The organism is Ruegeria sp. CDSC052, assembly GCF_059610685.1.
In genome coordinates this window covers 620,799-732,869 of sequence record NZ_JBXWOB010000001.1, presented here as the reverse complement: position 1 = coordinate 732,869, position 112,071 = coordinate 620,799, and the positions used below count along the sequence as shown (strand labels likewise).

Sequence of the window (112,071 nt, the reverse complement as noted above, 5' to 3'; positions counted from 1 at the left end):
TGGCGACGTTGCCTGTAAACCCGTCTGTTATAATGACATCGGCTTTGTCTCCCGGGATGTCGCTGCCTTCGACAAAACCCACAAAGTCAAAGCTGGCCTGATCCGCAAAATCCGAGATCATGCCATGCGCTTCTTTTAGCTCGGCGCGCCCTTTATGTTCCTCGGTGCCCACATTCAAAAGGCCGATCCGTGGACGTTCCAACGCCATGCCGTTTCGGGCATAAGAGGCACCCATCAAAGCATATTGCAGCAGGTCCTTGGCGTCCGCGCGCACATCCGCGCCTACGTCCAGCATCACATTGAAACCCTGCGGATTGCGCGAGGGCCACAAAATAGCGATTGCCGGGCGGTTTACTCCCGGCAGCTTACGTAGACGCATCATCGACAGGGCCATCAATGCGCCGGTATTACCACAGGAGACCGCGCCATGGGCTTCACCCTGACGTACCGACTCCAGTGTGGACCACATCGAAGTTTGCTTGCCGTGCCGGACGACCTGGCTGGGCTTGTCCTCCATCGTGACCACATCGGGACAATCACGAAAAACGACGCGCCCGTTCAGGACACGCCGTTTTGCGACAAGTTTGCGCAACATGGCCTCAGGCCCGTGCAAGATGAACGCGATATCGGGGTTCTTATCCGCCGATTTAGCGATCCCCGCCACAACAGCAGCGGGCCCCGAATCTCCGCCCATTGCGTCAACCGAGATGGTAATCCGTCCGGCGTGCGTGGGCTGTTCTGTCATGCTTGGCCTGCGCTTTTAGGGCTTAGGCCGCGTCTTCGTCCAGGTCGATTTCGTCGGCCTGAGCGACGACTTCGCGGTCATCATAGTGGCCGCAGGACGCGCAGACGTGGTGCGGGCGCTTCAGCTCACCACAGTTGGCGCATTCGTTCGGGTTTGCAGCAACCAGAGCGTCGTGCGCGCGGCGGTTGTTGCGACGCGACTTGGAAACTTTGTTCTGTTGGACAGCCATGGTCTCAACCTTTGTCTACTAAGGGCCGGCAGATTCGCTGCGGGCCAGGTTTCATTCTTCGTTTTTCTCGTGGTTTGACGCGCGTTTAGGGGACGGGCCCCGCGATGTCCAACCCAAATTCCGATGAGCGCGCGAAAATACTGCGATTCTCAGCATGTTCAAGCGATTTTTCTGAGCGCCTGCTATGACAGGATTTCAGGCCCGTGTCACTCGTCTTTTTTCAGTGCATCGCGCAGCCCGGCCAAGCCCGCAAAGGGTTTGACATCTTCATCCGTTATTGCCTGTTTGCCGGGTTCGGTAAAGCCCGCCTGTTCCAATTCGGCACCTTCTTTCCGGGGATACTGGGGCAGGGCAAGCGCCAGCGCTTCGGACATGACCTCGGTCAGAGCGATTTCGGTCCCTAGCGGTTCAGATTCGTCACCCTCCGGGATTTCGAACTCTTCCTCGTCAGGGTTTGTCCAATCTGACAGAAACATCCGGGTTACCGGAATGTCGATCCGCGTGGTAACCGGTGTCAGCGTCACGACACAGGGTTGAATCACGGTTGCCCCCAGTTTTCCTGAAAGCGCCCAATCACGCTTTCCATGCGCACGCACCTCGCCGACAAAACTCAGCTTACGCAGCCCAAGCAGGCTCAACTCGTTCTTTAAGACATCCAACTCCTGTGCGTCAGGGCGAATTTCAAAGGGCGTCGGTGCGTTCTGAGGCAGGTCGGCGACCCGTAAAGATGTCTGGTTGCTCATACGTGGCCCTTTCGTGTGTTGAACCGGGGTGGCGGTTTGATGTAATCGGATAGGGGCCGCACGGTCCCAAGGCAAGAGGGTGTGAATGTTGAAAGTTATGAGCAGGTTGAAACCAGCGTCCAGAACGCTCGTATTTGCGGCCTGTCTGACCGCTGCTGGTGCGTGTGCTCCGGTCTTCAAGAAACACGGATATGTCCCCACAGCCGAGGACCTGGCCGAAATTCAGGTGGGTGTAGATACACGTGAAAGCGTACTCGAATCCGTTGGCGCGCCCAGTACTTCAGGCGTCGTTCGCGATTCCGGCTTTTATTATGTGACATCACGCGTTCGTCATTATGGTCCGAAACGACCGAAAATCGTCTCGCGCGAGCTTGTGGCGATCAGCTTCGATGACCGGGGTGTTGTGCGCAATATTGAACGCTTTGGCCTTGAGGATGGAACCGTCGTGACGTTGGATCGTCGTATTACCGAATCCTCAGTTCAGAACCGTGGGTTCCTGCGGCAGCTGCTTGGCAATATCGGCAACTTCAACCCGGCAAACATTCCTGGCGCGACCAACTAATTCTTAGTCACGTCTTGTCAACTTCACAGGGCGGTCACAAATCCTGTGTTATTGACCCTGCAAGACGAAACAGGTCAGCAACCCAGGAGGATGCGACCATGGCACTATTGCTCGGCAAGGGCCGGTACCGTGCGCGTCAGGCGCAAACACCGCAGGATGTTGCGGCGGCGCAGTGTCTTCGAACACTGGCTTTCGGGACTGATCAGCCTGATCAGGATGAGTTCGACAGCCGTTGTACGCATATTCTGGTCGAGGATATGCGTGCCAACGGTAAACTCGTGTGCTGCTTCCGCATGTTGATGATGGAGCGCGGGGCCGAGATTGGCCAAAGCTATTCCGCCCAGTTCTATGACCTCTCGGCACTTGAAGGGTTTAAGGGGCATATGGTCGAGATGGGGCGCTTTTGCGTGCATCCTGGTCAAAACGACCCAGACATTCTGCGTGTTGCCTGGGGGGCGATGACTGCATTTGTCGATCAGAATAATGTTGAGATGCTGTTTGGCTGCTCATCGTTTGCGGGTACAGAAACGGCGGAATATCTTGATGCTTTTGCGATGTTGAAACATCGCCATCTGGCCCCGAAACGCTGGTTGCCACGGGTCAAGGCCCCAGATGTTTTCCGGTTCGCCGCGAGATTGCGTCGGCGCCCGGATGCGAAAAAAGCCATGATGCGCATGCCCCCTTTGCTGCGTACTTACCTGATGATGGGCGGCTGGGTCAGTGACCACGCAGTCGTTGACCGTCACATGAACACTTTGCATGTCTTTACCGGCCTCGAAATCTGCGCCATTCCGCCCGCACGTAAACGTTTGCTGCGGGCCGTTGCCGGGTAATCGCCGTTGACGGCTCGACGCTGCGGGGTTAGCTGGCGGGCATGGCAAGAATTCCTTTATTGCAGATGTCCGGCATTTCCCTGACTTTCGGGGGCGATCCGGTTTTTTCAGACCTTGATCTGGTGGTTCAACCAGGCGACCGCGTCGCTCTGGTTGGGCGGAACGGATCCGGCAAGTCAACCTTGATGAAGGTGATGGCCGGTTTGGTAGAACCGGACAAGGGCGAGATTGTAATTCCCCCGGGTAAGTCAGTCGGTTACATGGAGCAAGACCCCGGAATGGAAGGGTTTGCTACGCTCGGCGACTATGCCTCCAGCGGGTTAGAACCGGGTGAGCTTTACAAAGTCGAACGCGCAGGCGAAGGGCTGAAATTCGACCCGGCGCGCGCTGTTGAGACGGCCTCGGGCGGTGAACGCCGCCGTGCCGCGCTGGCCAAGCTGATGGCCGAAGCCCCGGATTTGATGCTGCTGGACGAGCCGACCAACCATCTTGATATCGAAGCCATCGCCTGGCTCGAGCGTGAGCTAGGATCGACACGGACGGCCTATGTGCTGATCTCACACGACCGTGCCTTTCTGCGCGCCTTGACCCGCGCGACGCTGTGGATCGATCGTGGGGCGGTCCGACGGCAGGAGCAGGGGTTTACGGCATTCGAGGTTTGGCGCGACAAGATCTGGGAGGAAGAGGACCAGCAACGTCATAAGCTGAACCGACTGATCAAGTCCGAGGCGCGATGGGCCGTCGAGGGCATCAGCGCCCGTCGCAAGCGCAACCAGGGTCGGGTCCGCGCCTTGCAGGACCTTCGATCTGAAAAAGCCGCACAGATAAAACGTCAGGGTTCGGCCGCGATGACCCTTGAGGCTGGACCAAAATCAGGGCGAAAAGTGTTTGAAGCCAAAGGCCTATCCAAGTCTTTTGGTGATCATCAGATCGTGCGCAACTTTGACCTGTTGGTACAGCGGGGCGACCGCGTGGCCTTTGTTGGCCCAAACGGCGTCGGCAAGACAACATTGCTGAAAATGCTGTTGGGACAAGAGAACCCGGATGAGGGTTCGGTCACGCAGGGCACCAATCTTGAGATTGCGGTTTTCGACCAGACCCGCGCGCAGCTGGACCCCGAAATGAGCCTTTGGGACAGCCTGACTGGTGACCCCGAGATGCGTGTTTCCGGCAAGGCTGATCAGGTGATGGTGGGTGGCCAACCCAAGCATGTGGTCGGCTACCTCAAGGAGTTTCTGTTTGACGAGGGGCAGGCCAGAGCAGCCGTTAAGTCACTGTCCGGTGGGGAAAAAGCCCGTCTGCTGCTGGCAAAGCTGATGGCCAAACAGTCGAACCTGCTGGTATTGGACGAACCGACCAACGATCTGGATGTGGAAACACTGGATCTGTTGCAGGAACTGCTGGATGATTATGACGGTACCGTTTTGCTGGTCAGCCACGACCGCGATTTCTTGGACCGTGTGGCCGCAACGACCATCGCGATGGAGGGTAACGGCCGTGCAACCGTCTATGCCGGGGGGTGGTCGGACTACCTCGCTCAGCGCGGCGAGGTGGCTGATAAGAAAGAAGTAAAAACAAAAGCTTCTAAGCCAAAGGTAAAGCAAGAGGCGCAGCCGAAACTGGGGCTATCATTTTCAGAGAAACACCGTCTTGAGAAATTGCCTGCCGAGATTGAGCGGCTTGAGGCGGAAATCGGAAAGCTTGAAGAGCTGATGTCCGATCCCGAGCTTTTCAGCCGTGAACCTGTTAAGTTTCAGAAAGCGACCGAGGCTTTGGTCGAGCGGCAGGAAAAGCTGGCCGCAGCCGAGGAAGAGTGGCTGATCCTCGAGGAAAAGGCCGAGGGCGCCTAGATCAGCTTTCGCGCTGTGGCCGGCTATCCGACCACAGTTCATTTGAGCGAGCGGTTTTCATCGGTAGGTGATCAGCCACGCTCAGCGCATTCGCAGCGCGCCGTCGATACGGATGACCTCGCCGTTCAGATAACCCATTTCGACGATGAACCCGGCCAGTCGCCCGTATTCGCGGGGGTCGCCAAGGCGCACAGGGTTGGGAACGTCAGAGGCCAGTTGTTGCTGCACCTCTTCGGGCAGACCGGCCAGCATCGGAGTCATAAAGATTCCGGGTGCGATGGTCATCACGCGGATACCGGACGCGGCCAGATCCCGTGCCATGGGCAGTGTCATACCCACCACACCGCCTTTCGAAGCGGCATAGGCAGCCTGACCCTTTTGCCCATCAAAGGCGGCAATTGAAGCCGTGTTGATGATAACCCCACGCGCGCCATCCGGTTCTGGGTCGTTCTTTGCCATTTCCGCGGCTGCAAGGCGTGAAACGTTGAATGTACCCACAAGGTTGATGTCGATCGTGCGCTGAAATGCATCAAGCGGGTGCGGGCCATCCCTGCTTACGGTTTTCATGCCAACCGCGATCCCGGCGCAATTCACTGCCGCGTTGATCGCTCCCATCTTCTCACGGGCATGGGCGATGGCTGCGGCCACGGATGTTTCATCGGTCACATCCGTCTGGGCGAAATGCCCGCTAATTTCTGTTGCGACCTGGCTGCCTCGGTCCGCATCCCGGTCCAGAATGGTTACCTGTGCATTGTTTTCTGCAAAAAAGCGGGCCGTTGCCTCACCCAACCCCGAGGCGCCTCCGGTGACAATGGCTGCGGTGGTCGACAGGTGCATCTGGATCTCCTTCCAAAAGATATGAACATACGTTCATTTAATATCAGCCAAGGGACAGTGTCCATAGGGGGGCGTCGGGCAGGCGGCCCTTCCTCAAGGCTTTCTCAGGTCAGCTTCAGGCGTTCTTAATGTTGGAATCTCAAATCGACACTGAACGCAATCGAGCGTCTGGGTGGCGCATTTGAGGAGGACAAACTATGCGAATTGGAACCAAATCAGGGCTTTCCGCTTTGGTTGCCGCTCCGTTTCTGGGGATTATGGCGGCTGGAAGTGCGGCCGCTGCACCAGAGGTCTGCAACTGGAAAACGGCGCGGGATGCTGCAAACAGCGGCGATTATGCGACCATGTGTGAGTGCACGCAGGTAACCCCCAGCTTTCTGGAGCGCTTGCAGAAACGAGCGGATTTCGAAACCACATTGCGAAACACATCCGCGCAATGCCCGGGGTTGGCCGCCTTGTTGACCGACTTTCCGACAGCATCAATCGTAAGCGCGGCAAATGCGGGCGAAGACCGCAGTTCGGACCCAAGCAGTCCGGTCACGCCGGTTGGCGGCGGTGGAACAGGGTCCGGCGGGTCGGGCGGTAACGGTCCCGGCAACGGCGGCGGCGATGATCCGGGTAACGGTGGTGGGGATGATCCCGGTGACGACAACCCAGGTGATGATCCCGGCAATGGTGGTGGCGATGGCCCCGGCAAACCCGGAAATGGCAATGGTCCCGGCAAAGGGGGTAATGGTCCGGGTAAAGGCGGTAACGGCCCCGGAAATGGCAATGGAAACGCTGGGAACCCCGGCAATGGCGGGGGCAATAATGGCGGCTCTGGCCCCGGCACCGGAAACGGTGGAGGTAACAACGGCCACGGCGGAGGCCACGGCAATGGCGGCGGCGGCCATGGAAACGGCGGAGGCAAAGGGGGCAAGCGATAAGCCTGCAAGTGACGGATTTGCTCATGCCGAAACAGAAACGGCCACCCAATTAGGTGGCCGTTTTTCTTTGAGAGGTCTTAGTTATCCCAACTGAACCAGCGCGTGCCTCTTCTTGCCCGCACTCAGTTTGATGGGCGAGGACAAGGCGCCTGCGTCGATCATCAGACCCGCGTCTGTTAATGAAGCGTCGTCCAGTTTGGCGCCGTTTTCTGCAATCAGGCGCTTGGCCTCTTTGCCAGATTTCGCCAGGCCAGACTGTACGATCAGTTGCACGATGGATATCGGCAAGTCTGCTTCGCCGACCGTTAGGGTCGGCAGATCGTCCCCGACGCCACCTTTTTCGAACACTTCGCGAGCGGTGGCCTCGGCATTTGCCGCAGCCTCGGTCCCGTGCAGCAAGGAGGTGACCTCGTTTGCCAGGCGGATCTTGGCCTCGTTGATCTCGGACCCCTGCAATGCGCCAAGGCGGTCACACTCATCCACAGGCAGTTCGGTGTACAGCTTAAGGAACCGCCCAACATCCGCGTCGGTGGTGTTGCGCCAAAACTGCCAGAACTCATAGGGTGAGCGCATCTCGGCATTCAGCCAGACTGCACCGTCTTGCGATTTGCCCATCTTCTTGCCATCGCTGGTGGTCAGCAGGGGTGAGGTCAGGCCATAAATCTCGTTATCCAACACGCGACGGGTCAGGTCGATACCGTTGACGATATTGCCCCACTGATCGCTACCGCCAAGCTGTAGGACACAGCCATAGCGACGGTTCAGTTCAAGGAAGTCATAGGCCTGCAGGATCATGTAATTGAATTCGAGGAAGGACAGCGATTGCTCGCGGTCCAGCCGGGATTTCACCGATTCAAAGGCCAACATCCGGTTGACCGAGAAATGCCGGCCGATGTCGCGCAGGAAGTCGAGGTAATTTAGGTCGTCCAGCCACTCTTCGTTGTTCAGCATCAGTGCTGCGTTTTCTGCGCCGCTATCATAGTCGATATAGGCGGCAAACACCTTTCTGATGCCTGCGATATTGGCGTTGATCTGGTCCGGGCCCAGCAGGGGACGCTCATCTGACCGGAAGGACGGATCGCCCACCTTCGTGGTGCCGCCGCCCATCAGGGTGATCGGCTTATGACCTGTTTTCTGGAACCAGCGAAGCATCATGATCTGGATCAGGCTGCCCACATGTAGGGACTTTGCTGTTGCATCAAACCCGATATACGCCGACTGACACCCGCTGATCAGCGCCTCGTCAAGGCCCTGATAATCGGTGCAGTCAGCCAGAAAGCCGCGCTCGATCATCGTGGCGATGAAATCCGATTTGGGGTGGTAGGTCATATCGTGCCCTTTGGGTTAATGTTGCGGGGCAGTGTATAGGCGGTGGGGATGACAAGGAAAAGGCACCTTATCCAAGAAAAACACGCGGCTTATGTGATCTGGCTTGCCTTGGGTTTGCGTTAACGTGCAGGTTGTGGGCAACGCGACGACAGAACGGGCGCGAACAGGCGAAAGAGGGCTGGCGTGGGTCGGGCAATTAGCAAATCAGGCGTATTGACTGCATTGGGTGCAATGTCGGGGACCTCGCTGGATGGCGTGGACGCGGCGGTGATCAAAACGGACGGTTACAGAATTCTTGGCTTTGGGCCCACCGGATACCGCGCCTATTCAGATGCAGAGCGGAAAACGCTTCGTGCTGCATTGGGGCAGTGGCATGGCCATGATGTGGATACCGCGGCGGAATTGGTCACGCTTGCCCATGCCGAAATACTGGCCGACTTCGATGAGATTGACCTGATCGGATTTCACGGTCAGACCCTAGCGCATGAACCAAGCGGGCGCGGTACGTTGCAGGTGGGTGACGGCGATGGCCTGACGCAGGCCTTGGGTGTCCCCGTCGTTTGGGATTTCCGCAGCGATGATGTGGCGATGGGGGGCGAGGGCGCTCCGCTTGCGCCCTTTTACCACTTTGCCTGTGCCAAGTGGATTGAGGCCAACCAACCGCTTTGTTTTCTGAACCTGGGTGGGGTCGGGAACCTGACCTATGTAGATCCCAGGTTTGATGGCCCTGAAATACCAGGTGCGCTCTTGGCTTTTGACACCGGTCCGGCCAACGCACCGGTTGATGATCTGATGCAGGAACGTCTGGGTCTGCCCATGGATCGCGACGGCGCGGTTGCGCGCGGCGGTAGGGTCGAGGCCGGAGCACTTGAACTGTTTCTGGCAGAGCCTTTCTTTAACAGGATGCCGCCGAAATCGCTGGACCGGAACGACTTTGCCGAGATGATCCGCCTGGTTCAGGAATTATCAGATGCTGATGCAGTTGCCACGCTTACCGGCATGTGCGCGGCCGGAGTTGCGCAAGGGATCGAGCATTGCCCGGAACCGCCGTCGCGTGTGTTGGTGACAGGAGGGGGACGGCATAACCCGGTCCTGATGGAGATGCTGCGCGTTTCGCTGGATTGTCCGGTGGAGCCGGTCGAAGCGGTTGGTCTGGATGGGGATATGCTGGAAGCACAGGCCTTTGCCTATCTTGCTGTCCGTGTCGCGCGCGGGCTGCCGACCTCTTGCCCCGGCACCACAGGGGTCAAGGCACTGGTCGGGGGCGGGATGGTCAGCGTTCCATCGAGCGAACGTAGTCTGACGTAAATTCTGAATACCCCTCAGAGGTCGATTTCAAATGTGCCTTGGTCCAGTCATGCAGCGTCGGCAGCTGGTGAAAGGGAACGTTTGGAAAGGCGTGGTGTTCGGCGTGATAGGGCATGTTCCAGGCCAGAAATCGGACCAATCGGTTGGTGAACGTAGTGCGCGAGTTTTCAAGCATATTCGCCACCGGCGGGCAGAGGCCGTGTTCCGCAAGCAGGTACAGCCGAAGAACGGGCTGTGCCACCAAGACCGGCAACAGCCATAAGCTGACCACCAAAGGAGACACCAGCAGGCTTGCCCCTGCAAGCGCGTAAATGGCCAGCAGGACACGGGCCTCAATCCGCATGGCCTTATGTTGGCGATGCGGCAAATAGGGCGCCTCGATCCGGCCCATTGCGTTACTGATCAGAACGCTCGTCATCCCAGACCAATAAGGCCAACCACTCAGAGAGATCAGCAGGCTGGGCCAGCTGTCGGGCCGCGGTTTGCCACCCAGCTCGGGGTCTTTGTCCGGGTGGTTGGTCCATTTGTGATGCGCAAGGTGGAAGTACCGAAACCAGGTAAAGGGCAGGGCGATTGGGATTGAGACAAGATGCCCAACCGCATCATTCATCCAGCCAGTCCGAAACGGCGTTTTGTGGGTGCATTCATGGCTGAGGGTGAACAGAAACACCAGCAGCACGCCTTGCGGCAGGATCAGCAGCGGCCAGAGCGGGATTTGCACGGCGATGCCTGTACTCGTTGCGCTCAGCACCAATAGATACAGCACCAAGTGCCTCAGACCCGCCGCGTCAGACCGCATCTGCAGCCGGTCTTTGGCCTCGGCCGGGAGTGATGCGATGAGGGCGCGGTGATCCATCGGTCAGCCTCGGGGGATGTCGAACCCTGGAGCGGCGAGTTCGAACCCGTCGAATTCAAACCCCGGGGACACGGTGCAAGAGACCAGCGTGTAGGCCCCCTTGCTGCGCGCGGCCTGCCAGTGATCCTTGGGCACGATCAGTTGTGGTGCGCCTTGCGACAGGTCCGGGGTCAGCATGTGGTCGGTCGCCGGGCCAGTTTCGGTTGCGCTGAGCGACAGCACCAAGGGTGACCCCGCGTGATACAGCCAGATCTCGGTCGCATCGACGCGGTGCCAATGGCTGGCCTCGCCCTGGGCCAGCAGAAAATAGATACAGGTCCCGGTGGCGCGGCCGTGGTTATCAGCGCGCCAGGTTTCACGGAACCAGCCGCCTTCGGGGTGGCGTTGCAGATTCAGATGTTGAATGATCTCTTGTGCGGTCATGGGGCCTCGGTCGTTTCAGGGCGATTATGCACGGGATTGGACGATCCGCTATGGTATTCGTCCCGATCAGGAATATGTTTGGAACATGACTCTGATGATCCCCTTCGACAACAGTTACGCCCGTTTGCCAAACAGCTTTTATGCGCGGCAAGCGCCGGTGCCGGTCCGTGCGCCTCGCTTGATTGCTTTCAACTCCGATCTTGCGCAGATTCTGAGAATCACGCCCGGCGAGGTGCATGAAATGGCCGAGGCCTTTTCCGGCAACACCCTGCCAGAAGGGGCAGAACCGATTGCACAGCTCTATTCAGGGCATCAGTTCGGGAATTATAACCCCCAGCTTGGGGACGGGCGCGCGGTTTTGCTGGGCGAGACAGTTGGGACGGATGGCGTCCGACGGGATATCCAGTTGAAGGGATCAGGCCCGACGCCGTTTTCCCGACAGGGTGACGGACGTGCATGGCTGGGTCCAGTGCTGCGCGAGTATGTGGTGTCCGAGGCGATGCACGCGCTGGGCATCCCGACCACAAGGGCGCTGGCCGCCGTTGAGACTGGCGAGGCCATTTTTCGAGAAGGTCCAATGCCTGGTGCGATCCTGACCCGTGTCGCACAAAGCCACCTGCGCGTAGGTAGCTTTCAGATCTTCGCCGCGCGTGGACAGTTGGACAGTCTGCGTCGACTGACAGATTATGCCATCCAGCGCCATTACCCGCAGGCCGACGGCCCGATGGGTCTTTTGCGCGCTGTTGTCGACGCACAATCGCAGTTGATTGCCGCATGGATGGGTGTGGGATTCATCCATGGGGTGATGAATACTGACAACTGCTCGATCTCAGGCGAAACCATTGATTACGGCCCTTGCGCCTTCATGGATAACTATCATCCCAATACCGTCTACAGCTCGATCGACCGCATGGGTCGCTATGCCTATTCCAACCAGCCCGAAATCGCCGTCTGGAATGCGGCGCAACTGGCGACCGCGCTGATCCAGCAGTTCGAGGATAAAGAGGCCGCCGTTGCTGAGGCTACCGAGATCGTCCATGCGATGCCCGACCTGATACAGCAGCACTGGCTTACAAAGTTCCGGGCCAAGATCGGTCTTGTGACGCAGGAAGACGGCGATCTTGAGATGATCTCGGACTTGCTGAATTGCATGGCGCAGAACCAGGCGGATTTCACCAATACCTTCCGGGCGCTGGGCGGCGATCAGGCGCGGGATCAATTCACCGATCCGCAGGCCTTTGATCAATGGGCAGACGGTTGGCGGTCGCGGCTGTCTCGTGAAAAAAAACCTGCTGAGGTGATTAACAAGGCCAATCCGGCCTTTATCCCGCGCAACCACCGGGTCGAACAGATGATCCAGGCGGCGGTGCAGGGGGATTTTGACCCATTCCACCGGCTGAACAATGTGCTGTCCCGGCCCTATGAGGATCAACCCGGCGCTTTGGATCTGACACGGCCACCGGCACAGGATGAGGTTGTTCAGGCGACCTTCTGCGGTACATGAGTTCCTCACACCTGTTTTCGCAGTCAGCGACGTCGGTGTTTCGCCATGCGCTTGCTTTGGTGAAGCCGGCTTGCAATCAACGATGAGCAGCGCAATCCTGCGATCTCAAACGGACTTTCAGGAACCCATGTCTCAGACCGCAATCCTGCGCATCGCCAGCTATAATATTCAGAAATGTGTCGGACTGGATCTACGTCGACAGCCCCAGAGGATTCTTCAGGTCATCGAAAGCCTGCAGGCCGATATTGTCGTCTTGCAAGAGGCCGACAAACGATTGCCTCCGCGCCCTGCGGCCCTGCCGCATTTCATGCTGGACGAAGCGGGATGGCAGATCGTTGATTTGGGTGGGGCTGGCAGCTTGGGGTGGCATGGGAATGCAGTGATCTGGCGGGGTGATGCGATCCGTGTCCGGCAGACCGGGCATCACGAATTACCGGGGCTGGAACCGCGTGGGGCTGTCAGGGTCGAGTTTGACACACCAATCGGTCCGCTTCGGGTGATGGGCATGCATCTGGGGCTCTTGCCCGCCTCACGCCGTCAGCAAATCACCCACCTCAGACGGTGCGATGCGAATCTAGAGGATTTGCCAACTGTCTGGGCGGGGGATTTCAATGAATGGTCCCGACAGCCGGTTCTGGATCACCTGGCCCCGGATATGCACTTTCTTCCACCATTCCCCAGCTTTCCAGCGGCACAGCCGCTGGGCGCGCTGGATCGGATCGCGCTCGGCGCGGGGCTTGAGGCTGTTTTGCATGGCGTGCATTCGGTGCGACCCGCGCATATCGCCTCGGATCACTTGCCAATCTGGGCCGATCTACGCCTTGTAGCTTAGCCGGTAAATCCCCTGTAGCGCCGATCACGCATACGGTTTAATACAGAGAACCGAATATATGCCGAGGGTTCCTATGTCCGACACGATCATCGCCCGTTGCGAAGCCAAAGGCCTGCGTATGACAGGACAGCGCCGCACGATTGCACAGGTGCTGCAACAAAGCGATGATCATCCCGATGTCGAAGAGCTCTATTCGCGCGCCTCGCAGGTTGATTCTGGTATTTCCATCGCCACCGTCTATCGGACCGTCAAACTGTTCGAAGAGGCCGGGATTTTGGAGCGTCTGGAATTCGGTGATGGTCGCGCGCGGTACGAGGATGCCGAACGGGACCATCATGATCACTTGATCGACATGCAGTCAGGTGAAGTCATCGAATTTGTAGACCCTGAGATCGAAGCGCTACAGGAAAAGATTGCAGCTAAGCTGGGCTACAAGCTGAAAGGGCACCGGCTGGAACTGTATGGCGTTCCGCTAGACCACGACTGATCCATCACAAAAAACGAACGGCCTGCGCACGGGAATTCATGATTCCCGGGCGGATATTGCTTGCCTGACCGCCCGGCATCGGCTTTTGCTTGGATATGACCGGCTGAACGCGCCGCAATATTCTACGGACAAAACTATGAACAATGTGAACGGCATTTTGCTGGTCGTCGGCGCAATGGCGGCCTTTGCACTTGAAGATATGTTCATCAAACACCTGTCGGTCACAGTGCCAACAGGACAGATCATGGTTCTTTTGGGCCTTTCCTGTGGTCTGGTCTTTGTTGGTATGGCGGTGTTCACCCGCAAACGCATCTTTGATGCTGCCGCGTGGCAGACTTTGCCCCTGATACGTGCGCTCTGCGAGGGGTTCGGGGCCGTGGCTTTTGTGACCGCGCTGTCTCTGGTCGATTTGTCAACGGTTGCCGCGGTGTTTCAAGCAATGCCTTTGGTCGTTACAATGGGGGCGGCGTTGTTCCTGGGCGAGCAGGTTGGATGGCGGCGATGGAGCGCAATCGGCGTTGGTTTCATCGGTGTTCTCTTGATCATCCGACCGGGGTTGGACGGGTTCCAGCCAGAAACCCTTTTCGTCGTGGCCAGCGTTGTGGCTATTGCCGCCCGCGATCTGATCACACGCAGGCTGGATGTGCGTGTGGCCTCGGCAGTAGTTGCGATGCAGGCCTATGGGGCGGTTACCATTGCCGGTTTTGTGCTGATCTCAATGGCCGGCCAGCCGGTCGTTGCACTGAACCAGGCGCAATTCGGGCCGTTCCTGGGCGCGATTGGATTTGGTGTTCTGGGGTATTACGGGATTGTCAGCGCAATGCGGATTGGCGATGCTTCGGCCCTGACCCCGTTCCGATACACCCGGCTGGTGTTTTCTATTGCGGCCGGAATGCTGATGTTCGGGGAACGCCCGGATATGATGACGGTTGCCGGTGCATCGCTGATCCTGGGGTCGGGGCTCTATACCTTCCTGCGCGAACGAAGCCTGGCGCGGTCACTGGCTCTTGCGGCCTGACGGATCGTCGCAGGTTTGCGCAAACACGCTCTCAGATATGTGTTAGCGATAACATGAGTGGTTTACTTTTTGCCCTATACTGATATGAGGCTGGCAACTGATTGCAGCCACAGGGACGGGCCTCATGAGCACCATCATCGACATCCATGCACGCGAAATTCTGGACAGCCGGGGCAACCCGACCGTCGAAGTGGACGTGATCCTGGAAGACGGCACCATGGGCCGTGCCGCCGTCCCGTCGGGTGCCTCGACCGGCGCCTATGAGGCGGTCGAAAAGCGTGATGGTGACAAATCGCGCTATATGGGCAAGGGCGTGCTCGAAGCGGTTGCCGCCGTAAATGGTGAGATCGCCGAAGAACTGGTTGGGTTCGACGCGACCGAGCAGGTGGCGATCGACCAGACTATGATCGAACTGGACGGCACCGAGAACAAAGGCCGTCTGGGCGCAAACGCCATCCTGGGCGTTTCGCTGGCAACGGCCAAGGCGGCAGCGGATTTCACCACACAGCCGCTGTTTCGCTATGTCGGCGGCACCTCGGCCCGTATCCTGCCCGTGCCGATGATGAACATCATCAACGGTGGCGAACATGCCGACAACCCGATCGACATTCAGGAATTTATGATCATGCCGACCTCGGCCACGAATATCCGCGACGCGGTGCGCATGGGGTCCGAGGTGTTCCACACTCTGAAGAAAGAGCTGTCGTCGGCAGGTCTTGCCACAGGTGTCGGCGACGAGGGCGGCTTTGCCCCCAACATCGCCAGCACGCGCGAGGCACTGGATTTCATTCTGAAATCCATCGAAAAGGCGGGCTACAAGCCGGGTGAGGAAATCCATCTAGCTTTGGATTGCGCCGCGACCGAGTATTACAAAGACGGCAAATACGTCCTGTCCGGTGAGGGCAAGAGCCTGACCTCGGAAGAAAATGCCGACTATCTGGCGGCGCTGGTCAACGACTATCCGATCATCTCAATCGAAGACGGTATGTCCGAAGATGATTGGGACGGCTGGAAGGCCCTGACCGACATGATTGGCGACAAGGTGCAGCTGGTGGGCGACGACCTGTTCGTGACCAACCCCACGCGACTGGCGGAAGGGATTGAACGCGGCTGTGCCAACTCGATGCTGGTCAAGGTGAACCAGATCGGATCGCTGACCGAGACGCTGCGCGCCGTCGATATGGCCCATCGCGCACGCTATACCAATGTGATGTCGCACCGCTCGGGCGAAACCGAAGATGCCACGATTGCCGATCTGGCAGTGGCCACGAATTGCGGTCAGATCAAAACCGGATCACTGGCGCGGTCAGATCGGTTAGCCAAGTATAATCAACTGATCCGTATCGAAGAATCTCTGGGTGAGATTGCCGAATACGCAGGGGCCTCAATCCTCAAGCGCTGAAACCTGTAAGCCTGAATTTTGATTGCCTGGCCTGTGGAAATGGGCCGGGCTTTATTGTGTTGGATTGCAGGTTTTGCCCATGTCTAAATCTCAAATCGGCACTTTAGCATGATTGGGTCAGAAGAAACTTGGGAGGTTATGAATAGTATTATCTAGATATATTAATGACTTATATAGGGGTCCTGCGCTAGCGATCCTTATGTGTGAACTTTTTCCTTTTTGTTCTGTAGTGCGCATTCGTATCATATTGAAATAACAGATAAGGGGAACACTATGAATGGTTCGAAACTTCTTCTGGTAGCGTCTGCACTCAGCACTGTATTTCTGGTTGCTTGCTCAGAGCCTGGAACATATCCGATCACCGGTACGGCAGTGTCCCCTGACGATCCGGTGGCAAACCTTGAAGCTCCGGTTTACATCCGTCGCGGTGAGGCCCGGTAGGGCCTGTCAATCTTTCGCGGGTGGCCTTGTTGTTCAGCCACACAGAAATGGATCAAAGGGTTTTGCTCATCAGCATATAGCGGTCACGAGGCTTGAAACCTGTGCGTAGATACAGTTTCTGTGCCGTCTCGTTCGTACGATCGACTTCAAGATGCAAGGCTGTGAGCCCCGCGCTCGCCAACGCCTTGGGCAAATCCAGCAAGACTTCAGACGCAATTCCGCGCCCTCGCACGGCAGGACGAATATAGATCTCATCCACGAATCCATCCATGCCGCCGAATTCAACCGACCACCCAAAGGTCAGGATGACATAGCCCAAGGGTGCGCGACCGGGGCCAATCAGGTAGATGCACCCAAAAGGTATTCCCTCGAGAAGAGGGGCAAGCGCATTGCGCGTCTGATCGGCATCCTGGGTAATGCCTTCTTCGGCGTGAAAGGCGGCGACCAGACCAACCAGACGTTCCAGATCCTCGGGGCGGGCAAGGCGAAGTGCGGCGCTCATAGTCGGGCCAGCCGATCCGTGAGCAGATCAAAAAACCCGCCAGCGTCAATTTCTCCGATGAACAGGGCGTTGGGTTTTCTGTCGGTAACACCCCACCAATCGGCAACTGTCATGCCCAAGGTCAGCTTTGATTGGGTCTCTACCTCGACATTCACCAGCCGCCCGGTAAACAGTTCGGGTTTGATAAGATAGGCTGTCACGCAAGGGTCGTGTAGCGGAGCACCTTCCGAGCCGTATTTGTTCTTGTCGAACCTTTCAAAGAAATCGGTCATCTCGGCCACCGCGACACCGGCCTTGTTTCCAATTCTACGGAAGGCATCGTTGCGCGTCTTGGTCACCAGAGCTTTATGCGTGACATCAAGCGACATCACCACAACGGGACGTCCAGATTTGAACACGATATCAGCGGCTTCTGGATCGACATAAATGTTAAATTCGGCGGTTGGGGTGATGTTTCCAACTTCGAAATATGCCCCTCCCATCAAAACGATCTCTTGAACCCGGTCCACGATGTCAGGCGCTTTGCGGAACGCTGTGGCGATGTTGGTCAATGGCCCAAGGGGACAGAGCGTAACGGAGCCTGGTTCTTGCGCGCGCAACGTGTCGATGATGAAATCGACGGCATGTCCTTCGGACAGCGGCATCTGCGGATCCGGCAGAACCGGCCCATCCAAGCCAGTTTTGCCATGCACATGCTCTGCTGTGATCAGGGGGCGCTCTAATGGGCGGTCGCATCCGGCATAGACGGGGGTCTGGGTATGGCCAGCTAATTCGCAGACAATACGCGCGTTTTTGGCGGTTAGCTCTAAGGGTACGTTGCCAGCGACTGCGGTAATGCCCAAAACCTCAATTTCGTCGGGGCTAGCAAGCGCCAGCAGAATGGCGACGGCATCGTCCTGTCCCGGATCGGTGTCTATTATGATTTTGCGAGCGGGCATGATCGTCTCCGGAGGTCGTGAAGGTGGGACACTCGCAAGTGTCCGAGAGCTTGTCTAGCGGTTTTACGTTCCGGCCTCGGCCTTTGCCGGCGGGAGTTTGCCATTGGCCCGATGTTCCTCGATCTTCACCTCGTCCCAAAGCGCGTCCATCTCTTCCAGCGTGCTTTCCGTTGGGGTTTTCCCCCGTGCAGCCAGGCGCGACTCGACCTGTTCGAACCGGCGGGTGAACTTGGCGTTGGTCCGACGCAGGGCGGTCTCGGGCTCGACCCCAAGATGGCGGCCCAGATTGACCATAACGAATAGCAGATCGCCGAACTCATCCTCTAACGCATCCGCATCCATGCGGTCGCGTGCCTCTTCCAGTTCGGCAGCCTCTTCGGTAATCTTGGCCAGCACATGGCTGGCATCGGGCCAGTCGAATCCAACACGGGCGGCACGTTTCTGCAATTTGAGAGCACGCAGCAGGGCGGGCAGGTTGGCGGCGACACCGTCCAACGCGCCTTGTTGTTCTTTACCAGCACGTTCGGCTGCTTTGATGGCTTCCCAGTCCAGTGTTTGCTGCTCTGCCGATTTGTCGCGGGATTCGTCGCCAAAGACATGCGGGTGCCGGGCGACCATCTTGTCCGACATGGTGCGCACCACGTCCTGAAAGGTGAAATGCCCGGCTTCTTCGGCCATTTGTGCATGAAAGACAGACTGGAACAGCAGATCCCCGAGTTCGCCCTTCAGCTCATCATAAGCCTCACGTTCGATGGCATCAGCGACCTCATAAGCCTCTTCGATCGTATAAGGAGCGACCGTGCCGAAATCCTGCTCGATATCCCATGGGCAGCCGGTTTGAGGGTCGCGCAGTCGGCGCATGATCTCTAACAAGCGTTCGATGCCAGCATCGCTGTCATGGATCAGAGGATTTTCGGCCATTGCGAACCCTTTCGTTCCGGTGTCAGATGCATCCATTCCGCAGTCACGATCAGGAGTCCACCCCAGATGCCCGTCGTCAACCGAATTGCCGATTTCTCTGCCGATATGGCCGCATGGCGCCAGCATCTGCATACGATCCCCGAGCTTGCATTCGAATGCCACGAAACCGCGGCCTTTGTCGCGGATCGACTCCGTGAGTTCGATGTGGATGAGGTGCACCAAGGGATCGCCACCACTGGGATCGTTGCGATCATCAATGGCCAGGGTGAGGGGCCGACGATCGGTCTGCGCGCTGATATGGACGCTCTGCCTATCCCCGAGGAAACAGGAGTCGCGTACCAATCAACCAAGCCCGGAAACATGCATGCCTGCGGTCATGACGGGCACACCACGATGTTGTTGGGCGCAGCGCGCTATCTGGCGGAAACCCGAAATTTCCGTGGACGCGTGGCGCTGATCTTTCAACCGGCCGAAGAAGAGGGTGGTGGCGCGGGCGTCATGGTCGAAGAGGGGATTATGGACCGGTTCGACATTTCCCAAATCTATGCATTGCACAATGCGCCTGGAATTCCCGAAGGATCCTTTCAGACAACCCCCGGGCCGATCATGGCTGCTGTTGATACGTTCGAAGTTCACATTCAGGGCCTTGGTGGCCATGGTGCCATGCCGCATGAAACTCGGGATCCGGTGATGGCGGCCTGCGGTATCGCCCAGGCGATTCAGACCATCGTCAGTCGTAACAACTATGCTTTGGACAGTCTGGTGATCTCGGTCACGCAAATCCATACCGGCACCGTGAACAACGTGATCCCCGATACCGCCTTTATCAACGGCACTGTGCGCACTTTTGATCCGACTGTGCAGAAAATGGTGATGGAGCGGATGGAACAGATCGTACAAGGACAGGCCCAATCCTATGGTGTCGAAGCGCGGCTGGACTATGAGGTCAACTATCCTGCAACAATCAATGACGCCGACAAGACTGGTTTTGCCGCAGAAATCGCGCGTGATGTTGCTGGTGCAGATCGCGTGATGACCAATGTCGACGCGATGATGGGGGCCGAGGATTTTTCATACATGCTGCAATCGCGCCCCGGCGCTTACCTGTTTCTGGGGCAAGGCGAGGGGGCCGGACTGCATCATCCGAAATACAACTTCAACGACGACATCGCGCCGGTTGGGGCGTCTTTCTTTGCGCGGATCGTCGAAAAGGCCCAGCCTTTGGGCTGACAGGAGAAAGACATGGCACTGGAAGATTCAAAGAATTTCGTCGACGAGGCGTTTACCAATCCTGAACTGAAAGGCGTCTCGTACGAGAATACTTTCGGGGGGGCGATGTCATTTTTGCGCCGCTTGTATACCAAGGATCTGACCGGGATTGATATCGCCGTAACCGGCGTGCCATTTGATCAGGCGGTGACGAACCGTCCCGGTACGCGTCTTGGGCCACGCGCCATCCGCGAGGCCAGCACGTTGCAATCCCCGGATGAGCCTTATGGCTGGCCGTTTGATGCGCTAAGCGAATTGGCAATCGTGGATTATGGGGACATGGCTTATGACTACGCCAATATACCTGCCTTTCCGGACACATTGACGGACCACATTCGCACAATTCTCAACGCTGACGTGGCCTCGGTGACGCTTGGTGGGGACCACTATATCAGCTTTCCGATCCTGAAGGCCTATGCCGAGAAATACGGGCCAATGTCCTTGCTGCAATTTGATGCGCATACGGATACATGGGCTGACGACGACATGTCCCGCGTGGATCATGGGACCATGTTCTACAAGGCGGTCAAATCAGGGATAGTGGACCCCAAGCGTTCCGTTCAGGTGGGTATTCGTACGACGAACGAAGATACTTTGGGGGTCAACATCATTGACGCTCGGGAGGTGTACGAGTCCGGTCCCGCCGCCGTGGCGCAAAAGATCAAAGGCATTCTTGGTGACAACCCGGTTTACCTGAGCTTCGATATCGACGGTCTGGACCCGGCCTTTGCGCCTGGCACGGGAACGCCGGTCTGGGGTGGACTGAGTTCGATTCAGGCTCAGATCATCCTGCGCGACATTGCTGGGATTAACATCAAAGGCGGGGACGTGGTCGAGGTTTCGCCGCCCTATGACACCTCAGGTGCGACAGCGATTGCAGGCGCACATGTGGCGACGCAAATCATTTGCCTGCTGGGATGGAACAAGCTGAATCCTTAACCTTTGGTTAGCCATCTTTCCGGTATCAGGTTAGCAGCAGGGCAGGACGGAAGACATAACGGCATGACACAATTCAACCAACCAATCAGCGGTAACGATCTGGCGCGTTTTTCCGGCCCAAACACGTTTATGCGCCTGCCGCAGGCGGATACGTTGGCCGGATTGGATGTGGCCGTAATAGGCATCCCGATGGACATTGGCACCTCTTGGCGGTCGGGGACACGGTTCGGACCGAAACAGATCCGCAGCGAAAGTGCGATGCTGCGGCCTTACAATATGGCCACCTTTGCGGCCCCCTTCGACAGCCTGCAAATCGCCGACATCGGCGATCTGGCGATCAACACCTTTTCGCTGTCCGACAGCCTGAGGATCATCAAGGAAAGCTATGACGCGATTCTGGCGCAGGGTGTGACACCTGTGGCGATGGGGGGCGATCACTCGATCACCTTGCCGATCCTGCGGGCCATAGCCGCGAAACACGGGCCTGTGGCGCTTGTCCATGTGGATGCCCATGCGGATGTGAATGATGAGATGTTTGGCGAAAAGGAAACCCACGGCACCGTTTTCCGGCGCGCCTATGAAGAAGGGCTGATCGTGCCGGACAAAACCTTTCAGATCGGGATCCGAGGCTCTGGCTATGCGGCATCGGACTTTACCGAGGCCAAAGGGTGGGGCTTTCGCCAATACCCCGCATGGGAGCTTTGGCAGCAGAACCTGACGGTCATGGGCGCGCAGATACGCAATGAGATCGGGGATCATCCGGTCTATATCACCTATGACATCGACAGTCTGGACCCGTCCTTCGCCCCCGGAACCGGCACGCCCGAGATTGCCGGGTTAACCACACCGCAAGCGTTGCAACTGATCCATGCCCTGGGCGGGGCTAATGTGGTTGGGTGTGATCTGGTCGAGGTTTCTCCGCCGTACGATCCCTCTGGCAATACGGCGCTGACCGCTGCCAATCTGCTGTTTGAACTGCTGTGCATATTGCCAGGCGTGACGTCACGGTAGGGATCGCGGCAATCTCTTGTTTGCCATGCGGAACTGCATATGGTTCCGCAATCTAACAGAGTGGAAAAGATGAAAATGGCGCTGTGGCTGATTGCGGGTCTGATTGTCCTTGTGGGGGGGTATATACGGCTTGCGCCATCTGATCCCGCCATCTGGCACAATACCCCCGTCGGCGACGCGAACAGAGACCTCCGTGGTGGCGTCGTGCGAGTACTTGAAACGGGGCCGGACGGGTTGGCGCAGTTGAACGAAATCGCAATGGCCTCACCACGTACAAAGGTTCTGGCCGGGTCAGTTGATGACGGGATGGTCACCTATATCACCCGTACCAAAGTGATAGGTTTTCCAGATTACACAACCGTCCAGCAGAACGGCGACACACTGCGCATCTATGGCAGGTTGCGCTTTGGACGCTCAGATTTTGGGGTAAACCGAAACCGCGTTGATGGCTGGCTCGCGCGGATGCAGCCCTGAGGACAGGCATCCTTCCTGTACCTCGCGCCACATCGGAACGTTCAGTGACATCTGACATTGTGCAGTGAAAATGCGACCGTCGACCTGCAGGCAGATCATCTCACCCAATTCAACGCGTGACCCGGATTTGTCAGTGCAATAGCAGTCCTGTACCTTGCCGCCGGGACCGACGACATCGGCCATCGCGGGCGTCGCAAAAAGCGATAGAACCAGAACCAACCGTCTCATGCGGGGCAGCTTAGCATACGGACAGCCCTTGACCATAGCCCCGGATTAAGAGACACCGCCCGGATGATCCCCGAAGAACGCCTTGAACAGATAACTCAGCGATTCCAATACCTCGAAGCAGCCATGGCAGATGGTGCTTTGGGCGGCGATATTGCTGTGCTGGCCAAGGAATATTCGGACCTCAAGCCGGTGGTCGATCAGATCATGGCATGGCGCCAGCTGGTCACTGACCTTGCCGAGGCCGAGGCGATGCTGGCCGATCCTGATATGAGGGAGCTGGCCGAAGAGGAAATCCCCAACCTGCAGGCCCAAATCCCCGGTGCCGAAAACGCCCTGCAACTGGCCTTGTTGCCTAGGGATGCCGCTGATGCGCGTCCGGCCATGTTGGAAATCCGCCCTGGAACCGGCGGTGATGAGGCCGCGCTTTTTGCGGGCGATCTGCTGCGCATGTATCAGCGGTATTCCGAAGCGCGCGGCTGGAAATTCGAGATCCTCGAAGAGCAGGCGTCGGATCTGGGCGGCATCAAAGAGGTGGTTGCCCATATCAAAGGCGACAACGTCTTTGCCCGTTTGAAATACGAATCCGGTGTTCACCGGGTGCAGCGGGTGCCAGAAACCGAAAGTGGCGGGCGCATTCATACATCGGCAGCGACCGTGGCGGTTCTGCCCGAGGCCGAAGATGTCGATATTCAGATCGACGCCAATGATATCCGTATCGACACGATGCGCAGCTCAGGTGCGGGTGGGCAGCACGTGAACACCACCGATTCGGCCGTGCGGATTACACACTTGCCCACCGGGCTTGTGGTGACCAGCTCCGAGAAATCTCAACACCGCAATCGCGAAATCGCGATGCAGGTTCTGAAGACTCGACTTTATGATCAGGAGCGTCAGCGGATTGACAGCGAACGCTCGGCAGATCGGGCGAACCAGGTCGGGTCTGGCGACCGGTCGGAACGGATCAGGACCTATAATTTCCCGCAAGGCCGCATGACGGACCACAGGATCAATCTGACGCTGTACAAGTTGGATCAGGTGATGCAGGGCGATCTGGATGAGGTAGTCGACGCATTGACCGCGGATGATCAGGCGCGTCTCCTGGCCGAGATGGCGCAATGACCGGCGGCCAGACAGCGGCTCAGGCCATGGTGGCCGCTACGGCAAGATTGCGTGCGGCTGGTGTGGCTGATCCGGCGCGGGATGCGCGGGTTCTACTCGCCCACGCCGCCCGGATCGAAGCAAGTCGCGTGACACTGATTACACCCGAAGAGCTTTTACCGGATATTGCTGAGCGATACGAGCAACTGATCTCGCTTCGGGCCATTCGTGTGCCCGTTTCTCATCTGTTGGGGGAACGTGAGTTTTACGGCCGTCGGTTCAAAGTTAGCCGGGACGTGCTGGATCCACGCCCGGAAACAGAGGTTCTGATCGAGGCCGCGCTGAGCGAACCCTTTGACTATGTCCTCGATCTGGGGGTTGGATCGGGGTGCATCCTGATCACATTGCTGTCCGAACGCACCAGTGCATCGGGTATTGGTGTGGATCTGAGTGAGGCGGCCTGCCTACAGGCCAGTGCAAATGCCGTGCAACACGATGTTCAGAACCGGATCGAAATTAAGCAATCCGATTGGTTTGGAGACATTGAAGCTAAATTTGACCTGATTGTTTCAAACCCGCCCTATATTTCCCTTCCGGAAATGGACACCCTGGCACCTGAAGTGCGGGACCATGAGCCGCGGATGGCATTGACAGACGAAGGTGACGGCTTGGGGGCCTACCGCAGGATTGCTGCCGCCGCCCCGGATTTTCTATTGCCCCATGGTCGGTTACTTGTCGAAATCGGACCCGAGCAAGGGCAAAGCGTCGCATCTTTGTTCGACGCAGCAGGATTGACAGACGTACGGATCATTCCCGATCTGGATGGTCGCGACCGCGTCGTTTTCGCCAGAATGCCTTCATGACGGAACGTTCTGAGGCCGAAATGCGCCGATTGATATAAAAAAGGTACAAAAATTGGGACAAACCTCTTGTCTGCACGCTCTGGACGTGTTTACTCAGGTGTAGTCAGAGAGGTTGACGCTGTTACAGCGGGCCCCTGACGCCAAGCCCAAAAAAGCCGACATCGTGTCATAGCTAAGCCCTTGAGCAGTGCAAGACGCGAACTGATCGGCAGCGAACGACAAGGCTGACTAAAGTAGATGAGATCTTCCAAATCCCGCTCTCGGGCAAAGAATAACCGCAATCGTCCTTCTGGCGGCAACGTCGTAAACCGAGTTTTCGACAGTTCGGGCCCAGAGGGCAAAGTGCGTGGCACGCCGCAACAGATTATTGATAAATATAATCAGCTTGCACGCGATGCTCAGTTGTCTAACGACCGTGTAGCTGCCGAAAACTTTCAGCAGCACGCCGAACATTACCTGCGTTTGCTTAGCGAAGCTCAGCGTGAAATGGATGCACGCCGTGAGGAGCAAGAGCGTCAGAATCGCGAACGCCAGGCTGAACGAGATCGTGAGCGTGCCGAGCGTCAGGAACGCGAAACCGTCCGCCAGTCGGATCCCGCTGAGGCACCTCAACCTGATGTGATGGGGTTTGCCGCTGACGCAGCTGCTCCGGAATCCGGGCTTGTAGAAACGCCTGAAAGCAAAAGCCCTGAAGAGGGTGAGAAAAAAGAAAAACCGGCCCGTCGGCCTCGGGCGCGCAAGCCCAAAGCCGCACCTGCTGCGACTGAGGACGCGCCCTCCGGCAACGGTGATACGCCTGAAGCGGCAGAGTAAATCAGCCAGTAGATTTATAATAGAAAACCCCGGTACTGCGCCGGGGTTTTTTGATGTGTTGCCCCGACCTTCAAACAAAAAGTGTTTTGTTCGGATCTTTGGAGTGTCAGTCACCTTACCGTTCTGCATATGCCTTTCGGTCTTGGTGCGTTAGGTACATTCGATCTTATGTTCGCGGTCGCAGAATTGGTGTCAACAAATGCGGTATACCGAATGGTCTTTTGGACATTTTGGGGCATACCTTTTCTGGTTCCATATCTTCTCGATAACACAACAGGCAGCGTAAGATTCCACTTGAGCCTATACTCGTCAGAGCCCAGGGATTTATAGGGAACCCGTATTGGGCCCTTTTTTACGTGGCGTATGAATTGGTCATCCACAATGGCCGTTTCGGAGCCGGTATCGATTGTGAAGCGAGTCTGTTGCGCAAACCACCCTTCACGGTCGCCGAGAAAGGTGCACAACAGCGTGACTTCTGAGGCATTTGAGGAGTGGGGCTGTATAAAGCATAGGATGGTTAGTGCGGAAATTCCAACAACCAGCTTCTTTTTCAGTTCCGACGCCAGTGGATTTGAGTTCACTGTTTGTCTCCGTGAGTTGACAGCAGAAATATTAGGATTGAGTGGAAGACACTTCGCGGGCCAATGCGCAGAACGCTTCTAAAGGCACTTGTTCCGCACGTTCGGTGGGTTTGATTCCGGCGGCGATCAGGCGGTCTTCGATATCCGGGGCCACGCCCTTTAGCGAGGCTCGCAGCATTTTGCGGCGCTGATTAAAAGCGGCGGCGACCACGCGGGACAGTGTGGCAGGATCAGCCGGATAGCGCGGTTGCGACAGGGCGATCAGGTGGACCACGGCGCTTGAGACCTTGGGGGGCGGGGTGAACGCGCCGGGTGGCAGTGACATGGCGATGCGCGCGTCGGCCCGCCATTGGGCAAGGATGGCCAAGCGACCATAGGCTTTTCCGCCGGGTTGGGCGACGATCCGTTCCGCCACTTCGCGCTGAAACATCAGGGTCAGGCTTTGCCAGAACGGAGGCCATTGCGGCGGGGTCAACCAGCGGACCAGCAACTCGGTGCCGACATTGTAGGGCAGGTTTGCCGCCACACGGATCGGAGGGGTCAGATGCGTAAGCGGGTCAATCTCAAGCGCGTCACCGTTGATGACCTCAAGCCTGCCGGGATAGGCGGCGGCGATGTCATTCAGGGCAGCGATACAGCGGGTGTCTTTTTCAACCGCGACAACCTTGCGCGCACCTTCTGAAAGTAGCCCACGGGTCAGCCCGCCGGGGCCGGGGCCGATTTCCAGAACATCGCATTCCGCAAGATCTCCGGCCTGCCGCGCGATCTTGGCGGTCAGGTTCAGGTCCAGCAAAAAGTTCTGGCCCAGCGACTTGCGAGCCGAGAGTTGATGCGAGGCGATAACCTCGCGCAGAGGGGGAAGGTTGTCGATAGTGCTCATGATCCGATCACCGTGGCGCGGTTTGATAGGAGAGCGCCAGAGAATTTTTACCTCTGGCCGGGATATTTACAGCCCGCTGAAGGATCAAGAGCTTTGTGCCATCTTCTGGGCAAGTTTCAGCGCTTCGATCAGGCTGGTGGGGTTTGCAAGGCCTTGCCCCGCAATGTCCAGTGCAGTCCCGTGATCGGGTGAGGTTCGGATAAATGGAAGGCCTAGTGTGACGTTCACACCGCGATCGAAATCCAGCGTCTTGATCGGAATCAGAGCCTGATCGTGATACATGGCGATGGCGGCGTCATAGCGCGTGCGCGCTGCGGCGTGGAACAATGTATCCGCGGGGTGCGGGCCGGTTACGGTATACTCTTTGCGGGGCAGCTCCGCGATCAGCGGCGCAATCCAGTCCAGTTCTTCTTGCCCCATCTTGCCGCCTTCACCGGCATGCGGGTTGAGGCCCGCGACGGCTATCCGCGGGGTGGCAATACCGAACTGTGATTGTAGTCCCTGGGCGGTGATTTCGATGGTTTCCCGCAAAAGCTCGGGCGTAAGCTCGCAAGGAACGCGTGAGAGCGGGATGTGGATGGTTGCTGGTACAACGCGCAGCTGGTCGCTGGCCAGCATCATCACAACACGTTGGGACCCAGCCAAGGCGCCCAGAAATTCCGTATGGCCGGGGAATGAGAAACCTGCCCCGTCGATAAGTGCTTTCTTGTGGATCGGTGCGGTACATAGCGCCGATGCAGAACCGGACTGAACCAGCGCTACGCCGGTTTCAATGGCAGTGACAACTGATCTGGCGTTGGCTGGATTAGGGTGCCCAGACCGGTTGGGGGCTGGAAAGTCCAGTTGCAGTACGGGCAGGGCAGAGCCACAGATCTCGACCGCCTGAGAGGCGTCGCTGATCTGTACCGACGGTGTCTCGGGCGGCAAATGCGCGGCATCGCCAATATAGAAGAAAGGGCAGGTGGTTCTAAGGCTGGCCCAAGCTTTTGCGGCGATCTCGGGCCCAATTCCGGCCGGATCGCCGCAGCTGAGCGCGATTGGCTTCATTGTTCAACAATAGTTGCGTCGGCACGCATTTGCCCCAACAGGCTTTCTGCAAGTGTTTGCAGCCTTTGCTGGGTCAGAGCATTGGCGACATCTGCACGCGTTGTCTCTTCGCCAAGGTTGCGGGTACGTGTGCACAACATCACAAAAGCCAGTGTTTGGCCGTTGTTGCGGGTCAACGTGGTTGAAACTTCGTTCAGGTCCAGTTTGGCCAGTTCCAATGCGATATCGCGCGGGATTTCCGACGGTTTGCTGACATTCCGCTCTAAGACTTCTGCTGGCTTGTTTTGCACGATACCGTACAGATCATCGCAAGTGTCTATTTCTTCTTTCAGCTTTTCGGCTGCGGCCAGTGTTTCCGCACTACGACCACCGGGCATGTAATAGATAGCATAGTCGATCTCGGAATAGGTGGGCGTACTCGCAGCGGTCTCACGCAAACCGCGCATCTGAAACAGTGCAACGGCATTGGGCAGAGGAATGGGCTGGGTGACGTCACCATTTTTGAGCCCGATGATGACCGGCTGCAGCGCCGGGGGCAGATCGGTCAAGTTCAACCAGTCAAGGCGCCCCCCATTGGTGCGAGTTCCGGCCGCCGAGTACTGTGTTGCGGCGGTTGAAAAGGAATCATAGCCCTCGATCAAGGCGATCTCTTCGGCCAGCAGTTGAACCTGTGGCAGGTTTTGTTGGTTTACAGGAATAATGATTTCCGAAAGAAGGACTTGCAGGCCGCCACTTCCAGATTGTCCAAGTGCGCGATTGATCTCGTCTTCCGATGGTCTCGCCTGCGACAGAAAACGCGCGCTGACGAATTCACGCCAGGAAATCTGATCCTCGATGAAATCCCGAACCGTCTCACGGTCAACACCGGCATCCGCCAGAAGCTGCAGGAATTCGTCGCTCGAAAGCTGACCGCGGGCTGCAAATTGGTCAATTCCAACCTGAACGTCTTCGGGGGCGACCACGATTCCAGCGTCGCGCATAGCCTGTTTGCGCAGGCGGTCGTCTATCAGAGCTTTGCGCACGTCCTCCTCGGTTGCGCCGGGAACACCCAGAATTGAGAGGAATTGCAGGCGCTGTTCCAGCTCATACCAGGTCACGATGTCTTGATTGACCTTTATGGCCGGCGAGAACAGGTTCTGCGCCACTGCCTTTACAGGTGCTATGGCAATCGAAACTGCAACCAGTGCCGGAGCAACCAGCCCGATATGGCTGGAACGAAAGAAACGTGAAAAACCTGTTATCAACTGCATCTTCTCTTGTACTGTTTGCCGCCACCTTCGACAGAATATCCTGTCAGAGCTACGGTAAAGCCGAATTCGGTCGAAGGCTCAATACTTGATGACGAGGTATAGCGCCTGCTGACCGACATGTTAACCTGAACACACTCGTTCCGGTACGTGATACCCAACCCATATCTGATCGGTTCAGATTCGCTCAGGTCATACCGCGCCTGAGCACGGGTTTGCCAGTTCTGATCGATGTCGTACCGCCCGCGCAACCAGATCTCAGAAATCTCATCGTCGACATTTTCTGCGGGATCGGGTTCTTGCCAGACATAGCTTCCGCTGAGGGCCGTTGTTTCCTTTTGCCATGCTGCACGCAGCTCGGCCTTGGCAAAGCTGAAATCTCCGTTCACCAAACCTCGCCCGGCCAGAGACCACCCATTGGGCGTTTCAAGTTGACCGGCGATCAACACATCGGACGAAGTGCCCTGAAGGCCCGATGTAAGGTTAAAGTCGGGATCAGCATCCGCACGAAAGACCTGACCGATCGTGGCACGCGCTTGCCAGCCCCTGGAGCCATAACGCGCCCAATTCATCCCAACAACGCCGCTGACTCCATCTTCGCGCCTGTCCTCGGCAGGGAATCGGGACAGGGATAACAGGTTACCCTGGTCAAACTCCTGAAACGTACTTTCGTCGATAGGAACATCATTGTCGGAGACATGCGTCCACCCGATCTGCGCGATGGGTTCCAGCAACTGGGTTGCGCCCGACGCCTCGCGGCGAGTCATTGGAAGGCGCAGCGTCAGTGCGGCACGCGGGGTCGTGCGGGTCACCTGATCGGGATAGGCGCTGTCGTGGCGGATATTGAACGTGTCGATTGACGCGCCTACTTGGGCATCTGCACGCAGCCCCCAGCCCAGTATCCAGCTGCGCAGCCATTCGGTATCGAAGGTCGCTCGGGCAACATCGCGCCCGATAACGTCCTCATTGCTCGTTCTTTCATGGGCATGGCCGATGAAAGCCATCCGCACCTCTCCTCCGACAGCTGCCGGGAAGAAGCGTTTGCGATAGTTCAGGTCGAAGATGCGAGAAGGAATCTGATCCTGATCCTCGCTATCTCGCAAGGTTTTATAGTGGTTTAGGCTGGTCCGGAAAGCGGTATCGCGCTTGATCCTTTCCAGGGCAATTTCGCTGCGCAGACGGTCAAAGTCGGGCAGGCCGTAATCAGCCAGATAGGAATCGTCGGACGTGGTTCGGATGTTGAAGGTCAGGCGATAGTCGTCCGGCAGATCAAACCAGCCGTTGGTAAAGAAATATCCGCGCGCCTCGTCCCGTTGAAGGTCATCGCGAGTATGCGCGCCTTCGATTTTGATCCGTCCGTTCTTAAAGGCCTGACGATAGCGATAGCCCAGAGTTCTGGTTTTACCGGAAAGGTAGGGTGTCAGCGTGAGGTCCTTGTGATCTCCAAGCTTGAAGAAATAGGGAACCTTTATGCCTGTGCCCAACTGCGAGGTGGTGCGGACCGATGGGACCAGAAAACCAGTCGCCCGGTCCAGCGTTGGGTCGGGGAGACGCAGGTAAGGGAAATAGAAGACCGGCACATCCAGCACCCGGAATTGCGCACCTTCGAAATAGAGCTGTCGTTCCAACTGATCATGGGTCACCTTGCGGGCACGGATTTGCCAGAGCGGTGGCCGCCCATCCGTGCAGACATGGCAAGACGTCGCCGAGACTTTGCTGAACTGGGTGTATCTGCCGCCAGCACGTGTCGCCTGCACCGAGGCAATTTGCACCTGTTGGTCGAACACCATTCGGGCGCCGATCAAAAGGCCGTTGAGCAAACCCCGGTCGAGTTCTGCGGAATCCGCCAGAACTGTCGTTCGATTGCCCTGATCAATCCGGATCGGTCCTTCCAGTGTAAGCTCACCGCTTTCGCGGTCGTACAAAATCCGACTGGCCGTCATTTTGACGTCACCCTGAAACGCTTCGACATTGCCCTCTGCGATCAGCACACGCTCTGGGGTTATGAAAATCTTGTCGGCGACAAGTAAGGCTGGTGGCTCTTGCTGGGACGCGTCCGTCGTTTGATCCTGTTCCGGCAAAGTCTGGGCCAGGACACCCGAAGGCAAAGACAATGCAACCGCACCCGAGAGCAATAGCAGAGCGAATTTGCGCATCAGCCATCCTCCGCGTGCAACAGCAGGCCAAGAGAAAGAAGGATGGCCGCAAATGGCGGGGCCCAGGCTGCAACGAAGATAGGCAACTGACCGTTTTCTCCCAATATTTGCGCGAAATTACGGACGAAATAGATGGCGAAGCCCAGTAACACGGCCGTCAGCACCGCTATTCCGGTGCCGCCGAACCGGACATGCCGCATGGTAAAGGCCGCGCCAATCAAGACCATTGCGACCAGAAACAGAGGTCTTGCCAGTTGGACCTGAAACCAGACCTCGTATTGCTTGGTCGAAAAGCCCGCCTCGCGCAGGTCTCGGATCAACTGGGGCAAATCGTAGACAGACATCGAATCCTGGTTGGCCAGCCTGTCCAGAATGCGCTGACGTGTCAGGGTGGTCGGAATCTCCAGACGATCATGCTCTTTCGAGCCAGCTTCGGGATTGATGCCGTTCATAAGCGGCCAGATCTTGGCATCCCGTAAAACCCAAAAACCGTCTTCCAACTTGGCCTGTTTGGCAGAGATTTGGCGTGTCGGCTGACCAATCGCGTCGAATGTTATTATGGTGACGTCCTTCAACAGCAGGGTGTTACCGTTGGACGTTCGGCGCGCGTGGACAACCGATTGGCCCTCTTCTGTAGCTTGCCGTAACCACAAACCCTCACTGCTGATCGAAAGAGCTGAGCTGGTGCGGTTACGGTAGGAATCGGAAAGCCGTTGGAATTCTTCGGAAGTTGCGGCAGCAAACGGGTTAAGCACCGCAACCGCCAAGGCTCCGATCAACAGGGCCAAAGTTACAGGTGCAAGCAGGACGCGAATTCCAGATCGCCCGATCGAGCGCGTCACCACCAATTCCGAGCTGCGCGCCAATCCGATGAACAACGCAATCGTGGACAGGATGATCAGCAGGGGCAGCATCTCACCGATGGCGGCGGGCGTATTCAATAGGGTCAGATACAAAAGCCGGCCAAATGACAGATCGACCTCATCAAAGCGCCGTACCTGTTCAATCAGATCGATCAGAATCATCAGCGTCAAAAAGATACAGCCAATGACCAGAAAGCTCTGGGTGAACCGGCGGGCAAAATATCGATCCAGGATCACAAACGCGCCCCCGGCATCACCGCGTTGCCTGCAGCGGGGGCCTTGAAGTTAAGAGAATCAGCGGTACATGCGCCAGCGCGCAACGGCCTATGCCTGCCCCGATTTGCCAATTCGCCCTCCCGCTCTCCGACCCTGCCGGAACTTTTTCCGCGACTGTAATGCAAATGCCCGGCGGGGAAAACTGCTATCTGGTCAATGCGGTCGCCGCGGGCTAGGTCTTGGGAAACAGATTTTCAGGAGTTCCCAATGAGCAGTCTTGTTCCAATTCAGTTTAAGGCTTTTGACGTGGACGTGATGGCGCAGACCAAAGGGCGCGTCGTGATTATTGTCTCGGATGAAGGCAAGATGAACCCAGCCGCACGCCGCGCCAACCGTCTGACCCGGGGCGCAGTCGCGCGACTTGTCGAAAGCGACCGGTTCGAAAAGGTGAAATCCGGCGATGTAGTCTCTCTTGCCTGGCCAGGCGGAATGGCCGCTGAAGCGCTTGATATTCTCGTGCTGTCGCGCCGTGCCGATGCTGCAGAGGCACGCAAGGCCGGGGCGAAGCTGGCCAAATTGTCTGATCACCAGCCCTTGTTGGTCATGGCCGGAAATCAAGCCCGGACCGAAGAACTGGCATTGGGGATCGTTTTGCGCAGCTATGATTTCGATGCCCATAAAACCCGAGATTCGGATGAAGCCGGATCAGTAACAATCAGTCATCAGAAACATGATGAAGTCGAAGCCGCATTCGCACCGCTGTATGCGATTGCCGATGGTGTCCGGATGACTCGGGATCTGACCAATGAACCCGCCAATGTGCTGACGACGACCGAATTCGCAGATCGTTTGTCCGAAATGAAGGCGCTTGGCCTGGACGTCGAAGTGCTCGACGAAGACAAACTGGCCGAATTGGGTATGCGCACCTTGTTAAGCGTCGGGCAGGGCTCGGTCAGCCCGTCGAAGGTTGTGGTGATGCAGTGGAATGGGGGCGACAAGGATGATGCGCCGCTGGCGCTGGTGGGTAAGGGCGTCGTGTTTGACACCGGCGGCATTTCCTTGAAACCCGCTGCAGGCATGGAAGACATGACTATGGACATGGGTGGGGCAGGTGTGGTCGCCGGCACCATGCGGGCGCTGGCCAAGCGCAAGGCCAAAGCCAATGTCGTGGGCCTTGTCGGGCTAGTGGAAAACATGCCTTCGGGCAATGCCACGCGCCCCGGCGATGTCGTCAAGTCGATGAAGGGCGACACGGTCGAGGTCATCAATACCGACGCCGAGGGCCGTTTGGTCCTGTGTGATGTGATGTGGTACGCGCAAGAGCGGTTTGCCCCCGTGGGCATGATCGACCTGGCAACATTGACCGGCGCGATCATCATTGGGCTTGGGCATGAGAATGCCGGTGTCTTTTCGAACAATGACACGTTCTGCAACGCCTTCCTAAAGGCTGCCGGGGCCGAGGATGAGGGCGCATGGCGGATGCCGCTGGGCAAAGCCTATGACGAGCAGCTGAAATCGCGCATCGCCGATATGAAGAATGTCGGTGGACGACCTGCCGGATCCATCACTGCTGCGCAGTTCCTGCAGCGGTTCGTGAAGGACGAAACCCCCTGGATCCATCTGGACATTGCTGGGGTGGCTTCGATTGCAACCGAGACATCCTATGCGCCCAAAGGGGCCACCGGTTGGGGTGTCCGCGCACTGAGCCGGTTCGTGCAGGACAATTTCGAATAATCCAATGGGCGCCGTTTATTTCTATCACCTGACCCGCCAACCGCTGGAAAACACCTTGCCCGTGTTGCTGGACAAGGCGCGGCAGGCCGGGTGGAAGATAGCCGTGCGGGGAACTGATCCCGCACGGATGGATTGGTTGGACGAAAAGCTGTGGCAGGGCCCCGAGGAAGGGTTCCTGCCACATGGCCGCACCGGGGGGCCGCATGACAGGGACCAGCCCATATTGCTGACGACAGGGGCCGAGGCCGCAAATGATCCGGCTTGCGTGATGGCTGTTGATGGTGCCGCGGTTGAACCCGAGGAAGTGAACGCGCTGGAACGCGTGTGCATCCTGTTCGATGGGAATGATGATCAGGCTCTCCAACATGCCCGCGGGCAATGGAAAACACTGACCGGGGCGGGCTGTTCGGCGCAATATTGGTCCGAGGAATCGGGCCGGTGGGAAAAAAAAGCCGAGGCATAGGGCCTCCGCAGATTTCAGGAGAATGAGCGATGGAAATGAAGCCCCTGGGCCGTACTGGAATCATGGTGACAGACCTGTGTCTGGGTACGATGACATTTGGTACGCAGACATCCGAGGCCGACGCGCATACTCAGATGGACATGGCACTTGATGGGGGCATTAATTTTGTCGATGCCGCCGAGATGTATCCGGTGAATCCCATCTCGAAAGAGACGGTGGGCCGGACCGAAGAAATTCTGGGCAACTGGAACGCCGCCAACCCGTCACGGCGTGGTGAATATGTTCTGGCAACCAAGCATTCTGGGGCAGGGTTCGCACATGCGCGCGATGGCGCACCGATTTCACCGCAGACAATCCCCGAGGCGGTCGAAGGTTCCTTGCGCCGACTGCAAACGGATTGCATCGACCTTTATCAGTTTCACTGGCCGAACCGCGGCAGCTATATGTTCCGGCAAAACTGGACCTATGCGCCTTCGGGGCACAATACCGATGAGGTTCTGGACAATATGCACGAGTGCCTTGTTGCCCTGAAGGAACAGGTCAACAAAGGAAATATCCGAGCGTTTGGCCTTTCGAACGAAAGCGCTTGGGGCACCGCTCAGTGGTTGCGGATCGCCGAAGCCACCGGCACGCCCCGCGTGGCATCGGTTCAGAATGAGTATTCTTTGATGTGCCGGCATTTCGACACCGATATGGCCGAGCTGAGCGCGCATGAGGATGTGGGGCTGATGGCCTTTTCACCGCTTGCCGCCGGATTTTTGACCGGGAAATACCAAAACGGCATGGTGCCCGAGGGTTCGCGGATGTCATTGGTGCCTGAGGTGGGAGGACGTCATCGCAGACGGGCATTTGAGGCGGTTGCGGCCTATCTAGAGATCGCTGACCGCCACGATCTGGACCCGGTCCATATGGCGCTGGCCTGGTGCCGGACGCGGCCCTTCATGATGTCGGCCATTTTCGGCGCGACAACGGTGGCGCAGCTTGGGCATATTCTCGACGGTAAGGAACTTCGCCTTTCTGGGGAAATTCTGACTGAAATCACCGAAGCGCATCGCGCGCATCCTATGCCGTTTTAGGGACGCTGGCCTCATCTCCGCAGGCGGAGCCTCCCCCGAGGTATTTCAGCCAGATGAAGCAGATCCGCTTAGTGATGGCTGGGTTGTGTCCTGTCTTGCCTCAGGTCCCGGGCCGAAAGGCCGTGCGCTGTGCGAAAGGCGCGGGAAAAGCTGGATTGCGAGGCGAAACCCGTCGCCAGAGCCACATCCATCAGTGACATATCGGTGTCCGTCACCAATCTGCGCGCCTCGGCCAGTCGGAGCTGCAGGTAATGGTCCTGCGGCGTGGTGTTCAGGCGCAGGCGGAATTGCTGTTGCAGGGTGCGTGAACTGGTGCCCAGGGTTTCGGCGATATCTGCCAATGGCATAGGGTCGTCCAGTGCGGATTGCATCAGCGTATTGGCTTTGGCGGTCAAAGCTGTGTGGCGGTGCGGCGCACCGGTGCGGCTTTGTGGTTTTGTGGGATCAGGCGCACCGTCATAGAGGAACAGACCCGAGACGCGGGCGGCAAATCCGGCGCCATGGCGGGCGGCGATGATATGCAGCATCATCTCGACCGCTGGGATCGCCCCGCCCGAGGTCAGGCGGCCTTCAGAAACGGTAAACCGGTCAGGGCGCACGTCCACTTCGGGGAAGCGGGCAGAGAAGTTCTCCAAATCTTCCCAATGGGTGGTGGCGGCGTGGCCGTCCAGCAGGCCTGCCTCGGCCAGCAACCAGGGGCCGCCGTCAATACCTGCCATTGTGGCGCCGGTCTTGGCGATGCGGCGTAGGCCGGCCAGCAGGCTGGGTGTGGCATGGCGGGCCAGTTGGAACCCGGCAACGACAATCATCAGATCGCAGGATTGCAGCCGGGCCAAAGGTACACCCGGAACCGAAAGCGCACTGGTCAGCATGGCCGGTTCAGCGGTGGCTGTCACATAATCCCAGTCAAAGGCCGGACGATCCGCCAACCGATTGGCGGCGCGCATTGGATCAACGGCCGACGCAAAGCTGAGCGTGTTGCATTCGTCCAGCACCAGCACAGCCGTTTTCAGGGCACGATGTTCGGGCTGCAATATGTTTTTTGCGGATTTCATCAAGTTCGATTCGCATTCTGACAAGTGTTTGACCAAAGCTGCGCCAAACTCGGGGGCGAAAGCAAATCGGAATCCGTGGAGAAGCCTGGGGAAAACTCAGGGTTAACCGGGTATAAGCTGGGGAGAACGCCATGCCTTTGGAAATGAACCGCGAAGTCTTCATTACGTGCGCCGTCACAGGCTCGGGTGGGACGCAGGATCGCAGCCCGCATGTGCCGCGTTCGCCAAAGCAGATCGCCGACAGCGCGATAGCTGCAGCCAAGGCAGGGGCGGCGGTGGTGCATTGCCATGTGCGCGACCCTGAGACCGGAGCGCCTTCGCGTGATCTGGCACTGTATCGTGAGGTCACAGATCGCATTCGCGATGCCGAGGTCGACGCCGTGCTGAACCTGACTGCTGGCATGGGCGGCGACATGGTGTTTGGCGGTATCGAAAACCCGCTGCCGCTGGCCGAGGCGGGAACTGATTTGGTTGGCGCGACCGAGCGTGTGGCCCATGTGGCCGAATGCCTGCCGGAAATCTGCACCCTCGACTGCGGCACCATGAATTTTGCCGAGGCCGATTATGTGATGACCAACACGCCGGGTGCGTTGCGCGCGATGGGCCAGATGATGACCGATCTGGGGGTAAAGCCCGAGATTGAGGCCTTTGATACCGGTCATCTGTGGTTCGCCAAGCAGTTGGTGAAAGAGGGCGTTCTGGAGCCGAACGCTCTGGTTCAGCTGTGCATGGGCGTTCCATGGGGTGCGCCGGATGATCTGAACACCTTCATGGCGATGGTGAACAACGTGCCGGATGACTGGACCTTCAGCGCGTTCTCATTGGGCCGGAATGAGATGGCCTATGTGGCCGCTGCGGTTCTGGCGGGCGGCAACGTGCGCGTCGGGCTGGAGGACAACCTGTGGCTGGACAAAGGCGTGCTGGCCGAGAACTGGCAACTGGTTGAACGCGCGGGCAGCATCATCGAGAACATGGGTGCGCGCGTGATTGGCCCCGCAGAAGTGCGTGAGAAGCTGGGCTTGGTGAAGCGGGCGCCGAAAAGCTAGGCGCGCCATGTTCCGCCGAGTTCTTTCATGGGTAGTTGGATGCTTGCTCGTTGGATTGATTCCAACGTGTGGCTTGGTAGACAATGAGGGCTTTCGAGCACGTCAATTTAATATTCAACCCGTCGAAGCGGTGAACTGGTCGATCTTTGACGAACCGTATTTTGAGGTTGCTGCGTCCAGACGCAAAAGCAAGGGCAAGCAGCGGCTTTTTGTGAGGCTTGAGGGACAGCCATACCCTAGCTATCAATTGCGTGACCCGGACCGGACCGAATGTTTTGGGTACATCGCAGGAGCAAGTGATTGCTTTGAAAACCACCTGAGCGTGCCTACCCGGCGATCCGAGTCTGCACTTGAATATGACATCACTGCCGCAAGCCCCACAAAGTTTCACATCATCTACGTGGGTGACGGGGAGCAGATGGTTGTATTGGCCCGCCCAGATAGGTCGTTTGCAGTTGTACTGAGCAGAGATTTAACGATCACACAAAATCAACTGACGATTGCGCGTGACGTACTGAGCGAAAATGGGTTTGACCCTCAAGAGTTGAAAGTAGTGAAGTGATGACAAAAACAGCAGCAATCATTGGCGGCGGAGTTATCGGCGGCGGATGGGCCGCGCGGTTCCTGCTGAACGGTTGGAACGTTCGGGTATTCGACCCGGACCCGGAAGCCGAGCGTAAGATCGGAGAAGTTTTGGACAATGCGCGCCGCTCGCTACCGGGGCTGAGCGACGTCCCGTTGCCGCCTGAAGGTGCGTTGTCATTCCATGATGATATGGCCGATGCAGTGCAGGGTGCTGCTTGGATTCAGGAAAGCGTGCCGGAACGGCTGGACCTGAAGTTGAAGGTTTACAAGGGCTTGCAAGAGGCTTGTGATCCGGGAGCGATCATCGGGTCCTCAACCAGCGGGTTCAAGCCGTCAGAGTTACAGGAGGGCGCGCTGCGCCCCGAACAGATCGTGGTGACGCACCCGTTCAACCCGGTCTACCTGCTGCCGCTGATCGAACTGGTGCCAACTGGTGCGAACCCGCAGGAGATGATCGAACGGGCGCAAGAGGTCCTGAAATCGGTCGGGTTCTTCCCGCTGCACGTCAAGAAAGAGATCGACGCACATATCGCTGATCGGTTCCTTGAGGCCGTCTGGCGCGAGGCGCTGTGGCTTGTCAAGGACGGCGTCGCCACGACCGAGGAAATCGACGAGGCGATCCGTATGGGGTTTGGCATCCGTTGGGGGCAGATGGGTCTGTTCGAAACCTATCGTGTCGCCGGCGGCGAGGCTGGGATGCGGCATTTCATGGCGCAGTTCGGCCCGGCACTGAAATGGCCCTGGACCAAGCTGATGGATGTGCCCGAATTCACTGACGAGCTTGTAGACCTGATTGCGGATCAGTCGGATGCGCAATCCGGCATGCATTCGATCCGTGAGCTGGAGCGTATCCGCGACAATAACCTTGTGGGCATGATGCGCGCGCTCAAGGCGCAGAACTGGGGCGCGGGGGCGGTGCTGAACCAACATGATGCTGCGCTGAAACCCGGTGCGCTGCCATCGCTGGATCAGGCTGATCTGAGCCAGCCGATCCTGACCCTGTCGCGCGCGGTGCCTTTGGACTGGACCGATTACAACGGTCATATGAACGAAGCCAAATATCTTGAGGCCTTCGCCGCCGCCACCGACCGGTTCATGGAGATCATCGGCTGCGATATGGAATATATCTCGTCCGGGGGCAGCTATTTCACAGCGGAAAACCACATTCGTTACATGAATGAGGTCCATGCGGGCGCAAAGATTGAGGTGCGCACCCAGATGCTGTTGGGGCAGGGCAAGAAACTGCACGTGTTCCACAGCATGTATAGCGGTGAGACGCTGCTGGCGACCGGGGAGAGCTTTTTGCTGCATGTCAGCCTGGACACCCGTCGCCCCAGCCCGCCATCGCCCAGCATTGAGGCCGCGATGGCCCGCATCGCCGAAGCGCAGGCCGGATTGCCTTATCCCGAAGGGGCCGGGGTTGCGATCAGGAAACCCTCATGACCTGCCGGGTGTTGGTGACGGCTGGCGCTTCGGGTGTTGGTCGGGCTATGGCAGAGGCGTTTGATGCGGCCGGGTATGATGTCTGGATCACAGATATTGATCGGGCGGCGCTAGATGGCGTGCCGGATCATTGGACAGCCCACCATGCTGACGTGTCGGATGAGGGTGATATGCATGCCGTGTTCGCCGCGATTTCTGATGCGGGTGGTCTGGATTCGCTCTGCGCCAATGCGGGAATTGCCGGGCCAACCAGCGCAATCGAGGATATCGACCTGAATGATTGGCGTAGCTGCGTAGCGGTCAATCTGGAGGGGGCGTTTCTGGCTGCCAAATACGCCGCGCCGCTGATGAAATCCGCCCGGGCGGGCAGCATCATCCTGACCTCATCCACTGCGGGGCAATATGGCTATCCCTTTCGTGCGCCCTATGCCGCGGCCAAATGGGCGGTGATCGGATTGATGAAAACACTGGCGATGGAGCTTGGCCCTCACGGCGTCCGCGCCAATGCGATTTGTCCCGGCGCGGTGGAGGGCCCAAGGATGGAAGGCGTTCTGGCACGCGAGGCGGCGACCAAAGGCATGAGCCGGGACGAGGTCTATCAGGGCTATGCCTCGGGCACGTCCATGGGTCGTTTCGTCGAAGCGCAGGACATCGCCAATATGGCTGTCTTTCTGGCCTCTGGCGCGGCGCGGTTGGTGTCGGGTCAGGTGATCGCGGTGGATGGTCACACGGTCAATCCCGACCCGAAACTGTAACCTAGCCCTGGTTGGGGCCTCGGATCTGGCGGATGGTCTGACGAACGGCTTGCCAATCGCGGGCTTGCTGAGCGTTTCCGGCAGCCTCGCATTCGCGCATTTTCATTGCGGCTTCTGCCTCGGCCTGGTCACCGTGCGCCGTGTATAAAGCCCGTGCATATTGGGCTGTTTTCAGTGCGTCCATTCCTGTGGTCCTCCGTCTGTGGTCGGAATGCCCGAAAGTTCGCGCCCGGCGACGATACCACAGGTTGTACGGGGATGCATCATATGTCGCGGGAAATCGCTGCTCTGAGCTGTTGCAGGTGCTCTGGAAAGTCCCGCGCGGTCACGACCGCCTCGCGAACCAGAGTGTCGAAATGGCGGCTGAAAATTTCAATCCGGTCGCGATCGCGAAAGGCCATGTAATGGCTTCCTGCGTAAAACACGCAAAGAAGGGGACCGAAAATCGTTACGGGAGCCGAATACAGCCGTTTGGCATCGAACAGATAGATACGCAGCCGTGGGTAAAGCTGTTCACACAACTCCAAAAGGTGGTCAATCTGATCCAGCCGCTTGCGAAGGCTAAGGCCTTGATAATAGCCGGTTGCATGCGCAAAGCTGTCGATTTCGTACATCGGCATTGCGATCTCATAATCGGACTGGGCGCTGCGCATCCAGGTCAGTCGATCTTCGGACGCACCTATGGCCTGATCTGCCGTGCGCCCCAGATGCGGTGCGTATTCCCATTCCAGAACGGTGCGGGTCTTGAGCATGTCGGGCAAGGTCGCAGGAACATATCTGATTTTGTAACCCGCTGCCTCTTGGTGCCACTCGAATATGCGCTCATCTACCAGGGCGCGGGGGGCCTCAGTCATGCTCAGCGACAAAGCCAGCAACTCGGCCGCGCTTTCCGGCCGGTCAGACAGGCTCAGCAACCAGTCCGCCGAAACACCCAATGCTGTCGCGCAGCTTCCTACAACATGGGCATTCGGCAACCGTGCCCCGTGATCGGTCAACAGTTGCGATACGGTTGAGCGGTCAACACCGATCTGGCGCGCGAGGGCGCTTCGGCTGATTTGGCGTTCTTCCATTGCGCGGGCAAGGCGCAAACGGAATTGAGCCGCACGGTCGCGTTTGTCGATTTTATCCTGCATGTGGTGATAAATATCACGTTTGATGAGTTTTGTTAATCATATTCGGAATTTTCAACCTAAGCGGCAAGCCTTAATTCTAAAGCCATAACAATATTATGGGTGACGGAATGGAAACACGACGCAGATCGGTCGTGAAGGCGGTTTTGTGGAACGTGATGGGCCTGATCATCATGTCGGTGGTTGGGCTGGTTGCGACGGGGTCCGCCGCGATTGGCGGAACTCTGGCCGTAGTAAACACGGCGATCGGGCTGACACTCTATGTGGTTTATGAGAGGGTCTGGGCGGGCATTTCGTGGGGGCGCAATGTCTGAGCACCCGGGTCCGGAATGGGGCACTTTCACGCTGATGCTGGCCTGTTATGCTGCCTGGTTGGCCGTGATCTTCTTCCTGCCCATCTGGTTGGCGGTTCCAGTGATGGGCGCGGTGGCCGCGTTACATTCATCATTGACGCATGAAGCACTGCACGGGCATCCTTTTCGCGCCAGATGGCTGAACGAGGCGCTGATGGCGCTGCCCTTGACCTTATTCATCCCATATCAGCGGTTTCGGGACCTGCATTTGGCGCATCATCGGGATGCAACGCTGACCGATCCCTATGATGATCCTGAATCAAACTATCTGGACCCAAAAGTTTGGTCGGGGCTAGGCCATTGGCACAGGCGGTTGTTATCGGTGAACAATACTCTGCTGGGGCGGATCGTTTTGGGCCCTGCAATCGGACAGGTTGCCTTTGTCAGGGACGAGTTGCAAGGGGCCGCGCGTGGCGAATGGGACATATTGCGCGCATGGGCTTTGCATATGGCAGGCGTGGTTGCGGTTATCTGGATCGTGACCTTGTCGCCCATGCCGGTCTGGGCCTATGTCCTGTCCGCGTATTTGGGGCTTGGCCTTGTCAAAATACGCACTTTTCTGGAACACCGTGCGCATGAAGATGTGGGGGCAAGAACCGTTATCATCGAAGATCGCGGGATACTGTCTTTTCTGTTTTTGAACAACAATTTACATGTAGTTCATCATCTGAACCCGCGTACCCCCTGGTATCAACTTCCGAAGATCTACCAGCAGGGTAAAGAGGGCTATCTGGCCACGAACAAGGCCTATGTATACCCTTCATATGCCGATGTTTTCCGGGCGTATTTCTGGAAGGTAAAAGACCCGGTGGCGCATCCGCTCTGGCCAAAGGGTTGATTTGCGGCCACAAAAGGCGGCATGAGCCTCTGGATACCTGTCACTATCGCCGCCGCAACGTTTCAGACGGTGCGGTTCATGCTGCAAAAATCGCTGAGCAGTGTAAAGCTGACGGCCGCCGGGGCGACATTTGCCCGGTTTGCCTATTCAATCCCGCTGGTTCTAATCGCTCTGATCGTGGCGCTGCAGTTGACGGGGTATTCCTTGCCGCCGTTGACCGCCCGGTTCTGGGTGTTTGCCACCATTGGAGGAACGGCTCAGATCCTTGCCACGATCTGTGTCGTCGCCTTGTTCAAACAGCGCAATTTTGCTGTCGGCATAACTTTTAAGAAAACCGAAGTGATCCAGACCGCCATCGTTGGATTTCTGGTCCTGGGCGATCAGGTCTCGTCCTGGGCGCTTGGGGCGATCGTTCTGGGGCTGACGGCTGTGTTGCTGCTGTCGAAAAGTCCCGGAGGAGACGGGGCGTGGTGGCGACACCTGACGAACCGGGCCTCGCGGCTTGGCCTGGGATCAGGTGTGCTGTTTGCGTTTTCCTCGGTCAGTTATCGGGGTGCCTCGCTTGAACTGGGCGAGATTGATGCGTGGTTTCGGGCACTTGTGACGCTGGCAGTCGTTGTCTCGCTCCAGTTCGTCAGCATGGGCCTGTGGCTGTTGTGGCGAGACAGGGCCGAGCTGCGCGCCGTGTGGCAGACACGCCGAACAGGCGTTTTTGTCGGACTGACCAGCCTGTGCGGATCGTTCTGCTGGTTCTTGGCATTCACCTTGCAAAACGCCGCCTACGTCAAGGCTCTGGGGCAGGTCGAGCTGATCCTCAGCCTGTTCGCGTCGATCTTGTTTTTCCGCGAAACCATTACCCGGCGCGAGATCGCCGGGATGACGTTATTGGGCGCATCAATTCTGGCGTTGGTTTTGTCTATTTAACCCGTGCGGCGTTCGTCGAAGCTGAGCGCGATAAAGCTGGGCAGGTGATCGCCCATTCCCACGACCGAAGGACCGTTGTCAGCGCGCCGTCCACGGCCTCTGACTTCTTTATCCTTCTTGCGATCTTCTCTTTTATCGTCGCTTTTGGGGGCCTCTGTTGGCCGGGCTTCTGTTGGCCGGGCCTTTTTCTCGGGCTTTGGCCTCTCGAGTTTCGGCTCTTCCTTTACCGGATTGTCCAAGCGAGGAATTTCTTTTTGAATCAGCTTCTCGATCGCGGCCAGTGCTTTTTCATCGCGACCCGAACAGATAGTGATCGCTTTGCCTTCGCGTCCGGCGCGACCTGTACGACCGATCCGGTGCACATAATCCTCGGGGTGGCCGGGGACGTCGAAATTGATCACATGACTGACCGAGGGCACATCCAATCCGCGCGCGGCAACGTCCGAGGCGACAAGCAGGCGTAGTGTTCCGTCACGGAAACCGTCCAGTGTTTTCGTCCGTTGTGACTGATCGAGATCGCCATGGATCGCGGCAGCATCATAGCCGTATTTCTTCAGTGATTTCGCACAGATATCCACATCGGTCTTACGATTGCAGAAGATGATCGCGTTGGTGCATTTTTCGCCCTCGGAGTCGATCAGCGAACGCAGGACCTGGCGCTTGGCACTGGCCTCGCGGTCACGGCGGCCACCTTTGAACATGACCACACTTTGCTCGATGGTTTCCGAGGCCGTTGCCTGACGGGCAACTTCGATCCGGGTTGGGGCCGACAGGAATGTATCGGTGATCCGCTCAATCTCGGGCGCCATGGTGGCTGAGAAGAACAGCGTTTGGCGTGTGAATGGCGTCAGCGAAAAAATGCGTTCGATATCGGGGATAAAGCCCATATCCAGCATTCGGTCGGCCTCATCCACCACCATGATCTGGACGCCGGTCAACAGCAGTTTGCCGCGTTCGAAATGGTCCAGCAGACGACCCGGTGTAGCGATCAGAACGTCGACGCCACGGTCGATCAGCGCATCTTGCTCCTTAAAGCTGACGCCGCCGATCAACAGCGCTTTGGTCAGTTTCAAGTGCTTTGAGTAGGTATCGAAATTCTCGGCCACCTGCGCGGCCAGTTCCCGCGTCGGGCACAGCACCAGCGACCGCGGCATGCGCGCACGTGCGCGGCCACGGGCCAGCAATGTGATCATCGGTAGCGTGAAGCTGGCGGTTTTGCCTGTACCGGTCTGGGCGATACCCAGAACGTCCTTGCCCTCAAGCGCGGGTGGGATTGCGCCTTCCTGGATCGGTGTTGGCGTTTCGTATCCGGCTTCCTCAATGGCTTTGAGGACCTTCGGGTTCAGGTTCAGTTCGTTAAACTTTGTCATGTATGTCCGGTTGTTGCGGACACTAAAACCTGGCCCGCGCGTAAAGAATGTGCCGGGCCCGGATGGCCATGCGATATTTTGTGCATTTCGGCTTGGCGGGACATAACAAAATCACGGGGCAGGGTCAAATGAAGTCACTTTTATGCTGCGACACCGGCTGACCATGCGGATTTATCGCAACAATTCAGGTACTTCCGGGGAAATGTTTCGCGACTTTTCCATCCAAATCCAGCGGATGGTACTTAATCAGCCCAAACTTTTCGAGGCGGGTGCGAACTTCTTGGTCGGCGCCACTGATTTCATCATAGAAAGCCCGCAGGCCGTGAGCCCCATCTTCTTTTTCGATCCAGCTCAGTAATTCATTCATGTTCATCCCGCCTTGTTCGCGCGGAACATTGGGTGACATGCCTGGCTGATACGAGCCTTTTTCGAACCGGAACCGATAATGGGCTAGCCAATGATCCCAGTCAGGTGCATGACGGTGGCATAGATCAACCTGGGGCAGCTCGACCTTGGTCGGGAGGATTTCGCCATCCTGAAACAGATTGTGAATCCGGAAATTGATCTTAGGTAAGCCTTTGCGAACAAACAGTTTACCCTGAACATGGCTGAGGAATCCAGCAAGAACAAATCCGCCAAAATTCGGATATAATGCCTGAACGATCCCATCACGGCCCTGACCAGCGGGGATATAGGCTTTGTACAGGTCTTCGGTTCCGCCCACGGGCTCGATCGGACGAACGCGCACCGCTGGGATATGTTGCGGAATCTCCGCTAATATCGCGCCAAGGTCGGATTGCGGCCAGAGGAACTCGTCCAGATCAATATGGGCAAGCCAGTCGACCTCAGCCTTTCTGTAAGTAAAGCTGGCATTTGCGGTTTGCCGGACCTGATGTTTGTCGGGCCTCTCGCGCTTTCGGTTCGCCCAGTACCCTTCGTCGCAGTTGCGTATTTCGATCCGTGGGTGGCGGTTCAGGGCGTTGAACGCAGCCGGGCAGGGCTCGTCCAGATACAGATACATCCGGTCGGCCCCGAGATCGAGGTGATAGGCTGCAAACCGAAGTATGTCCGGGGCCGAGCCCCGGATCGTTGATACAATGCCCCAGTTTGGGACATTATCCGGCATATGAAGCTCGTGACCCTGTCACGCCATCATCTCTTTGGTGGCGGTCAGGTTCAGGTCGGGATAGTCCCGCACGACCCGGTCGATGTCCCACTGCAGGCGAGTCAAATAGACGATGTCGCCGTCATGATCATGAGCGATGTGCTGCTTGTTGGCATTGACGAATTTCTCGACCTCAGCCTTTTCACCGCTGACCCAGCGGGCGGAGGTGAACTGAGACGCCTCGAACCGTACCGGCAGGCCGTATTCCATCTCAATCCGGCTGGCCAGAACCTCGAATTGCAGCGCGCCAACGACGCCGACGATAAAGCCTGATCCGATCGACGGTTTGAACACCTTGGCCGCGCCTTCCTCGGCGAATTGCATCAGGGCCTTTTCCAGATGCTTGGCTTTCATCGGATCGCCCGGGCGCACGGTCTGCAGCAGTTCCGGCGCAAAGGAGGGGATGCCGGTTACCCGGATCGCTTCGCCCTCGGTCAGCGTGTCGCCGATGCGCAGCTGGCCGTGGTTTGGGATGCCGATGATGTCTCCGGCCCAGGCCTCTTCGGCCAGTTCCCGGTCGGATGCAAGAAACAGCACAGGGTTCGAGATTGCCATCGGCTTTTTCGATCGAACATGGGTCAGCTTCATGCCGCGTTTGAAATGGCCCGAGGCCATGCGCACAAATGCCACCCGGTCGCGGTGCTTGGGGTCCATGTTTGCCTGAACCTTGAAGACAAATCCGGACACTTTCTTTTCTTCCGGTGCGATCTGGCGGGGTTCCGCGGACTGTACCTGTGGCTGTGGACCATAGGCGCCGATGCCTTCCATCAGTTCCTTGACGCCGAACGAGTTGATCGCCGAGCCGAACCAGATCGGGGTCATGTGGCCTTCCAATACCGCTTGGGGGTCAAGCGCGGGCAGCAATTCGCGTGCCATCTCAACCTCTTCCAGCAGCTTCTCAAGCAGGTGCTCGGGCACATGTTCAGCCAGCTTGGGGTCGTCCAACCCGTTGATCTGGATGCTTTCGGCCACTTTGTTACGGTCAGCGCGGTCCATCAGCTCCAGCCGGTCGCGCAGCATGTCGTAACAGCCGATAAAGTCGCGGCCGACTCCAATCGGCCAGGCAGCGGGCGTGACGTCGATGGCCAGCATTTCCTGAATTTCGTCGATGATCTCGAACGTATCGCGGCTTTCGCGGTCCATCTTGTTACAGAAGGTCAGGATCGGCAGGTCGCGCAGGCGGCAGACCTCAAACAGTTTCTGGGTCTGGCTTTCCACACCTTTCGCGCCGTCGATCACCATCACGGCCGCGTCCACTGCGGTCAGAGTGCGATAGGTATCTTCTGAGAAATCGCTGTGGCCGGGCGTGTCCACCAGATTGAACCGGAAGTTTCCATAGTCGAAGGACATGGCCGAGGCTGAGACCGAGATCCCGCGATCCTTCTCCATCTGCATGAAATCCGAACGTGTCCGCCGTGCCTCACCCTTGGCGCGTACCTGACCGGCCATCTGGATGGCGCCGCCATACAGCAGGAACTTTTCCGTCAGGGTCGTCTTGCCCGCATCCGGGTGCGAGATGATGGCAAATGTCCGGCGCCGGGCGATCTCGGGCGGCAAGGTGGGTTGGTTCGTGGGGGTATCAAGCATAGTCGCGCGTATAGGCGGGGAATTCTGCCGAAGCAAGACAAAGAGGCTGGTTCGAATCGTCTGCTTGTGGCAATAAGAACATATAGTGAACAAATAATGGAGAGGATCAATGAATTTGAAAGAAATCGCCGATGAGCTGGTGGCGGGATGCCGGGAAAACCGGGCCAAGGCCAATCTGGATAAGCTGTATGCGGCAGATGCCGTTTCGGTTGAGGCCGTCGATGCATCCGGTATGGGACGCGAGGCGCATGGGCGCGACGCGATCCGTGGCAAGCACGATTGGTGGGAGAGTTCGACCGAAGTGACGGGCGGAAACGTCAGTGACCCGATGGTGCATGGCGAAGACCGTTTTGCCGTGATCTTTGAGGTGCAGGGCAAGTTCAAGGAAAGCGGTGAGAGCTTCGATATGCGCGAAGTTGCGCTGTATCACGTCGCGGATGGCAAGATCGTCCGGGAAGAGTTCTTCTACTAACCCCTTGTCATCAATCTGTCTTCCCTGTCTGCTGGGTGAAAGACATGCGGATAATCACAGATGGGGAGGAACAGATGGATCTGGGAATAGGTGGAAAGCGCGCGCTGGTCTGTGCCAGCAGTAAAGGTTTGGGTCTGGGCTGCGCCGAGGCCCTGGCGGCGGCTGGTGTGAATCTGGTGATGAACGCGCGAGGGGCCGACGCGTTAGAGGCTGAAGCCGCGCGTTTGCGCTCGGAATTTGGTGTCGATGTGCAGAGTGTTGCGTGTGATGTGACCTCGGAAGAGGGGCAGGCACAAGTGATTGCCGCAGCACAGGGCGTTGATATCCTTGTGACAAATGCCGGTGGCCCACCTCCGGGCATGTGGTCGGATTGGCAGCGTGACGACTTCATCAAGGCATTGGACGCCAACATGCTGACCCCGATTGCCTTCATGAAGGCCTTGTTGCCCGGCATGATGGATAAGGGCTGGGGCCGGGTGGTCAACATCACCTCACAATCCGTACGCGCGCCGATCGCAGTGCTGGGCCTGTCGAACGCGGCGCGGACCGGGTTGACCGGCTATGTGGCCGGAACCTCGCGGCAGGTCGCGCCGCATGGGGTGACAATCAACAACCTGTTGCCGGGGATACATGCCACGGATCGGGCGGATTCCCTGGACGGAGGCGTGGCCGCGCAGCAGGGCATTTCCATTGATGAGGCGCGCGCGCAGCGTGAGGCAACTATCCCCACGCGCCGCTATGGCTCGCGGGAAGAATTCGGCGCAACTTGCGCGTTCCTGTGCTCGCAACATGCGGGCTTTATCGTCGGCCAGAACATCCTGTTGGATGGTGGCGCGACCAATCTGACGATGTGACCATGGCGCAAGGGTTTTCACTGAAGGATCAGTTGTTTAATGCAGAAAAGACCGGCTATCTGGCGGGGCTTTTTGCCGAGGCTGATCCAGGGTTCGATGCACAGGCGTTTCAAACGCAGGTGATGTCACGCCTTCTCGAGCTTGAGTTGAAAGAGCGGATGGCGTGGATCGCCGAATGCCTGCAGCAACAGGTTCCGGGTGAGCTGCCAACTGTCGCTCCGACCCTTTTACGGGCCTTGCCGCCGCCGCTGGATCCGAACAAAACGGATGACGATTTTGGCGATTTCATCTTTGCCCCGCTGGGAGAATGGGTCGTCAATGTCGGCCTTGATCACCCCGACCTCGCGCTGGACGTGCTGGCTGAACTGACGCAGAGGTTCTCGATGGAATGGGCCATTCGCCCCTTTCTAAATCGCCACCCCGAACACGTCATGGAGCGGCTGGAGGATTGGTGCGGACATGACAGCTATCACGTGCGGCGTCTGGTGTCCGAAGGAACCCGCCCGCGTTTGCCATGGGGGCAGGCGGTGGGGCTGGAATTGACCGATCCGCTGCCTCTGCTGGATCGGCTGCATCAGGACCAAACGCGCTATGTGACGCGGTCGGTGGCCAACCATCTGAACGACATCTCAAAGAAAGACCCGGATCTGGTTTTAGACCGCCTGCAGGACTGGTCTCGTATGCAGCGTCAGGAAGCGGACGAGCTGCGGTGGATGACCTCTCATACCCTGCGCGGTCTGGTTAAGGCCGGGCACCCACGCGCGATGAAGATGCTGGGATATGACCCTGATGCCGATATACAGGTCTCGGTCACGGTAAATGGGCAGGCAAAGATTGGCGGCGCGCTTGAGTTTGATGTTTCATTGGCTGGTGAGGCGAACCAACCCGTTTTGATTGATTATATCATCCATTTCCAAAGACCTGGCGGCAAAAAATCGGCCAAAGTACACAAGCTGAAACAGGCCGCGCTAAAGAATGGAAACCTGACCTTGAGCAAAAAGCACAAGCTCAAAGGCGATGCGACCACGTTCAGGCTTGTTCCCGGCGCACATCTTCTGGAGATTCAGGTGAATGGCCGGGTGCGCGCGGATCTGGATTTTGAGCTGCTGGGCTAGCTCAACCTTTCGTCAGATTGCTCGGCTTTTGATTGCACGGTGCGCGGTGCTGGGTTAGCTCAACATCAGTCAGATCAGGGGATGACAGCGATGAAGCATGAATCGGTGCAGAACTATTATGGCGAGGTCCTGCAAAGCAGCGCGGACCTGCAGACCAACGCGTGTTGTACGCCCGACGATATGCCGGATCATCTGAAAAAGATCCTCGCCAAGGTCCATGATGACGTGCTGACCCGCTATTACGGCTGCGGGCTGATCGCGCCGCTGGATCTGGAAGGGATGAGGATCCTTGATCTGGGCTGTGGTGCCGGTCGGGATGTATACGCCCTGTCTGCCATGGTGGGCGAGAAAGGGCGCGTGGTGGGCGTTGATATGACGCCCGAGCAGTTGGATATCGCCCGCGCGCATCAGGATTATCACGCCGAAACCTTTGGATATGCCCAAAGCAACGTGGAATTCCATCACGGCTACATCGAAAAGCTGGATGAACTGGACTTAAAGGCGGGGTCTTTCGATATCATCGTTTCGAACTGCGTGATCAACCTGGCCACCGATAAGGAGGCAGTTCTGTGCGGCGCGCACCGCCTGCTTAAGGACGGCGGAGAGATGTATTTCTCGGACGTTTATGCGGATCGTCGCGTACCGCAGGCAATGGCCGAGGATGAGGTTCTGTATGGCGAGTGTCTGTCCGGTGCGCTGTACTGGAATGACTTTCTGTCGATGTCTCGCAAAGCCGGTTTCGGCGACCCGCGTCGAGTCACGCACCGCCCCTTGACCATCGAAAACCCGGTTCTTGAGGACCGCGTGGCACCGCTCAAATTCCTGTCAGCCACCTATCGTCTGTTCAAGTTACCTGCGTTGGAACCCGCCTGCGAAGATTATGGTCAGGCCGTGATCTATAAGGGCACTGTGCCCAATGCCGCGCACATATTTGAGCTGGATGACCACCACGCAATCGCGACGGATAAGGTGTTTCCGGTGTGCGGCAACACATGGATGATGCTCAAAGACACGCGGTTTGCGCGGCACTTTGAGTTCATCGGTGATTTCTCAACCCATTTCGGCATCTTCGAAGGCTGCGGTGGTGAAAGCCCATTTGAGGTGACCGGGCAGGCCGAAACGGGCGGCTGCTGCTGATCCCTTGCACCCAAAGGGAGGGGTTGCTATCCCCGCCCAAGCCCGATTGATTTGATCGGGTAAGGCTACGGGGTTCATCGGTGACAGTAAACGCAACTCCTCCGCGTCTGGAAATTCGCAATCTGGTCGCCCGGTACGAAGGTCGGGTGGTGGTTGATGACGTCTCGCTGACCGTGCAAGCGGGGCAGGTGACATGCCTGTTGGGGCCGTCAGGGTGCGGCAAGTCGACGACGCTGCGGATGATTGCCGGTGTCGAGATGCAAGAGACAGGCCAGATCTATGTCGATGGCAAGCTGATCTGCGATACGGTGTTCCGTGTCCCGCCTGAGCGGCGCGAGATTGGCCTGATGTTTCAGGACTTTGCCCTGTTCCCGCATCTTAGCGTAGCTGACAATGTTGCCTTTGGCCTGAAGGGTAGCAAAGATGAAAAACGCGCACGCGTGGATGAGTTGCTGGCCAAAGTCGACCTGATGCGTTTCGCAGACAGCTTTCCACATCACTTGTCGGGCGGTGAGCAACAGCGGGTGGCTCTGGCGCGCGCATTGGCCCCACGCCCCCGGATCATGTTGATGGATGAGCCGTTTTCGGGGCTCGATAACCGGTTACGCGATGGAATTCGGGACGAAACTCTGGCGATCCTCAAGGAAGAGGACGCCGCTGTGCTGTTGGTTACCCATGAACCCGAAGAAGCAATGCGTATGGCCGATGAGATCGCCCTGATGCGCCGTGGCAGAATCGTTCAACAGGGTGCGCCTTACAACGTCTACACCCGTCCTGCGGACAAAGCTGCAGTTGCATTCTTTAGCGATATAAATGTGTTAGGCGCGCAAGTTAACGGAGCTTTGGCCGATACGCCATTTGGTCAGTTTCTTGCTCCGGGTGTGCCGGATGGAACGAATGTTGAGATTGTATTTCGGCCTCAGCACGTCCGTTTGGATTTTGATCGCAATGGCAAAGGTCCACTGCCGACACCGACGGACGGTGTAGCCGCGCGTGGTGTGGTCGAACGGGCGCGTTTTCTGGGCAACGAAAGCTTGATTGAATTCCGTATGGACTATGATGATTCAATCTTGAAAGCGACCGTTCCCAACGTGTTTGTCCCGCAAGCGGGGCGGGTCATGTGGCTGACCATTCGCCGCGATCGGTGCTTTGTATTCCCCAAATAGGGTCCAAAACTGCAGTTTAGGCGCAAGTGGTGCGTGAAAGCCTCAGATTGCACCTGCGGGTTGCTTGCCGCAGTGCGGGGCTGGGTCTATCAAGGAAAAAACGCTGCGGTGGATGGGGCATATGCGTATTCTTCTAACCAATGATGACGGTATCAATGCGCCGGGACTTATCGCACTCGAGGCGATTGCTGCCGATCTGGCCGGACCGGATGGTGAAGTCTGGGTCGTTGCGCCCGCTTTCGAGCAATCCGGCGTGGGGCATTGCATCAGCTACACGCACCCGATGATGGTTGCCAAGCTGGGAGAACGCCGTTTTGCTGCGGAAGGATCACCAGCTGATTGTGTCTTGGCCGGTTTGCACGATGTGATGAAGGACGCGCCACCCGACCTGATATTATCTGGTGTGAATCGTGGGAACAACTCGGCCGAGAATACGCTGTATTCTGGCACAGTCGGGGGCGCGATGGAGGCGGCCCTGCAGGGGGTTCCGGCTATTGCCCTGTCTCAATATTTCGGTCCGCGCAATTTGGGGCTGGATGACCCGTTCGAATCCGCGACCCGATTTGGTGCCGAGCTGGTTCGTAAGATACTGGGGGCGACGCCGGCAGAACAAGGCGATTACCGTTTGTTTTACAACGTCAATTTCCCCCCAGTGCCTGCGGATGAAGTACAGGGCACCCGGATCGCCCCTCAGGGTTATCGGCGTGACACACATTTCTCGGTCGAGCCGCACAGCTCACCTTCGGGGCGGCGGTTTCTGTGGATCAAGGGCGGGTATCAACACAACCCGACTGCACCTGGGACGGATGCTGCCGTCAATCTGGCAGGCTATATCTCGGTCACACCAATGCGTGCGGATCTGACGGCGCATGACGCGCTGGAAGCGTTAAAGTCGATCGAATGAGCGGACTGGACCCTGAAACAACCATGCAGTTCCTGTTTGCCCTGCGCTCGCGCGGGGTGACGGATGCACGCGTGCTGGCAGCAATGGAGCAGATAGATCGCGGCAGATTTGTCAAAGGCCTGTTTGCAGAACGCGCCTATGAGGATACGCCGCTGCCGATTGCGTGCGGCCAGACGATCAGCCAACCGTCTGTCGTTGGGCTGATGACGCAGGCGCTGGAAGTACGTCCGCGTGATACCGTGCTCGAGATCGGGACGGGATCGGGCTATCAGGCCGCGATCCTGTCGAAACTGGCACGCCGGGTATATACGGTCGAGCGTCATAAGCGACTTGTGCGCGAAACCGGCCAGTTGTTCCGTGATTTGGGGCTGACGAATGTGACGGCAATGTTGTCGGATGGTTCGTTTGGTTTGCCCGAGCAAGCCCCGTTTGATCGTATCATCGTGACTGCAGCTGCCGAGGACCCGCCCGGGCCGCTCTTGGCGCAGCTCAAAATCGGCGGTATCATGGTTTTGCCGGTGGGGCAGTCGGATACGGTCCAGACGTTGATCAGGGTCCGACGCACCGAATCCGGTTTGGACTATGACGAATTGTTGCCTGTCCGTTTTGTGCCCTTGTTAGAAGGGCTTGGGAAGGATGGAGCTTAAAGGAATATTCTGCAAAATGCGCCGGAACCCCGATGAACAGGGGCAGGTGTCGAGGACAATAAAATGAGAGCAGTTTCCAAATCAGCAATGCGCCGCTGTGCGTTAGGAGTGGCTAGCCTTGCAATCCTGGCTGGGTGCGAAAGGCCGCTGGACTATGATCTTCGCGGACAGGTAGGCGGTTTTTCCACCGCCGAAGCAGCACAGTCGGCGACGACCAACCGGCCCGCACCGGATGCCAGGGGTGTCATCACATATCCGACCTATCAAGTGGCGATTGCTCGCCGTGGCGACACTGTCAGAGACTTGGCCGCAAGGGTTGGTTTGCCTGAAGGAGAGCTGGCGCGTTTCAATGGTCTAATGCCTACCGATTCCTTGCGCGAGGGCGAAGTTGTGGCACTGCCCCAGACGGTCGGTTCCGCAAGCTCTGTCGATATTGCGACGATAGCTGGTACGGCAATCGACGAGGCCCCCGCAAATGGCTCGGTCCGTACATCAACGCTTGAGCCCGCAAAACCTGCGGCGGCACCGGCACCAACCGGTCCCGAACCGATCCGCCACAAGGTGAAACGTGGTGAAACGGCATTTACAATTTCACGCCTCTATGACGTTCCCGTTGAGGCGCTGTCAGACTGGAATGGATTGGATTCCGATTTTACCGTCCGCGAAGGCCAGTTCCTTCTGATCCCGGTGAAAAGCCAATCCGCACCGCGCAAAGCTGCTGTGCCTGCAACGAATGTGACTCAGCCCGGCCAGGGGTCTCCGACACCGACGCCGCCCAGTGCTACGCAGCCCTTGCCTGACGAAACCATTTCCCCGGCCACTCCGGCACCTGATGTGACCGCCGAGGCACCAACAAACCAAAGCAATTCGGCGCTTGGGCTTCCTGTGAACGGTACGATTATCCGCACCTATCAAAAGGGAAAGAACGAGGGGATCGACATCGCAGCAGCCGCAGGATCGCCTGTAATGGCGGCAGAGGCGGGAACTGTTGCGGCGATCACTGCTGATGCAGATCAGGTTCCGATCATCGTTGTTAAACACAACAGTGATCTGCTGACCGTCTATGCCAATGTGGCAGATATCACGGTCAAGAAAGGGGATCGCGTGCGACGAGGGCAGAAGATTGCCTCGCTGCGGAGCGGGGACAACGCCTATGTCCATTTCGAAGTGCGCAAAGGCTTCGAATCTGTAGATCCAGAGCCCTATCTGAAATGATAAGAATGGCCCCGTCAGGGCCATGCCGCTGGCAGGGATAATCCCAACCCGATGACGGCAGGGTTAAGCGTATGGGTCGTAATCGCTCAGACGCTTTCCCGGCTCGTCTGCAAAAATCTCGGGCAGGGGAAGGACAGTTTCGATCAGGTCAATTCTGAAGACCCGGAAACCATTGCGGAGTTCACACCAGGAAGTCAGCGTCCAGACTCGTCCCCAATACTCCATATGCAATGGCCGAATGGTGCGCTCGGTCAGCACGCCGTCGATCCTGCGGTAACTCAGACGTAATTTTTGTCGTGATTTGATGGCGGCGCGGATCGGGGCCATATGCGCCAGCCCGCGTGCGGCATCGGCAAAGGGGTATACCGCAAATTTCCAGCTGTCAGCCTCGGCAATCACCTGTGTCGGCAGCACGGCGTCGATCTTTTCAGCCAAAGACTCGGCGGCGGTTTTCAAGTCGGGGTCGGCGGCCTCGGCCACGATTGCCATGCCAAGGTTCAGCGCTTCCAGTTCGGCCGGGGTCAGATTCAGCGGGGGCAGGGTGATCTGCTCGCGCACCATATAGCCCACGCCGCGCTCCCCCTCGACCGGAACACCCGAGGTGGCCAGCGTATCCATGTCGCGATAGATCGTGCGGACCGACACCTCGAGTCGATCCGCGATGTCCTGCGCACGGTGCAGTTTGCCGTCGCGCAGGATCTGGATGATGTCGAACAGGCGATCAGTTCGGCGCATGACACGCCGTTCTGACCGGGGTTAGGCGGTCATGTTCCATAGCACGTTCTCGTGACGCATCTGCATGCCTTCGGGGTTGATCGCTGCGATCAGTGCGGGTGCAAAATCCTGTTGCGGAAACTGCGCAGCGGCGTCCTGAGCGGCCTTCATATCGGTCCAGATGACATAATCCGTCCAGCGGCCATCCTCACCCTGGCTTAGCTGACGATGGGCAAACCCCGGAGCTGCGCGTACAAAGGCTTCGGACGCTTGGCTGAGTTTTACGAACTCTTCCGGGGTTGTCCCGTTGGCGAGGGTGAAGGTGACGATTTCTGCAACATGGGTCATGTGAATCTCCGTTGACCAGGTTTCGATACCGCCTACCTAGCCCCTATCAACTGACACAAACCTGTCAGTTGATCAATCCGAGGCCGTAAAAAACATCGGATCGGATCGAATTTGAACGCAGATTTGAACCAACTCACTTTTGCAGGCGGGCCAGCGGGCGTAGACACGGACACAGATCACATTTCCGGCGTACGGCGCCGACGTTATAGGAGAAGAGAGATGCTCAACAATATTGGCCTTCCCGGCATTCTGCTGATCGCAGTTGTGGTTCTGGTGCTATTCGGCCGTGGCAAAATCAGCTCGTTGATGGGCGAAGTGGGCAAAGGCATTACGTCATTCAAGAAGGGCGTCAAAGAAGGCGCAGAGGAACTGGATCAGGACGCATCCGAGCTGGCCAAGGACGTCACGCCCGAGACCGACAAAGACAAGGTCTGATCCGGTATGTTTGATCTGGGCTGGACCGAGCTTCTGGTCATCGGCGTCGTTGCCCTGATCGTTGTGGGGCCAAAGGATCTGCCGGTTTTGTTCCGTAATGTCGGTCGTTTTGTCGGCAAGGCCCGTGGCATGGCGCGCGAATTCAGCAGTGCCATGAACGATGCGGCGGATCAGGCCGGTGTGAATGACATCAAAAAAGGTCTCAACGCGGCCACCAACCCTGTAGGCAGCGCCATGGATGGTGTGAAAGAGGCCGCGCAGGACCTGGCCAAAAGTATCGACCCCACCAAGTTCGACCCCGATAGCGAGACCGGTAAGCTGGCTGCCGAACGGGCCGAGCAGGCCAAGAAGATTCAGGCCTCGACCGCACGCGCTGCGGCCGAGCGGAAGGCGAAAGAAGCCGCCGACGCGATGGCCAAGGCTGAAGAGGCCGAAGCCGCGCTGAGAACCGAAGGCAAATCATGACCGACACAGACGAGATCGAAGACAGCTCGGCCCCATTGATCGAGCATCTGGCGGAACTGCGCACCCGGCTGATCCGCGCGGTCATTGCCTTTGTAATAGGCATTGTCCTGGCCTTTACGGTCGCGGAACCGATCCTGCAATTCCTGGTTCAACCAATCGAGGCAACGCTGCGCGATCTGGGCGATCCGTCTCCGACTTTGCAATATACCTCGCCACAGGAATATCTGTTTACGCTGTTCCGAATTTCGATGGTGTTTGGTTTTGCGCTGGCCTTCCCGGTGATCTCCTATCAACTCTGGCGCTTTGTGGCGCCCGGTCTGTACAGGTCTGAGAAGGGCGCTTTCCTGCCATTCCTGGTCGCCTCACCGTTCATGTTCCTGCTGGGGGCATCTTTTGCACAATTCGTGGTAACGCCGCTGGCCATGCAGTTCTTTTTGGGCTTTGCGGATGTCAGTTCGATTTTTGCCAATCTGTTGTCGGCGACTACCGGAGATGTTCCGGAAGAGATCGTGGTTGTGCCCGAAACCACCGAGGGCGTGAAGATCACGTTCTTCGGCAAGGTGAATGAATCGCTGGATATCACGCTGAAATTCATCCTTGCCTTTGGTCTGTGTTTCCAACTGCCTGTGCTGCTGACCTTGATGGGTAAGGCCGGACTTGTCAGCGCCGAAGGTTTGGGCAGTGTCCGAAAATACGCCATGGTGGGCATTCTGGTGCTGGCCGCCCTTGTGACACCGCCAGACGTGATCACTCAGATCATCCTGTTTGTCGTGGTCTATGGCCTCTATGAGGTGTCGATTTTCCTTGTCGCCCGAGTTGAGAGAAAGCGCGAGGCCGAGCTGCGCGCAGAAGGCTACTATGACGACGAAGAAGAGGCGGATGCCGATATCATCCACGAAGAAGACGGCAAATAAAGCTGCGATCAAGCTATGAACAGGCGCGCCCAGCCCGGCGCGCCTTTTTCATGCGCCGCTCTTGTCGCGCCGGGCGGAACATGGTTTGAGACCCTGCAGACACGACCGGAGGCCCCAATGGATACACAAGCCCTGAACCGTATCGCCGACGCGCTGGATCGCATGGCTCCGGCGCCTCTGGCCGCGCCCGATTTTGCCGCAGCTCCGGCTTTTGTCTGGCATGTCGAACCCGACCGTCTGGAACCGGTTAAGCAGGTCAATCGGGTCGATTTGGATCTCTTGGTGGGTATCAACCGGTCTCGCGATACACTATTGGACAATACACGCCGCTTTGCCGCTGGATTTAAGGCCAACAATGCGCTGCTCTGGGGCGCGCGCGGTATGGGCAAATCCAGCCTTGTCAAAGCGGTCCACGGCACCCTGCAGAACGAACATCCCGATCTGAAACTGGTTGAGCTGCAGCGCGAGGATATGGGCTCGGTCGCGCGTCTGCTGAACCATCTACGCGCCGCGCCGCATCGGTTCATCCTGTACTGTGATGACCTGTCCTTCAGCCACGATGATCAGCACTACAAATCGCTCAAGGCAGTGCTGGACGGTGGCATCGAAGGTCGCCCGGAAAATGTGGTGTTCTACGCCACCTCAAACCGCCGCCACCTGATGCCGCGGGATATGATCGAAAATGAACGTTCCAGCGCCATCAACCCGTCTGAGGCCGTAGAAGAGAAGGTCTCACTGTCGGACCGGTTCGGGCTATGGCTGGGTTTCCATCCTTGCGATCAGGACGAATACCTTGCCATGATCGACCGCTATTGTGCTGCTTACGGCGTCTCGGTCGACGCAGACACCCTGCGCGCCGAAGCGATCGAATGGCAGGCCACACGTGGCGCGCGCTCGGGCCGTGTGGCATGGCAATTCTTCGTCGATCTGGCCGGAAGAAACGGTGTTCACATCGCGTAATCCGCCGGCTTCATCTGGCTAAAAATACCTCCGCCGGAGGCATGGCCCAATGGGCCATTCCTATAACAGAGCCAGAATGCGCGCCGCTTCATCTGCGGTGCTGGTCAATGCCTCCCGATCCTCACCGGGATGAAACCGGGCACGCACGGCAGTTGGCATAGCAGCCGGTTCCATGATGCTTACACGCGGCCCGGTGCGCTCTGTTTCCAGCGCCCAGCTACGGGCCAGAGCCATCTGCGCCGCCTTGGTGGCACCGTAGATGCCATAGAATTTCTCGCCCGCCTTCGGATCATCGAAAAATACCGCATGGCCGGCCTCACCCAGCAAAGGCGCAACATAGGGGATCAGGACCGACGTGGCGGTTGCGTTGGTGTTGATGGCTTTGGTCCATTCCTTGGGGTCAATGAAATGGGTCGGCGTCAGGGCCGAAGTGTGAACCGCAGTATGCAGCCACAGGTCCACCTTGCCCCAGCGATCATGGATGCCACGACACAGTGTCGCCATCGCATTCGGATCGGCAATATCCATCGGAGCCAGGGTGGCTGAACCGCCCTTTACTTTGATGCGGTCGTCCAGTTCTTCCAACCCGCCGGTGGTGCGGGCGACAGCGACGATGTGGTACTCTGGTGCCAGCGCCTCGGCCAGGGCAGCGCCCAGCCCGCGAGAGGCCCCGGTGATGAGGGCGATTTTAGTCTGATCGGTCATGACTGCGGTTTGAACCCAAGCGCGCAGCGCGTCAAGACAGGATTAGCTGCCTGGGATCGCTATGCGCGTCGTCTGACCGCTTTGTCGCAGCATGATGCCCTCGGCATCAATGGCCACAATAGTACCTGAAGACACACGGCTGCCCAGCTTGACCTCTTTGACCCGGCCAGAAGACATCCGCATCAGCGCGCGCATATCGGCTTTTGGCCCAAACACCCCAAGCAGGGTGATAGAGTTTTTGCTAAGCGCGCCCTGTTGCGTGGCCGCGCTTGTGACGGTTTTGTTTGACATAGAGTGCGGTTGCGGCACGCGGCCCCAACCCCTTTTGATGAGTGGTTGGAGGCGGACTATCAAACGCAACAAGGGAACAAAAGGTCTGGTGAATTGTCCGTTCCGTCACTTTCAAAAGGCAATCGGTGAACCCATTGCGATTGCATTTCCTTCGCCAAAAAGTTGTGCGCGGAAACTAAGCGAATTTACACCGATGCAGGTCGGAAACCGCCCGGCTTGGACCGGGCAGAGAGCTACCGATTCGCCGGAAACTTATCCCGAAGCCAGCTTCGCCGCATTCCAGGATCCGCCGGGCACTTGCATGTCTTCACGTTTCTTACTAACGCGTGAGCTGCTTTCGAGCGTATCCAGATAGTCTTTGCTGACGCTTCCGGTGATGTATTTTCCGTCAAAACACGAACAGTCGAACGCTTCGATTTCTGGATTTCCTTCCTTGGCGGCCCAGATCAGATCGTCCAGATGCTGATAGATCAGGGCGTCTGCACCGAGCTCTTGCCGGATTTCCTCGACCTCTTTGCCATGGGCAATCAGCTCATGTTTGGTGGGCATGTCGATGCCATAGACATTGGGGTATTTCACCGGCGGTGAGGCGCTGGCAATGTAGACCTTCTTGGCTCCAGCCTCGCGGCACATTTGCACAATCTTCTTGATCGTGTTCCCGCGGACGATGGAATCGTCGATCAACAGAACATTGTGTCCGTCAAACTCCAGCGGAACCGCATTCAGTTTGCGGCGCACGGATTTCTGACGTTCGGCCTGACCGGGCATGATGAACGTTCGTCCGACATAGCGGTTCTTTACCAGACCTTCGCGATAGGGAATGCCGGTGATCTTGGCCGCCTCAAGCGCGACCGGGCGGGCGCTGTCTGGGACCGGGATGATCCGATCAATCTCAAGCCCTGATTCCTGGATCTGTTTGGCCAGCGTCTGCCCCATACGCATCTGCGTTTTATAGACAGAGACGCCGTCCAACAGAGAATCCGGACGCGCCAGATAGACATATTCAAAGATACAGGGTGTCAGCTTGCCTTCGACCGCCTGGAATTCGTGCATGTTGCCGTCCAGGTCGATCAGAATCGCTTCGCCAGGGCGTAGGTCGCGCATCTTGTTGAAGCCGTTGATGCCAAAGGCCACATCTTCCGAGGCAAACGCAAAGTCGTCGCCACCGTTTTCGGTTTCGCGGATGGCCACCGAGAGCGGGCGAATTCCGTGCGGGTCGCGGAAGGCCAGCATTCCGACACCTGCAATCAGGCAGATTACCGAATAGGCGCCCTGCACCCGTTCCATCGTCATCTTCACACCGGCAAAGATATTCCGAATGGGCTCGGCGTTGCCATTGACCTTGATTGCGTCAGCGACCTTGTCCGCCAGAACGTTCAGCAGAATTTCCGAATCTGACGTTGTGCGCAGGTGGCGGCTGTATTTTCCGGTGACTTTCTCACGCTGTGCGGCGGTGTTGGTGATATTGCCGTTATGAACCAGGTAGATGCCATACGGGGCATTCACGAAGAATGGCTGCGCCTCGGCCGCGCTGAGCGACCCGGCAGTCGGATAGCGCACATGGCCAATGCCGACCTTTCCAAGCAGGGTATCGGCGTCCTGAGCGTTAAACACGTCCTTGACCAGCCCGTTGGCTTTCTTTTCGCGGAAGAACTCTCCGGTATAAGTGACGATACCCGATGCATCCTGACCCCGGTGCTGCAGCATCAGAAGCCCGTCATAGATTTCCGCAAACACATCATGTGTTCTGCTTGCGATCCCCAAAATCCCACACATGTACGGGCTCCAAATTACTATGACGATTTAAGTTGTGGCGGTGTTCGGAACATCAGCATGGCGGTGTCTTTGCCTGATACTTCCCATAGATCTTGGGATGCAGACGCGCCCTGGTCGCAAGCGGCAGGCGCGAAAGAAAACAGATACAGCAAGATCGGCAGCTCCGATTCCATGTCAGTTCGGACTTCACATAAAGCCTTACGGAGGCTGTGTCATCAAAGGATCACATTTGCGATTTGACGCAGGTGGAATTTGCCACAATGGCCGAACAAAAGGTGACAGGTTTCGCAGCTTGTGCTGTCATAGAGGAAACAATCCGAAACAATAGTTTCTTCAAGCCAAGCGGATTTCAGACATGTGGCAAAACAATCAAGGTCAGAAAAAGCAAGAACCGGTAAAACGCCGGTGCCACCGATGCCGTGGAATGGGGCGCGCACCCTGTCAGATTTGCGGAGGCGCAGGTGAAGTGATCAAAAGTCGGGACATTTTTGGCAAGCCCGTCATGTCCCGTTGCGAAGGGTGCTTTGGGCTGAAAAACATCAGATGCACCGTTTGCGCCGGAGAAGGGTTTGTCTAAGTCGAATTGAAAAAGCCCGGCTTTGACCGGGCTTTTGCTTTATTCCGCTGCAGGTGCTTCAGGGGCGGCAGGTGCGTCGGATGGATCGGCGCTTTCACCACAGCTGGCTACCAGTTCTTCATATTGGGATGTTACCCACCCCAGCGCGGCTTCGGGGTTTTGCTCTTCGATTTTGTCGCTGAATTGTTCGAACACTTTGGCTGACCGGCTTTCGTCGACGATGGTGTAGGATTGGCCCGTCATGACTGTGTCATAGACGAAGAAGGCAATCGCCACCAAAAGGATGCCGCGCGCGATTCCAAAGAAAAACCCAAGTGCCTGATCCAAGCCGCCCAGTGCAGACCGTTGCACAAGAGATGAGAACAGTGGGGTAAATATACTAACCACGATCAGGGCAATGGCAAACACGCCAGCGAACCCGGTGATAACCGACAATTCACAACTGTCGCGCAGGAAATCTCCGACAACGGGGATTTCTTTGACCAGTGGAACGGCCTGTGGTGCGAAAATGAATGCCAAAACTGCCGCCGCAACCCATCCCGCGATCGCGAGAATTTCCCGCAACAGGCCACGGGAATAGGCCAGCAGACCCGATATAACGATGATCAGGGCAACTACCCCGTCAATTATTGTAAAACCTTCCATGGCCCTCGCCCGTAATTTTTTCTGCCCCTCAAGGCGTTACCTTAACCTGCTCCGAAGGTTTCGCCAACAAACCCTACCAAATCAGAGGGCCGGGTGAGTGTCAGACCTGCCACAGTACCGGTTTTCCCGCCTGCCGGAGCTATGGCGGATGTGAAACCAAGTTTTTGGGCTTCTTTCAACCTGTTTTCTGTCTGAGGGGCTGGTCTAAGTGCCCCGGACAACGAGATTTCTCCGAAAACGACGGTGTCCGTTGGCAGGGCTGTGTCCTCGCGCGCGCTGAGTAGCGCGGCAGCAACGGCAAGGTCCGCGGCTGGCTCGGTGATTTTAAGCCCGCCTGCGACGTTGAGATAGACATCAAGCCCGGCAAAGGGGATGCCACAACGGGCTTCGAGCACGGCAAGGATCATTGCCAGCCGTCCGCTGTCCCAGCCGACGACGGTTCGGCGAGGCTGAGAGTGGGGGGATGGGGCAACCAGCGCCTGAAGCTCGACCAGAACCGGCCGTGTCCCTTCGATACCAGCAAATACGGCCGATCCGGGGCTGGGCTTGCCGCGTTCAGATAGAAACAGGGCCGACGGGTTTGTGACTTGTGCCAGACCCTTGCCTGTCATCTCGAACACTCCAATCTCATCGGCTGGACCAAACCGGTTCTTGACCGCGCGCAGAATGCGGAACTGATGCCCGCGTTCGCCTTCGAAATAAAGAACGGTATCAACCATGTGTTCAACCACGCGGGGGCCAGCGATCTGACCATCTTTGGTGACATGGCCAACCATGATGATTGAAACTCCGTGTCGTTTCGCAAACGTGGTCAATTCATGTGCTGCGGCGCGGACTTGTGACACTGAACCCGGTGCGCTGTCGACGTTGTCGGCCCACATGGTTTGAATTGAGTCGATGATTGCGAGACCGGGTTTCTCGGCTTCCAGCGTGGTGAGGATGTTACGCAGGTTGGTTTCGGCGGCCAGTTGCACGGGCGCATCTTCAAGCCCTAACCGGCGCGCGCGCATCCTAACCTGCGCGCTGGCTTCCTCGCCCGAGACGTAAATGGTTTTCACACCTGCACGCGAGAACCGGGCCGCGGCCTGCAGCAAAAGGGTGGATTTGCCGATGCCCGGATCCCCACCTACCAGCAAGGCCGAGGCGGGGACGAGTCCGCCTCCCAACACGCGATCCAACTCCTCGACCCCGCAGAGCGTGCGGGGAGGGGGAGTTTCCTCGGTCGACAGGTCCGTGAGTGTGATAGACTGGCCGCGCTTACCACCGAGGGATTTTTTGGCCGGGCCAGCCGAAAGGGGTACGTCTTGCGTGATGGAATTCCATTCACCGCAGCCGTCACAGCGCCCGGACCACCGTGAATGAGTGGCACCGCAGGCCGAGCATGAAAAAGTTGTCTTTGCCATGGCGCCCTTGGTGCCCGAGGAATGGCGGTTCTTCAAGCCCTCGTGGGCCTTCATCTCCACCGGTAGCGCGCCATATCCTCAGGCCCGTTTGGGCCATCGTCCATGGCGGGCGCTGTCGCGCCTATTCGGCGGCGCGAGGTGGCGACATAGCTATGACGCTCGACGGCTTCGATGCACCGTCCTTGGGCTGCTGCAGTTGCGCCGACAATTCCGGCAACAGTTCGAAAAGTTCGTCGCGCAGGCGGGTTAGCTGAGAACGAGCGATGGATTCCTCGATTTCAACATCATGGGTCCACTGGCGCAGCTCGTGCTGAATGGTTTGCGCCTCTTCCAGCCGTTGCTGAAACAGTTCGATCTCTTCCTGGCGTTGCTGCAGGAATGTGCGGGCACGGGCGATGCGGGTATCCCCGTAAGTTTCGGCCAGTTCTTGGCTTATCTGGCTCATTTGCGCGGCCAACTCCAGAATCTCAGGTTCGAGCGATTGCAGGTTGGGATGTTGGCGCAGGAAGGCCATCCGCTCTTTGACCGCATCAAATTCGGACGACAGGATAAATGCCCCGCTGCGGTCCTGCGCATGGGCCAGCTGATAGGCATGGGCGATGTCGTGCATGTTCAGCGCAAATTTACGGTGCGCGTTTTCCAGCGCCATCATCCGGGCATTCGCAGGAAGGTAGAAGGCCAGCATCAGGATCAGAGCGGTCAGGCCAATCTGAACATAGATCCCGGCGTCGATGATGGTACCGCCTGCCAGTCCGGCTTGCATGGAGAGCCAGGGCAGTACGCCCATGGCGGATAGCATAGTGGTTGCGACGGCCAGAAAAGCCGCGGAACAAATCAGAAAAAATGTCAGTCGTAGAAATGCGTTTTGAAACTGCAACGTTAACGTGTGGAGGGCGGTCATGTTCGACGATCTCCTTCTCAAACCGATACATATCGGGCCGAAGCGGAGAAAGATGGAACATAGGTTTTGATCCGCTACGGACCGATCACTACAAGAAACTGGCTGCTCGAAATATTAAGATGATACTCAGATTAGTGTTTTCAATCAATTAGGTCTGATCATTTCGTGATCTGGATGTCATCTCGGTAATAATACCCAAGCCGATTGAGGCCAGAATACAGGCCGTAAACAGGTAAAGCCCCCAGGCGGTTTCGATGGTCGCGTAAGAGATGCCCTTGGCCAGCGTGATATAGAGCGCGATGAGGAAAATGTCGGCCATCGCCAGCTTGCCGAGGATGTTCAGCGCAGGTTGAACACGTGCATCCAGCAGGTCCCATTGGATCAGGGCGGTGCCGATGGTTTTCAGATAGGGCGCGAAAAGGGCAAAGACGGTGACGATCAGCGCGAGGAAGATATCGGACTTCCAAAGGGACTGGAGCCCGGTGATGACGCTGATTTCGCTGAGGCCGAAGATGGGCAGAAATCCCGCGCGCATCAGCGGAGCGAACCACGCGATGGGGTAGAGGATCAGCAGAGAGAGGGTGACGAGGCGGAGGGTCATTATAGATACTCTTCGGAACTTTTCGATGAGGTGAATATTTAACCTCAGTCTGTATTGTGCCTATACCGATATCCGAAACGCTATTGATACACATCACTTTGTTTACGAAAAAATTTATATGGCTGAACCTGTTATAAAAATTGTCGAAGGCCCGTCCCCAACCCAGAAGGGGGTTAGCGAGGCTATAACTGTTGGCCTCGCGGGGGTTCTTTCAGCGGGAAGTGTCGCTGCAGACATTATGCCATTTGATCGCGAACAGTTGTTTGGCGTAATGCATTTTCGCCTCCAGGAAGCGCTGCAGGCGCAACGCAGGGCGCGTTGGTTCGGTGGAAAAATTTACAATCGATTTTCAGGGCAAGATCCCAATTACGTTCTGTTTTCGGGAACTCATCTGGGTCAAACATTGGCGCTTGCCCGGATTCAGACGCCAGATTTTGTGGTCCCGCGTGGGAAATATTTGCTGCGGCTAGATTATGTAAAAGAAGCCTACGAGAACTTGAAACAAGAAAGGAAAGGTGCGCCTGTCTAACGCACCGCCTCTATCGGCCCCTCAGCACTACCGCTGATGAACTGTTCCACATAGGGGTCGCCCGAGGCGTCCATCTGCCCGACGGGGCCGGTCCATTGGATCACGCCTCCGTGCAGCATGGCGACGTTATCGGCAATCGCGCGGACCGAGCTCATGTCGTGGGTGATGGTCATCGCGGTGGCGCCCATTTCGGTAACGATCTCGCGGATCAGGTCGTTGATGACACCGGACATGATGGGATCAAGGCCGGTGGTGGGCTCATCGAAGAAAATGATCTCGGGCTCGGCGGCGATGGCGCGGGCCAGGCCCACGCGTTTTTGCATACCGCCCGACAGTTCGGCCGGGAAACGATCGGCCACATCCGCTTTCAGGCCCACGCGGCGCAGTTTCTCGACGGCGATCTCGCGCGCCTCGTCCACGGGACGTTTGAGCGAGCCGCGCAGCAGGCGGAAGGCGACGTTTTGCCAGACGGGCAGCGAGTCGAACAGCGCACCGCCCTGAAACAGCATTCCGAACCGGGCCAGAAAGGCATCGCGGTCGCCTTTGGTGGCGTCTTTACCGTCTACATAGACCGTGCCGCTATCGGGTTTGATCAGGCCAAGAACGCATTTCAGTGCCACCGATTTGCCGGTGCCCGATCCGCCGATGATGACCATCGAGGTGCCCTTGGGGATCTCGATATTGACGCCTTTGAGGACCTGATTGGACCCAAAGGCTTTATGTACATTCTCCATCCGGATCATATCGAGAAGAACACCCCTGTGAGAACGAAGTTTGCAGCCAGAATCATGATTGCGGCAGCCTCGACCGAAGATTTGGTCGCAGCGCCTACGCCCTGCGCGCCCCGGCCCGAGTTCATGCCGTAGTAACAGCCCATGGTCGCCGTGATCAGGCCAAAGGCCGCGCCCTTGGTAAGCGAAGAGACGATGTCATGAAATTCGAGGAAATTCATGGTGTTTTGCAGGTAGGCCGCGGCGTTGAAGCCCAGGCTTTGGGTCGCCACGATATATCCGCCCGCAATGCCGATCACATCGCCAACCGCAACCAGAATCGGCACTGTGATGACGGCGGCCAGCACCCGCGGCGCGGTGAGGTATTTCATCGGATGGGTGGACAAAGTTACCAGCGCGTCGATCTGCTCGGTCACTTTCATGGTCGCAATTTCCGCAGCGATGGACGATGTGACCCGCGCTGCAATCATCAGACCACCCAGAACAGGCCCAAGCTCGCGCACCATGCCAATCGCTACGATTTGTGGCACCACAGCTTCGGCATTGAAACGCGCACCACCTGCATAGATCTGAAGCGCCAATGCACCGCCGGTAAATATCGCCGTCAGGCCAACCACCGGCAGGGACATCCAACCGATATTCATAAGAGCGACCGCAAATTCGCGCGGATAATAGGGGGGGCGGAAAATATGTGAAATCGCGTCTACAAAGAACAGAGCGACCTTGCCGAAATTTGCAAGCAAAGACAGGGCTGTACGTCCCAACCCGCCCAGCATTGAAAGAGGGTTCATTCGATATAGCCCCGAGAGTAGCGCGCGCCTAGAGATGTCAGAATTTCATACCCGATGGTGCCGGCGGCCTCGGCCAGATCATCTACTGTCTGGTGGCCGTTGAGAATACGCAGGCGTTCCGGATCCTCGGGCAGATCCGTTACGTCGATGGTGATCAGATCCATTGAGATCCGGCCAACGACAGGGCAGGGCCTGTCCGCCACAAAGGCATCAATGCCGCCTCCGATAGCGCGGTGAAGCCCGTCCGCATACCCGGCCGCAACCGTGGCAATACGGGATTTGCGCCGCGCGACCCAGCTGTTGCCGTATCCCACGCTTTCGCCGGGCTCGACCTCGCGCACCTGAATGACCGGAAGGTCGACGGTGACGACGGGTTTCGCATCGGCAAAGGGTTGTCCGCCATACATCCCGATACCGGGACGGCAAAGGTCGAAGTGATAATCGCTGCCCAGAAGGATACCGCCGGTGGCCGCAAGCGATCTGGGGGCCGCACTTCCATCGGTCAATTCGTGGAACACCCGCAGTTGGTGGCGATTCATCGGGTTGTCAGGTTCATCCGCACAGGCGAGATGCGACATCACCAGCGACGGATTAAGCGGCTCGATCTCTGTGCGCAACGCGGCCCAGTCCGCAGGCTCAATCCCCAAGCGATTCATGCCGGTATCCAACTGGATTCCAAAGGCGTGTTCAGGCAAGGCTTGACGATGGCGGCGGAACTGTTCGGACGAATTCAGCAATGGCGTCAAATTGTGTTGGAGCAGTAGGTCGCTGTCGCCTTCCATATGCCCGGAAAAAACACTTATCGTTGCGTTGGGCCCGACAGCCTCGCGCACGGCGGCACCTTCTTCGGCAGCCGCGACAAAGAAATTTCTGACACCTTCTTCAGCAAGTGCGGCAGAGACAGGACCAGCGCCCAGGCCATAGGCGTCGGCCTTGACCACGGCACCCGTTTCACAGGACGTCTTTGCATCAAGCGCCTGCCAGTTGCTGGCCAGTGTATAAAGATTGATCGTTAAGCGTGCAGTACTCATGCGTCTGTTCATGACATTGGATCGCGTCAGGTCAAGGGGGGTCGCAGCGATAATTGACCTGTACGTTGCGCATAACGGCACCTTGAGGCCGGGAAGCGGGTTGAAACAGCGTAAATCTGCGTATTGAACATCTGAGGGCGCCAAATCACTATTGTGCGCACATCGTGGTCAACCATGATCGGGTCAAGGTGATCGTTCACTAATACCCAAGGGGGCCTGTTGGGATGAAAACATGATTGAACTCTCGTTTGGGTACAAAAACCAGAGCAGTAGGTTGCCTGATTTCTTTTATGATGTGTTCTCTGCTTCAGAGGGGGGCGAGGAAGGACGGGCCATTCAATCTTTGATCAGGGAATTGCTGAAAACCGAGCCCGATCAGGATCTGCAGGGATGTGTTGCAACTGATGGGGGCGATCTTCTGGGATGTATCATGTTCTCACGCCTGACCTTTGATCAGGATCCGCGACGGGTGTTTCTGATGTCGCCCGTGGCCGTGCGGACGGATCGGCAACGGGGTGGGATCGGGCAGAAGCTGATCACCTTTGGTCTGGACCAACTGCGGGCCCAAGGCGTCGATTTTGCAATAACCTACGGAGATCCGTCGTATTACGGCAAAACCGGTTTCCTGCCCATTTCTGAGGCATTCGCGCAGCCGCCAATGCCGCTTAGCCAGCCGATCGGATGGCTAGGGCAATCTCTGTCCGGTTCACAGGCTGATCCAATGGTGGGGCCGTCACGCTGTGTCAGTGCATTTGACCGGCCCGACCTTTGGTGACGGTCAGTAGCCTTCGATCTGACCGTCCTGCTGCCAGGGTTTGACGAGGTTCCCGAAGCGGGTGAACTGTGCTTCGAAGGACAGCTCGACCGTACCGATGGGGCCGTGGCGCTGTTTGCCAACGATAACTTCGGCCTTGGCGTGCAGGCGTTCCATGGCCTGCTTCCACTCTTCCATCTTCTCCAACTCATGATCGCCGGGCTTTTCCCGTTCTTTGTAGTATTCCTCGCGGAACACGAACATCACCACGTCGGCATCCTGTTCGATCGAGCCTGATTCCCGCAGGTCGGACAGTTGAGGGCGCTTGTCGTCTCGGTTTTCAACCTGCCGGGATAGCTGAGACAATGCGATGACCGGGATGTTGAGTTCCTTGGCAATGGCTTTCATACCCATCGAAATCTCAGCAATTTCGTTGACGCGGTTTTCGGCCATGCCGCGGCACAACTGCAGATAGTCGATCACCAGCAGGTCCAATCCATGGGTCCGCTTCAACCGCCGTGCACGCGCGGCGAGCTGTGAAATCGGTAGTGCCGGGGTGTCGTCAATGAACAGCGGGCAGGCTTCCAACTCCTTGGCTGCATCAACAAAGCGGCGAAACTCACCCTCGGTCATGTCACCCTGGCGGATCTTGTGGCTCGAGATTTCCGAGGCTTCGGCCAGAACCCGGCCCGCCAACTGCTCGGCGCTCATTTCCAAGGAAAAGAACCCGACCACACCGCCGTCAATCGCACCTTCGGTGCCGTCGGGTTTCAGCCCGCGCTTGTACGCTTTGGCCACGTTGAACGCCACGTTTGTCGCCAATGAGGTTTTCCCCATCGACGGACGCCCGGCCAGAATGATCAGGTCGGACGGGTGCAAGCCACCCAACTGCTTGTCCAAATCGGTCAGACCGGTGGAAATCCCGGCCATTCCACCACCGCGCTGATAGGCCTCGTTGGTGACGTTGACAGCCTCGGTGACCGCCTTGAGGAAGGATTGAAACCCCTGTTCGGTCTGGCCTTGTTCAGACAGCTGATACAACTGCTGTTCAGCCTCGACGATCTGTTCCTTGGGCTCGCTCGCCACATCGACCCGCGCCGCCTTGTCCGAGATATCGCGGCCAAGCCGGATCAACTCGCGCCGGATGGCAAGATCATAGATCATCTGGGCATAGTCATGCACAGCAAAGGCACTGATTGAGGCCCCGGCCAGCTTGACCAGATAGGCCGGACCGCCCAGTTCCTTCAGGCCTTCATCCTCGGCCATGAAAGATTTCAGCGTGACGGGCGAAGCCAGCGCGTTCTTGGCGATACGGGTCGCGGCGACCTCGTAAATACGCGCATGGACCGGATCATAGAAATGCTCGGCCCCGATGATCGAGGCGACCCGGTCATACAGATCATTATTGGTCAGGATCGCACCCAGAAGCTGTTGTTCAGCCTCAATAGAATGCGGCATTGTATCGGCGTTTTGGATCTGTGCCGCTGCCTGCTCGATGCTGCTTATCTCGTTCATTTTGTCCCCGCTGCCCGTCCCGAGGTTCTATACGCGAAACGCCATTGCAAGCTATCTGGAAATACCTGTGGCTAACTGGGGGTAAGGCCTAGGGATAACTTTCCAGACAGTTTGGACGCTGTGGTGTGCTTGGCCTATTATGTAGGAAAGCGGAAAAAAGTCACCAGATATCGTATATGCTCAGCCGATTCTTTGGCGCTTATCCCCAATCCATCCACAACAGGTTTAGGAAGGTTTATTGGCCTCTTGCCAGCCGCGCGGGTCGTTCAGGAAGGCTTCGACACCGTCAAGTGTTTCCGTATCAAAGGCTTTCTGTGCTTTGGCCTCGGCCAGAACATCCCACCAGGTGCACAGCGAATGCAGTTTCACCCCATGATCGCCCAGAGTTTTCTCGGTTTCCGGAAAGATGCCATAATAGAAGATCACCGCCGTATGCCCGCAGGTCGCGCCGGTTTCGCGGATCGCATCAACGAAGGACAGTTTGGATCCGCCATCGGTGGTCAGATCCTCAACCAGCAACACACGCTCACCCTCGTTCATCGCGCCTTCGATCCGGGCGTTGCGGCCATAGCCTTTGGGCTTTTTACGCACATATGTCATCGGCAGGGCCATGCGTTCAGCGACCATCGCGGCAAAGGGAATGCCCGCAGTTTCGCCGCCAGCGATATTGTCGAACGCCTCAAAACCCGCATCCCGCATCACTGTGACGGTCAGGAAATTCATCAGGGTCGACCGGATTCGCGGGTAAGAGATCAGCTTGCGACAATCGATATAGGTCGGGCTGGGCAGTCCGCTGGCCAATGTGAATGGCTCGCGCGAATTGAAGTGAACGGCCTTGATCTCCAGTAGCATCCGCGCGGTCAGACGGGCGATTTCGGTGCTGTCGGGAAAGGAACTGGGGATCATGGCGGGACCTCTGAGCTGAAAAACCTTCGGGGCTGATAGCCTGCTGCCGCCGTCAGAGTCGAGAGGGCAGGCAAAAGAAAAGCGGGCCCGAATGGGGCCCGCTGTCAGCTTGCACAAAGTGATGCGCTTAGCTGCTCATGTCATAGGCGCGTTCGCCGTGGACCGACAGGTCAAGGCCGTTGGTCTCGGTCTCGGCATCCACACGCAGCGGCGTGATGGCTGAGACCAGCTTGATCAACACAAAGGTCACCACCGCGGTAAAGATACCCACGATTGCCAGACCGCCCAGCTGTGCGGTCCAGGTACCCATGCCGAACAGGGCGATCATGATTGTGCCAAAGATGCCGCCAACGCCATGCACCGCAAACACGTCCAGCGTGTCGTCGATTTTCAAAATGTTGCGCATGACATAGACCGCTTCCTGACACAGGATACCTGCGACGCCGCCGATGATCAGCGCCTGAACCGGGCCGACGAAACCCGAAGCTGGGGTAATCGAGGCGAGACCGGCGATGGTTCCGGTCACAAGACCCACCATCGAGGCTTTGCCAAAGCGAACTTTCTCCCACAAGGCCCAGGTCAGGGATGCAGTGGCCGCCGAAAGATGCGTCACGGTCATCGCCATCGCCGCACCACCATCTGCCGCCAGTTGCGAGCCGCCGTTGAACCCAAACCAGCCGACCCACAGCATTGCGGCGCCGATCATGACATAGCCAGGATTATGCGGAGGCGTCGTGCGGTTGCGGCGCGGGCCGAGTGCAACGGCAATGATCAAAGCGGCCAGACCTGCCGTTTCATGCACCACAATGCCTCCGGCAAAGTCGCGCACACCAATCTCGCCAAAAATGCCGCCATCGCTGAGTATCCCGCCGCCCCAGATCCAATGCACCACCGGCGCATAACACAGCAGCATCCACAGGGCCGAGAAGGTCAGAACAAAGCCAAAGCCGACCCGTTCGACATAAGCACCGACGATCAGGGCGGGGGTGATAATGGCAAAGGTCATCTGGAAGGCAAAGAACAGAATTTCGGGCAGGGTGCCGGCCAGGCTGTCGGCATCAACACCATTCAGAAAGGCCTTGTCCAACCCGCCCCAAATCCCGCTTTCACCGGGGCCAAAGGCGATGGAATATCCTGCGACCAGCCAGAGAATGCTCATCAAGCAGGCGATGCTAAAGCAGTGCATGAACACGCTCAGCACGTTGCGAGCGCGTACAAGGCCGCCATAGAAGAGGGCCAGGCCCGGAAGTGTCATGAACAGGACCAGTGCAGTTGCTACTATGATCCAGGCGGTATCGGCTCCATTCATCAGCCACTCTCCTTTACAGAATGCGTGGCGGGGCTTGAAGCGGATTGCGACTGGGGAAAAAAGAGGCAGAGCCCAAATAAGCAGCCTATTTCAGGGGCCTTTTTTGAAGAGTTGATTAATTGGGCGCCAAATTGTCGAACATGCCCGATTATTGGGCAGTGCTGAAAAGTGCCTTTGACAGCAATGCCAGCGCGTGATCCCGCGCGGCTCGACGCACCCGATCGCGGCCCAATGCGCCGAATTCGACGGTTTCTGTCATGGATGGTATGCCGTCACCGGCCACACCAAAACATACCCGGCCTTCGGGTTTAAACTCGGATCCGCCCGGGCCTGCAATGCCGGTAACCGACACTGCCAGTTGCGCCTGTGAATTCCGCAAGGCACCCTCGGCCATTTCGCGCGCGACCTGTTCAGAAACCGCGCCATAGGCATCCAATGATTCCTTGCGGACACCCAACATTTGCTGTTTGGCAGTATTTGTGTAGGTCACAAAACCGCGCTCAACGACCGCAGAGCTGCCGGGGATGTCGGTCAGAGCCGCAGCGACCATCCCGCCAGTGCAGCTTTCGGCGGTGGTGATCATCACCCCTTTCGCTTTGGCGCTTTCTAGCAGGTCGGAAACGGTCACAACCCCAGAACTCCGTGGCTGAACCCGGCGGCCAACATGATGCCTATGGCCGCGAATACCCCGGCAATCACATCGTCTAGCATAACGCCCATGGGATCGCCGCGCCGGTCAGCCCAACCCACGGGGCCGGGTTTCAGGATGTCGAACAGGCGGAACAGTACAAACCCAGTTACCCAACCTGGCCACAGCGCTGTAATGTCGATCCCGTGCGCCCAACTGGGATAGGATATCGCCCAAAGTGCGAGGAACTGACCTGCGACCTCGTCAATCACAATCTCGGAAGGGTCGTGGTCTTCTTGCCCGGCGGTCATCACCCGCGTGGCCCACAGACCGCCGAAAAACACCGCGACTGTCGCGACCGCCAGTAAGGGGAAGCCGCCCAGAGTATGCAGAACCCATACCAAGGGCAGGGCAACCAAAGACCCCCAGGTGCCGGGGGCGGGTCGCAGATATCCGACGCCACAAACAGTGCCAATCAGTTGTGCAACGGTCATGATTTCACCAAACAAGCTGTTGCAATAGAAGCAATTCCTTCACCACGCCCGGTAAAACCCAAACGCTCGGAGGTTGTGGCCTTGACCGAAATCTGATCCTGGCGCAATTCCATGATCTTCGCCATCTCTGCCCGCATGGCCGCGGCGTGAGGCCCGACCTTGGGGTATTCGCAGACCAGCGTGCAGTCGACATTCGAGATACGATATCCCATCTGCCCGGCCAACTCGACCGCGTGGCGCAGGAAAATTTCGCTTGCCGCGCCTTTCCATTGGGGATCTGAGGGCGGAAAGTGCTGTCCGATATCCCCTTGTGCCAATGCTCCGTAAATCGCATCGGTGACTGCGTGCATACCGACATCCGCATCAGAATGGCCTTGAAGCGATCGGTTATGCGGAACTTTGATACCGCACAGGATTACGTGATCCCCGTCACCAAAACGATGCACGTCGTAGCCGTTCCCCAGCCTTACATCCATATCCGTTCCCAATATGCGTTCCGCCCTGGCAAAATCCTCGGGTCGGGTGATTTTCAGGTTGTCCGTATCGCCCGGCACGATGCAGACGTCCAGCCCGGCGGCGCGCGCGACTTCCACGTCATCCGCGGAACCTCCGGGATGCGCGGTGTGAGCAGCGACGATTGCGTCATAGTGAAAGCCCTGCGGGGTTTGCGCTGCATGCAACCCGGATCGATCCTGAGTGCCTGTGACCATAGTGTCGCTTGCTGTCCACAAGGCGTCCGTCACCGCAAGGCCAGGTGCGGCACCAGGGAAATTGTCCAGAGCGGCCAGAACGGCATCGATGATCTCGTTGCTGACACAAGGACGTGCGACATCGTGGATCAAGACGCGGGTCACATTCATCCCGTTCAACGCCGACAACCCGCTGCGCACCGATCCTGCTCTGTCTGACCCGCCTTCCGCGAGGATCAGTTCGGTGCTTTCAAATTCTTCCCAGGCGGGGGCATCCTCTTTCGACAGCACAAGGACGATGTGATCGACTTGCCCGCGGAATCGGTCGATGGTCCAGTCGGCCACCCGACGACCTGCCAGATGGCGCCACTGTTTTGGTGTGCCGCCTCCGGCGCGTTGACCGCGTCCTGCGGCGACAATGATAGCTGCGGTCGTCATGTGTCGTGCTCTCCGACGAGTTAAGGGCAATGTTTAGGGTGCGGTGAAAGCAGAGGCAATCACTCGGTTTCATCTGCTTAAAAAATAGGCAAACGATGATTTTGCATGCTTGTTCATGGCGGTTTTGTTGTTCATATGCACTCAATTCGATATCAAAGCTGCAACTGCTCAAGGATTAAGCACGTTGACTCTGCGACTTGCCGACAAAGATTTGAACCCGCCCGTACTACTGGCGCCCATGGCTGGAATCACTGATCGTCCGTTTCGCGATCTGGTGATGCGCTTTGGGGCCGGGATGGTCGTCAGTGAGATGGTGGCCAGCCAGGAAATGGTGCAGGCCAAACCCGGTGTGCGCGAACGGGCCGAGCTGTCTGCGGATGTGGAAAACACTGCTGTCCAGCTTGCCGGACGCGAGGCGTATTGGATGGCCGAGGCGGCCCGCCAGGTCGCTGATCGGGGTGCGCGCGTGATTGATATCAATATGGGCTGCCCGGCCAAGAAGGTGACAAATGGATATTCGGGCTCGGCCCTACTGAAGACACCTGACCACGCGCTGACATTGATCGACGCCGTTGTCAGCGCCGTGGACGTGCCCGTGACGCTGAAAACCCGGTTGGGATGGGATGACAAATTGCTGAACGCGCCCAATGTGGCAAGGCGGGCGCAGGATGCTGGGATACGAATGGTCACGATCCATGGCCGCACACGTTGCCAGTTCTACAAAGGGCATGCCGATTGGAGCGCAATCCGGGCGGTCAAAGAAGCGGTCTCGATTCCGGTGATTGCGAATGGTGACATTGTTGATTCTGGCGCTGCACGCATAGCGCTGGATCAGTCCGCCGCCGATGGGGTCATGGTTGGGCGTGGGGCGCAGGGTAAACCGTGGCTACTGGCGCAGATGGGGCATGAGCTATACGGGGCAGAGGCGCCATTCATTCCCGCTGGTAGTGATCTGATCGACATGGTTCGTGCCCATTATCAGGCCATGCTGGGGTTTTATGGTTTGGATCTGGGCCTGCGCGTCGCTCGCAAGCATCTCGGCTGGTATATGGATGAGGCTGGAACACCGGCCCCGTTGCGCCGGGCGGTGCTGACTTCGCGCAACACGGACGAGGTGATGCACCTGTTGAGTGCTGCACTTGGCAGTGATGCAGAGGTGGCGGCATGACCTCGGATCACAGCATCTGGACCTCGCTACCGGTTCCTGCCTTTGTCATAGATGCAGGTGACCGGATCGCAGACATAAACTCCGCCGGTGAAGGGTTCCTGAACGCCTCGCGCAAATCCGTGATCGGGCATCCCGTCTGGGATCAGATTGCCGTGGACGCTCCATTAGAAGAAGCGTTTCTGAGAGCGCGTCAGCAAGGTACGCCACTATTTGTGAACGATGTGGATGTAGGGTCAGGCAACCGCGCGCCGTTGCAATGTGCGCTTCAGATCGCGCCGCTTGTCGGGCATCCGGGGTCAATGATCATGATCATCACACCGCGTGAACTTGCTGGGCGTATGACCCGTGGAAACACGGTGAAGTCTGCTGCGCAATCGGCGATCGGCATGGCCGAGATGCTTGCGCATGAAATTAAGAACCCTTTGGCAGGAATTACCGGCGCGGCGCAGCTTCTCAGCATGAATATCTCGCAGCAAGACCTTGAATTAACAGATCTTATTGTCGAAGAGAGTCGCCGTATCGTAAAACTGTTGGAGCAGGTTGAACAATTCGGAAATCTCTCTGAGCCCGATTTCAAACCGGTCAACATACATGACGTGCTGGATCGGGCACGGCGGTCGGCCCTGTTGGGTTTCGGTGCCCATATGACGATCATCGAGGATTACGACCCGTCGTTGCCACTTGCTTATGGCGACCCGGATCAGTTTCTGCAGGTCATCTTGAATTTGTTAAAGAATGCCTCGGAAGCCGCTGACCCTAAAGGGGGAACCATACGTTTAAGGACGTATTTTGAACATTCTTTCCGCCTGCGACGCAGCGACGGGTCAGGTCATTCTCTGCCACTGCAAATCGAAGTGACCGATGACGGCCCCGGTCTGCCGGAGAAGATTCGGGGCGAGATATTCGACCCGTTTGTGTCGGGCAAGGAAAACGGCACCGGCCTGGGGCTGGCGCTGGTCAGCAAGATCATTTCGGACCACGACGGCTGGATTTCGGCCGAGTCGGTTCCGGGACGAACGGAATTTCGCATCTCTCTGAGGCGCGCGCCGCGTGACGCGAAATAGTCAATAAATCGCCGGAAAGAGCAAGAATAAGGAAAGCACCTGATGGATGGAACAGTACTGGTTGCAGATGACGACCGCACAATTCGGACCGTTCTGACACAGGCCCTGACACGCGCTGGGTGTAAGGTGCATGCAACCTCGTCGTTGACCACTTTGATGCGTTGGGTGGCCGAGGGCAAAGGCGACGTGGTCATATCCGATGTAGTTATGCCGGATGGCAATGGGCTCGAGATGTTGCCAAAAATCGCACAGGACCGACCGGGATTACCGGTCATCGTGATTTCGGCGCAAAACACGATCATGACGGCCATCCAGGCAGCCGAGGCGGAAGCTTATGACTATCTGCCGAAACCCTTCGACCTGCCGGATTTGATGAAGCGTACCGCGCGCGCGCTGGAACAGAAACAGCGCACGCCGTCAGATGCCGGTAACACGTCCCAAGAGCGTCCGGAAGAGCTGCCTCTGGTGGGGCGGACACCAGTGATGCAGGCGCTGTATCGCTTGGTGGCGCGGGTGATGAATACCGATCTGTCGGTCATGATTTCGGGCGAGAGTGGAACGGGCAAGTCGTTGATCGCCAAAGCGATACATGATTTTTCCGATCGCAGGACGCTGCCATTTGTAACGGCCACTGCCGCCGACCTGCGGGATCTTGAAGGCCCGGCGCGCGTCATGGCACGGGTGCGGGGCGGTACGCTGCTTATCGACGAGATCGCGGATATTGATGACGAATTACAGGCGCGTCTCGTTCGGATGATGGACACTCCAGGCGATCATGTTCCTCGGTTCATGGCTACGAGCCAATCGGACTTGACCGAAGCCATGGAGAACGGGCGCGTCCGGCAAGACCTGTATTATCGCCTTTGCGGTGCGACAGTGCATGTCCCGGCCCTTCGCGAAAGGGTTGATGATATCACCTTGCTTGCGGATCATTTCCTGGCGCGTGAAGAACGCGAACATGGCGCGAAACGCTGGTTCAGTCCGGATGCGGTCGAGCTGGTACGGCGCTATTCCTGGCCCGGAAATGTACGGCAGCTTGAAAATGCGGTCCGTCGATTGAGCCTGACCAGCCGCGCCGATGAAATCTCCAAAACCGAGGTCGAGTCGGTGCTGGGCAGCCAACCCGAAGCCGAGCCGGTGCTGGGCAATGGAGAACGCGAAAAGCTCTCGGCTTCGGTCGAACGCCACCTGCGCCGCTATTTCGATCTACATGGGAATATGTTGCCACCTCCGGGTCTGTATCAGCGTATTTTGCGTGAGGTTGAGGCGCCTTTGATTGAACTGGCCCTGGATGCGACCGGGGGAAATCAGGCAAAATGTGCTGATCTTCTAGGGATTAACCGGAATACGCTGCGCAAAAAGATAACAGAGCTCGATATTCAGGTGACACGGCGGCGCAAACTGATGTAATATCGCCACACAAAGCGTGGCATCCGGGTTTCGACCGGGCAACGACCACGACATATGGCGGTAAGTCGCGCAAGCGGCACATCAGGATGAGGGCAGACGGTGGCAACCCGAGCACAGAGCGGGCTGATTTTATCAGTCAATCGGTGGCGAAAATCCCGAAGGCTGCGCAATTTTGGAACTTTGGGTCTGGTTTTGCTGGGCCCGGTGCTAGCTTTGACCACTTATCTGGTCATTGGTCCATTCGATCTGGGGGCAACCGCGCCCTCACTGCGCCTGATCCTGCTTGCGGATCTGGTCTATGTTCTCGTGGTTGCGGCGCTGGTTCTGGGTCAGGTAGGCAACCTGATCGCAGCACGCCGGGCCAAATCCGCGGGGTCCCGTTTGCACCTGCGACTGATCGGAGCCTTCACGCTGTTGGCTCTGGTGCCGACTGTCACGGTTGCAATCTTTGCCGGTCTGACGGTGAATATTGGTCTTGAGGGCTGGTTTTCCGACCGCGTAAGGCAGGTTGTCGGATCCTCGCTTACTGCTGCGGAAGCTTATGAACAGGAACACCGAGAGGGCCTGACTCAGGACGCCGTCGTATTGGCGCTTTTTCTGGACAATGCCCGGACGCGTGATTTCTATATTTCCGATGCTGAACTGCGAGAGGTTCTGGCGCAAGGGCAGGCGCAAATCCAGCGCGGTCTGCGTGAGGCCTATGTCATTGATGGAAATGGTGAAATCCGATCCCGGGGGGATCGCTCTTATCTGTTCAACTTCGAAAAGCCGACCTCTGAACAGATGGCCCAGGCGACTGAGAATGAATTGCTGATCATTGCCGATTGGCAAAACAGTGAATTCAGGGCGCTTGTGCCTTTGAAGGCTTATCTTGATCGGTATCTCTATGTCAGCCGGGAAGTGGACGGGCAGTTGCTGACGCTGCTGGACGATACCAAGGAAACAGTTCAGTTCTATCAACAGCTTGAAAGTGAACGCGGACGGGTATTGTTCGAATTCGGCCTGCTTTATCTGGGTTTTGCCGTGATCCTGATCCTGGCTGCAGTGTCGCTGGGAATGTGGTTCGCCGAGCGTCTCTCGCGCCCGGTTGGACGCTTGACCACCGCTGCGCAACGTGTCGGGGCAGGCGATCTGGGCGTTCAGGTTATCGAAGAAGCCACCGATGACGAAATTGCGATGCTGGGCCGTTATTTCAATCAGATGACCCGACAGTTGAAAGGGCAGCGCGATACCCTTTTGGAGAACACACGGCAGATCGAACGCCGGCGTCGGCTGTTCGATTCGGTTTTGACCTCGGTCACATCTGGTGTTGTTGGTGTCGACCCTGATGGTTGCGTGACGTTTGTGAATCGATCCGCCGAACGCCTGTTGGATTGGTCCCGTGGAGAGGAACATCTTGCCATTGGAATTGCGGTGCCCGAATTCATGCCTTTGTTCGAAAGTCTCAAGGACAGCGGGCAAGAGGCTGTGCAGGGTGAAATCAAGGTCACGCGAAAAGGCCATTTGGAAAACCTGTTGGTCCGCATGGCGATCCGCCGCGGCGAAGATGGCGGGCTTGAAGGATATGTGGTTGCCTTTGACGACGTGACCGATCTGGTCAGTGCACAGCGAATGGCAGCCTGGGGTGATGTGGCGCGCCGCATCGCACATGAGATCAAGAACCCCTTGACCCCGATCCAACTGAGCGCCGAGCGGATCAAACGAAAGTTTTCGTCCAAACTGGATGAGGATGATTGCGATATCCTTGTATCCATGACTGATGTGATCGTTCGCCAGACGAATGACCTGCGGCGGATCGTGGATGAATTTTCAAAGTTTGCGCGCATGCCGGAACCGGATCGGCACGAAGAGAATCTGGTAGGGTTGGTGCGCGAGGCTGTTCTTTTGCAGCAAGCCGGTCAGCCGGATGTCGAAATCGAAGCGATGCTTCCAGATCAGCCGATTTCAGGTGATGTAGACGCAACAATGCTGAATCAGGCGCTGACCAACCTGATCAAGAATGCAGGCGAAGCGATTGAAACGCTGAAACAAAAAGGGGCACCCGAGAACCTCAAGCCTCAGATCAAGGTTACTGTGATCGGCGACGATGCGGGCACGGTAATCACCATTGCCGACAACGGTATCGGCTTGCCCGAAGATCGTGCGCGGCTGTTTGAGCCTTACGTGACCACACGCGACGAGGGCACCGGGTTGGGGCTGCCGATCGTCAAAAAGATTATCGAAGAACATGGCGGGGTGCTGACACTTGAGGATGCCCCCGTATTTGACGGACAGGACCATTTTGGCGCAATGGCCGTGATCCGTTTGCCCGGGAGCAATATTTCCTCAAATTCAGCGCCGAAAAAGCAGGCAATTGATACAAACAAACTGAAAGCAGGCCAAAGATGAGCGACATTCTGATTGTAGATGACGAGCGTGATATTCGCGAGCTTGTGTCCGATATTCTCGAGGACGAAGGCTATTCCACCCGGCTGGCTGGCAACTCGGACGAGTGTATGGCAGCCATCAATTCCGAACCCCCGGGGCTTTTGATCCTGGATATCTGGCTGAAAGACAGCCGGATGGACGGGATTGATATTCTGAAGACTGTAAAGCGCGACAACCCAGACATACCGGTGGTGATCATTTCGGGCCACGGGAATATCGAAATCGCTGTCGCTGCGATCAAGCAGGGGGCGTATGATTTTATCGAAAAGCCCTTTAACATCGACCAGCTGATGGTTGTGATCCGCCGCGCGATGGAAACCTCGCGCCTGCGCCGCGAAAACGCCTCGCTAAAGCGGAAAGAGGTCACAAGCTCGGATATGATCGGCAAATCGGCCTCGTTCCGGGCAATGCAGAGCCAACTGGACAAGGTAACTAAGTCCAACGGGCGCGTGATGCTGACAGGCCCTGCCGGTTCAGGCAAGGAAATCGCCGCGCGCTATATCCATGCAGAATCGAACCGGGCAAATGCGCCCTTCGTGACCGTGAACTGCGCCGGGATCGAACCGGAGCGCGTTGAAGAGGTTCTGTTCGGCCGAGAAACCACCGAACGCGGGGTTGAGGCAGGCCTGTTGGAAGAGGCCCATGGTGGCGTTGTCTACTTTGATGAAGTGGCAGATATGCCCATGGGAACCCAGTCAAAAATCCTGCGGGTTCTGGTTGATCAACAGTTTCAACGGGTTGGAGGTACCGACAAGGTTCGGGTCGACCTGCGGGTGATCTCTTCGACCAATCGTGACCTTGATGCAGAAATCGCCGCTGATCGTTTTCGGGAAGAGCTTTACCATCGTCTGAATGTTGTGCCTATTTCGGTGCCTTCGCTAGAAGATCGGCGCGAGGATATTCCGGTTCTTGCCGAGTTTTTTATTGAAATGTGCAATGAATCCCAGGGCCTGCCGGTGCGCGAGATTTCAGACGAAGCTGTCGCGTTGCTGCAGACCATGACCTGGCCGGGCAATGTGCGTCAGCTTAAGAACCTGATCGAACGGGTGCTCATTCTGGGTGACGGTACGGGCCCGATCGAAGCGCGTGAGCTGCCAAACGAAGAAGAAAAAGCCGATGAATCAGGTCGCGTCGTTCTGTCCGGGGCATTGGCGACCTTGCCGTTGCGCGAAGCTCGCGAGGCGTTCGAGCGTGAATATCTGCTGACCCAGATCAACCGGTTCGGGGGCAATATCAGCCGCACCGCCAGCTTTGTCGGCATGGAACGCAGCGCGCTTCATCGTAAGTTGAAATCTCTGGGCGTAGTGACCTCGAACAAATCGGGGGCGCGGATCGCGCAACTGGACGAGGCTGAACCGGCGGAGTGATCCGCCGGCCTTTACCCTGCCTGACCTGGGGTAATGATCTGAAACGTTCCGTTGTCGAATTTGACGAAACATGAATCTGTGCTGAGCGGTGGCAGCTGTGTTGTTGGGACCGCAGCAACACGCGACTTTACGCCCTGCTTGCAAGGCGGAAGGCTGACCGGGCGATAGCCTTTCTGCGCCATGCATTGTGCTTCCAGCTTGTTGCGCAGCCCTTTGTTCACATCGACCGTATAGATCTGACCGGGCTGCCACCAGCCTCCGGTGCGATGACACCTTCCCCGACCATCGCAGTAGGTGCGACCTGGCCAATAGGTTGGTGCCCCTTGTCGCACCTGATTGGCCACGGGGGCGTCTTTGAGGGACTGAACCTGACATCCAGTCGTTTCAGACTGCATTTGCGAAACTGTCTCGCCCTCTTGATAATACAGGGAAAGCGGCCCACACGCAGTTAGCAACAGAGTCAAAGAAATCGTGAGAGCTATTGTTTTCATACGCTTACCTTGCCTCAGCTTTGCTTGTGTTACAAACTAATTGACCGTCTGGGGGGCATCTGTCATTCAAAGATTTCAGGCAGAAGGGCCAATAGCATGAAGGTCATCATTTGCGGTGCGGGTCAGGTTGGCTGGCAGATTGCACGGCATCTTTCAGGCGAGTTGAACGACGTTACTGTGGTTGACAACAATCCTGATCTGGTGCGACGGGCGACCGAAACCTTGGATGTTCAGGGGATTGCGGGATTTGCAAGCTATCCGGATGTTCTGAACCGAGCGGGCGCGCGCGATGCGGATATGATTATTGCTGCCACCCATTCGGACGAGGTGAACATGGTCACCTGTCAGATGGCACATTCGGTTTTCTCCATTCAGCGCAAAATCGCCCGGCTTCGGTCGAAATCCTATCTCGAGGCGATTCATTCGGATCTGTATCGCCGCGATCACCTGCCAATTGATGTGGTGATCAGCCCCGAGCGCGAGGTTGCCGCAGCGGCGATGCGCCGGTTGTCTGCCCCATCCGCCTTTGACACCGAGATGTTCATGGATGGCAAAGCGCAGTTGCTTGGCATTCGCATCGCCGAGGATTGCCCGATCGTGAACACGCCATTGCGGCAACTGACCGATCTGTTTTCGACGCTCAGCTCTATCGTGGTGGGTGTCCGGCGCGAGGGTACGCTGTTTGCCCCGGAATCCGAGGACCAGCTGTTTGTCGGCGACGAATGCTATGTCTTTAGCAATGTCAAAGACGTCGACCGGACGATGGAGGTTTTCGGCAAGGCGCAAAAACGGCAGGACCGGGTGGTGATTGTCGGCGGCGGCAATGTCGGTCTTGAAGTTGCTCGGACATTGGAAGAACGTGAAAGCCGTGTGCGTGCCAAGATAATTGAACGAGACCGCCACTGTGCGGAAGTGGCAGCCGAAGCGCTTGAGCGAACGATTGTCCTTCACGGTGATGGTCTGGACGCGGCGCTGCTGCGCGAAGCTGGCATCGAACGCGCGGATGCAATGTTGGCCGTCACGGATGATGACCGTGTAAATATGTTGGTTGCCGTGCGTGCCAAGGCCGAAGGCTGTGCTCTGGCGATTGCACTGATCAATGATCCCAGCATGGTTGCCCTGATGGGGCCGCTGGGTATCGACGCCTATATCAACCCCCGCGCCACCACCGTCAGTTCGATTCTGCGCCATATTCGGCACGGACGCGTGCGGCAGGTCTATTCCATCGGCGATGCCGAGGCCGAAGTGATCGAGGCCGAAGTACTTTCAACCTCGCCCATGGCCGGGCAGAGGCTGCGCGACATTGATTTCCCCGAAGGTGTGCTGGTTGGCGCAGTGCGTAAGGGCGATGAGATGTTGCGCCCCACCGGTAGTCTCAGGATTGAAGAAAAGGATGTGGTGGCGATTTTTGCCTTAGCCAAAGACGTGCCCGAGGTGGAACGGCTGATGCAGGTCTCGATCGATTTCTTCTGATGGCGCATGCACGGAAAAAACAGGTTAGCCTCATTCGGCGATTGCCGCTGTTTCTTCTGCTCTGGGGTATTTTTGCCGCCGCTATGTGGATGCCTGCCATATTTGCGCTGGTGCTGGATGATCACGAAACGTCCCGGTCGTTCTTCTATTCCGGGTTGCTGGGGTTGTTCGTGGTCGGGATCATCTCGCTGGCAACATCCAACAGAATGCCGCGCCGAGGGACATTGGGCCAGTTGGCGGTCTTGTTAGGCTGTTTCACCGTATTGCCCTTGTTTCTTGCGATCCCTCTGCATGATGCGTTGGGTAATACGAGCTTTCTGAACGCCTATTTCGACATGGTCAGCGCATTGACCACTACCGGGGCTGATTTGTTTCCTGATCCAGACCGGTTGTCGGCGCCGTTACACCTTTGGCGGGCTCAGGTCGGATGGATGGGCGGGCTTTTGATGTGGATTTCAGCGGCCGCGATCCTCGCGCCGTTGTCGCTGGGCGGGTTCGAAGTGACAGCCCGCGGTCAACCCGGTCGCCCGGTTTCAGGCGTGGCGCAAAGCGAGATAGTAGACCCGCGCGGGCGTCTAATCCGTGTCACGCTGACTTTGACGCCGGTTTATGTCGGGCTGACCGCTGTCATTTGGCTGTTGCTCGTGATCGCAGGAGAGCAGGGCCTGACCGCCATCTGTCATGCGATGTCAACCATGGCCACATCGGGTATCTCACCGGTTGGTGGGCTTGAGGGAGCGCAGGCCGGGGTAACCGGTGAGGCCATCCTGTTTCTGTTCCTGTTCTTCGCTTTGTCGCGGCTTACCTTTTCCTCGGACACAGCTACCTCCGGATATTCGCGGCTGGATAAGGACCCCGAGTTCCGGATCGGACTCATGATCGTTGCAGGCGTTGCGGCGCTGCTTTTCTTCAGGGTTCTTGCCGGGGTCAGCGAAATTGGCGGCCAGATGGAACCTCTTCAGGCGTTGAGCGTAATTTGGGGCATGATTTTTACGGTCTTGTCATTTCTGACAACCGCGGGGTTTGAAAGTGCAAACTGGGATGATGCCCAGCAAATTTCCGGTCTGGGCACCCCGGGATTGATCCTGATGGGGCTTGCGCTGATCGGCGGTGGAGTTGCAACAACGGCGGGCGGGGTAAAGCTGTTGCGGGTTTTCGCTCTGTACCTTAACGGCGCGCGCGAAATTGACCGTTTGATTTATCCGTCTTCGGTCAGCGGAGTGGGTGGCGGAAACCGTCGCATCCAAAGCGATGGGGCCTTTATCGCTTGGATATTTTTCATGATGTTTGCCCTGACAGCTGCTGTGTTCAATGTGTTGCTTGCTGCCATGGGTACGGGGTTCGAACACGCTATGGTGCTGAGCGTTGCCGCGCTGAGCACGACAGGGCCGTTGATCGAATTGGCAACCGATGTTCCTATCCGATTGATCGACCTTTCGGGCGGTGCCAAGCTGACCATGTGTGCCGCTATGGTGATCGGCAGATTGGAAACGCTGGCGATTATTGCCCTGATCACACCCGCTCTATTGAGGGGTTAAGAAACAATAACCATGCTAGTGACTGATTTTTCATCTGGAATATCGGTTAACGACACTCCATACTCAGCCGGAGGGAGCGCGTTGGTCCGCAGCGCGTAGCAAGAACAATGGCGAGATTATAAGAATATGGCTTCGGACAGACAGAATCTGCAGGACGCGTTCCTGAATAATGTACGGAAAGCAAAAGTCCCGGTCACAATTTTCCTGATCAACGGTGTGAAATTGCAGGGTGTGATCACCTGGTTCGACAACTTCTGCGTATTGTTGCGCCGCGACGGACAGTCGCAGCTGGTCTACAAACACGCGATTTCGACCATCATGCCATCGCAGCCGATCAGCCTGTATGAGGGCGAAGACGCCTCTTGATGGAACATGAAAGGGTGCGCACCCGAGCGTGGGTGCTGCATCCGGAAATCAAATCAGATGAACAGCGCCGCGTTCCAGGACCGGCGCTGGCAGAAGCGGTGGCGCTGGCCGCTGCATTGCCCGACCTTGATGTGATCGGATCCGAAGTTGTGCGCTTACCTCGGGCGCAGGCCGGTTTTCTGTTCGGTAGCGGCAAGATCGAGGAACTGGCCGAACGGTTGCACGAGAACGAAGTCGAGCTGGTTTTGATCGACGGATCGGTTACGCCCGTTCAGCAACGCAATCTTGAAAAGGCGTGGAAGGTCAAGATCCTCGACCGGACCGGGCTGATCCTCGAAATCTTCAGCGACCGTGCGCGCACCCGTGAGGGCGTTTTGCAGGTGGAAATGGCCGCGCTGAGTTACCAGCGGACCCGGCTGGTGCGTGCCTGGACCCACCTGGAACGGCAGCGGGGCGGATTGGGCTTTGTGGGTGGCCCGGGTGAGACCCAGATCGAAGCGGACCGCCGGGCCATTGATGAACAACTGGTGCGGCTGCGGCGTCAGTTGCAGAAGGTGGTCAAGACCCGCACGCTGCATCGCGCCGCGCGGGCCAAGGTGCCATATCCGATTGTGGCGTTGGTAGGTTATACCAACGCGGGCAAATCAACCCTGTTCAACCGCCTGACCGGGGCCGATGTCATGGCCAAGGACATGTTGTTCGCCACCTTGGACCCCACCATGCGTCGGGTCGAACTGCCTGACGGTCCCGAAGTGATCCTGTCGGACACGGTGGGATTCATTTCGAACCTGCCCACCGAATTGGTCGCCTCATTCCGGGCCACGCTGGAGGAAGTGTTGGGCGCTGATATCGTGGTTCATGTGCGCGATATCAGCCACGATGGATCTGAGGCGCAGGCGAAGGATGTCGAAACTATCCTGACTTCACTGGGTATTGACGATACGCGGCCCCGGATTGAGGTCTGGAACAAGATCGACCTGCTGTCCCCGGATGAGCGCGAAGCCGCGATGGCGCGGGCAGAGCGGGATCAGGGGATTTTCGCGATTTCAGCCGTCACCGGCGAAGGGATCGCCCCGCTTTTGGCGGAAATTGCCGTCACGCTACAGGGCGTACGTTCTGAGGCAACGCTGGAACTGGGATTTGCCGAAGGCAACAAGCGCGCGTGGTTGTTCCGCCAGGAGGTCGTGCAGTCCGAAAAGCAGACCGAAGATGGCTTTGTGATCGACGTGCTGTGGACAGAGAAACAAGCTTCGCAATACGCAGCGCTTTGAACCCTGACTGGGGAAGAACTTTCCTATACCCATCGAACAAAGTGGTCCGTGATCAGCCGTCAATCTGGCGCTGAAAATCCTCGGCATCGAACCAACCCAAAGAGTTCTGGACCTGGTTGGTGTCGGTCATTTCCCATTCGTCCCAGCCCCGCGTCACGACGTGATTGCCGGTTTTGGAATGGTGCCCTTCAAGGGTCCAGACAAATATTGCGTGGCTTCCCGCCCAGCGAAACATGTCGCAGCGGACCTCAAGATCGGGGAAATCAGTGTAAAACCCGCGCGCCATTTCCGCCACCGCAGCGCGGCCAATGATCGGTTCTCCACGGTTGATCGTGATCTGTCCGTCGGGCGCATAGAAACTGGCAACGGCCTCGGGGTCGCCCGAGCTCCAGGCGATCGCATAATCCCGCGCGAGATTGTTCAGCTTATCCCGGATACTGGCCATTTGGTCCCCCGCACACAAATCCTAGGCCTATGGATCGTATGCCAAACGCCATTCAGCGTCCACGCGATGGAAAATAAACGGGCGAGGTCTTGCCGAAGCACGGAACTTAGCGGGGGATAAGGGTGGTCACTCCGACGGCGGCTGCATGTGCCAGGTCAAGGTCCAGGGACATCGGGATGTATTCACCCCGACGCCAAAGCTGGGCCTGATCGTCATAGTAGCGTGACAGGAAGTGACCTGACTGGCCCGTAGCCGTGATAAAGACCGAGCTGTCGGGATCCGCAAAATCATATACGCCGCGATAGCCTGCACCGTGCACGTTCTGAAACGGATCGGGGCCTTCGCCCGATGTTCTGCCACGCAGCAGGGTGTTGTCGCCACCACTGGTGGACTGTCGGATATTCACAAAGAATCGCAGCACCGGAACCGATCCCAGAACCGGGTGGTCATGCGTCGCCTGATGCGCGTCACCCCAGCGTAGAGATTCCAGTGATCCTCCGTATTTTTCGGAAATCCAGATCAGCGCATCGTCCAGTGCCATGCGCGCCATATCGGTGCAGGTCTCTGTCGGCGCGCTCTGACGCACATTACACCAGGCCGAAGCTCCGTCGATGTCGCGATAGACACGTTCGATGAACAGTGGTTCGACATGTTTGTATTCAGCCGCCAGGGGGCCAAGCTCATCTGCGATCAACCGGATTTGCAGCGCCCGAACCCAAGCAGCATAGATCAGGGGTTCTGGCAGGTGTTCATTCATCTCGCCATTCCACTCGGCCAAAAGGTTCAGCGCGATCTGGCGCTGGCGTTCCTGGGTGCCTTCGGGGGCAGAGGCGCCGGTGTACCACAGATCAGCCCCGATCAGCGGAAGCAGAGAGCGCGCGGTAAAGCTGACCGTGTCCAGCTGTGCCTCGATAAAGCTGTCGCGCGTGTGTACCTCGCGCGATTGCATCAGCCGTTCCCAGCGATGGATGCGCTGCGTATCCCCCCATTCAAATGAGACATGTTCGGGAAATGGCCGGTCGATGATCTTGTTGTTTGTGTTGCCCAGAATGCCGCCCGCAGGTGCGACGAATTCGGGGTTGTCAGCATAGGGCAGGCGGCCTTGCCACCGGTTTTCGGCCAGCCAGCCAGGCGTCGGAATACGCCCCCGGCTTTGGTTCTTTGCGGCACGGTGCGGCATTGCACCGATCAGCTTCATGCCGATCGTGTCCTTGTCGACCAATGACAGGTTCTGAGATGGCGCCATGAACAGCTCGGCTGCGGTGATTGCTTGTCGGACAGTGTCCGCATTCATCAGCGCCATTGAGGCTGACATGGAAGTGTCCCGTGCGCTCAGGGCTGTCCAGGACAGCGAGGCGACATGACCCGGCGGCGTGATCGTCCCAAGATCGTAATGGGTGCCCGGCAGAACCGGTCCGTTCTCGGTCCAACGCAGGGTCAGAGTGATTGGGGCTTCGTCTTTGATCTCGATGATCGAAGGGCGGCTGCGAAAGGTCTTGTATCCTTCGGGGGTCAGGTATTCCTCGGGGTTTTCTGGGTTCAACTGCTCGATATGGATGTCCTGATCATCCAGATAGGATGAGGTCAAACCCCAGCCCAGCCGATCACTGCGTCCGGTCATCACCGCCGGGATGCCGGGGATCGTGGCACCGATCACGCCGCCTTTGGCCAGTTCCAGACGGGCCAGATACCAGATGCCCGGCGCTGTGAAACCCAAATGCGGATCATTGGCCAGAAGCGTCCCTCCGCTGGCAGATCTTGTGGGGGCGGCAGACCATGCGTTCGATGCTCCGGCCAATCCGCGCTTTGGAAAGGGCGAGATGGGCGTGTCCGGCATCGACGATCCGGCCGCATATCTGGGCAGGTTGGGAAACAGGGCGGCGTATTCGGGCAGAGCGGCGATTCCCGGCCCGGGAACATCAGGCAGAATATCCGCCAGTCGGGTCTGGTCATCCAGCATAAGCGATGTGCGCGCGCGCAGCACTTCATCCTCAAGATGGCCAGAAAGTTGCAGGCTCATGAGTTTGATGACGGCCAGGCTGTCGCCCGGTTGCCAGGGCGATACAGGCGCATTGAACAAAAACATCTCTGGCGCACCACGGCCCAATGCGTTTTCGTTAATCTCGGCCAGTCGTGCATTCACCCCGGCAGCATAAGCGCGCAGGGCCTCTTTGGTATAGTCGTCCTGGGCTTGTACCGACCGGTGTGCAAGCCCGTACAGATCAAACCGCCGCAACAGCTTGTCGATATGAACAGTGCGAGCGCCAAAGACTTCGGACAATCGGCCCTGCGCTGTCCGGCGCAGAACAGTCATCTGCCAGAGGCGATCCTGTGCATGGGCATAGCCAAGCCCAAAGAAGACATCCGGGTCTGATGCGCCCAGAATATGGGGAACATTCGCTGTATCCCTGACAACCTCAACCGGCGCAGTCAGGCCATCAACTTTAACGGTCTGATCGTAATCCGGCAGGGATTGACTGGCCAGAAAATACACCAGCATTACAGCCGCCAATGTCAGCAGAACAAGACCCGAGGCGATACGCACTAGCCAGCGAAAGACAATTCCCATCAGCGGTCACATTTCCGTTCACTCTATGATTGTGCAGACACTAGAGGATGGCTGGACGGATCGAAAGAGGAACCGCATGAGAACATGCGTGTTTACCGCGGTTTGAATGAAAAACCCCGCCTCGGGCCTGATGCCGAAAGCGGGGTGTCTTGAGGGGGGAGGGTAGTCCGGTATCAGGGAATGATGCGGGTGTATTTCGTGCCTTCGACCGTCGCGCCGAACTTTAGCCCTGCCTGTCCGAAGACCGCCGCCAGAACCGGCGAACGCAGGGTGGTGGTGTCGGTCGACAGAGAGTCGCCCGTCGCATCGACCACGTAGCCAACTTCGGCCCCGGCGGTCCATCCGCTGGAACGGCGGAAATCGTTCAACGCGTCCTGTGTCATGAAGAACAGGACATGCGCATATTGTTGGGCACCGATTTGCAGGCCGGCGGTTCCCGAAATTGCGGAATAGTAATCAACTGTCGCGCCCTGAATGCGTAGCGCGCCTGTGCCGTAGGCACCGCCAAAGACTATTAGTCCGGCATCGGTTATCAGAGGCATGACCAGCATGCCGTTGGCCTTGTTCGCGATTTCGAGCGTGTTGGGGTAGGTGGCGTACATCTGGTTCAATGTCGCATCCACACGGGCGTCAATCGTCGCTGCGTTGGAACTGCCGACGCCATTGCCGCAAGCGGCGGTCACTGACAGACCGGCCATGCCAAAAGCAAAGCCACGACGGCTTAATCGAGTAGGTTTGGAACTGCTCATGTTTTTTATCTCTGTATAAATGCCTGATTGTCGGGTGCTCCCGATCTTGTCCGCAAGAATACGCCGATTGTCGCCTCGTGTCACGGGAAAGCTGCCCAGTGACCAAAGATAGTCGGCGAAAAATCGCGGAAACGCGGGGGATTAGCCCTGCAGGATCCGGGCGGCCTGAGGCGCGAAATAGGTCAGTATCCCGTCGCAGCCCGCGCGTTTGAACGCCAGCAGACTTTCGAGCATGACCTTCTCTCCGTCGATCCAGCCATTCTGCGCCGCGGCCTGTATCATCGCGTATTCACCCGAGACCTGATAGGCATAGGTCGGCGCGCCAAACGTGTCCTTGACCCGGCGGCAGATGTCCAAATAGGGCATGCCGGGTTTGATCATGACCATGTCTGCGCCTTCGGTCAGGTCACGCTCGATCATGCGCAGCGCCTCGTCCGAGTTTCCGGGGTCCATCTGATAGGTCTTTTTGTCCCCCGTCAGCGCGCCCGAGGCGCCCACTGCATCTCGGAACGGTCCGTAGAACGCACTCGCATATTTGGCCGCATAGCTGAGGATCATCACGTTGTGATGGTCTGCGCCTTCCAAGGCGCGCCGCATTTCACCGATCCGGCCATCCATCATATCTGACGGGCCGATGATGTCGGCGCCCGCATCTGCTTGCGCCAGCGTCATCTTTACCAGCGCCTCGATCGTTTGATCGTTTATGATCTCACCATCGACCACATAACCGTCGTGGCCGTTGATATTGTATGGGTCCAGCGCCACGTCCGTCATCACTGCGATATTGGGTGCGGCTTTCTTGATGGCGCGAATGGCTCGGTTGGACAGGTTATCGGGGTTCCACGCTTCGGCGCAATCTTCGGTCTTTAGGGATGCGTCGGTGTAGGGAAAGATGCAGATTGCCGCGATACCCAGGGCCTGCGCCTCGACCGCAGCCTGTGCGATCAGATCGACCGAGCGGCGCATGACACCAGGCATCGAGGGGACAGGCTCTTCAATACCTTCGCCGTCTCGGACGAAAACCGGCCAGATCAGATCATCGGTGGTCAGTGTATTCTCGCGGACCAGCGCCCGCACCGCCTGTGATTGGCGTGGTCGACGAAAACGGGCCAGGGGATAGGGGGCAATGGTCGGTTTCATGACGCGCTCTCCTTGTAAATTCCAGCATTGGGTGGCATGAATTCCGTGTAGTCTCAAGGGTAACGATGGACGCGTCTTTGCGAAGAAGGTCCCTGAAGACGGAAATTAAGGGCTGACGCGTGGACTTATACTCTTCGATTTTTGAACTCATCGACATGCGCAGCTTTTCGAATCTCTGGTATTGGATCGGGCTTGCGGTGTTGTGGTCATCGGCCAGCCACTGGGCCATGGGCGTGCCGTATGACCTTGTTGTGCGCGCAAGACGGGTAGGCGGGCAATCGGAACAGGATTTGATGGATATCGTCCGCATTAACGGAAACCGATTGCTCTATATATTGGATGTATCCGGCCTCGCGATATTAGCGTTTAGTTGTTTTCTGTTCACGGGTCTCGCCACTTTGGGGTTCTATTACGGTGTCGAATTCGCGCAGGCCGTGTTTTTGTTGCTGTTTCCGATTTGTCTTGTCGTGCTGATCAATGTATCAGCCGCACGGAAACTGCGCCGGGAAACCCCCAGTCTGGAGTATATTTCCAAGATTCTTACGCGCTGTCGGATCTATACCCAGATAGTTGGTATGATTTCGATCTTGATCACTTCGCTTTGGGGTATGTACCAGAATTTTTCCATCGGCGTCCCGGGGTGGTAAAATCAGAAAGGCTTGGCGATGACGGGTCCGAACCAAGTAATCGTTGGCGGCGCCCCCGAAGGGTTTGACGCACAGCTTGTCCTGAATGAGCTGGCGCGCTCGGGCGGGCCGGTGTGCCATGTTGCGCGTGATGACAAACGGCTAGAGGCGATGCGCGCGGCGCTTGCCTTTTTTGCGCCTGACATGCCGGTATTTGTGTTCCCAGGTTGGGATTGTCTGCCATATGATCGGGTATCGCCCAATGCGGATATCTCGGCAGCGCGTGTGGCCACCCTTGCCGCACTTGTGCACCAGATGCCGCAGCAATATGTGCTGCTGACAACTCTGAACGCCGCAACCCAACGCGTGCCCGCCCGTGCGGTGCTGCGAGAGGCGGCGTTTACCGCCCGTGTCGATCACCGCATTGATGAAACCGCGCTGCGGAATTTCCTTGTGCGCATGGGGTTCACGCAAAGCCCGACCGTGATGGAGCCTGGCGATTATGCCGTTCGAGGGGGTATCATCGACATTTTCCCGCCCGGCGAATCCGGGCCAGTGCGGCTGGACCTGTTCGGGGATGTTCTGGATGGAGCACGTCGGTTTGATCCGGTGTCGCAACGCACGACCGAAAAGCTGGATGTTGTGGAGCTGGCACCAGTGTCCGAGGTCATTCTTGATGACGCCGCCATCACCCGGTTTCGGCAAAATTATCGCATCGAGTTTGGGGCGGCGGGCACCGATGATCCCCTGTACGAGGCCGTCAGCGCAGGCCGCAAGCATCAAGGCATCGAGCATTGGTTGCCGTTCTTTCACGAAAAGCTTGAAACGCTGTTTGATTATCTGCCTGGTGCCACAATCTCGCTGGATGATCAGGTCACGCCTGCTCGTTTGGCACGTTGGGAAACCATTGCGGATCAATACGAAACGCGGCGGCTCGCACTGGAGAACCGGTCGCGCATGGACACGGTGTATAAACCGACACCACCGGGCCTACTGTATCTGGATGACACTGCTTGGGAACAAGCTGTCGGCGATCGGCGCGTTCTGCAATTCAATGCATTGCCTCAGGCCCTTGGGCCCGGGGTGATTGATGCAGGTGGACGGATTGGACGGAATTTCGCGCCCGAGCGGCAGCAGGAAAGCATCAGCTTGTTCGGAGCATTGGCCAGCCATATCACCGACAAAATGGCCAAGGGGCCGGTTCTGATTGCCTCTTATTCCGAAGGGGCCCGCGAACGTCTGACTGGGCTGATCGAGGATGAAGGCCTTGCCGAGGCGATCCCCGTGCCCGACGGTACGCGCATCGGCAAACGCGGGCTGCATCTGGCCGTCTGGGCGCTGGAGCACGGGTTCGAAACGCCCGACCTGACCGTGATCGCCGAACAGGATGTGCTGGGCGATCGGCTGATCCGGCAACCCAAAAAGCGCCGCAAGGCCGAGAATTTCCTGACCGAAACTCAATCCCTTAGCCCGGGTGATTTGGTTGTCCATGTGGATCATGGCATCGGGCGTTATCTGGGGATGGAAGTCGTGACGGCGGCCGGTGCCGCCCATGAATGTCTGCTGCTGGAATACGCAGAACAATCCAAACTGTACCTGCCAGTCGAAAATATCGAACTGCTGTCGCGATACGGTCATGATGAGGGTCTGCTGGACCGATTGGGTGGCGGCGCGTGGCAGGCCAAGAAGGCCAAGCTGAAAGAACGTATCCGCGAGATGGCGGATAAGCTGATCCGCATCGCTGCCGAACGGGCCTTGCGCAAGGCCCCGATCATGGACCCGCCTCCGCACGCGTGGGAGGAGTTCAGTGCGCGCTTTCCCTATCAGGAAACTGACGATCAGCTGCGCGCAATCGGTGAGGTCATGGAAGACATGCATTCCGGCGCGCCGATGGATCGTCTGATTTGTGGCGACGTGGGCTTTGGCAAGACCGAGGTCGCAATGCGTGCCGCTTTCGTTGCCGCAATGTCGGGCGTGCAAGTGGCGGTGATCGCACCGACAACGCTGTTGGCGCGTCAGCACGCGGCCAGCTTCAAGGATCGCTTCCGGGGCTTCCCGCTTGAGGTGCGGCAGCTGTCCCGCTTCATCTCGGCCAAAGAGGCGCAACAGACCCGTGATGGGTTGGCGCGCGGCACAGTGGATATTGTAATCGGCACCCATGCCTTGCTGGCAAAAGCGATACGGTTCAACAATCTGGGTCTGCTGATCATCGACGAAGAACAGCATTTCGGTGTTGGCCACAAGGAGCGTCTGAAACAGCTGCGTAGCGATATCCATGTCCTGACCCTGACCGCGACGCCGATTCCACGAACGCTGCAACTGTCCCTGACCGGCGTGCGTGACCTGTCGATCATCGGCACACCTCCCATCGACCGGCTGGCGATCCGCACCTATGTCAGTGAGTTCGACGCGGTCACGATCCGCGAAGCCCTGCTGCGTGAACATTACCGTGGCGGGCAGAGTTTCTATGTCGTCCCGCGCATCTCAGACCTACCCGAGATAGAGGAATTCCTGAAAGAGCAACTGCCCGAGCTGACTTATATGGTGGCGCATGGGCAGATGGCGGCTGGGGAACTCGACGATCGGATGAATGCGTTCTACGACGGGAAATACGATGTCTTGCTGGCCACCACGATTGTGGAAAGCGGGCTGGATATCCCGACTGCAAATACGATGGTTGTGCACCGGGCGGATATGTTCGGGCTGGCGCAGCTCTATCAGATCCGCGGCAGGGTCGGGCGGTCGAAAACCCGCGCCTATGCCTACCTGACCACAAAACCGCGCGCCCGTCTGACTGCCACGGCCGAAAAACGCCTGCGCGTTCTGGGCTCGCTCGACACGCTGGGGGCGGGGTTCACGTTGGCGTCTCAGGACCTTGATATTCGAGGGGCGGGTAACCTGTTGGGCGAGGAACAGTCGGGCCAAATGCGCGATGTGGGCTATGAACTCTACCAGTCGATGCTGGAAGAGGCGATTGCCAAGATCAAAGCCGGTGAGATGGAAGGCCTGTCGGATGCAGATGACCAATGGGCGCCGCAGATCAATCTTGGCGTCCCTGTCCTGATCCCAGAGGATTATGTGCCCGATCTGGATGTCCGCCTGGGCCTGTATCGCCGTTTGTCGTCGCTGTCGACCAAGGTGGAATTGGAAGGCTTCGCCGCTGAATTGATCGACCGCTTTGGCACGCTGCCGAAAGAGGTCAACACCCTGATGCTGGTCGTGCGCATCAAGGCGATGTGCAAACGGGCGGGGATTGCAAAGCTAGATGGCGGGCCCAAAGGCGCGACGATCCAGTTTCACAACGACAAATTTGCCTCGCCTCAGGGGCTGGTCGAGTTCATCCAGAACCAGCGCGGGTTGGCCAAGGTCAAGGATAACAAGATCGTCGTGCGCCGCGATTGGAAGAAGGACAGCGACAAGATCAAGGGGGCCTTTGCCATCGCCCGCGATCTGGCGGAAAAACTTGTGGCCGAAAAGAAAAAGGCCAAAGCCTAGTCACCGCTGACAAAGGTGCACAGCTGCCAGTCGCCCGCGTCGGATTGCGCCAATGCAGCCCGGAACCCGGTCATGGGCCACAGGAAATCGCTGTGCATATAGCCCTGGCCGCCGTCTGTCAGCAGAACCCTCTGGTACTGCGCGATGGGGGAGAAGTCGCGGATGATGACGACCTCATAGCTGATGAGGTCCAGTATCGCCGCGCCTCGGTTTGGTGCGTTGCGCAGAGTTACATCCTGAGCGGTCACAAAATAGGCCAACGCCGGATCCAGCGAAGCGGGTAGGGTGAGCTGCCATTGGTGGGGCATCCAGAACTCGCCGTCTTCGTTGAAATAGCCAGGCTGTGTCAGGGTGTTTTCCAGATCGGACCAAAAGGTTTCAACAACCTTTTCGCTGTCATCATCATCTTGCTCTGACGTTGCCGGTCCGGGAGTAAGATACTCGCGCAGCTCGTCCGGGCCGCCATTGCCGCCGTGGCTAAGGTAAATATCCGGGCAGGCAACAGACAGCACGCCTTCGATGTCGCGCTCGGCTACCATGTTCAGCAGGTTTGCCCGGAACGAGACGAGGGTGGCATCCCGCTCGGCCTCGTCGATGGGCGGAAAGGACTGTCGATCCGCCAGCGCGGGGCTGCAGAGCAAAGCGAACAGCAGGGCGTATCTCATTCGGCGGCCCTCATGGCGGCTTGAGCACAGAAACAGGACGCCCCAACAGCCCGGTCCGCACGAGCCAGAGCCAAATCCAGCCGTTGCCTGATCTGCACGATCTCAACCGTCTCACCGCGCGCCTTCAGGCAGTCATGCAGGCCCTTGAGGCTCCAGACATTGTCAGGATGGACAGAGGCACGGCTGAGCGTACCGCCCAACCCCAAATCCTCGCGGTATATGGCCTCGGCTTCGGCGGTATGCCCTTGTTCGAACAGCAATGCACCCAACGCGTGACGAGTGGGCTGCATCCATCCCCATGGCTCGTCATAGGGCAAGGTGTCGTCCAGTTCGACCGAGCGGCGCAGATGGGCGTAGGCCGCATCGTAGTTTTCCATGCGATACTCGATTTCGCCACGCAGCATTTCGCGGGCAATGTCCAGCAGGTCGATCACGCGGTTATTGTGCAGCAATCGCGATTCTGGCACGCGGGCCTTGGCAGCGAGGAACAACTGCTCTTCGGCTTCGGCTTCGCTGACCTGCCCAGTGGCGGCAAAAGCAATGGCCCGGGCATAATGCGTGGTTGCCGTGAGAGTGCAGTACAGATCGGGGTCCGAGGGCAGCTCAAGCGCCATTGCCTCTTCCCAACGGCCAAACCGGATGAGAATATGCGGCCCCATCGACATGTAACTTTCGAAGAAATCCGCCATGGGCGGGCTTTCTATGCGCAGCATCTCTTCGGGGGTGGTGTCCCACAATCCCTGATTGGCCCGCAGAGCCGGTTCCATCTGTCCCAGAAATAGGGCGCCATATATGACAAAATGATAATTGTGCTGGCGGTAGCCGGTGTAGATGTTGAACGCGCCTTCGCGTTCGTAATATTTCAGGTCGGCCTCAACGGCTTTTTGGTTCCAGTGGACGACGTTCTGGTAATGGCCGCACAGCACGTCGATATGGGTTGGCATATGCACTAGATGCCCCGCATCGGGCACCAGCGTCCGCAGGATGTCCCCGGCCTTCAGCGCCTTTTCCGGGGTGGGCGACATTTCCATCAGGTGAACATACAAGTGCAGCAGGCCGGGGTGGGTCATCGCTGCCGGGTCATTCGCCATCGCCGCTTCCAGCGCTTGTTGCGCTTCGACAGTTGCGGCCCCTTCGGCGGGCTGGCCGGTCGTCAAATCCCACATTTGCCAGGGAGTGAGGTTCAAAAGCGCTTCGACATAGATCGTGCGCAGGTCCAGATGAGCGGGCTGCGATGCAAACGCTGCGCGCATGGCATCGGCAAAATCGTGATCCCAGTTGTGCATGTCGTCAATGGCTTCGCGCTGGGGATAGCGGGCGGGAAGCGCGCGGATCAACGCTTGTTCAACCGGCGTACATTCGCCCGCAAGAGACATGGCCAGCTGCGTCGCATCATAGGCCAGCGTCAGCGCCTTTTGCCGGCCCGCGTCATCGTGCAGGTCCCAGGGCATGTTGTAATTCGGCCCCGCCGCATAGGCGACGCCCCAATGGGCCATGGCGCAGTTCGGGTCATGCTCTAGCGCGCGCTGAAAACAGACGACGGCCTCTTCGTGGTTATAGCCATAGGTCCAGACCAGCCCCCGGTCGAACCACAGTTGCGCATCGGGCGAAGAGGTGCTTACCGGACAGGAATGCGTGCCCAGATCGTAGTAATCGCTCATTGAAAATCTCCCCTCGAAACAAGGGGAGGATAACGTGTTTCACACGCTCTGCACAGATCAGGCGGGCAATCTGTCTTCTATCCGGCCCATATACAGCATCAGGCCGAACCCCATCGTGCACATGGTCAGGACACCTATTGCCAAGGGTAGGATCGATCCGTCAAACAACTGTCCCAAGGGGGCTGCTACTGCAGCGGCCAGAACGGTTGATACCGCGCCTATGACTGACGCAGCCATGCCCGCAATATGGCCCATCGGCTCCATCGCGATGGCATTCAGGTTGCCCATCGTCATACCGGCCATGAAGAACACGGCAGTCTGCCAACTGACAAAAAGCGCAAATGAGGCGCCATCAGAAAGGTCCAGACCATTCATTACCATGACAAAACACGTAAAGATGATCTGTGCGCCCAAAGTCCAGGTTACAATCCGGCGCATCCCCAATCGGATGACCAAAGTCGCGTTCAACAAACTGGCCGAGCCAGCCATCAGAGCAACGAAACCAAACCAGAATGGGAAACTGTCTGCTCTGTCGTAGATGATGTCATAAACAGGTTGTACCATCGTCAGCATGGTGAACAGCATCCCAAGGCAAAGCGTTTGCACCATGATCGAAACCCGCACAGTCGGGTGTGCAAACATCTGCCGCGCTGCATCAATCATAAGCGGCAGGCGCAGGGGGCGGCGATTTTCGGGTGCCAGAGGTTCGCTCAGACGCAGGCCCATCCACGTGATGGTGATCAAAGAGAACAACATGAACGAAGCGAAGATGCCACGCCACCCGGCCAGAGCGATCACCCCGGCACCCATCATGGGCGCGATGGCGGGAACCAGCGTAAAGATCATCATGGCAATCGAGACGATGCGGGCCATCTCACGGCCGGAATAAAGGTCACGGATAATGGCCATGGCTACCACGCGTGGGGCCGCGCTGCCGATGCCTTGAAAGATGCGCGCAATCAACAGCATCTCAAGCGAGGAGGTGGCCCAGGCAACTGCGGCAGACAGGATATACAGCGCAGAGCCGATGTAAATTACCGGCTTGCGCCCGAATGCATCCGACAGAGGGCCGGTGAAAAAGGTGCCGATCCCCATGCCCAGCACAAATGAGGTCAGGATCAACTGCGCCTTGTTTGCATCACCTGGGCTGAGTTGCGCGCTAATCTGCGGTAGGGCGGGCAGCATCGAGTCGATAGAAAACGCGATTGTCGCAAACATCATTGCGATCAAAGCGACGAATTCTCCGCGCGGCATGCGATTACTCATGGGGCTCTCCTGACCCGTTCGCGCTATCACAGCGGATTGGGCACGGCCAGTGGTCAGAATGCACAGGAGGCTGTGCTATTTTGCAGGAGAAGCCTCGATTTGAGACATGATTTCACCGATCACGCGTTCCCACATTTCCGGTGGTTGCGCGCCGGGGACAGCATGTTGGTTGGCAACGATAAAAGTCGGTACCGACGTCACACCCATCTGCCGGGAATGCGCGTCACGGTTGCCGATGTCGGAGCGGTCGGCATCGGATTTCAGCAGCTTCATGACGACGGCGGCGTCCATCCCCTGACTGTCGGCAATATCCGCCAGAACCTCGTGGTCGCCGATATCGCGACCCTGTACAAAATAGGCCTGAAACAGGGCATCAACTATAGCGTTCTGCTTGTTTTCGATTCCGGCCCAGTGGATCAGCCGATGAGCATCCAGCGTGTTCGGGGTGCGCTTCATCCCCTCAAAGTCGATGCCCAACCCTGCATTTTCGGCATGCTCGACCACCGGGGCATACGCACGGATGGCTCCGTCTTTTCCGCCGAATTTGCGCTCCAAGTATTCGCGCCGATCCATGCCTTCGACCGGCATATCGGGGTTCAGCTGAAAGGGGTGCCATTCAATGATGAATGGATGATCCGGAGTTGCAGCCAACGCCTTGTCCAGATGAGTCTTGCCAATATAGCACCAGGGGCAGATCGGGTCAGACATGATGTCGAGCTTGACGGTCTGGGTCATGTATTGGTCGCCTTGAAATAGGCCGGCAGCGCCCGGCGCAAAAGTTTGCCATTGCCGCCTGTTGGCAGCTGAGGCAGATGGATAAAGGCGCGCGGTTGCTTATAGCGCGCCAGATTTGTCTCGACATAGGCGCGCAGGGCGTCCTCGTCCAGCTTTTCCGGCCCGGTATAGAATGCCACTATGACAAAACTGTCCTGCTTGACCTCAACGGTGGCCGCGCCGACCTGCGAGATGCCGGGATATCGGGACAATGTGGCCTCGACCTCGATCGGTGAGACCCGGTAGCCGCCTGCATTCATCATATCATCGTCTCGGCCAAGATAGGTGATCTGACCATCAACTGCCATTGCACCCTGATCGCCGGTCAGAAACCACTCGCCCTGCATCCTGGCCAGCGCTTCGTCCGGCGCGTTGAGATAGGTCAGCATTAGGCCGGGGTCTGATCGGTGGATGGCGATGGTCCCTTCTTTCCCCTGTGGAACCGGCCCGTCTGGACCCAGAATTGCCACACGTCGCCCGGGTTGTGGTTGCCCCAGTGCATCGCCACGTGCCGGATAGGCTGGGCTTGAAGAGATGAAGGTCGAGCATTCGGACATTCCAAAAGCTTCATACAACTCGCGCCCGGTGATCCGTGTCCATTTCTGGTGCAGATGCCGTGAGAGTTTTTCGCCAGCGCAAAGACCGTGCCTCAGATCGGGAAGGTGCAGATCGTTTGCTTCGTTCAAAATTTTCCGAAACACGCCCGGAGCTGCAGCAAATATCGTGGCACGGTGATTGCGCAGCATATCGGGTAGGTTCGACAGATCGGTGCCGGGTTCCGGTATCAACGCTGTCGCGCCAATAGTCCAGGGATCCATCAGTCCTGTCCCCAACGTATAGGTCCAGTTGAACGCACCTGCATGGCACAATCGATCCGTTTCCTGCAGGCCGTACCACCCATCCACCATCATCTGCCGCGCCCAAATTGCACGATGGGCATGTGCAACGGCCCGTGGCTTGCCCGAGGTGCCAGAGGTATAGACCACATAAGCCATGTCTTCGGGGTCGCCCATCCGAAACTCGGCCAGAGGTAGATCGCGCATCTCGCGCAGTTGGCTCAAAGATATTTGGTTCGGGTGATCCGCGCTGGCGATATCGGGATCGCGCAATATGGCGGCGGGCTTCAGATCTTGGATGATCTTTGCCGTTTCCGGCTGTGTCAGCTGTGACGATGTCGGCACGGGTACAATGCCGACCGCGATTGCACCCAGATAGGTTATTGGAAAATCAACCGTGTTCCCCAAACGCATCAAGACCAGATCGCCCGGTTTCAGACCGGCCCCCAGCAGACCTGTACCGGTTGCAAGGATCGCGCGTTTCAACGCAGCAAAGCTCCAGTTCTGTGCCGACGTTGCGCCAAGTACGGACAAGGCAATCTTGTCGCCATTGCGATCTGCTTGACGCAACACATGCGCGGCCAGATTGAAGGGGGTGGGGCAGGCCTTGGGCGGGCCTTGATCGAACAGGGAAAGCATGGCGTCTGGCTAACGCGGCAACTGCTGCGTTGCAAGCGGGACAGGCTGGCCCTATAGAGTGGCGCATGAGAACCAAAGAGCAGACATCTCTGATCCGAATTGCCCGAAACTCGGGCGAGCATACAGAGGTTGAACCGCTGGACCTTGGCGTCCGTGTGCGTGAATTGCGCAAGGCGCGAAACTGGACTTTGGAACAAGCGGCCAATCAGGCGGGATTGGCGCGTTCAACGCTCAGCAAAATCGAAAACGGGCAGATGTCGCCTACATACGATGCGCTGAAGAAACTGGCGATCGGGCTGGAAATCTCTGTTCCGCAGCTGTTCACGCCGCCACAGCGCGAGCAGGTGATCGGGCGTATGGCTGTGACCCGGATGGGGCAAGGCACCAGCCACGCAACCACAACATACGAGCACGAACTGCTGGCTGAGACGCTTACGAAAAAGCAGATGCTGCCCTATCGCGCCCGTGTACGTGCCCGGTCGATGGATGAGTTTGACGGGTGGGTCCGCCACGATGGCGAAGAATTCCTGTACGTGCTGACGGGTGTCGTTCGCCTGTATACCGAGTTCTACGAACCCGTCGAAATGCGCCGCGGTGACAGCGCCTATTACGACGGCAGCATGGGGCATAATGTCGTTTCGGTCAGTGAAGAAGACGCGATGATCCTGTGGGTGACGTCACTTACCTAGATGTTTGGTGACTTCACGGGTTAGCGCTTCGGTGAACAGGAAATCCTCAAGCTCTTCATGTGCCTCGTTCACCGTCAGATGATGGCGTTCGGCCAGATAAGCCTCGAATTGCGCACGGTCGCGCCCGACCGCATCCATGTCTCGGTCGCGCAAATTGGGAAACCGCCGTTTTGCACGGGCGTACATTTCATTCCAATCTTGCGTCAGATCGTTCCACTTAAACATCAATTGGGCTTTCTGTTTGTCTGGCTACAGATCTGCTCGGCCCTGAATTCAGGGTACGAATGGTGTTTGCAGGTAGGGCTATGGCAAAATGTCGCACCTTGAGCGTGCGAAGTTTAAATCAGTTAGGCCCGCCACAGGAAATCTGAGACGGGCCTACGGACCAAATAGTTTTGAGTGAGTGGAGGCTGGTCCGAAAATACTGTTCCTGATGTTGTAACACAGCTATGTGTCGGTAATGTTTGGCGTAATTCAAATTGGATACATTTGTACTAGTCGCAGGCTATATCTTTCGAACCCGTTACGTAAAGCCCCTTGTTGAAATTTTTCAAATTTGTCTGAAACTAGGGATCGCATCAATTTATAGCGGAATGCCCACAGCCTTTACCTGCATGTCGTGGTACTGCGGGTCTGTGCCAGAATCCGCCGAAGGGTATGAGACCCACACAGCAAACGCCGAACGGGTCTTATTGCATCACATCTGCAGCGGTTGCGATCCTCTGGAACGAGATTGGCACGGACAGTTAGCAATTAGGAAAGGACGGGGCCGCCTCTTTTAAGGCGCTATTCCTCGTACCACCAGACCTGCGGCATGTATTCCGGCCCGTCACCGTAAATGGGCAGGGTTTCCGGCTGTTTCAGCTCGCGCGCATGTGCAATCCGGCCGACGTCAAAGCTCCAGATCGGGATGACATACCGGCCAGCGGTTAGAACGCGATCCAGCGCGCGGGTCGCAGACACGAAATCTTCGTGGCTTTCAGAGGCCAGCATCGTATCGATCAAACCGTCCACTGCTGGCGACTGAACCCCCATCAGGTTACGTGTTCCTGCCGTGTCAGCATTTTCACTGCCCCAATACAGGCGTTGTTCGTTACCCGGCGACAGGGAAAGAGCCCGGCGAAATGGGGTCATGTCAAAATCATGCGCATCCATCCGAGAGGTGTATTGTGCGTCGTCGATTTTTTCGACTGTAAGCTCGATGCCAAGCCGTTCAAGCGTACGCGCATAGATTTCGGCGATCGTTCCGACATTCTGGACAACGTTGAGGCTGCCCTGGCTGATGACCATGTCAACGATGAACGCTTCGCCATCTGCGTTTCGCAACACGCCATCCTGAACTGTCCAGCCAGCCTCTTGCAGAAGCTTGGTTGCCTTGCGCAGATTGGCCCTGTTGCGTTCCGAACCGTCACCTACCGGCAGCTCGTAACCTTCCAGCGTACCGGGCAACAGTGTATCGGCGTACGGCTGCAGCAGTTCAGCCACCTGACCGGTGGCAGTACCGGGTTGCATCGCCAGATCCGAGCCCGAGAAATACGAGGTTATCCGCGGTTGCGCGCTTCCGGTGACGGTGTCGTTGATGAATTCGAAATTGAAAGCCAGAGTCAGAGCCTCGCGCACGCGCCAATCATCGAAGGGTGGCTTGCGCGTATTCATGACAAATCCGGTCATGCCCGAAGGCTTGCGATGCGGGATTTCGGTTTTCAGCACATCGCCGCGCTGTACCGCGGGGAAGTCATACTGGTTGTTCCACTTATCGGCGTTAAACTCGCGCACGGCTGAGAGCTCGCCTGCTTTGAAGGCCTCGAATGCGACTGTGCCATCCCCGTAGAACTCGATCCGCATCTCATCCAGATTCATGGTGCCGCGCCGAAACGGAATGTCAGCGCCCCAGTAATCCGGATTTCGACGCAGGTTCACATACCGTCCGGCTTCGTACCCGTCGATGACATATGGTCCAGACCCCAAGGGGATGTCTTGCAGCGGCGCGTCGGCAAAGTCTTTACCCTCCCACTGTGCCTTCTGAAGGATCGGGCGCATCCCGGCGATCAACGCAAGCTCGCGGTCGGGGTCGTTAAACGTGATGCGGACGGAACGCGGTCCGGTTTGTTCGATACTGTCGATCTTTCCCCAAAGGCCGCGATATCTCAGATGCCCTTCGGTTCCCAAAGTCTCATATGACCATATGACATCCTCGACAGTGACTGGTGACCCATCCGAGAATCGGGCATTCTCTCGCAGGGTAAATTCGACCCAGGATCGGTCTGGAGCCGTCTCAACTGATTCGGCTAACAACCCGTAAAGAGTGAAAGGTTCGTCCCAGGAACGCCCCATCAGGCTTTCATGGGTCCAAAATCGCAACTGCCAGGGTGACGTGCCTTTTTGCACAAACGGGTTAAGGCTGTTATAGCCGCCGGTATTTCCAAATACGACTTTGCCGCCTTTGGGTGCATCAGCGTTGACATAGGGTAGCGACACAAAATCCGGTGGTAGGGCAGGGTCGCCATACATAGCTATGCCATGGGTCGATTCTGCATGGGCTGCTGCAACGGCAAAAACACTAACGATTCCCGCGATCATAGGGCGAACGGGGCGAAGGAAATCGGGGCTCATTTTGGAAACAATCCTGCTCTGGCCTTATTTTGTTGGGATTCACCGTAGCCATGATTTTTCATATTATCAAACTTTTAGCTTGGACGAAGGCGTAGAATTGCTTATAAAGGGCGTACTGCTCGATAGGTTTCTTGCCTGTATGAAACCTGCCTCAATAACTTAACGCCCGCTTCGTGCGGGCGTTTTTTTTGTGCGATTTTCGCTGATACAGCGCCCCCAATCTTTCCCCGTTTTCTTTGCAGGTGCAGCATGGCACTGTGCCGTCAACACGGAATCTGACGGAGAGCACCCATGAGTCTTTCGGGCAAAACAGCAATCATCACAGGATCGAATTCGGGCATCGGGCTGGGCATCGCCCGCGAGCTGGCCAAAGCCGGGGCGGATGTGGTGCTGAATTCGTTTACTGACCGCGACGAAGATCATGCTCTGGCCGCAGAGATCGGGCAGGAAACCGGAACCAACGCGCGCTATATCAAAGCGGACATGTCCAAGGGTGACGAGTGTAGGGCGCTGATCGAAAAGGCTGGAGCCTGCGATATCCTGGTCAACAATGCCGGCATTCAGCATGTGGCGCCGATTGATCAGTTTCCAACCGACAAATGGGACGCGATCATTGCGATCAACATGAACTCGGCCTTTCACACCACTGCCGCCGCGTTGCCGATGATGCGCAAGGCGGGCTGGGGACGGGTGGTGAATATTGCATCGGCCCATGGGTTGACGGCATCGCCTTTCAAAGCCGCCTATATCGCGGCCAAGCACGGTGTTGTCGGGATGACCAAAACCGTAGCCCTCGAGACCGCACAGGAGCCGATTACCTGTAATGCGATTTGCCCGGGATATGTGCTGACGCCGCTGGTCGAAGAGCAGATACCCAATACGATGAAAGAATACGATATGAGCCGTGAGGATGTCGTGAAGAATGTCCTGCTAAAGCGGCAACCTTCGAAAGAATTCGCTACGGTCGAACAACTGGGCGGTACGACGATCTTTCTGTGCTCGGATGCGGCGGCGCAGATCACCGGCACGACGATTTCAGTTGATGGCGGGTGGACCGCGCTCTGAGCCTTGGGGAGTATGGCAGTGATACGTATCAATCTGGCTTTGCAGGGCGGCGGTGCGCACGGAGCGTTCACTTGGGGTGTGCTGGATCGTCTGCTGGACGAAGATGATATCGAAGTCGCGGCGATCACCGGAACATCGGCAGGTGCACTGAACGGGGCGGCCTTTAAGTCTGGCATGGTGAGGGCAGGCCGTGAGGGCGCGCGTGCCAATCTGGATGCGCTCTGGGCTCGTATGGGGGCCGTCGACGATACGAACCTGACCAACTGGATGCGTGCGTTTGAGCCCTCACATATCGCACAGTCCATCGAAAATTCGCTGCCGTTTGCTGTAGGCGACGCCTGGTCGCGATTGGTTTCGCCTTATGCCTATGGGCCGTTCTACCGTAACCCCTTGGAACCTGTGGTCGAGCGCTTTGATTTCGATGAAATATGCGCTGCCGAAGGTCCGCGTCTGTATGTCTGCGCGACTTGCGTGCGCAGCGGAAAGATACGGGTGTTCACAGGGGACGAGCTGTCGACTGAGGCCATCCTTGCTTCCGCCTGTTTGCCAACCCTGTTTCAGGCGGTCGAGATATTCGATCCAAAATCGGGCCGGACCGAGGCTTACTGGGATGGCGGATATACCGGTAATCCAGCTCTGTATCCCTTGTTCAATTCCGATCTGCCCGAGGACGTGGTGATCGTGAACATCAACCCTCTGGAACGGGAAGAAATCCCAAAGACGCCGCAGCAGATCCAGAACCGGATCAATGAGATTGGCTTTAACTCATCGCTGTTTCGGGAACTGAGGGCCATAAGCTTCGTTCAGCGCTTGCTGGAAGATGGCAAGCTGAAAGCGGGCGAAATGAGCCGTGTTTTGGTTCACATGATTGCCGATGACGCGTTGATGAATGACCTCTCGGTCGCGACCAAGACAGTGCCCAACCCTGTGGTCCTGCATAAACTCAAAGAAGCTGGCCGCAATGCAGCTGATCAGTTTTTGACAGATCACAAGGCCGATTTGGGTGCACGCAGCACGGTCAATCTGCCGGAAATGTTTGGATAGTCACTCTGGTGGCTGGGTCGGGTCTTTGTCGTTCGGGTAAACAAGACCGGCCGAAATCACCAGCTTGGCGGCATCTTCGATCGACATGTCCAAAAGGATGACGTCCTCGATCGGAAAGAACAGCAAGAACCCCGATGTCGGGTTGGGTGTCGTCGGAATGAACACGCTGTACAGATCGCCACCCGCTTCTGCACGTTCGTTGACTTCTCCCTTGGCGGTGGTCGAGACGAACCCGATGGCCCAGATGCCACGGCGCGGATATTGAACCAGACAGGCTTTTTCAAATGACCGTTCAGTCTGGGCAAAGACGGTCTCGGAAATCTGCTTGATGCCTGAATAGATGGACCGGATGACCGGCATCCTGTTCACCAGGCTTTCGGTGAACGAGATAAAGGATCGGCCCAGGATGCCCTTGGCAACCCAGCCCACCACGACGGTGAACACCAGAAAAAAGATGACACCTACACCGCGCAGGTTGATGCCAACATATTGTTCAGGCTGGAATTGGTGGGGAACCAGCGGCAGAACCGCACTGTCGATCCAGCCGACAACAGACCAGATCAGCCAGATCGTCAACCACACCGGAGCAATAACGACGATGCCCGTCAGAAAGGACGCGCGCAGCCTTGAGAACAGGCCGGGCTGTCGGTTGGGTTCTTCGTCAAAAGGAGTGTTCATTGCGGTCCTGAGTGGCTTGCGAATTTAGTTAAGCAGTCCTTGGCCTTGGTACAATAGCTATATGTCAATCCGCCTTGGCGGACAGGGCGCGGGCGATCCCGGCTGCCAGACGGGCATTGTTGCGGACCAATGCGATATTGGCGGTCAGAGAACGACCTTCGGTCTGCTCATAAATCCGTTGCAACAGGTAGGGAGTAACCCCTTTACCGCTGATCCGATGCGCATCTGCATCCGCCTGGGCCGAGGCGATGATCGGGGCCAGTTCCTCGGATGGGATCTGATCGGCCTCCGGGATCGGATTGGCGACAAGTTGGCCGCCGGGCAGGCCAAGCGCGCGTCTGGTCGCATGTGCGTGCGCGATGTCTTCCGCACTGTCCATGCGCAGAGGGGCTGCCAGCGGGGATTTTGCCGACCAGAAGGCCGGAAATTCGTCCTGGCCATAGGCAATGACCGGAACGCCCAGTGTTTCCAGAACCTCAAGCGTCTTGGCCAGATCGAGGATGGCTTTGGCGCCTGCGGCAACAACCGTGACCGGGGTATGGGCCAATTCGTGCAGGTCAGCAGAGATATCGAACGAGGTTTCAGCCCCTTGGTGGACGCCTCCAATACCGCCGGTGGCGAAAACGTCGATCCCGGCGTGATGGGCGGCGATCATGGTTGCGGCGACCGTTGTTGCACCGGTGCCACCGGTTGCCATGCAGGCTGCCATATCGGCACGGGACAGTTTGGCGACCCCATGCGCTTGGCCCAGCGCTTTCAACTCTTCGGCTTCCAGACCGACGTGAAGCGTACCATTGATCACCGCCATGGTGGCTGGCACAGCGCCCGCGTCTCGGATGTCTTGTTCAACCTGTGCCGCAACCTCGATGTTCTGCGGGTAGGGCATACCGTGGGTGATGATCGTGCTTTCCAGCGCAACGATAGGTTGGCCTGCGTCTTTGGCGGCGCGGACCTCGGCAGAATATTGAATGTTGATCACAGTGGGGTTTCTCCGGAAACGTAAGTTGCGGCGGCATGCAGGGCACGTGACAGGGCCTCATCGCTTGGGGCACCGGTGGCCTCGGATGCGATATGCGCCGCCATGAATGTATCACCCGCGCCGGTCACACGGGTGACCAGAACGGATGGGGGTTTTTGGGTCAAGATTTCCTCAGCGCTGGCAACGGTTGCTGAACTGCCGCCATCGGTCACAAGCACGCGCAGCGCGCCGCGATCCAGCAGCCCCTTGGCGGCGCTTGCCGAATCCGCGAATTCGCGCTGGCACAGGATGCCAGCCTCTTCGAGGTTCACATAAAGCGTCGCGCGGGCATGCTTGAGGAAAGGCAGCAGGCGATCGGCCTTGCCGGGTGAGGCCGGTGCCACGCGCAGGTCGGCCCCGGCGAAGGCTGGGCTTTGCGCGATTTCTTCCAAAAGCGACAGCGTCAGGTTGCCATCCAAAGCAACAGGACCATCGAATGGCATGGTCTCTGTGCCTAATGGGCCTTGCATCAGGGGTTTCAGAATTTTTGCCCCTGCAGCCTCAAGTGAATGGGCGTCCGCAATCGCGGCAATCAACCCATTGGCGCCCTCGACAGCCATATATCGGTCGGTCGGCAGGTCCTGCGAGCGATAGATGTGATCAGTTACCATCCCTAGCCGGGCGCAGGCATTGACCAGCTCATCCCCTTCGGGATCGCGGCCAATGGCGGTCAACAGGGTGGGCGTCATGCCAAACCGCACCAGCGTCATGGCAATGTTCATTGCCACGCCTCCGGGCAGGCGGGTGATCCTGCCGGGAACATCCGACCCCTGCCGCATGGCGCTGGCAGAACGTCCGATCACGTCCCACAGGACAGAACCGATACAAAGAATTTCGCTGTTCTGAGTCATGTCGACGTCATGCCGCAGCCCCGGCGTGGGTGCAAGGGTTAACGCTCACACCCAGTTCAGCCCATGGCGGAGATCAAAGTTTTCAGTGCGGCGGCCGGGTCATCCTGTGACCAGATCTCATCCCCGATGCCGAAGAAATCGGTGCAGGGGCTGAGGTCACGGATCAATTCGGGGGTCAGGCCGCCTTCTGCCACAACCGGCACTTCGATCATCTCGGACCACCACTGGAACAGATCATGCTCGGCCACGGTTCCGTCACCCAAGGAGGACGTGCCAACCGGGCCAAAGGCCACATAATCGGCGCCGGCCTCACCAGCCGACATGCCGTCATGGCTGGAGGTGCCGCAGAAGCAGCCGACAATGGCATCGGCACCCAATTCCTTACGCACATACCGGACCGAGCGCGCGCCATCATCCAGATGCACCCCATCCAGACCCAGACGCTGCGCCAACAGGACGTGGTTGGAAATCACCAGCGCCACGTCCCGTGTATGTGCCACCTCGCGGCAGGCATCAGCGGCACGGGCAATCGTATCCTCGTCATTTCCCGCAAGGGCCAGTCGGATACAGGCGATTTCGGTGCTGTCCAGAACGCGGGCCAGTTGGTCGGGGAACGTGCTCAACGTGATGGTCGGCGGGGTGATCAGGTAAATCTGCGGCTGCTCGGGGGTGTCCATCGGCGCGTCCTTAGCTTTAAGTCTTTTGCGCGGTTTAGCGG

112 protein-coding genes (1 of these 112 cut by a window edge) are annotated in these 112,071 nt (G+C 57.6%); 56 read left to right on the top strand and 56 right to left on the bottom strand.

The genetic code is table 11. The features are described 5' to 3' along the window. The 3 genes from plsX to AC2FIM_RS03665 form a co-directional block, all read right to left on the bottom strand. A protein-coding gene (plsX, locus tag AC2FIM_RS03675; RefSeq protein ID WP_142633356.1) for a phosphate acyltransferase PlsX crosses the window boundary here: on the bottom strand, positions 1-745 show its 5' portion. Its footprint begins 344 nt before the window's first position; 745 of the gene's 1,089 nt are visible here — the first part of the coding sequence; the start codon lies at positions 743-745; the stop codon falls past the left edge of the window. A gap of 22 nt (positions 746-767) precedes the next feature. Continuing rightward, positions 768-974 (bottom strand): 50S ribosomal protein L32, encoded by a 207-nt coding sequence (rpmF, locus tag AC2FIM_RS03670; protein WP_037316137.1) that lies wholly within the window; start codon positions 972-974, stop codon positions 768-770. A gap of 206 nt (positions 975-1,180) precedes the next feature. Then, the gene (locus AC2FIM_RS03665) at positions 1,181-1,717 is read right to left on the bottom strand and encodes a YceD family protein (protein WP_271947473.1); all 537 of its coding nucleotides are present in this window, start codon (positions 1,715-1,717) and stop codon (positions 1,181-1,183) included. 85 nt (positions 1,718-1,802) lie between these two features. Here AC2FIM_RS03665 and AC2FIM_RS03660 point away from each other — a divergent pair, with 85 nt between their 5' ends. From AC2FIM_RS03660 to AC2FIM_RS03650, 3 genes are all read left to right on the top strand, one after another. Further along, positions 1,803-2,279 carry an outer membrane protein assembly factor BamE gene (locus tag AC2FIM_RS03660; RefSeq protein ID WP_271947471.1) on the top strand — a complete coding sequence of 159 codons (477 nt, stop codon included), beginning with the start codon at positions 1,803-1,805 and terminating at the stop codon, positions 2,277-2,279. 98 nt (positions 2,280-2,377) lie between these two features. After that, complete coding sequence (locus AC2FIM_RS03655) at positions 2,378-3,112, top strand: GNAT family N-acetyltransferase (protein ID WP_271947469.1); 735 nt, start codon at positions 2,378-2,380, stop codon at positions 3,110-3,112. Positions 3,113-3,153: 41 nt separating this feature from the next. Beyond that, the gene (locus AC2FIM_RS03650; RefSeq protein ID WP_271947467.1) at positions 3,154-4,962 is read left to right on the top strand and encodes an ABC-F family ATP-binding cassette domain-containing protein; all 1,809 of its coding nucleotides are present in this window, start codon (positions 3,154-3,156) and stop codon (positions 4,960-4,962) included. Positions 4,963-5,043: 81 nt separating this feature from the next. Here the strand turns inward: AC2FIM_RS03650 and AC2FIM_RS03645 are convergent, their stop codons facing one another. Then, positions 5,044-5,799, bottom strand: coding sequence for a 3-hydroxyacyl-CoA dehydrogenase (locus AC2FIM_RS03645; RefSeq protein WP_496675966.1), 756 nt, complete (start codon positions 5,797-5,799; stop codon positions 5,044-5,046). A 197-nt stretch (positions 5,800-5,996) separates the two neighbouring features. Here AC2FIM_RS03645 and AC2FIM_RS03640 point away from each other — a divergent pair, with 197 nt between their 5' ends. Beyond that, on the top strand, positions 5,997-6,725 hold the full coding sequence (locus AC2FIM_RS03640) for a hypothetical protein (protein WP_496675962.1): 729 nt from the start codon (positions 5,997-5,999) through the stop codon (positions 6,723-6,725). Between the two features lie 81 nt (positions 6,726-6,806). On the opposite strand, the gene tyrS is transcribed toward AC2FIM_RS03640, so the two are convergent. Continuing rightward, on the bottom strand, positions 6,807-8,054 hold the full coding sequence (gene tyrS / locus AC2FIM_RS03635) for a tyrosine--tRNA ligase (RefSeq protein WP_281971972.1): 1,248 nt from the start codon (positions 8,052-8,054) through the stop codon (positions 6,807-6,809). Between the two features lie 183 nt (positions 8,055-8,237). Between tyrS and AC2FIM_RS03630 the strand changes: the two genes are divergently transcribed. Next, positions 8,238-9,362 carry an anhydro-N-acetylmuramic acid kinase gene (locus AC2FIM_RS03630; protein WP_496675959.1) on the top strand — a complete coding sequence of 375 codons (1,125 nt, stop codon included), beginning with the start codon at positions 8,238-8,240 and terminating at the stop codon, positions 9,360-9,362. On the opposite strand, the gene AC2FIM_RS03625 is transcribed toward AC2FIM_RS03630, so the two are convergent. Further along, positions 9,328-10,218 carry a fatty acid desaturase gene (locus AC2FIM_RS03625; RefSeq protein ID WP_271947459.1) on the bottom strand — a complete coding sequence of 297 codons (891 nt, stop codon included), beginning with the start codon at positions 10,216-10,218 and terminating at the stop codon, positions 9,328-9,330. The two genes, AC2FIM_RS03630 and AC2FIM_RS03625, sit on opposite strands and share 35 nt — an antisense overlap. A gap of 3 nt (positions 10,219-10,221) precedes the next feature. Beyond that, positions 10,222-10,641, bottom strand: coding sequence for a cupin domain-containing protein (locus AC2FIM_RS03620; protein ID WP_271947457.1), 420 nt, complete (start codon positions 10,639-10,641; stop codon positions 10,222-10,224). Between the two features lie 85 nt (positions 10,642-10,726). Between AC2FIM_RS03620 and AC2FIM_RS03615 the strand changes: the two genes are divergently transcribed. The 6 genes from AC2FIM_RS03615 to AC2FIM_RS03590 all read left to right on the top strand — a co-directional run bounded on the left by AC2FIM_RS03615 (position 10,727) and on the right by AC2FIM_RS03590 (position 16,325). Then, complete coding sequence (locus AC2FIM_RS03615) at positions 10,727-12,145, top strand: protein adenylyltransferase SelO (RefSeq protein ID WP_271948072.1); 1,419 nt, start codon at positions 10,727-10,729, stop codon at positions 12,143-12,145. 127 nt (positions 12,146-12,272) lie between these two features. Beyond that, positions 12,273-12,977 carry an endonuclease/exonuclease/phosphatase family protein gene (locus AC2FIM_RS03610; protein WP_142635102.1) on the top strand — a complete coding sequence of 235 codons (705 nt, stop codon included), beginning with the start codon at positions 12,273-12,275 and terminating at the stop codon, positions 12,975-12,977. Between the two features lie 73 nt (positions 12,978-13,050). Beyond that, positions 13,051-13,464 (top strand): Fur family transcriptional regulator, encoded by a 414-nt coding sequence (locus tag AC2FIM_RS03605; RefSeq protein WP_142633379.1) that lies wholly within the window; start codon positions 13,051-13,053, stop codon positions 13,462-13,464. 136 nt (positions 13,465-13,600) lie between these two features. Continuing rightward, the gene (locus tag AC2FIM_RS03600; protein ID WP_271947454.1) at positions 13,601-14,482 is read left to right on the top strand and encodes a DMT family transporter; all 882 of its coding nucleotides are present in this window, start codon (positions 13,601-13,603) and stop codon (positions 14,480-14,482) included. Between the two features lie 124 nt (positions 14,483-14,606). Then, entirely contained in the window at positions 14,607-15,884 is a 1,278-nt protein-coding gene (gene eno / locus AC2FIM_RS03595; RefSeq protein WP_271947452.1) for a phosphopyruvate hydratase, read from the top strand. A 273-nt stretch (positions 15,885-16,157) separates the two neighbouring features. Continuing rightward, positions 16,158-16,325 (top strand): hypothetical protein, encoded by a 168-nt coding sequence (locus AC2FIM_RS03590; protein ID WP_185956604.1) that lies wholly within the window; start codon positions 16,158-16,160, stop codon positions 16,323-16,325. Between the two features lie 52 nt (positions 16,326-16,377). Here AC2FIM_RS03590 and AC2FIM_RS03585 read toward each other — a convergent pair whose 3' ends face one another. The 3 genes from AC2FIM_RS03585 to mazG form a co-directional block, all read right to left on the bottom strand. After that, on the bottom strand, positions 16,378-16,827 hold the full coding sequence (locus tag AC2FIM_RS03585) for a GNAT family N-acetyltransferase (RefSeq protein ID WP_142633385.1): 450 nt from the start codon (positions 16,825-16,827) through the stop codon (positions 16,378-16,380). Continuing rightward, on the bottom strand, positions 16,824-17,765 hold the full coding sequence (locus tag AC2FIM_RS03580) for a nucleoside hydrolase (RefSeq protein ID WP_496707930.1): 942 nt from the start codon (positions 17,763-17,765) through the stop codon (positions 16,824-16,826). Before AC2FIM_RS03580 ends, AC2FIM_RS03585 begins: the two co-directional genes overlap by 4 nt. Before the next feature lie 63 nt (positions 17,766-17,828). Beyond that, positions 17,829-18,686, bottom strand: a complete 858-nt coding sequence (gene mazG / locus AC2FIM_RS03575; protein WP_142635104.1) for a nucleoside triphosphate pyrophosphohydrolase — start codon at positions 18,684-18,686, stop codon at positions 17,829-17,831. A 66-nt stretch (positions 18,687-18,752) separates the two neighbouring features. On the opposite strand from mazG, the gene AC2FIM_RS03570 reads away from it, so the two are divergent. From AC2FIM_RS03570 to AC2FIM_RS03555, 4 genes are all read left to right on the top strand, one after another. Further along, on the top strand, positions 18,753-19,916 hold the full coding sequence (locus tag AC2FIM_RS03570) for a M20 aminoacylase family protein (protein ID WP_142633389.1): 1,164 nt from the start codon (positions 18,753-18,755) through the stop codon (positions 19,914-19,916). A 12-nt stretch (positions 19,917-19,928) separates the two neighbouring features. Continuing rightward, a complete protein-coding gene (gene speB, locus AC2FIM_RS03565; protein WP_271947448.1) occupies positions 19,929-20,894 on the top strand; it encodes an agmatinase in 966 nt (321 codons plus the stop codon). A 63-nt stretch (positions 20,895-20,957) separates the two neighbouring features. Beyond that, on the top strand, positions 20,958-21,905 hold the full coding sequence (speB, locus tag AC2FIM_RS03560) for an agmatinase (RefSeq protein WP_142633393.1): 948 nt from the start codon (positions 20,958-20,960) through the stop codon (positions 21,903-21,905). Positions 21,906-21,974: 69 nt separating this feature from the next. Further along, a complete protein-coding gene (locus tag AC2FIM_RS03555; protein ID WP_496676216.1) occupies positions 21,975-22,379 on the top strand; it encodes a DUF1499 domain-containing protein in 405 nt (134 codons plus the stop codon). Here the strand turns inward: AC2FIM_RS03555 and AC2FIM_RS03550 are convergent. Then, positions 22,320-22,607, bottom strand: coding sequence for a hypothetical protein (locus AC2FIM_RS03550; protein WP_271947446.1), 288 nt, complete (start codon positions 22,605-22,607; stop codon positions 22,320-22,322). The genes AC2FIM_RS03555 and AC2FIM_RS03550 overlap by 60 nt on opposite strands. 63 nt (positions 22,608-22,670) lie before the next feature. Between AC2FIM_RS03550 and prfA the strand changes: the two genes are divergently transcribed. The 3 genes from prfA (at position 22,671) to AC2FIM_RS03535 (ending at position 25,381) form a co-directional block, all read left to right on the top strand. Further along, a complete protein-coding gene (gene prfA / locus AC2FIM_RS03545) occupies positions 22,671-23,726 on the top strand; it encodes a peptide chain release factor 1 (protein WP_496675945.1) in 1,056 nt (351 codons plus the stop codon). Continuing rightward, positions 23,723-24,568: a peptide chain release factor N(5)-glutamine methyltransferase gene (gene prmC, locus AC2FIM_RS03540; protein WP_496675942.1), complete on the top strand. Its 846-nt coding sequence runs from the start codon at positions 23,723-23,725 to the stop codon at positions 24,566-24,568. Before prfA ends, prmC begins: the two co-directional genes overlap by 4 nt. 237 nt (positions 24,569-24,805) lie before the next feature. Beyond that, positions 24,806-25,381, top strand: coding sequence for a DUF4167 domain-containing protein (locus tag AC2FIM_RS03535; RefSeq protein WP_496675938.1), 576 nt, complete (start codon positions 24,806-24,808; stop codon positions 25,379-25,381). A 612-nt stretch (positions 25,382-25,993) separates the two neighbouring features. Here AC2FIM_RS03535 and rsmA read toward each other — a convergent pair. From rsmA to lptG, 5 genes are all read right to left on the bottom strand, one after another. After that, the gene (gene rsmA / locus AC2FIM_RS03530; RefSeq protein WP_496731764.1) at positions 25,994-26,842 is read right to left on the bottom strand and encodes a 16S rRNA (adenine(1518)-N(6)/adenine(1519)-N(6))-dimethyltransferase RsmA; all 849 of its coding nucleotides are present in this window, start codon (positions 26,840-26,842) and stop codon (positions 25,994-25,996) included. 84 nt (positions 26,843-26,926) lie between these two features. Continuing rightward, a complete protein-coding gene (pdxA, locus tag AC2FIM_RS03525) occupies positions 26,927-27,889 on the bottom strand; it encodes a 4-hydroxythreonine-4-phosphate dehydrogenase PdxA (protein ID WP_271947436.1) in 963 nt (320 codons plus the stop codon). Then, on the bottom strand, positions 27,886-29,139 hold the full coding sequence (locus AC2FIM_RS03520) for a peptidylprolyl isomerase (protein WP_496675934.1): 1,254 nt from the start codon (positions 29,137-29,139) through the stop codon (positions 27,886-27,888). Before AC2FIM_RS03520 ends, pdxA begins: the two co-directional genes overlap by 4 nt. Then, complete coding sequence (locus AC2FIM_RS03515) at positions 29,130-31,292, bottom strand: LPS-assembly protein LptD (RefSeq protein ID WP_281971986.1); 2,163 nt, start codon at positions 31,290-31,292, stop codon at positions 29,130-29,132. Before AC2FIM_RS03515 ends, AC2FIM_RS03520 begins: the two co-directional genes overlap by 10 nt. Then, positions 31,292-32,392 (bottom strand): LPS export ABC transporter permease LptG, encoded by a 1,101-nt coding sequence (gene lptG / locus AC2FIM_RS03510; RefSeq protein WP_496675932.1) that lies wholly within the window; start codon positions 32,390-32,392, stop codon positions 31,292-31,294. Before lptG ends, AC2FIM_RS03515 begins: the two co-directional genes overlap by 1 nt. Positions 32,393-32,638: 246 nt before the next feature. On the opposite strand from lptG, the gene AC2FIM_RS03505 reads away from it, so the two are divergent. Genes AC2FIM_RS03505 through AC2FIM_RS03495 form a run of 3 tightly spaced genes read left to right on the top strand, consistent with a single transcriptional unit; the run spans position 32,639 to position 35,644 of the window. Beyond that, on the top strand, positions 32,639-34,105 hold the full coding sequence (locus tag AC2FIM_RS03505) for a leucyl aminopeptidase (protein ID WP_271947431.1): 1,467 nt from the start codon (positions 32,639-32,641) through the stop codon (positions 34,103-34,105). A gap of 4 nt (positions 34,106-34,109) precedes the next feature. Further along, positions 34,110-34,568, top strand: coding sequence for a DNA polymerase III subunit chi (locus tag AC2FIM_RS03500; protein WP_271947429.1), 459 nt, complete (start codon positions 34,110-34,112; stop codon positions 34,566-34,568). 29 nt (positions 34,569-34,597) lie between these two features. Then, on the top strand, positions 34,598-35,644 hold the full coding sequence (locus tag AC2FIM_RS03495; RefSeq protein WP_142633424.1) for an aldo/keto reductase: 1,047 nt from the start codon (positions 34,598-34,600) through the stop codon (positions 35,642-35,644). A 68-nt stretch (positions 35,645-35,712) separates the two neighbouring features. Here the strand turns inward: AC2FIM_RS03495 and AC2FIM_RS03490 are convergent, their stop codons facing one another. Next, positions 35,713-36,699, bottom strand: a complete 987-nt coding sequence (locus AC2FIM_RS03490; RefSeq protein WP_142633426.1) for a GlxA family transcriptional regulator — start codon at positions 36,697-36,699, stop codon at positions 35,713-35,715. Between the two features lie 131 nt (positions 36,700-36,830). Between AC2FIM_RS03490 and bcoG the strand changes: the two genes are divergently transcribed. Genes bcoG through AC2FIM_RS03470 form a run of 4 tightly spaced genes read left to right on the top strand, consistent with a single transcriptional unit; the run spans position 36,831 to position 40,528 of the window. Next, entirely contained in the window at positions 36,831-37,745 is a 915-nt protein-coding gene (gene bcoG, locus AC2FIM_RS03485) for a 3-dehydrocarnitine:acetyl-CoA trimethylamine transferase BcoG (RefSeq protein ID WP_271947424.1), read from the top strand. A gap of 7 nt (positions 37,746-37,752) precedes the next feature. After that, positions 37,753-38,307 (top strand): lipocalin/fatty acid-binding family protein, encoded by a 555-nt coding sequence (locus AC2FIM_RS03480; RefSeq protein ID WP_142633430.1) that lies wholly within the window; start codon positions 37,753-37,755, stop codon positions 38,305-38,307. Continuing rightward, positions 38,307-39,773: a carnitine 3-dehydrogenase gene (locus tag AC2FIM_RS03475; RefSeq protein ID WP_496731761.1), complete on the top strand. Its 1,467-nt coding sequence runs from the start codon at positions 38,307-38,309 to the stop codon at positions 39,771-39,773. The genes AC2FIM_RS03480 and AC2FIM_RS03475 overlap by 1 nt, the downstream gene beginning before the upstream one ends. Beyond that, positions 39,770-40,528, top strand: a complete 759-nt coding sequence (locus tag AC2FIM_RS03470; protein WP_496675922.1) for an SDR family oxidoreductase — start codon at positions 39,770-39,772, stop codon at positions 40,526-40,528. Before AC2FIM_RS03475 ends, AC2FIM_RS03470 begins: the two co-directional genes overlap by 4 nt. Before the next feature lies 1 nt (position 40,529). Here AC2FIM_RS03470 and AC2FIM_RS03465 read toward each other — a convergent pair whose 3' ends face one another. Both AC2FIM_RS03465 and AC2FIM_RS03460 read right to left on the bottom strand, forming a co-directional pair. After that, positions 40,530-40,712 (bottom strand): hypothetical protein, encoded by a 183-nt coding sequence (locus AC2FIM_RS03465; RefSeq protein ID WP_142633436.1) that lies wholly within the window; start codon positions 40,710-40,712, stop codon positions 40,530-40,532. A 79-nt stretch (positions 40,713-40,791) separates the two neighbouring features. Then, positions 40,792-41,661, bottom strand: coding sequence for a helix-turn-helix domain-containing protein (locus tag AC2FIM_RS03460; RefSeq protein WP_496675919.1), 870 nt, complete (start codon positions 41,659-41,661; stop codon positions 40,792-40,794). Positions 41,662-41,768: 107 nt separating this feature from the next. Here AC2FIM_RS03460 and AC2FIM_RS03455 point away from each other — a divergent pair, with 107 nt between their 5' ends. From AC2FIM_RS03455 to AC2FIM_RS03445, 3 genes are read left to right on the top strand one after another with little or no spacing between them, the layout of a single operon-like run. Then, a complete protein-coding gene (locus tag AC2FIM_RS03455; RefSeq protein WP_142635106.1) occupies positions 41,769-41,972 on the top strand; it encodes a DUF2061 domain-containing protein in 204 nt (67 codons plus the stop codon). Continuing rightward, positions 41,965-42,849, top strand: a complete 885-nt coding sequence (locus AC2FIM_RS03450) for a fatty acid desaturase (RefSeq protein WP_496675916.1) — start codon at positions 41,965-41,967, stop codon at positions 42,847-42,849. Before AC2FIM_RS03455 ends, AC2FIM_RS03450 begins: the two co-directional genes overlap by 8 nt. Before the next feature lie 21 nt (positions 42,850-42,870). Beyond that, positions 42,871-43,773 carry an EamA family transporter gene (locus AC2FIM_RS03445; RefSeq protein ID WP_496675914.1) on the top strand — a complete coding sequence of 301 codons (903 nt, stop codon included), beginning with the start codon at positions 42,871-42,873 and terminating at the stop codon, positions 43,771-43,773. On the opposite strand, the gene AC2FIM_RS03440 is transcribed toward AC2FIM_RS03445, so the two are convergent. The 3 genes from AC2FIM_RS03440 to AC2FIM_RS03430 form a co-directional block, all read right to left on the bottom strand. Then, on the bottom strand, positions 43,770-45,143 hold the full coding sequence (locus AC2FIM_RS03440; protein ID WP_496675911.1) for a DEAD/DEAH box helicase: 1,374 nt from the start codon (positions 45,141-45,143) through the stop codon (positions 43,770-43,772). The genes AC2FIM_RS03445 and AC2FIM_RS03440 overlap by 4 nt on opposite strands. A gap of 184 nt (positions 45,144-45,327) precedes the next feature. Then, positions 45,328-46,269, bottom strand: coding sequence for a glycosyltransferase family 2 protein (locus AC2FIM_RS03435; RefSeq protein ID WP_271947405.1), 942 nt, complete (start codon positions 46,267-46,269; stop codon positions 45,328-45,330). 18 nt (positions 46,270-46,287) lie between these two features. Beyond that, positions 46,288-47,895 carry a peptide chain release factor 3 gene (locus tag AC2FIM_RS03430; RefSeq protein WP_496707935.1) on the bottom strand — a complete coding sequence of 536 codons (1,608 nt, stop codon included), beginning with the start codon at positions 47,893-47,895 and terminating at the stop codon, positions 46,288-46,290. A gap of 109 nt (positions 47,896-48,004) precedes the next feature. Here AC2FIM_RS03430 and AC2FIM_RS03425 point away from each other — a divergent pair, with 109 nt between their 5' ends. The 8 genes from AC2FIM_RS03425 (at position 48,005) to AC2FIM_RS03390 (ending at position 55,405) form a co-directional block, all read left to right on the top strand. Beyond that, entirely contained in the window at positions 48,005-48,367 is a 363-nt protein-coding gene (locus AC2FIM_RS03425; protein ID WP_142633450.1) for a nuclear transport factor 2 family protein, read from the top strand. 74 nt (positions 48,368-48,441) lie between these two features. Further along, positions 48,442-49,221 (top strand): SDR family oxidoreductase, encoded by a 780-nt coding sequence (locus AC2FIM_RS03420; protein ID WP_496707947.1) that lies wholly within the window; start codon positions 48,442-48,444, stop codon positions 49,219-49,221. A 2-nt stretch (positions 49,222-49,223) separates the two neighbouring features. Continuing rightward, complete coding sequence (locus tag AC2FIM_RS03415) at positions 49,224-50,336, top strand: DNA alkylation repair protein (protein WP_496707948.1); 1,113 nt, start codon at positions 49,224-49,226, stop codon at positions 50,334-50,336. Between the two features lie 90 nt (positions 50,337-50,426). Then, positions 50,427-51,473, top strand: coding sequence for a methyltransferase domain-containing protein (locus tag AC2FIM_RS03410; RefSeq protein WP_496675907.1), 1,047 nt, complete (start codon positions 50,427-50,429; stop codon positions 51,471-51,473). An 80-nt stretch (positions 51,474-51,553) separates the two neighbouring features. Beyond that, a complete protein-coding gene (locus AC2FIM_RS03405) occupies positions 51,554-52,639 on the top strand; it encodes an ABC transporter ATP-binding protein (RefSeq protein WP_185956606.1) in 1,086 nt (361 codons plus the stop codon). A 121-nt stretch (positions 52,640-52,760) separates the two neighbouring features. Continuing rightward, on the top strand, positions 52,761-53,543 hold the full coding sequence (gene surE / locus AC2FIM_RS03400; RefSeq protein ID WP_282021908.1) for a 5'/3'-nucleotidase SurE: 783 nt from the start codon (positions 52,761-52,763) through the stop codon (positions 53,541-53,543). Next, positions 53,540-54,190 carry a protein-L-isoaspartate(D-aspartate) O-methyltransferase gene (locus AC2FIM_RS03395; protein WP_142633458.1) on the top strand — a complete coding sequence of 217 codons (651 nt, stop codon included), beginning with the start codon at positions 53,540-53,542 and terminating at the stop codon, positions 54,188-54,190. Before surE ends, AC2FIM_RS03395 begins: the two co-directional genes overlap by 4 nt. 63 nt (positions 54,191-54,253) lie before the next feature. Further along, positions 54,254-55,405, top strand: a complete 1,152-nt coding sequence (locus AC2FIM_RS03390; protein WP_282021909.1) for a peptidoglycan DD-metalloendopeptidase family protein — start codon at positions 54,254-54,256, stop codon at positions 55,403-55,405. 63 nt (positions 55,406-55,468) lie between these two features. Here the strand turns inward: AC2FIM_RS03390 and AC2FIM_RS03385 are convergent, their stop codons facing one another. Both AC2FIM_RS03385 and AC2FIM_RS03380 read right to left on the bottom strand, forming a co-directional pair. Further along, on the bottom strand, positions 55,469-56,140 hold the full coding sequence (locus AC2FIM_RS03385) for a helix-turn-helix transcriptional regulator (protein WP_496731758.1): 672 nt from the start codon (positions 56,138-56,140) through the stop codon (positions 55,469-55,471). 21 nt (positions 56,141-56,161) lie between these two features. Next, on the bottom strand, positions 56,162-56,467 hold the full coding sequence (locus tag AC2FIM_RS03380; protein ID WP_271947388.1) for a hypothetical protein: 306 nt from the start codon (positions 56,465-56,467) through the stop codon (positions 56,162-56,164). Between the two features lie 219 nt (positions 56,468-56,686). On the opposite strand from AC2FIM_RS03380, the gene AC2FIM_RS03375 reads away from it, so the two are divergent. The 4 genes from AC2FIM_RS03375 to AC2FIM_RS03360 all read left to right on the top strand — a co-directional run bounded on the left by AC2FIM_RS03375 (position 56,687) and on the right by AC2FIM_RS03360 (position 59,241). Next, the gene (locus AC2FIM_RS03375) at positions 56,687-56,902 is read left to right on the top strand and encodes a twin-arginine translocase TatA/TatE family subunit (RefSeq protein WP_142633467.1); all 216 of its coding nucleotides are present in this window, start codon (positions 56,687-56,689) and stop codon (positions 56,900-56,902) included. Positions 56,903-56,908: 6 nt separating this feature from the next. Beyond that, positions 56,909-57,367, top strand: a complete 459-nt coding sequence (gene tatB / locus AC2FIM_RS03370) for a Sec-independent protein translocase protein TatB (RefSeq protein WP_496731756.1) — start codon at positions 56,909-56,911, stop codon at positions 57,365-57,367. Then, positions 57,364-58,281 (top strand): twin-arginine translocase subunit TatC, encoded by a 918-nt coding sequence (gene tatC, locus AC2FIM_RS03365; protein WP_142633471.1) that lies wholly within the window; start codon positions 57,364-57,366, stop codon positions 58,279-58,281. The genes tatB and tatC overlap by 4 nt, the downstream gene beginning before the upstream one ends. 117 nt (positions 58,282-58,398) lie before the next feature. Continuing rightward, positions 58,399-59,241, top strand: coding sequence for an ATP-binding protein (locus AC2FIM_RS03360; RefSeq protein WP_496731754.1), 843 nt, complete (start codon positions 58,399-58,401; stop codon positions 59,239-59,241). Between the two features lie 60 nt (positions 59,242-59,301). Here AC2FIM_RS03360 and AC2FIM_RS03355 read toward each other — a convergent pair whose 3' ends face one another. The 7 genes from AC2FIM_RS03355 to AC2FIM_RS03325 form a co-directional block, all read right to left on the bottom strand. Further along, positions 59,302-59,946, bottom strand: coding sequence for an SDR family NAD(P)-dependent oxidoreductase (locus tag AC2FIM_RS03355; protein ID WP_142633476.1), 645 nt, complete (start codon positions 59,944-59,946; stop codon positions 59,302-59,304). Between the two features lie 42 nt (positions 59,947-59,988). Next, positions 59,989-60,237, bottom strand: a complete 249-nt coding sequence (locus tag AC2FIM_RS03350; protein WP_142633478.1) for a hypothetical protein — start codon at positions 60,235-60,237, stop codon at positions 59,989-59,991. 252 nt (positions 60,238-60,489) lie between these two features. Continuing rightward, a complete protein-coding gene (gene purF, locus AC2FIM_RS03345) occupies positions 60,490-62,013 on the bottom strand; it encodes an amidophosphoribosyltransferase (RefSeq protein ID WP_142633480.1) in 1,524 nt (507 codons plus the stop codon). Between the two features lie 616 nt (positions 62,014-62,629). Beyond that, complete coding sequence (locus AC2FIM_RS03340) at positions 62,630-63,235, bottom strand: CvpA family protein (protein WP_142633482.1); 606 nt, start codon at positions 63,233-63,235, stop codon at positions 62,630-62,632. 41 nt (positions 63,236-63,276) lie between these two features. Next, the gene (gene radA / locus AC2FIM_RS03335) at positions 63,277-64,638 is read right to left on the bottom strand and encodes a DNA repair protein RadA (protein ID WP_142633484.1); all 1,362 of its coding nucleotides are present in this window, start codon (positions 64,636-64,638) and stop codon (positions 63,277-63,279) included. Positions 64,639-64,759: 121 nt separating this feature from the next. After that, positions 64,760-65,539 carry a DNA repair protein gene (locus AC2FIM_RS03330; RefSeq protein WP_496675888.1) on the bottom strand — a complete coding sequence of 260 codons (780 nt, stop codon included), beginning with the start codon at positions 65,537-65,539 and terminating at the stop codon, positions 64,760-64,762. 148 nt (positions 65,540-65,687) lie between these two features. Continuing rightward, the gene (locus tag AC2FIM_RS03325) at positions 65,688-66,140 is read right to left on the bottom strand and encodes a paraquat-inducible protein A (RefSeq protein WP_496675885.1); all 453 of its coding nucleotides are present in this window, start codon (positions 66,138-66,140) and stop codon (positions 65,688-65,690) included. 118 nt (positions 66,141-66,258) lie between these two features. On the opposite strand from AC2FIM_RS03325, the gene AC2FIM_RS03320 reads away from it, so the two are divergent. Beyond that, entirely contained in the window at positions 66,259-66,669 is a 411-nt protein-coding gene (locus AC2FIM_RS03320) for a hypothetical protein (RefSeq protein WP_281994537.1), read from the top strand. On the opposite strand, the gene AC2FIM_RS03315 is transcribed toward AC2FIM_RS03320, so the two are convergent. Genes AC2FIM_RS03315 through alr form a run of 3 tightly spaced genes read right to left on the bottom strand, consistent with a single transcriptional unit; the run spans position 66,666 to position 69,222 of the window. Beyond that, a complete protein-coding gene (locus AC2FIM_RS03315; RefSeq protein WP_496675882.1) occupies positions 66,666-67,412 on the bottom strand; it encodes an ABC transporter ATP-binding protein in 747 nt (248 codons plus the stop codon). The two genes, AC2FIM_RS03320 and AC2FIM_RS03315, sit on opposite strands and share 4 nt — an antisense overlap. Next, positions 67,409-68,191 (bottom strand): MlaE family ABC transporter permease, encoded by a 783-nt coding sequence (locus AC2FIM_RS03310; protein WP_142633494.1) that lies wholly within the window; start codon positions 68,189-68,191, stop codon positions 67,409-67,411. Before AC2FIM_RS03310 ends, AC2FIM_RS03315 begins: the two co-directional genes overlap by 4 nt. Continuing rightward, positions 68,188-69,222, bottom strand: coding sequence for an alanine racemase (gene alr, locus AC2FIM_RS03305; RefSeq protein ID WP_496675878.1), 1,035 nt, complete (start codon positions 69,220-69,222; stop codon positions 68,188-68,190). Before alr ends, AC2FIM_RS03310 begins: the two co-directional genes overlap by 4 nt. A 232-nt stretch (positions 69,223-69,454) precedes the next feature. Between alr and AC2FIM_RS03300 the strand changes: the two genes are divergently transcribed. Continuing rightward, on the top strand, positions 69,455-69,997 hold the full coding sequence (locus tag AC2FIM_RS03300; protein WP_271947370.1) for a GNAT family N-acetyltransferase: 543 nt from the start codon (positions 69,455-69,457) through the stop codon (positions 69,995-69,997). 3 nt (positions 69,998-70,000) lie between these two features. Here AC2FIM_RS03300 and AC2FIM_RS03295 read toward each other — a convergent pair whose 3' ends face one another. From AC2FIM_RS03295 to AC2FIM_RS03270, 6 genes are all read right to left on the bottom strand, one after another. Continuing rightward, positions 70,001-71,491 (bottom strand): replicative DNA helicase, encoded by a 1,491-nt coding sequence (locus AC2FIM_RS03295; RefSeq protein ID WP_142633499.1) that lies wholly within the window; start codon positions 71,489-71,491, stop codon positions 70,001-70,003. A gap of 225 nt (positions 71,492-71,716) precedes the next feature. Then, complete coding sequence (locus AC2FIM_RS03290) at positions 71,717-72,397, bottom strand: orotate phosphoribosyltransferase (protein ID WP_496707936.1); 681 nt, start codon at positions 72,395-72,397, stop codon at positions 71,717-71,719. Positions 72,398-72,524: 127 nt separating this feature from the next. Beyond that, positions 72,525-73,706, bottom strand: coding sequence for an ammonium transporter (locus AC2FIM_RS03285; RefSeq protein ID WP_271947366.1), 1,182 nt, complete (start codon positions 73,704-73,706; stop codon positions 72,525-72,527). Positions 73,707-73,854: 148 nt separating this feature from the next. After that, positions 73,855-74,334, bottom strand: a complete 480-nt coding sequence (locus AC2FIM_RS03280) for a CinA family protein (protein ID WP_271947364.1) — start codon at positions 74,332-74,334, stop codon at positions 73,855-73,857. After that, positions 74,331-74,828: a phosphatidylglycerophosphatase A family protein gene (locus AC2FIM_RS03275; RefSeq protein WP_142633508.1), complete on the bottom strand. Its 498-nt coding sequence runs from the start codon at positions 74,826-74,828 to the stop codon at positions 74,331-74,333. Before AC2FIM_RS03275 ends, AC2FIM_RS03280 begins: the two co-directional genes overlap by 4 nt. Further along, positions 74,825-75,955 carry a bifunctional 2-C-methyl-D-erythritol 4-phosphate cytidylyltransferase/2-C-methyl-D-erythritol 2,4-cyclodiphosphate synthase gene (locus AC2FIM_RS03270; protein WP_271947360.1) on the bottom strand — a complete coding sequence of 377 codons (1,131 nt, stop codon included), beginning with the start codon at positions 75,953-75,955 and terminating at the stop codon, positions 74,825-74,827. Before AC2FIM_RS03270 ends, AC2FIM_RS03275 begins: the two co-directional genes overlap by 4 nt. Positions 75,956-76,139: 184 nt before the next feature. Here AC2FIM_RS03270 and dusB point away from each other — a divergent pair, with 184 nt between their 5' ends. The 5 genes from dusB to ntrX all read left to right on the top strand — a co-directional run bounded on the left by dusB (position 76,140) and on the right by ntrX (position 83,391). Beyond that, the gene (gene dusB, locus AC2FIM_RS03265) at positions 76,140-77,123 is read left to right on the top strand and encodes a tRNA dihydrouridine synthase DusB (RefSeq protein ID WP_496707937.1); all 984 of its coding nucleotides are present in this window, start codon (positions 76,140-76,142) and stop codon (positions 77,121-77,123) included. Then, positions 77,120-78,187, top strand: a complete 1,068-nt coding sequence (locus tag AC2FIM_RS03260; RefSeq protein ID WP_496675865.1) for a two-component system sensor histidine kinase NtrB — start codon at positions 77,120-77,122, stop codon at positions 78,185-78,187. Before dusB ends, AC2FIM_RS03260 begins: the two co-directional genes overlap by 4 nt. 42 nt (positions 78,188-78,229) lie before the next feature. Next, positions 78,230-79,597, top strand: coding sequence for a response regulator (locus AC2FIM_RS03255; RefSeq protein WP_281994544.1), 1,368 nt, complete (start codon positions 78,230-78,232; stop codon positions 79,595-79,597). A 99-nt stretch (positions 79,598-79,696) separates the two neighbouring features. Further along, positions 79,697-81,985: a sensor histidine kinase NtrY-like gene (locus AC2FIM_RS03250; protein WP_281972011.1), complete on the top strand. Its 2,289-nt coding sequence runs from the start codon at positions 79,697-79,699 to the stop codon at positions 81,983-81,985. Next, positions 81,982-83,391 (top strand): nitrogen assimilation response regulator NtrX, encoded by a 1,410-nt coding sequence (ntrX, locus tag AC2FIM_RS03245; RefSeq protein WP_496675862.1) that lies wholly within the window; start codon positions 81,982-81,984, stop codon positions 83,389-83,391. The genes AC2FIM_RS03250 and ntrX overlap by 4 nt, the downstream gene beginning before the upstream one ends. A gap of 11 nt (positions 83,392-83,402) precedes the next feature. On the opposite strand, the gene AC2FIM_RS03240 is transcribed toward ntrX, so the two are convergent. Continuing rightward, positions 83,403-83,882, bottom strand: a complete 480-nt coding sequence (locus AC2FIM_RS03240) for a hypothetical protein (RefSeq protein WP_142633522.1) — start codon at positions 83,880-83,882, stop codon at positions 83,403-83,405. Positions 83,883-83,978: 96 nt separating this feature from the next. Here AC2FIM_RS03240 and trkA point away from each other — a divergent pair, with 96 nt between their 5' ends. The 4 genes from trkA to hflX all read left to right on the top strand — a co-directional run bounded on the left by trkA (position 83,979) and on the right by hflX (position 88,530). After that, complete coding sequence (gene trkA / locus AC2FIM_RS03235) at positions 83,979-85,355, top strand: Trk system potassium transporter TrkA (protein WP_142633524.1); 1,377 nt, start codon at positions 83,979-83,981, stop codon at positions 85,353-85,355. Continuing rightward, positions 85,355-86,893 (top strand): TrkH family potassium uptake protein, encoded by a 1,539-nt coding sequence (locus AC2FIM_RS03230; RefSeq protein ID WP_496675856.1) that lies wholly within the window; start codon positions 85,355-85,357, stop codon positions 86,891-86,893. The genes trkA and AC2FIM_RS03230 overlap by 1 nt, the downstream gene beginning before the upstream one ends. Before the next feature lie 126 nt (positions 86,894-87,019). Continuing rightward, complete coding sequence (hfq, locus tag AC2FIM_RS03225; protein ID WP_010440340.1) at positions 87,020-87,259, top strand: RNA chaperone Hfq; 240 nt, start codon at positions 87,020-87,022, stop codon at positions 87,257-87,259. Continuing rightward, positions 87,259-88,530, top strand: a complete 1,272-nt coding sequence (gene hflX, locus AC2FIM_RS03220) for a GTPase HflX (RefSeq protein WP_496675852.1) — start codon at positions 87,259-87,261, stop codon at positions 88,528-88,530. Before hfq ends, hflX begins: the two co-directional genes overlap by 1 nt. A 52-nt stretch (positions 88,531-88,582) precedes the next feature. On the opposite strand, the gene AC2FIM_RS03215 is transcribed toward hflX, so the two are convergent. From AC2FIM_RS03215 to hemB, 4 genes are all read right to left on the bottom strand, one after another. Beyond that, positions 88,583-88,975, bottom strand: a complete 393-nt coding sequence (locus AC2FIM_RS03215) for an SgcJ/EcaC family oxidoreductase (RefSeq protein ID WP_496675848.1) — start codon at positions 88,973-88,975, stop codon at positions 88,583-88,585. A 106-nt stretch (positions 88,976-89,081) separates the two neighbouring features. After that, positions 89,082-91,544, bottom strand: a complete 2,463-nt coding sequence (locus tag AC2FIM_RS03210; protein ID WP_496675845.1) for a penicillin acylase family protein — start codon at positions 91,542-91,544, stop codon at positions 89,082-89,084. A 173-nt stretch (positions 91,545-91,717) separates the two neighbouring features. Then, positions 91,718-92,293 carry a lipid-binding SYLF domain-containing protein gene (locus AC2FIM_RS03205; RefSeq protein ID WP_142633534.1) on the bottom strand — a complete coding sequence of 192 codons (576 nt, stop codon included), beginning with the start codon at positions 92,291-92,293 and terminating at the stop codon, positions 91,718-91,720. Between the two features lie 141 nt (positions 92,294-92,434). After that, positions 92,435-93,433 carry a porphobilinogen synthase gene (hemB, locus tag AC2FIM_RS03200; protein WP_496675841.1) on the bottom strand — a complete coding sequence of 333 codons (999 nt, stop codon included), beginning with the start codon at positions 93,431-93,433 and terminating at the stop codon, positions 92,435-92,437. 119 nt (positions 93,434-93,552) lie between these two features. Between hemB and AC2FIM_RS03195 the strand changes: the two genes are divergently transcribed. Together AC2FIM_RS03195 and mfd are read left to right on the top strand one after the other, a co-directional pair. Beyond that, positions 93,553-94,080 carry a component of SufBCD complex gene (locus AC2FIM_RS03195; RefSeq protein WP_142633539.1) on the top strand — a complete coding sequence of 176 codons (528 nt, stop codon included), beginning with the start codon at positions 93,553-93,555 and terminating at the stop codon, positions 94,078-94,080. An 18-nt stretch (positions 94,081-94,098) separates the two neighbouring features. Continuing rightward, positions 94,099-97,554, top strand: coding sequence for a transcription-repair coupling factor (gene mfd, locus AC2FIM_RS03190; RefSeq protein ID WP_496707939.1), 3,456 nt, complete (start codon positions 94,099-94,101; stop codon positions 97,552-97,554). On the opposite strand, the gene AC2FIM_RS03185 is transcribed toward mfd, so the two are convergent. From AC2FIM_RS03185 to AC2FIM_RS03165, 5 genes are all read right to left on the bottom strand, one after another. Continuing rightward, positions 97,551-98,219 (bottom strand): SH3 domain-containing protein, encoded by a 669-nt coding sequence (locus AC2FIM_RS03185; protein WP_496675835.1) that lies wholly within the window; start codon positions 98,217-98,219, stop codon positions 97,551-97,553. The two genes, mfd and AC2FIM_RS03185, sit on opposite strands and share 4 nt — an antisense overlap. Next, a complete protein-coding gene (locus tag AC2FIM_RS03180; protein ID WP_271947335.1) occupies positions 98,216-99,880 on the bottom strand; it encodes a hypothetical protein in 1,665 nt (554 codons plus the stop codon). The genes AC2FIM_RS03185 and AC2FIM_RS03180 overlap by 4 nt, the downstream gene beginning before the upstream one ends. A 57-nt stretch (positions 99,881-99,937) precedes the next feature. After that, the gene (locus AC2FIM_RS03175; RefSeq protein WP_282021927.1) at positions 99,938-101,146 is read right to left on the bottom strand and encodes a multidrug effflux MFS transporter; all 1,209 of its coding nucleotides are present in this window, start codon (positions 101,144-101,146) and stop codon (positions 99,938-99,940) included. Positions 101,147-101,221: 75 nt separating this feature from the next. Next, a complete protein-coding gene (locus AC2FIM_RS03170; RefSeq protein WP_281994553.1) occupies positions 101,222-101,881 on the bottom strand; it encodes a DsbA family oxidoreductase in 660 nt (219 codons plus the stop codon). Then, entirely contained in the window at positions 101,878-103,395 is a 1,518-nt protein-coding gene (locus tag AC2FIM_RS03165; protein WP_496675827.1) for a class I adenylate-forming enzyme family protein, read from the bottom strand. The genes AC2FIM_RS03170 and AC2FIM_RS03165 overlap by 4 nt, the downstream gene beginning before the upstream one ends. Before the next feature lie 65 nt (positions 103,396-103,460). On the opposite strand from AC2FIM_RS03165, the gene AC2FIM_RS03160 reads away from it, so the two are divergent. Then, positions 103,461-104,084, top strand: a complete 624-nt coding sequence (locus AC2FIM_RS03160; protein WP_142633550.1) for a helix-turn-helix domain-containing protein — start codon at positions 103,461-103,463, stop codon at positions 104,082-104,084. Here AC2FIM_RS03160 and AC2FIM_RS03155 read toward each other — a convergent pair. Continuing rightward, positions 104,073-104,309, bottom strand: coding sequence for a hypothetical protein (locus AC2FIM_RS03155; RefSeq protein WP_142633552.1), 237 nt, complete (start codon positions 104,307-104,309; stop codon positions 104,073-104,075). The genes AC2FIM_RS03160 and AC2FIM_RS03155 overlap by 12 nt on opposite strands. 561 nt (positions 104,310-104,870) lie before the next feature. Beyond that, positions 104,871-106,697, bottom strand: coding sequence for an extracellular solute-binding protein (locus AC2FIM_RS03150; protein ID WP_281972021.1), 1,827 nt, complete (start codon positions 106,695-106,697; stop codon positions 104,871-104,873). Between the two features lie 291 nt (positions 106,698-106,988). Here AC2FIM_RS03150 and AC2FIM_RS03145 point away from each other — a divergent pair, with 291 nt between their 5' ends. Next, complete coding sequence (locus AC2FIM_RS03145) at positions 106,989-107,762, top strand: 3-hydroxybutyrate dehydrogenase (protein ID WP_142633555.1); 774 nt, start codon at positions 106,989-106,991, stop codon at positions 107,760-107,762. Positions 107,763-107,774: 12 nt separating this feature from the next. Then, positions 107,775-108,806 (top strand): patatin-like phospholipase family protein, encoded by a 1,032-nt coding sequence (locus AC2FIM_RS03140; RefSeq protein WP_142633556.1) that lies wholly within the window; start codon positions 107,775-107,777, stop codon positions 108,804-108,806. Here the strand turns inward: AC2FIM_RS03140 and AC2FIM_RS03135 are convergent, their stop codons facing one another. The 4 genes from AC2FIM_RS03135 to AC2FIM_RS03120 all read right to left on the bottom strand — a co-directional run bounded on the left by AC2FIM_RS03135 (position 108,807) and on the right by AC2FIM_RS03120 (position 112,030). Beyond that, positions 108,807-109,484 (bottom strand): DUF502 domain-containing protein, encoded by a 678-nt coding sequence (locus tag AC2FIM_RS03135; RefSeq protein ID WP_142633557.1) that lies wholly within the window; start codon positions 109,482-109,484, stop codon positions 108,807-108,809. 64 nt (positions 109,485-109,548) lie between these two features. Then, positions 109,549-110,463: a pseudouridine-5'-phosphate glycosidase gene (locus AC2FIM_RS03130; protein ID WP_496695594.1), complete on the bottom strand. Its 915-nt coding sequence runs from the start codon at positions 110,461-110,463 to the stop codon at positions 109,549-109,551. Then, on the bottom strand, positions 110,460-111,353 hold the full coding sequence (locus AC2FIM_RS03125) for a PfkB family carbohydrate kinase (RefSeq protein WP_281972023.1): 894 nt from the start codon (positions 111,351-111,353) through the stop codon (positions 110,460-110,462). Before AC2FIM_RS03125 ends, AC2FIM_RS03130 begins: the two co-directional genes overlap by 4 nt. Before the next feature lie 56 nt (positions 111,354-111,409). Continuing rightward, positions 111,410-112,030 carry a thiamine phosphate synthase gene (locus tag AC2FIM_RS03120; protein WP_496707940.1) on the bottom strand — a complete coding sequence of 207 codons (621 nt, stop codon included), beginning with the start codon at positions 112,028-112,030 and terminating at the stop codon, positions 111,410-111,412. Positions 112,031-112,071 lie beyond the last annotated feature (41 nt).

Coding starts and splice junctions, on each gene's coding strand:
- AC2FIM_RS03455 (WP_142635106.1), top strand. CDS start 41,769: ATGGAAACACGACGCAGATCGGTCGTGAAGGCGGTTTTGTGGAACGTG.
- AC2FIM_RS03490 (WP_142633426.1), bottom strand. CDS start 36,699: ATGAAATCCGCAAAAAACATATTGCAGCCCGAACATCGTGCCCTGAAA.
- AC2FIM_RS03205 (WP_142633534.1), bottom strand. CDS start 92,293: ATGAGCAGTTCCAAACCTACTCGATTAAGCCGTCGTGGCTTTGCTTTT.
- AC2FIM_RS03570 (WP_142633389.1), top strand. CDS start 18,753: ATGCCCGTCGTCAACCGAATTGCCGATTTCTCTGCCGATATGGCCGCA.
- pdxA (WP_271947436.1), bottom strand. CDS start 27,889: ATGAAGCCAATCGCGCTCAGCTGCGGCGATCCGGCCGGAATTGGGCCC.
- AC2FIM_RS03470 (WP_496675922.1), top strand. CDS start 39,770: ATGACCTGCCGGGTGTTGGTGACGGCTGGCGCTTCGGGTGTTGGTCGG.
- AC2FIM_RS03615 (WP_271948072.1), top strand. CDS start 10,727: ATGACTCTGATGATCCCCTTCGACAACAGTTACGCCCGTTTGCCAAAC.
- AC2FIM_RS03340 (WP_142633482.1), bottom strand. CDS start 63,235: ATGGAAGGTTTTACAATAATTGACGGGGTAGTTGCCCTGATCATCGTT.
- AC2FIM_RS03170 (WP_281994553.1), bottom strand. CDS start 101,881: ATGACCCAGACCGTCAAGCTCGACATCATGTCTGACCCGATCTGCCCC.
- AC2FIM_RS03125 (WP_281972023.1), bottom strand. CDS start 111,353: ATGACTCAGAACAGCGAAATTCTTTGTATCGGTTCTGTCCTGTGGGAC.
- alr (WP_496675878.1), bottom strand. CDS start 69,222: ATGAGTACTGCACGCTTAACGATCAATCTTTATACACTGGCCAGCAAC.
- AC2FIM_RS03275 (WP_142633508.1), bottom strand. CDS start 74,828: ATGACCGTTGCACAACTGATTGGCACTGTTTGTGGCGTCGGATATCTG.
- AC2FIM_RS03650 (WP_271947467.1), top strand. CDS start 3,154: ATGGCAAGAATTCCTTTATTGCAGATGTCCGGCATTTCCCTGACTTTC.
- tyrS (WP_281971972.1), bottom strand. CDS start 8,054: ATGACCTACCACCCCAAATCGGATTTCATCGCCACGATGATCGAGCGC.
- mazG (WP_142635104.1), bottom strand. CDS start 18,686: ATGGCCGAAAATCCTCTGATCCATGACAGCGATGCTGGCATCGAACGC.
- rsmA (WP_496731764.1), bottom strand. CDS start 26,842: ATGAGCACTATCGACAACCTTCCCCCTCTGCGCGAGGTTATCGCCTCG.
- AC2FIM_RS03135 (WP_142633557.1), bottom strand. CDS start 109,484: ATGAACACTCCTTTTGACGAAGAACCCAACCGACAGCCCGGCCTGTTC.
- hfq (WP_010440340.1), top strand. CDS start 87,020: ATGGCTTCGGACAGACAGAATCTGCAGGACGCGTTCCTGAATAATGTA.
- AC2FIM_RS03395 (WP_142633458.1), top strand. CDS start 53,540: ATGAGCGGACTGGACCCTGAAACAACCATGCAGTTCCTGTTTGCCCTG.
- trkA (WP_142633524.1), top strand. CDS start 83,979: ATGAAGGTCATCATTTGCGGTGCGGGTCAGGTTGGCTGGCAGATTGCA.
- speB (WP_271947448.1), top strand. CDS start 19,929: ATGGCACTGGAAGATTCAAAGAATTTCGTCGACGAGGCGTTTACCAAT.
- AC2FIM_RS03435 (WP_271947405.1), bottom strand. CDS start 46,269: ATGCCGGATAATGTCCCAAACTGGGGCATTGTATCAACGATCCGGGGC.
- AC2FIM_RS03620 (WP_271947457.1), bottom strand. CDS start 10,641: ATGACCGCACAAGAGATCATTCAACATCTGAATCTGCAACGCCACCCC.
- AC2FIM_RS03420 (WP_496707947.1), top strand. CDS start 48,442: ATGGATCTGGGAATAGGTGGAAAGCGCGCGCTGGTCTGTGCCAGCAGT.
- prfA (WP_496675945.1), top strand. CDS start 22,671: ATGATCCCCGAAGAACGCCTTGAACAGATAACTCAGCGATTCCAATAC.
- AC2FIM_RS03605 (WP_142633379.1), top strand. CDS start 13,051: ATGTCCGACACGATCATCGCCCGTTGCGAAGCCAAAGGCCTGCGTATG.
- AC2FIM_RS03165 (WP_496675827.1), bottom strand. CDS start 103,395: ATGCTTTCCCTGTTCGATCAAGGCCCGCCCAAGGCCTGCCCCACCCCC.
- AC2FIM_RS03150 (WP_281972021.1), bottom strand. CDS start 106,697: ATGAGCCCCGATTTCCTTCGCCCCGTTCGCCCTATGATCGCGGGAATC.
- prmC (WP_496675942.1), top strand. CDS start 23,723: ATGACCGGCGGCCAGACAGCGGCTCAGGCCATGGTGGCCGCTACGGCA.
- AC2FIM_RS03210 (WP_496675845.1), bottom strand. CDS start 91,544: ATGGGAATTGTCTTTCGCTGGCTAGTGCGTATCGCCTCGGGTCTTGTT.
- AC2FIM_RS03600 (WP_271947454.1), top strand. CDS start 13,601: ATGAACAATGTGAACGGCATTTTGCTGGTCGTCGGCGCAATGGCGGCC.
- AC2FIM_RS03300 (WP_271947370.1), top strand. CDS start 69,455: ATGATTGAACTCTCGTTTGGGTACAAAAACCAGAGCAGTAGGTTGCCT.
- AC2FIM_RS03185 (WP_496675835.1), bottom strand. CDS start 98,219: ATGAGATACGCCCTGCTGTTCGCTTTGCTCTGCAGCCCCGCGCTGGCG.
- AC2FIM_RS03445 (WP_496675914.1), top strand. CDS start 42,871: ATGAGCCTCTGGATACCTGTCACTATCGCCGCCGCAACGTTTCAGACG.
- AC2FIM_RS03645 (WP_496675966.1), bottom strand. CDS start 5,799: ATGCACCTGTCGACCACCGCAGCCATTGTCACCGGAGGCGCCTCGGGG.
- AC2FIM_RS03140 (WP_142633556.1), top strand. CDS start 107,775: ATGGCAGTGATACGTATCAATCTGGCTTTGCAGGGCGGCGGTGCGCAC.
- AC2FIM_RS03375 (WP_142633467.1), top strand. CDS start 56,687: ATGCTCAACAATATTGGCCTTCCCGGCATTCTGCTGATCGCAGTTGTG.
- AC2FIM_RS03465 (WP_142633436.1), bottom strand. CDS start 40,712: ATGGACGCACTGAAAACAGCCCAATATGCACGGGCTTTATACACGGCG.
- AC2FIM_RS03360 (WP_496731754.1), top strand. CDS start 58,399: ATGGATACACAAGCCCTGAACCGTATCGCCGACGCGCTGGATCGCATG.
- AC2FIM_RS03520 (WP_496675934.1), bottom strand. CDS start 29,139: ATGCAGTTGATAACAGGTTTTTCACGTTTCTTTCGTTCCAGCCATATC.
- AC2FIM_RS03155 (WP_142633552.1), bottom strand. CDS start 104,309: ATGTTTAAGTGGAACGATCTGACGCAAGATTGGAATGAAATGTACGCC.
- tatB (WP_496731756.1), top strand. CDS start 56,909: ATGTTTGATCTGGGCTGGACCGAGCTTCTGGTCATCGGCGTCGTTGCC.
- AC2FIM_RS03175 (WP_282021927.1), bottom strand. CDS start 101,146: ATGAGTAATCGCATGCCGCGCGGAGAATTCGTCGCTTTGATCGCAATG.
- AC2FIM_RS03500 (WP_271947429.1), top strand. CDS start 34,110: ATGGGCGCCGTTTATTTCTATCACCTGACCCGCCAACCGCTGGAAAAC.
- AC2FIM_RS03515 (WP_281971986.1), bottom strand. CDS start 31,292: ATGCGCAAATTCGCTCTGCTATTGCTCTCGGGTGCGGTTGCATTGTCT.
- AC2FIM_RS03415 (WP_496707948.1), top strand. CDS start 49,224: ATGGCGCAAGGGTTTTCACTGAAGGATCAGTTGTTTAATGCAGAAAAG.
- AC2FIM_RS03460 (WP_496675919.1), bottom strand. CDS start 41,661: ATGCAGGATAAAATCGACAAACGCGACCGTGCGGCTCAATTCCGTTTG.
- AC2FIM_RS03505 (WP_271947431.1), top strand. CDS start 32,639: ATGAGCAGTCTTGTTCCAATTCAGTTTAAGGCTTTTGACGTGGACGTG.
- AC2FIM_RS03215 (WP_496675848.1), bottom strand. CDS start 88,975: ATGGCCAGTATCCGGGATAAGCTGAACAATCTCGCGCGGGATTATGCG.
- AC2FIM_RS03440 (WP_496675911.1), bottom strand. CDS start 45,143: ATGACAAAGTTTAACGAACTGAACCTGAACCCGAAGGTCCTCAAAGCC.
- AC2FIM_RS03655 (WP_271947469.1), top strand. CDS start 2,378: ATGGCACTATTGCTCGGCAAGGGCCGGTACCGTGCGCGTCAGGCGCAA.
- AC2FIM_RS03425 (WP_142633450.1), top strand. CDS start 48,005: ATGAATTTGAAAGAAATCGCCGATGAGCTGGTGGCGGGATGCCGGGAA.
- bcoG (WP_271947424.1), top strand. CDS start 36,831: ATGCCTTTGGAAATGAACCGCGAAGTCTTCATTACGTGCGCCGTCACA.
- AC2FIM_RS03180 (WP_271947335.1), bottom strand. CDS start 99,880: ATGAGCGATTACTACGATCTGGGCACGCATTCCTGTCCGGTAAGCACC.
- AC2FIM_RS03495 (WP_142633424.1), top strand. CDS start 34,598: ATGGAAATGAAGCCCCTGGGCCGTACTGGAATCATGGTGACAGACCTG.
- AC2FIM_RS03385 (WP_496731758.1), bottom strand. CDS start 56,140: ATGCGCCGAACTGATCGCCTGTTCGACATCATCCAGATCCTGCGCGAC.
- AC2FIM_RS03310 (WP_142633494.1), bottom strand. CDS start 68,191: ATGAACCCTCTTTCAATGCTGGGCGGGTTGGGACGTACAGCCCTGTCT.
- AC2FIM_RS03660 (WP_271947471.1), top strand. CDS start 1,803: ATGTTGAAAGTTATGAGCAGGTTGAAACCAGCGTCCAGAACGCTCGTA.
- AC2FIM_RS03580 (WP_496707930.1), bottom strand. CDS start 17,765: ATGCCCGCTCGCAAAATCATAATAGACACCGATCCGGGACAGGACGAT.
- AC2FIM_RS03390 (WP_282021909.1), top strand. CDS start 54,254: ATGAGAGCAGTTTCCAAATCAGCAATGCGCCGCTGTGCGTTAGGAGTG.
- AC2FIM_RS03295 (WP_142633499.1), bottom strand. CDS start 71,491: ATGAACGAGATAAGCAGCATCGAGCAGGCAGCGGCACAGATCCAAAAC.
- AC2FIM_RS03260 (WP_496675865.1), top strand. CDS start 77,120: ATGACCTCGGATCACAGCATCTGGACCTCGCTACCGGTTCCTGCCTTT.
- AC2FIM_RS03325 (WP_496675885.1), bottom strand. CDS start 66,140: ATGACCCTCCGCCTCGTCACCCTCTCTCTGCTGATCCTCTACCCCATC.
- AC2FIM_RS03610 (WP_142635102.1), top strand. CDS start 12,273: ATGTCTCAGACCGCAATCCTGCGCATCGCCAGCTATAATATTCAGAAA.
- AC2FIM_RS03555 (WP_496676216.1), top strand. CDS start 21,975: ATGAAAATGGCGCTGTGGCTGATTGCGGGTCTGATTGTCCTTGTGGGG.
- AC2FIM_RS03590 (WP_185956604.1), top strand. CDS start 16,158: ATGAATGGTTCGAAACTTCTTCTGGTAGCGTCTGCACTCAGCACTGTA.
- AC2FIM_RS03330 (WP_496675888.1), bottom strand. CDS start 65,539: ATGACCGCCCTCCACACGTTAACGTTGCAGTTTCAAAACGCATTTCTA.
- AC2FIM_RS03475 (WP_496731761.1), top strand. CDS start 38,307: ATGACAAAAACAGCAGCAATCATTGGCGGCGGAGTTATCGGCGGCGGA.
- AC2FIM_RS03320 (WP_281994537.1), top strand. CDS start 66,259: ATGGCTGAACCTGTTATAAAAATTGTCGAAGGCCCGTCCCCAACCCAG.
- AC2FIM_RS03585 (WP_142633385.1), bottom strand. CDS start 16,827: ATGAGCGCCGCACTTCGCCTTGCCCGCCCCGAGGATCTGGAACGTCTG.
- AC2FIM_RS03480 (WP_142633430.1), top strand. CDS start 37,753: ATGTTCCGCCGAGTTCTTTCATGGGTAGTTGGATGCTTGCTCGTTGGA.
- AC2FIM_RS03410 (WP_496675907.1), top strand. CDS start 50,427: ATGAAGCATGAATCGGTGCAGAACTATTATGGCGAGGTCCTGCAAAGC.
- speB (WP_142633393.1), top strand. CDS start 20,958: ATGACACAATTCAACCAACCAATCAGCGGTAACGATCTGGCGCGTTTT.
- mfd (WP_496707939.1), top strand. CDS start 94,099: ATGACGGGTCCGAACCAAGTAATCGTTGGCGGCGCCCCCGAAGGGTTT.
- AC2FIM_RS03665 (WP_271947473.1), bottom strand. CDS start 1,717: ATGAGCAACCAGACATCTTTACGGGTCGCCGACCTGCCTCAGAACGCA.
- AC2FIM_RS03145 (WP_142633555.1), top strand. CDS start 106,989: ATGAGTCTTTCGGGCAAAACAGCAATCATCACAGGATCGAATTCGGGC.
- AC2FIM_RS03380 (WP_271947388.1), bottom strand. CDS start 56,467: ATGACCCATGTTGCAGAAATCGTCACCTTCACCCTCGCCAACGGGACA.
- surE (WP_282021908.1), top strand. CDS start 52,761: ATGCGTATTCTTCTAACCAATGATGACGGTATCAATGCGCCGGGACTT.
- tatC (WP_142633471.1), top strand. CDS start 57,364: ATGACCGACACAGACGAGATCGAAGACAGCTCGGCCCCATTGATCGAG.
- AC2FIM_RS03430 (WP_496707935.1), bottom strand. CDS start 47,895: ATGCTTGATACCCCCACGAACCAACCCACCTTGCCGCCCGAGATCGCC.
- radA (WP_142633484.1), bottom strand. CDS start 64,638: ATGGCAAAGACAACTTTTTCATGCTCGGCCTGCGGTGCCACTCATTCA.
- AC2FIM_RS03290 (WP_496707936.1), bottom strand. CDS start 72,397: ATGATCCCCAGTTCCTTTCCCGACAGCACCGAAATCGCCCGTCTGACC.
- hemB (WP_496675841.1), bottom strand. CDS start 93,433: ATGAAACCGACCATTGCCCCCTATCCCCTGGCCCGTTTTCGTCGACCA.
- AC2FIM_RS03160 (WP_142633550.1), top strand. CDS start 103,461: ATGAGAACCAAAGAGCAGACATCTCTGATCCGAATTGCCCGAAACTCG.
- AC2FIM_RS03315 (WP_496675882.1), bottom strand. CDS start 67,412: ATGATCCGGATGGAGAATGTACATAAAGCCTTTGGGTCCAATCAGGTC.
- AC2FIM_RS03640 (WP_496675962.1), top strand. CDS start 5,997: ATGCGAATTGGAACCAAATCAGGGCTTTCCGCTTTGGTTGCCGCTCCG.
- purF (WP_142633480.1), bottom strand. CDS start 62,013: ATGTGTGGGATTTTGGGGATCGCAAGCAGAACACATGATGTGTTTGCG.
- AC2FIM_RS03550 (WP_271947446.1), bottom strand. CDS start 22,607: ATGAGACGGTTGGTTCTGGTTCTATCGCTTTTTGCGACGCCCGCGATG.
- AC2FIM_RS03355 (WP_142633476.1), bottom strand. CDS start 59,946: ATGACCGATCAGACTAAAATCGCCCTCATCACCGGGGCCTCTCGCGGG.
- AC2FIM_RS03625 (WP_271947459.1), bottom strand. CDS start 10,218: ATGGATCACCGCGCCCTCATCGCATCACTCCCGGCCGAGGCCAAAGAC.
- AC2FIM_RS03270 (WP_271947360.1), bottom strand. CDS start 75,955: ATGACGACCGCAGCTATCATTGTCGCCGCAGGACGCGGTCAACGCGCC.
- ntrX (WP_496675862.1), top strand. CDS start 81,982: ATGAGCGACATTCTGATTGTAGATGACGAGCGTGATATTCGCGAGCTT.
- AC2FIM_RS03255 (WP_281994544.1), top strand. CDS start 78,230: ATGGATGGAACAGTACTGGTTGCAGATGACGACCGCACAATTCGGACC.
- rpmF (WP_037316137.1), bottom strand. CDS start 974: ATGGCTGTCCAACAGAACAAAGTTTCCAAGTCGCGTCGCAACAACCGC.
- AC2FIM_RS03535 (WP_496675938.1), top strand. CDS start 24,806: ATGAGATCTTCCAAATCCCGCTCTCGGGCAAAGAATAACCGCAATCGT.
- AC2FIM_RS03240 (WP_142633522.1), bottom strand. CDS start 83,882: ATGAAAACAATAGCTCTCACGATTTCTTTGACTCTGTTGCTAACTGCG.
- AC2FIM_RS03285 (WP_271947366.1), bottom strand. CDS start 73,706: ATGAATGGAGCCGATACCGCCTGGATCATAGTAGCAACTGCACTGGTC.
- AC2FIM_RS03230 (WP_496675856.1), top strand. CDS start 85,355: ATGGCGCATGCACGGAAAAAACAGGTTAGCCTCATTCGGCGATTGCCG.
- eno (WP_271947452.1), top strand. CDS start 14,607: ATGAGCACCATCATCGACATCCATGCACGCGAAATTCTGGACAGCCGG.
- AC2FIM_RS03350 (WP_142633478.1), bottom strand. CDS start 60,237: ATGTCAAACAAAACCGTCACAAGCGCGGCCACGCAACAGGGCGCGCTT.
- AC2FIM_RS03120 (WP_496707940.1), bottom strand. CDS start 112,030: ATGGACACCCCCGAGCAGCCGCAGATTTACCTGATCACCCCGCCGACC.
- AC2FIM_RS03450 (WP_496675916.1), top strand. CDS start 41,965: ATGTCTGAGCACCCGGGTCCGGAATGGGGCACTTTCACGCTGATGCTG.
- hflX (WP_496675852.1), top strand. CDS start 87,259: ATGGAACATGAAAGGGTGCGCACCCGAGCGTGGGTGCTGCATCCGGAA.